The sequence below is a fragment of the Bhargavaea massiliensis genome (genome assembly GCF_018390575.1).
Taxonomy (GTDB): Bacteria; Bacillota; Bacilli; order Bacillales_A; family Planococcaceae; genus Bhargavaea; species Bhargavaea massiliensis.
In genome coordinates this window covers 173015-257845 of record NZ_JAHBCJ010000006.1, presented here as the reverse complement: position 1 = coordinate 257845, position 84831 = coordinate 173015, and the positions used below count along the sequence as shown (strand labels likewise).

The following is an 84831-nucleotide window of genomic DNA, read 5'->3' as shown; positions in this document are numbered from 1 at the left end:
AAGACACCGCCCTTTCACGGCGGTAACACGGGTTCGAATCCCGTAGGGGTCATCAACAAAAGAGCAGTCATCCTATACAGGGTGACTGCTCTTTTTTCGTTCGGAGTGTTCTCATTCCCGGTCAAGGCGTTCGCCGGTGTAGCTATCGATTGCTTTGTCAGGAATATCGCCTATAGGGGATTCAAGATCGGCATCATCGAGGCTTTCCTCGTACTCAGTCAAGGTATCAGATCGCATGAAGCCTTTAACTGTACCGGTCTCATCTGTGCTTGCGAACTCTTCATAGGTTTCTGTCGTGCCCTGTTCCATTGGATCGGCATAGAGGTCGTTGTAGTTATCGTGATCACCGCTCATATCGGACGGGGTTTCGGAAGTGCCGTAACGTGCCGCTTCCTGGAAGCTGTCCTGGTAGTCTTCAATATCGCCTTCCTTGCCGACCTCGAATGAGTCCGGCTGGACAGGTTCAGCCACATCTTGCAAAACATCTTCTTCGACGGGGCGGTCGTCCGGTATCTCGGTGTCTGCATGCTCGATACAGCGATTCGTATAAGGGATGGCTTCCAGGCGTTCAAACGGAATTTCTTCCCCGCACACCTCACAGATGCCATAATTGCCTTCACGAAGCGCTGACAGGGCCTGCTCCACCTTGCCGAGCTCATCCTCCGCATGGTTCTCAAGGGCCTGGTCCCGTTCACGGTCGAACAGCTCTGTGCCCATATCCGCGGGATGATTGTCCGCAAATGAAAGTTCCCCGGAATCATCCCGCATGCTGTCGTCGCGGTCTCGCTCTTCACCCATTTTGCGGTACTGCTGCTGCATCTCCATCAGCTCACGCTTGAGGATCGTCTTTTGCTGTTCTGTCAACATGGCTGTCACTTCCTTATTTAAATGATGGATGGTCTGTTTTTCATGAGTTCATGAATCCTGCCATTGTCCCTCATCTTTTCCTTTTTGACTTGAACGATAAACCTTGGACAACAAAAACCGCCTGCATCCGAAACAGGCGGTTTTTGATTCGATTATTCAGTTTGTCCAGTATCCTAGAAGGAGCCCGATACATAGGAGGAAACCAAAAATTGTATTGGTTTGGGCGGTCGCTTTCATGGCGGGCATAACCTTCAGCGGGACGTTTTCTTTCCTGAAGATCCGGATGGCGGCGATCGGCTTTCCTGTGCTGAGGAAAACGAGGAGTGCCCATGGTGTCAGGCTGCCTGTCAGTACCATTGCGAGTATCCACAGGTACGACACCGCAAAGAACAGAAGAAGGATCGTAACGGCATTTTTCCTTCCTGCCAGGATGGCAAGTGTTTTGCGGCCGCCTTTTTTGTCCCCTTCCAAGTCACGGATATTGTTGGACATCATGATTGCGCCGACGAGGATCATACTCGGAACAGAGAGGGCGATTGCCCATCCGCTGACATGGCCGGTCTGTACGAAATAGGAGATGAGGACAATCGCCATCCCCATCGTGACGCCGGAGAACAGTTCTCCGAGCGGCGTGTAGGCAATCGGAAGCGGACCGCCTGTGTAAAAGTAGCCGATGGCCATGGCGACCCCTCCGACCGCAAGAAGCCACCAGGAGGTGTTTGCGGCAATATAAAGGCCCATCAGTGAGGCAGCGCCGTAAAGCGTCAATGCGAGCCCCAGGACTGTCTGAGGGCGTACGCCGTTCCGGACGATGGTCCCCCCGATGCCGACAGATTGTTCATTGTCGAGCCCGCGTTTGAAATCGTAGTATTCATTAAACATGTTGGTTGCCGCCTGAAGAAAGAGGGTGGCAAGCATCATGAGGCTGAAGAGCGTGAAGTTGGGGCGGGTTTCGGTGAGCGAGATGATGGTACCGAGAAGCACCGGCACAAAGGACGCAGTTAGCGTATGGGGACGGGTCAGCTGCCACCAGATGCGCCAGCCTTCGTCCGCTTTGAGTGTTTGCTGCATATGGTTCTCTCCCTAAATTTCTTTCCGTTCATCATTATAACGGAGAATTTGGGGAAAGGACAGGGGAGGCGCATGGAATCGCGCGGATGTTGGCGAATCGTGCATTGTGGTAAAATAAATGGGCAAGGAAAGACTGTAGCGAATAAGTTGGAGGGGTCTTGGATGAAACGGAAAACGACTCCGGATCTAATAGCGGGCACAAGCCGCATGATGGACGGGCTCCGGTTCTATACGGAGACGGTTGAATCGGGCAGGCTGTCACCGCAGGCATTTTTTGAAGCAGGCGAGGCCGGATTTGCCGGCCGTCGCTTTTATTGGGAAAACCGGGAAAAAAACCGAAAAATCGCCGGTATCGGTCATGCAGCCCGACTGACCAGCACAGACGGCGATGCCCGGTTCGAAGATATCCGGGCACAGTGGCAGCGGCTCTGTTCCGTGATTGTGAAAGAGGAAGGGGACCAGTCGCCTGTTCTGTTCGGCGGCTTCTCATTTGATCCGGAAAACCGGCGCAAATCGGAGTGGGAACACTTTCCGGCGGCACTTTTCGTCGTTCCCCAAATCCAGCTGGTCGAAAAAGACGGACGGACCTTTGTGTCGATCAACCTGATATCAGAGGAGGAGGCCGTGGCGGCTGATTTTGACCGGCTGCGGGTCATCCGCGACAGGCTCATTCACGAAGCGCAGGTCAAGGAGCGGGGGCCTGTTGTTAAACCGGATGTGCTTCGCATTCGCGAACATGCGAAAGCGGATTATCTCCGTACTGTGGAAGGGGTGCGGGACGGAATCCGGAGGGGCGGGCCTGAAAAGGTTGTCATTGCACGGTCCGTCGAGCTCGACTTCGAATCTCCTGTCCGTCATTCGGAAGTACTGGAACATCTTGCGTCCGAGCAACAGGAAAGCTATTTGTTCGGACTGGAAAATGGCGAGGACTTCTTTTTCGGGGCGACCCCGGAGCGACTCGTGAAGATGGAGGACGGCAGCAGCCTGACTGCCTGTGTGGCGGGATCCATCCGCCGCGGCAAAACAGCGGAAGAGGACCGGATGCTTGGTGAAGGGCTCCTGAAAGATCCGAAAAACCGTGAGGAACATCAGTTTGTCGTTCAGATGATCGGCGATGTGTTCCGCAGCTTCTGCAGTGAAGTGAGGATTCCGGCCGGTCCGCGTCTGCTGAAAGTGCGCGACATCCAGCATCTGTTCACTCCAGTGGAAGGAAAACCGAATGCCGGGACGGATTTGCTTGACCTTGTGCGTGCACTCCACCCGACACCGGCCCTCGGAGGGACACCCCGTAATGAGGCACTCCGCATGATTCGAGAAAATGAGAAGATGGATAGGGGCTTTTACGGGGCCCCGATCGGCTGGATGGACACAGACGGTGACGGAGAGTTTGCCGTGGCGATCCGTTCCGGTCTTCTGAATGGCGACAGTGCTCATTTGTATGCCGGCGGAGGAATTGTCGCCGGATCGGTGCCTGAAGAGGAATATGAAGAGACATGGGTGAAGTTTCGTCCGATGATGCGGGCACTCGGAGGTGTCCTCCATGGATGAGCGGAAAGTACTGACCTCTTATGTCTTGAGAATCCGGGAATCGCTGATCCGCGCGGGCGTCCGGCATGTGGTTGTGAGTCCCGGCTCCCGCTCAACACCGCTTGCCTACGCATTTGCCCATTCGGAAGGTGTCGGGATTCATCTCCAGACAGACGAGCGCTCCGCTGCTTTTTATGGACTCGGCATGGCCAAGGCGACCGGTGAGCCGGTCGCCGTACTTTGCACGTCAGGCACCGCCGCGTCCAATTATATGCCGGCCATCACCGAAGCGAAGTATGCCAGGGTGCCGCTGATCGTACTGACGGCAGACCGGCCTCATGAACTGCGCGAAGTCGGTGCTCCGCAGGCAATTGACCAGCCTGGGATGTTCGGACGGATGGTCAAGTACAGCACCGATTTTCCTGTTCCAGAGGAGCGGCCGGAGTCGCTGGAGTATATTGGCCGCCATGTGCAGCGCGCCGTATCGATTGCGACTGATGCACCGGCTGGCCCGGTACATCTGAATATCCCTTTCAGAGAACCGCTTCTGATCGATTTCGGGTTGGAAGATCCCGGGCTTTCATTCCGAAGCGTGCGCAGAGGGATGATGATTCCGGAACCCGACATGGTCCGGTGGTTCACAGAAACGGCTGCCGCTGCCAAACGGGGGCTCATCATTGCGGGAGAACTGTCTCCCGCCTTTGATAAAGAAATGTTTTGGAAATTCGCGCAATCCCTTGGCTGGCCGGTGCTGGCCGATCCGCTTTCGGGACTTCGGAGCGGTGTCTCGGAAGAAAATGAAGCACTTTGTATCGATCAGTATGATGCAATCCTGAAAAATGAGAGGTTCAAGCAGGAAATGGCACCGGACACCGTGATCCGTTTTGGGCCGCAGCCTGTATCCAAGCCTCTTGCGCAGTTCTTGAACGGTAACCGGCCACACACCTACATCGTCGTGGATGAGAGCCCTTCGTTCCGGGATCCTTATCACCTGGCGACTGATCACTTCCAGTGCGCGCCGGAGATGCTGATGGGAATCCGGGCAGGGATAGGTCCTTCCGAATATGCCGCACTCTGGTCGGATGCAAGCCGTATTGCGGCCCAGGAAACCAGGCGTGCCGTCAGCTCGGGCACGGACGAAGGGGCGATGGCTGGTGTACTATTTGCCGGCATGGCTGACGGCAGTGACCTTTTTGCAAGCTCCAGTATGCCAATCCGGGACGTTGATACCTTCTTTATGAATACGGGCCGCGATATCGGTATTTTCGCCAATCGAGGCGCGAACGGCATTGATGGCGTCGTATCCACGGCCTTTGGCGTCCAGGCGGCACGAAAACGCCCGGCTTACCTGCTGATTGGGGATCTGGCGATGCTTCATGATATGAACGGTCTGATCTCCAGCAGATTTAATGAAACGGATCTGACCATCCTCATCATGAACAATGACGGCGGCGGTATTTTCTCCTATCTGCCGCAGGCAGGTGAGGGACGCTATTTCGAGGAGCTGTTCGGAACGCCGACCGGGCTTAAATTCAAAAACCTGGCCGAGATGTACGGTTGCCAGTACGATGCGGTGGAATCAGCCGACGGTCTCAGGGAGGCGCTTCGTAAGCCGAAACAGACCCATGTCAGGATAATCGAAGCGTTCAGCGACCGCCAGGTGAATCTAGGCGAGCACCGCAAGCTGTGGCAGGCTGTCGGGGATAGGCTGGATGCCGAATGGAACCGGTGACGGCCATGATCCGTGGAATCCGGGTCGGCTTCCGGGAAGCAGGCAATCCGGACGGGGAGCCGCTTGTCCTTTTGCACGGCTTCACGGGAAGTTCTGCGTCCTGGACCGTATTTGCCGATGAGCTCGGAGCATTCCGGCTGATCATGCCAGATCTGACCGGCCATGGGGAAACGGAAGCTCCCGAGGCTCCTGGGCGCTATGCGATGGCGGAACAGGTGGCGGATCTGGATGCACTCTTTACCCGGCTGGGGCTGGCCCGATTTAGCCTTCTCGGCTACTCGATGGGCGGGCGGATTGCAATCGGTTATGCGGCAGCCCATCCGGAAAAGGTCAGCCGGCTGATCCTGGAAAGCACATCACCCGGACTGCGGACGGAAGAGGAGCGGCTTGAACGGAGAGAATCCGACGGGAAACTTGCAGCTTTTATTGAAAGGGAAGGCATCCGTGCTTTTACTGACCGCTGGGAGAATGTCCCGCTTTTCGCTTCGCAAAAACAGCTGCCGGCACATGTCAAGCAACGTGTCCGTAATGGTCGCCTGGGCAACGACCCTGCCGGCCTTGCGGGAAGTCTAAGGGGCATCGGCACGGGAAGCCAGCCCTCTTATTGGGAGAGCCTGGAGCGATACGGCATGCCGGTGACGCTGATCACCGGAGCGCTGGACAACAAGTACGTGAACATTGCCAAAGATATGTCACGGCGCCTGCCTGATGTTCATCATGTCAACGTTCCGGATGCCGGCCATACGGTCCACGTGGAAAATCCGGCACGCTTTGCTACAATAGTAAGGAAAGCTTTAAAGCCATAGACAGGGGAGGAACCACATGACACGCCAATGGGAAACGATCCGTACATACGACGAGATCAAATACGAGAAATACAATGGCATTGCAAAAGTGACGATCAACCGTCCGCATGTCCGCAACGCCTTCACACCGAAAACCGTAGAGGAAATGATCGATGCATTCTCACGCGCACGCGATGATGACAGCATCGGAGTCATCGTCCTGACAGGCGAAGGTGACATGGCCTTCTGCTCCGGCGGGGACCAGAAAGTCCGCGGTCACGGCGGCTACGTCGGCGAGGACCAGATTCCGCGCCTGAACGTGCTGGATCTTCAGCGCCTGATCCGCGTCATCCCGAAACCGGTCGTCGCCATGGTGGCGGGTTACGCCATCGGCGGCGGACACGTTCTGCACGTGGTCTGCGACCTGACCATTGCCGCAGACAATGCCATCTTCGGCCAGACTGGCCCGAAAGTCGGCTCGTTTGATGCGGGATATGGCTCCGGCTACCTGGCCCGCATCGTCGGACACAAAAAAGCCCGCGAGATTTGGTACCTGTGCCGCCAGTACAATGCTAAGGAAGCACTGGACATGGGCCTGGTCAACACAGTCGTTCCGCTTGACCGGCTTGAAGACGAAACGGTTCAATGGTGTGAGGAAATGCTCGAGAAGAGCCCGACCGCACTCCGTTTCCTGAAGGCTGCGATGAACGCCGACACAGACGGTCTGGCAGGCCTTCAGCAGATGGCGGGAGACGCGACACTCCTTTACTACACAACTGAGGAAGCGAAGGAAGGCCGCGATGCGTTCAAGGAAAAGCGTAAGCCGGACTTTGGCCAGTTCCCTCGTTTCCCTTGATCGCTAAATTTAAGAGAGCCGCCTTTTTGGGCGGCTTTTTCTGATGGGAAGGTGATAGTATGATGACGCCGAACTGGATATTGCAACGGGCCCGGCTGACCCCGGACCGGATCGCCATCAGCTGGGGCGATCAACGATGGACATTCCGGGAAATGGCGGATCAGGCGATGGAAATCGCGAGGAGAATGAGGGGGACAGGCCTGAAGGAAGGAGACCGTGTTGCCCTTCTTGCGGCAGGAGGTCCCGACACCGTTTTTCTCATTCACGGCGGGCTGCTTGCGGGCTTTGAATTGGTGCTGCTGAACAGCCGCCTGACCAAGGGCGAGCTGGCCTACCAGATCCAGGACTCGGAAGCTAAAGCTGTATTCACGGATGATGACCTGTTGGATCTCGCACCGGACAGCACGGCCGTTAGCCTGCTTCTCTCAGGGAAGGAAGAGGGTTTTCAGCCGGCCGACCTCTGGGAGGAAGATCGTACATTGACCATCATGTATACCTCGGGAACGACGGGTTTCCCTAAGGGGGTCAGGCAGACTGCGGGCAACCATTTGTCTAGCGCTGTAGCTTCTGCCCTCAACATGGGGCTGCAGGACGGCGATGTCTGGCTTTGTGCCATGCCGCTGTTTCATATCAGCGGATTCTCGATTTTAAGCCGGTCACTGATCTACGGCATGACGGTCCGCCTGCAGACGAAATTTGATGCGGAAGCGTCGGCCAAAGAGATAGCGGAAGGCGGTGTCACGAGGATGTCCGCTGTCGCTGCCCAGCTTGTGCGGGTGCTGGATACTCTGGAGTCACGGAACCAGCGGGCTTCAGATAGCTTTAAGCAGATCCTGGCCGGTGGCGGGCCCGTACCTTCTCCATATATCCGCAGGGCGGAAGCGCTAGGCATCCAGATCCTCCAGACGTACGGTATGACCGAGACGTCCTCACAGACGGCCACTCTTGCAGCCGAAGACGCCCTCAGGAAAACAGGATCATCCGGCAAGCCGCTTTTCTTTAACCGAATCAGAATTGACGGAGCGGAAAAGCCGGGGGACGAGGGGGAAATCCTGATCAGCGGCCCCCACGTGACGCCCGGCTACATCGGCCGATTTAGCGACAGGCCTGCGCAAGTGGACGGCTGGCTCCATACGGGTGACATCGGCAGGCTTGATGATGAAGGTTTCCTTTATGTGCTTGATCGACGTTCTGACCTCATCATCTCCGGGGGAGAAAACATCTACCCCGCGGAGATTGAGCAAGTGCTGGCGGGCCATCCCTCTGTTGCGGAAGTGGGTGTGGCAGGAGTGGAGGATAAGCGATGGGGAGAAGTTCCTGCTGCCTTTGTCGTTGCGCGGGATGACGTTCTTGCAGAAGACCTGGAAGCATTCTGCAGGGAGCGGCTGGCCCCGTACAAAGTTCCAAAGCACTATCAGTTCGTCAGCCAACTTCCAAGGAACGCGTCGAACAAGCTGCTCCGCCGCAAATTGGGGAATATGCTTGAACAAGAATAAAAAGCCATCCGGGGTTTCCGGATGGCTTTTGTGCATGATCAAGGATTCAATGCGTTGGACAGCCGCTCAATGTTCCGTTCCATCAGAGAGAAATAATCCTCCCCTTTTTCAATATCTTCTTGAGACAGGACGCTCAGGTTGTGGAGGACATCAGATTTTGCGCCGAGTTCATTCACAATCACTTGTGTAAGCTTTGATGTGATGTTTTGCTCAAAGAAGATAGTGGTGACTTGCTTTTCACGGGCGTGATCCACAATCCGGGCCAATTCTTTCTGTGAAGGCTCGCTCTGCGGATTCAGGCCGGCGATTGATACCTGCTCCAAGCCGTATTCCTCGGCAATGTATCCGAATGCAGCATGGGAGACAAAGAATGTCTTGAACTCTGCGCTTTCCGCCATGTCGCGAAATTCCGCGTCCAAATCTTTGAGTTCGGCCGAGAGCTCTTTATAACGCTGTTCAAATTCTTCTTTTTTCCCGGGTAGCTCTTCCGAAAGAGCTTCTTTTACGGATAGCGCCATCCGATCGGCCAGGACGGGAGAGAGCCAGACGTGTGGATCCACGCCGGTATGGTCGTGTCCTTCGTGGCCTGCGCCTTCTTCTTCGTGCCCATGGCCCTCTTCATGGCCGTGGCCATGAAGCAGCTGATCATCAGAGATGTGCTCAGCTGCGGCGACAAGCCGGACATCTTCGCCAGAAAGGGTCTTTTCAGCTTTATTTACAAAGCCCTCCAGTCCGAGCCCGGTGTATATAAACAAATTACTTTCGGCCAGGCTGATCATGTCTTTCTGTGTCGGATCGAAGGTATGGCTGTCTGCTCCGGGAGGATAAATGGAAGAGACACTCACAGAATCTCCGCCGATTCGCTCCGTAAAGTAGGCAAGCGGATACACGGTCGTCTTGACCGTGAGCGTCTTCTCCGCCGCACTCTCGCTTTCATGGCCTTTGCCGGGACTGCTATCGCTGCCGCATCCGGCAAGAACAAGCAAGGATGCGGCCAGGGTGAGAATCAATCGTTTCATGGTCCACCTCTAAATCGTAATGAGTACGATTTGTATCATACCTCAACCAAGACTGGGTTGGCAACCGGGAATTTAATCTTCAGCGTTTTTTTTGCCGGGCCACTTGTCCGGAACAGGATCAAACCCGCCTTCGTGAAACGGGTGGCATTTGGAAATCCGGATGATGGTCATCAGGAACCCTTTGAAGGCTCCATGCTTTTCAAACGCTTCAAGCCCATACGCGGAACAGGTCGGATGAAAGCGGCAGCTTGGCGGAGTAAGTGGTGAAATGGCCTTCCGGTAAAATCTGATGATCCATATAAATAAGTGTTTCATTGTCAGTCAGCACTCCAATCGTAAGCATGTTTATTGTAGCGCGGGGTGGGGAACATGAACAGAAGAATGACTGCTGAAGAAATGGAGTGTTGATGTATGTCTAAAGAACTGCTTGATGAATTGAATGTCCAAGTGTCGACCTGGTCGGTGTTTTACACGAAACTGCACAACTATCACTGGTATGTAAAGGGCCCACAGTTCTTCACTCTCCACGCAAAGTTCGAGGAGCTTTATAACGAGGCTACCTTACATATGGATGAGATTGCGGAACGGATGCTGACGCTCGGCGGCCAGCCGCTCGCGACTCTGAAGGAACACCTGGAAAGCTCCGTCGTGGAAGAAGCCAGCGGAAACGAATCCGCCAATGCAATGGTCAAGCAAGTCACAGAGGATTTCGACAAGATCATGGATTCCCTGAAAAAAGGCATGGACCTTGCCGCAAAAGAAGAGGATGACATGACGGAAGACCTTCTGAACTCGATTTACCAGAGCATCGAAAAGCATCAGTGGATGCTCAACGCCTTCCTTGGCGAAGAAAACTAATTACAAGCCAATAAAGCCGATCAATCAGTTCCGAATTTTTTCGGAACTGATTGATGGTTTAATGAGACAAATGGAGATTACATAGTCATCGAACTTGCTGATTACTGTCAGGGATGGATGCACTCTATAAAAGGCTACCTGGGAATTTGTCCATTGCAACGGGAAGTTGCAGTTGCGATACTCCAATCTCTGCATCCGCCACTTTGGTTTCGTCATTCCGGGTCTTGATTTCATCATTCGTCCTCTGCATCGGGATGAATGACGAGATGACTTGGCTCAATGGTGAAATCGTCTGTGTGAATGACGAAATAAACTTATCACCGGATTGATACCAGAACGATCCCGGCGCCCGCTATGCATGAATTAATCATCTAAGACCATCCTAATGGGAAATGCTTAACCTGGAGGATGGCCATGAAGAAAAATAAATTGTATGTGTCGATTCTGCACAGACAAGTGTACCCGGCTCCGAATTTGGCGCCTTGGGAATTTGCCATCGAGGCGGACAGCCGGGTCGAGGAAACTTTCAGCAAGCTGTTCAGCCAGATCAGCGACGTGGAACTGACAAATTTCATCCGGGCTCATCTCCCCGCGATCCCTTATCATCTTGATAAGGAAAATCACCAGATCGATTTGCGAACGATGAAGCTTTACGCACTGGTCCACGAATTCGGTGACGAAGAGTCCAAGAAATTCGTTGAAAGTCTCCCTTATTTCCGTTGAAGGGCCGGTACCCCGTCCGCTACACTTAAAATAGAGGAGGGGTGCCGGTGTTTACATACAAAGACCGCGCGGGGCAGCGCATCGACCTGTTCTGGGAAAAGGACCAGGCAAGGATCGCGCCGACCCATGTCATTGTTGCCGCGTTCGATGGCAGCCGGTGGCTGATGACCGTCCATCCGGAACGGGGTCTTGAGTGGCCGGGCGGAAAGGCAGAGCCGGGCGAGACGATTGAGCAGGCGGCTGTCAGGGAAGTTTACGAAGAGACCGGTATCACCGCCGGCAATCTTGTTTTTGTTGCAGATTATGTAGTCCATGCCGATCCACCTTTCTGTAAAAGGGTGTTTGCCGCAAATATCCTGGCCGCCAATGAGAATTTCATACGCCGTGAAACAGAAGGGGCGGCTTTCCTTGCAGAATCCGATTGGGAAAAGTCCGTTGCCAAACTGAGCCGCCATATGTCGGACGAAGGAATGGACAGGATCCGAAAGAAGGTGCTGGCTGATGAAAGAAAACGGAACAATTGAATATACAAGGCCTTACCCGTCTCCCAACCCGAATGTGCGGCTGACGGAAATCACTTACTGGTCGACAGGCTACCGGGTAAAGGGATTGCTCGCCGAACCGAAAGCAGAAGGCCTCTACGATGGCATCGTTTACTTGCGGGGCGGCATCCAGCATGTCGGGATGGTCCGGCCCTCGAGGATTGCGCAGTTTGCCCAGCAGGGATTTATCGTCTTCGCCCCTTATTATCGCGGAAACCGTGGTGGTGAAGGGTTTGACGAGTTCGGGGGCGGAGACCGGTATGATGCGGTCAATGCGGTCGATGTGCTGAAACAGCATCCGAAGACGGATACGGCGAGAATCCATCTGTTTGCCTTTTCCAGAGGCGGCATCATGGCCCTTTGGACGGCAATCATGCGGGAGGACATCACATCCGTCGTGGACTGGGCGGGCGTCTCGGACGTGGTCTTTACCTACAAGGAGCGGAAGGAACTCCGCAGGATGATGAAACGCGTCATTGGGGGATCGCCGAACAACGCGCCCGAAGAATACCGGGACCGGACGGCGCTTTTCCATGTGAATGAAATTGGTGCCCCGTTTTTGCTGATTCACGGACGGCAGGATGAAAATGTATCGATCGAGCAGTCCATCATGCTTGAAGAGGCGCTGAAGGAGGCGGGCAAGCCGGTGGAAACCTGGTATTTTGCAGAGTACAACCATTACTTCCCGCCTGCGGAATCCGCACGGGTCACACGGGATTTGTGCAATTGGATGAGAGGGAAAGGGAACTGATCCCCAATTCAGTACAGGAAAAAGCACCTGCGCGCATGCGCAGGTGCTTTTTTAATGGACGATCAGAGGATCGGGCCGCCTTTTTCTTCAATTTCTTTTGAGACCGTGCCGAATTTCTTGAAGTTCTCACGGAATGCGGCAGTGAGTTCCTTCGCCTTTGCATCGTATGCTTCCTTGTCCGCCCATGCGTTGCGCGGGTTGAGCACTTCGGAAGGAACGCCTTCAATTTCAATCGGCATATTCAGGCCGAATACCGAGCCCTTTTCCATTTCCACGTTATCGAGCTTGCCCTCGATCGCAGCACTGACCATGGCACGCGTGTAGCTGAGTTTCATCCGCTGGCCGACACCGTACTCGCCGCCGGTCCAGCCGGTGTTCACGAGGAAGACGTTAACTTCGTGCTCATCGATCTTCTTGCCTAGCATTTCCGCGTACACTGTCGCATGCAGCGGCAGGAATGGGGATCCAAAGCAAGTCGAGAACGTCATCTGAGGAGAAGTAATGCCGCGCTCCGTACCTGCGAGCTTGGATGTGAAACCGCTCAGGAAGTGGTACATAGCCTGCTCCTTCGTCAGTTTTGAAATCGGAGGCAGCACGCCGAATGCATCCGCCGTCAGGAAGAGGATCGTCTTCGGATGGCCTGCAACCGAAGGAATCACACTGCCGTCGATATATTCAAGCGGGTAAGCGGCACGAGTATTCTCGGTGAGGGAGCCGTTATCGTAGTCCGGCTTGCCCTCTTCGTCGAGCACAACGTTCTCGAGAACCGAACCTTCACGGATGGCACCGTAAATCTGGGGTTCCTTTTCCTCTGAAAGGTTGATCGTTTTCGCGTAGCAGCCGCCTTCGATGTTGAAGACGCCTTCTTCCGACCAGCCATGCTCATCGTCACCGATCAGGCTGCGGTGCGGGTCTGCAGAAAGAGTCGTCTTGCCTGTTCCGGAAAGTCCGAAGAAGAGGGCGACATCGCCTTCCTCACCTACGTTGGCCGAGCAGTGCATCGACAGGATATCCTGTTTTGGTAGCAGGTAGTTCATGATCGAGAAGATCGACTTCTTCATCTCACCCGCATACTCAGTGCCGCCGATGAGGATGATGCCGCGCTCGATTGAGATCATGACGAACGCTTCGGAGTTCGTGCCGTCGATTTCAGGGTCTGCCTTGAAAGTAGGAGCTGAAACGATTGTAAATTGCGGCTCATGTTTTTTAAGCTCTTCGTCCGTGGGACGGATGAACAGCTGGTGGCAGAAAAGGTTGTGCCATGCAAATTCGTTCACCGCACGGATATGCAGGCGGGAAGCAGGGTCAGCACCCGCGAAGCCGTTAAACACATAAAGTTCGTTTTTGGTGCCAAGGTGATCCAGCACTTTGGCGTAGAGCTTTTCGAATACTTCAGGCTGAACCGGCTTATTCACGCTGCCCCAATCGATGTCTTCTTTGGAAGGGGACTCTTCCACGATGAAGCGGTCTTTGGGAGAGCGGCCCGTGTATTTTCCGGTTGTGGCGCGGACGGCACCTTTATCCGTCAGAACCGCTTCGCCGCGTTCAACAGCAATCTGTGTCAGTTCCCCGACGGAAAGCTGTGTGCGGATCGAACCTCCTGCCAGAAGATCATTCAGTTTATCGCTCAGTTTAGAAGACATCATCATCTGTACCACCCTTGTCTTGTAATCCCGCCCGGAAGCGGTTTGATATGATGTGAATTAGTATAACACATTTTGCTTATTAGTCTATACTAATCACGCGTTTCCGTGAAATTGACCAAAAACCGTCAAGAAGCACCGGTATTCCTCATTTAGTGTTTGACATAAAGTGCACGATTCATTACTATGGAAAATTGTACGGATACTCTTATCCCGAGCTGGTGGAGGGACAGGCCCTATGAAACCCGGCAACCTGCCGTTCTCCATGATGGAGGCCGAAAAGGTGCCAACCTGAAGCAAGGCGTCTGCCTTGGACGATAAGAGTGAAAGGTGTCAGCGATTCCGGGCCTTTCCTCATGAATGTGAGTGGAAGGCCCTTTTTAAATGGATTGACCACGACCTCAGTAAGCCCAAAACGGCTTGGAGTTCAACCCCGCGGGGACGGACTTGACAGGGGAACGAGTACCGTAACACTTTCCGGCGAATCGCCGGAGCGGAGGAGGAAAACCAATGACCAACCGTCGCCTGTTCACATCCGAGTCGGTCACCGAAGGCCACCCGGATAAAATCTGCGACCAGATATCAGATGCCATCCTGGATGCGATCATCAAAGACGACCCGAATGCCCGGGTCGCATGCGAAACGACCGTGACGACCGGCCTTGTGCTCGTTGCCGGAGAAATCACAACCACTACTTATGTGGATATTCCGAAAGTTGTCCGCGAAACAATCAAGGAAGTCGGCTATACCCGCGCGAAGTATGGCTTCGACAGCGAGACCACTGCTGTCCTGACTGCGATTGATGAACAGTCACCTGACATCGCTGCAGGCGTCAATGAAGCGCTCGAATCCCGGGAAGGGACGATGACTGATGACCAGCTGGAAGCGATCGGAGCGGGAGACCAAGGGTTGATGTTCGGCTTTGCATGCGATGAAACACCCGAACTGATGCCTCTCCCGATCAGCCTGGCACACCGGCTGTCCCGCCGGCTTACAGAAGTGCGCAAGGAAGAGGTCCTGCCGTATCTTCGTCCTGACGGCAAGACACAAGTCACTGTTGAATACGATGAAAACAACTTGCCTGTCCGAGTGGATACGATTGTCATCTCCACGCAGCATCACCCGGAAATCAAGCTTGAGCAGATTCAGAAGGACATCCGGGAGCAAGTCATCGATGCTGTCGTGCCTGCTGAACTGATTGATGAAGGAACAAAGTTCTTCATCAACCCGACGGGACGATTTGTGATCGGAGGCCCACAAGGGGATGCCGGTCTTACCGGCCGCAAAATCATCGTCGACACTTACGGCGGTTACGCGCGGCATGGCGGTGGCGCATTCTCGGGCAAAGATCCGACGAAAGTCGACCGTTCTGCAGCGTATGCGGCACGCTATGTGGCGAAAAACATCGTCGCCGCCGGACTTGCTTCCAAGTGCGAAGTTCAGCTTGCTTACGCAATCGGCGTCGCACAACCCGTCTCCATTTCGATTGACACATTCGGCACGGGCCAAGCAGACGAGGCCGATCTCGTCGAATGGGTACGGGAATTGTTCGACCTGCGCCCGGCCGGCATCATTGAAATGCTTGATCTGCGACGCCCGATTTACCAGCAGACCGCAGCATACGGCCACTTTGGGCGCACCGATATCGAACTACCATGGGAGCGTACCGACAAAGCAGGCCAGCTAAAAGATAAAGCTTCCCGATAAAAGGAATTCGCCACAAAATATGGAGGGAATCCGCATCATGCATGCGGATTCCCTTTTTTGTTTTCCATATCGGACATATAGCCTTTGTTTTAAACTTTGCGCAGCTATTTCGTACTTACAGCAAAAAAAGGATTCACTTCTGCAGGCTCTTGTAATACTGGCCCTTCTCGGCGTATTCCGTTACAATGCGTTCCATGTCCCGGATGTCCTCGTCATTCAACTGCCGGACCACTTTTGCGGGAGAGCCGAAAGCCAATGCATTGGGCGGAATCTTTTTGCCCTGAGGAACAAGCGAGCCGGCGCCGACAAAAGCCCCTTCACCGATTTCCGCTCCGTCAAGGATAATCGACCCCATACCGATCAGCGCGTTTTTCCGGATGGTGCAGCTGTGGAGAATCACGTTATGGCCAACCGTCACCCCGTCTTCAATGATGAGCGGATAGGCCGGGCTCTGGTGAAGCATGCATAAGTCCTGGATATTCACTTTACGGCCTATGCGCGTGGCGTTCACGTCACCCCGGATCACAGTATTGAACCAGACGGATGAGTCCTGTCCGATTTCAACATCTCCGGTCACTGTCACGTAATCTGCAAGAAAAACGGACTCGTCGATCTTCGGTTCGATTCCGTTGAACGGGTAAATCATCGGAAAAACCTCTCTTTCATCGCAACATGTAGTATCATAATCGTACTACAAAATCTGTTTCCTATGTACCGGAAGCGGGAAATAGAAATGCAATGCATAATCGGAAAGGGGGAGCCGACATGTGGAAATGGGAAGCGGACGGGCAGGCGACGGCTGTTGTCGTTCTTTTGCACAGCGCATATGAACATCACGGACGGCATGCCTGGTTGATAGAACGGTTCAGGACTGCCGGCATGCATGTCATCGCCGGGGATCTTCCCGGCCACGGAAAACCAGGCTCAGAGGTCCATGATGAGGGATTTTTTGAATATCGCAGGTATGCAAAGGAGCTCATCCGCACAGGCATGGCGGAAGACCTGCCGGTTTTCGTACTGGGCCATGGTCTTGGAGGAGTTCTGGCAGCGGACATGGCGAGAAATGACAGCCTCGCTTGCGCCGGTCTGGTCCTCACGTCGCCGTGGTTCCGCCTGAAGCATCTGCCGCCAAGGATGAAAGGGCCTCTTTCGGGTCTCGGGAAAATCGCCGGCGGCATCAAATTTAACCATCAGATCACTGAGGATATGCTGTCGTCGAATCAAGATCTTGGTATGGCCGATTCTGAAAACCTGTATCACCCGGTCGCGACTGCCGCATGGTTCCGGGAACTGTATACATACATCAAGGAAATCAGCGAATCCGCACCGAAGCCAAGCTCGCCGCCGGTTCTCCTGCATGCTGCAGGACGAGATGAACTGGCGGATCCTGATGCGATGCATGCATGGCTCACAATGAAGGGAAGGGACGAATTCCAGTACAAGTATTGGAAAAATGCCCGTCACGATATTTTCCGCGAGCAAGAGCAGGAAGACGTGTTCTTATATACCGAATCGTTCATCAGGGGCGTGCTCCGCTCACTCGGCTACATCGTCTGACTTCACGAGGGGGAAGGAAATGAAAGAAGCGATGACGCGGATGGCTGTGAAAGGAATCATGGCCATCTTGGTTTTTGCGGTGGGCGATCCTGCGACAGGAACACTGGGGCTGAGGGACGAGACACTCACCAGTCAGGTGTTTTTGATTGAAAATGAAGAAGGTGCGGGTACCGGTTTTCTGATTGAAGAATCCGGACTCGTACTGACAAACCAGCATGTCGTTGGAACGTTAGCCGTGCAGGAGCTGACGACCTTCGGTGGGGAGCTTTTCTCCGGAGAGGTGTTGGAGACAAACCGGTTCCTTGACTTGGCTCTTCTTCGAATCCGTGATTATCCCGGAGGAGAGCCGCTTGTGCTGTCCGTGCGGCGTGCAGAACGGATGGAGCCGGTCATGTCGGTAAGCTGGACGGAAGACCATCCATTTGTCATCAGGGAAGGGGTCATCCAGCAACTTCACGCGACAGCCGGTTTCGACGGGAAGGATGCAGTCTTTAGTGAATTCATGATTGCAAACACAGACTTGGATCCCGGAATGAGCGGCAGCCCCGTCATCCGGCCGGAAACAGGTGAAGTGATCGGAATCAATGTCGGAACCCATCCGTGGAGCACTCTGTCACTGAGCGTTCCGGTACTGGCGGTTGAGCGGGTGATTGATGGATGGGTCGATGAGCATGGAAATGAGGAATAACCATACCCCGGATCCATGATTATTGCAGAGTGGCCGCAGGAAGATGCGCGTTTCTTTTTCATCAGGGGGGCAGAGCGATTGCCCCGGTTGAGAGCGGGGATTGGTGGGTATAGTAAGGGCAGACCCGAACAACCAAAGGAGGGACTCCCTTGACACAGAACAACAGCAGAACGTCCGAGCAGACGGCCAAGTCATCTGCGGAAGCAATGAACAAAAGCCAAGAGCAGCAGGAATTCATCTCCAGAAAGTCCGGCGGCTCGATGACCGGCCAGCCCGGCAGCGCCTATTCTGACAAGGCACGGAAGACGGACCAGGTGGCCGCTACGGAATATACGGACGGGGACGGCGGGTTCGACGCACGGGACAAACTTGAAACAGGTGAATAAAGACAGGGCCGCGGCATTGCGCGGCCCTTCTTTTTTTGATTAGAATGGATGGACGCGAAAGATGGAAGGAATGGATACATACAATGGACTTTTTCGAGCGTAAGCATTCGGATACAGGTGTGATGCTGAATGACGTGCAGAAGCAGGTTGTTCTGAAAACGGACGGTCCTCTGCTCGTGTTGGCGTGCCCGGGCTCGGGAAAGACGACAACGATGATCATGCGGATCGGTTACATGATCGCGGAAAAGGGGATTTCCCCGGCGCGCATCAAGCCGATCACGTTCAGCAAGGCTGCCGCAACCGATATGCGCGACCGATTTACAAAGCTGTTCCCGGGACTGCAGCCGCCGGCATTCTCCACCATCCACAGCCTGGCGCTGGATGTTGTCCGCCGCCACCTCGACCACATGGGCATCGATTGGGCGCTGATAGAGGGCAAGACGGACGAGGTCCCTCCGAAGCCGGTCCTCCTGAAACGGAGTTTCCGTGAAGTTGCCGGGGAAGACCCGACAGAAGATGAACTGAAGTCGGTCGGGACATTCGCCAGTTTTGTGAAGAACCGGCTCATCCCGCAGGAAGAATGGACAGGCCTCAAGGGACCCGTCGAGAGGGCAGGGGAGATCCTGCAGAAATATGAGTCCCACAAGCGAAGCCGCCGGCTGCTGCTGCTGGATTTTGATGATATGCTGACGATTGCGGAGGAGGCGCTGCGCACGGATCCCGACCTGTGCATGAGGATGCAGGACCGTTTCGATTACGTGATCACCGATGAAAGCCAGGATACGTCACTTGCCCAGCACCGGATCGTGGAACATCTGGTCCGCCGGCACGGCAACCTCTGTGCCGTTGCCGATGACGACCAATCCATCTACACTTGGCGCGGAGCGGACCCGCAATACTTGCTGGACTTCCGGAACCACTATCCGCAGGCCGAGGTTCTCATGATGGAGACGAATTATCGGTCATCATCGGAAATCGTCCAGACGGCCGCCGGTTTCATCAAGCGCAACAAAGAGCGCTACGAGAAAGGGATGGTTCCGGTAAACGGCAGTGGCGGGCCCGTGAACCTGAAGAGGTTCCATGACCGCGATGAGCAGGTCCGCTATGTCATCTACGAACTGCTGGCGATGGAAAATCCGGGAGAGGCGGCGGTGCTTTTCCGCAACAATTCCTCATCGACCGCTTTTGTCTCCGAACTGCACCGCCGTGGCATCCCCTTTTATATGAAGGATGCCGACGACCGGTTTTTCGACCACTGGGTCGTGGAAGACCTCCTGAACTTCATGAGGCTCGCTTTTCTGCCGGAGAGGAAAGATCTGTTCGCCAGGGTCGCGCTCAAGATGGATCTGTTCATCAGCCGCTCCGCGGTGGAGACATTCGTCAGGAGCGGTCCGGAAGGGAATGTCTTCGACGCTTTTGCGCGCTCACAAGCCAACCTGAACGATGACCAGCGGCGAAAACTGGCTTCCTACCGGTCGATCTATGATGGGCTCAAGGATAGACGTCCCGCAGATGTCATCCGGACTGTCCGGGACAATCTGGGGTATGAAGCTTCCCTGAAAAGCCGCTCGGAAAAGTTCGGCTACCGCATCGATACGCTGACCGGCATGCTGGATACGCTCACGGTCATCGCGGCGCCACTGCGGACGATGACCGCCTTTGCCGAAAAACTTTCCGAACTGAAAGCGGCCGTTACGGAAGCCAAACGGAAACCTCAGGAAGGTGCGGTCACGCTGTCGACTTTTCACAGTGCCAAAGGGCTCGAATTCAGACACGTTTTCATGGTCGATCTGAATGAAGGTACCATTCCGGCTTCAGAGGACCTGAAGGACCCGGACATGATGGAAGAAGCCAGGAGGCTGTTTTATGTCGGGATGACACGGGCCAAAGAGCGGCTGGAACTGATCAACTATTCCACGGACAACGGGAAAGATCTGACTGAATCCCGTTTCATCAGCGAAGTCAGGGGACTGCAGGCGATCGGCCGCCCGGTGGGAGAAATACCGGAGAATCCCGGAAAATCCGTCCGCAAGCGGACAGCGGTGATCCCTGACCCCGATGCCATTTCCGATAGCGGGGTGCTTTCACCGGGAGTGAAGGTCCGTCATAAAGTGTTCGGCAACGGAGAGGTGGAGGAACTCAGGGGAGACCGGGTCCTCATCAGGTTCGCGAAACAGCAGAAAGAGCTGGACCTTGGCATGTGCATCAGTAAGGGGCTGCTCGAGGAAAGGGGATGAGTCGGATGAAGGAATGGGTGGCAGTCGGACTCGCCGGTATGGCGGGCGCCGTTTCGAGAACAGCCATATCGCAGACGTTCGGACATGACGGCATCTTTCCCTATGCGACACTTGCCGTAAATTTATCGGGCGCATTCGTCCTTTGCGCGCTCATTGCAGCCGCTCCCTTTAAGCAGCCGTGGAAAGCCGCCGTACATACAGGGTTTCTCGGCTCGTTCACGACGTTTTCCGCACTCAGCTCTGAACTGGGCGGCATGATGGCTGACGGTCGGTGGGGTCCTGCTTTCCTTTATGCCGTTCTATCGGTAGGCGGCGGACTGCTTTCCGGTCTCGCAGGACTGTGGGCCGGAGCGGGAAGAGGAAAGTCATGACCATGCTCGGCTGGCTGACCGTTGCGGCCGGCGGGATGATCGGCTCCGTCCTCCGGTATTTCATAAGTGCAAAGCTGAATCGTGAACGGGAATTTCCTGCCGGCACGTTTGCCGTCAATATGGCCGGTGCTTTCCTGGCGGGAATCTTCTCCGGTCTGGCAGCAGGAAGCCCGGCACACGCCTTTGTCGTATACGGTATTCTGGGTGCCCTGACCACCTTTTCCACATGGCATGCAGAAACCCTTGTTATGTGGCAGGAGGGGCGCCGTACCGCTTCAGTCCTGTATGCCCTGTCGACACTGGTCCTCGGAATTATTTTTTATATGATTCCGTTTATATATGTAGCTTCATAAATTGCCAGTACTCATCCAGTTTATCGATTTTCTTCTAGGGAAAGAGTGAAGCAGAGCGCTAGAGAAGGAGGATCATAATGGATAAACGGCAACAGGGAAAACGGACCAGCAAGGACCTTCAGTTGGACCAGTTCAGGACCGACGACCGGAACAAGAAACTCACGACCAACCAGGGCCTGAAGATGGCGGAGGACGAACACTCCCTCACAGCGGGTGAACGGGGGCCCACGCTCATGGAAGATTTCCACTTCAGGGAGAAGATGACCCATTTCGACCATGAGCGGGTTCCGGAACGTGTTGTCCATGCGAGAGGGTTTGCGGCACATGGGGAGTTCGAGGCCTACCAGTCGATGGAGAAATACACGAAAGCGGGTTTCCTTTCTGAAAAAGGCAAGAAAACTCCGGTGTTCGTCCGCTTCTCGACAGTTGTCGGGCAGAAGGGGTCCACGGATATCCCCCGTGATGTCCGCGGGTTTGCGACGAAGTTCTATACCGACGAGGGGAACTATGATTTGGTGAGCAACAATATGCCCATCTTCTTTATCCAGGATGGCATCAAGTTCCCGGATCTGGTGCACTCCATCAAACCGGAGCCGCATAATGAGATCCCGCAGGCGACCGGTGCCCATGACACCTTCTGGGATTTCGTCATCAACAACCAGGAGACGGCCAACCAGGTCATGTGGCTGATGAGCCCGAGGGCCCTGCCGAGAAGCTTCCGCATGATGGAAGGCTTCAGCATCAATACATTCCGCTTCGTCAATGCGGAGGGCAAATCCCGGTTTGTCCGGTTTAAATGGATTCCGGTTCTCGGCCTTCACTCGTTTGAATGGGATGAGGCACAAAAGGTATCAGGAAATGACCCGGACTTTAACCGCCGGGACCTTTGGATGAATATCGAGATGGGGAATTATCCGGAATTCGAACTGGGAGTCCAGATCATCGACGAAAAAGATGAATTCAAGTTCGACTTCGACATTCTCGATGCCACGAAATTCTGGCCTGAAGAGGAAATTCCGGTCAAGGTCATCGGGAAGATGACGCTCAACCGGAATGTCGACAATTACTTCTCGGAAACAGAGCAGGTCGCGTTCCATCCGGGCCATGTCGTGCCGGGCATCGATTTTTCAAATGACCCCTTCTTCAGGGACGTCTCTTTTCCTACACGGATACGCAGCTGATCCGGCTCGGCGGCCCGAACTTCCATGAGATCCCGATCAACCGCCCGGTCTGCCCGTTCCATAACAACCAGCGGGACGGCTATCACCGGCAGACCATCAATGTCGGCAAGGTGGCTTATAACAAGAACTCCTTGGCGGATGGTACGCCTGCGCCGGCATCTGAGGAAGAAGGCGGTTATGTCCACTATCAGGAGAAAGTGGAAGGCCGGAAAGTCCGCGCCAGAAGCGAGTCGTTCAAGGACCACTTCTCGCAGGCCCGCATGTTCTGGAACAGCCTGGCGGATTTCGAGAAAAACCATATCATCGAGGCTTTCAGCTTCGAGGTCGGGAAGGTGAATAACCAGGAGATCCGACAGGGTGTCGTGGATATGTTCGCCAAAGTGGACCAGGGTCTGATGACCGCAGTAGCCAAGAAAATCAATGCCAATCCGCCGAAGGAAAGCCATGTAAAATACAACAAGAAATCTCCAGCGGTGAGTATGTCGAACACCGTAAGGAAACCGGAGACCCGCCGGGCGGGCATTATCGTGGGCGAAGGCTTTGACGGCAACAGCCTCGGAGATGTGTTGGACAAGCTGAAGGAAGCCGGAATCACCGCGGACTTCATCAGCGAACGCCAGGGCACCATCAAAGGCCAGGACGGTTACAGGGCCGAGGCGAACCACACGTTCACGACGACCCATGCGGTGCTTTATGACGGCATCATCATCGCAGGCGGAACAGGTGAAAACGCGGCGAAGTTCAAGATGGATGCTTCAGAATTCATCAATGACACGTTTAAGCACTACAAGACGATCGGTGTGACGGCAGGCGGCAAAGACCTCTTTGCCCAGTCGATGGCCAAAGAAGGGCCGGGTGTCATTATGGAGAGCGGCCGCGGAGACTTTGGCCATGCACTTGTTGACTCTTTTGCCCAGTATAAACATCACGACAGAAAGTTCTGAAGCTCGCCACGACCAGCGTAGCGCGGCGCCTGACAGGGTGCCGCGTTACTCGTTGTCGGCGAAGGTGCCAGCCGATACAATAAAGGCCGGAAGGAGCGTGGTGTGATGGTCAGGAGAAAACCGTGCGGCAAGTGGAAAAGCCCTGCGGGAGCCATTGCCGTTCTCCTGCTGATTGCAATCATCTATTTTCTTACGGAAATTCCGGAAGAGGAAAGCGGCCGGGACAGCCCGACAAAAACAGGTGAACAGATCCCCGCGGATGCCCCTGCGGAAGGATTGGTTCCTGTGGAACTTGTGCGGACGATTGACGGGGACACAATCAAAATCCGCTATGAGGGAAAAGAACAGAATGTCAGGTACCTGCTGATTGATACGCCGGAGACGAACCATCCCCAGCTTGGAAAGCAGCCGTTCGGCGAACGGGCGAAGGATCGGAACCGGGAGCTTCTGGCGAATGGCGAGGTCGCCATCGAGTTCGATATCGGGCAGCGCACCGACAAGTACGGCCGACTCCTTGCATACGTGTATGTAGACGGAGAAAGCATACAGGAAAAGCTGCTTGAGGAGGGACTTGCCCGGGTCGGATATGTCTATCCGCCGAGCATCCGCCATCTCGAACGTTTTGAACAGGCAGAGAATAGGGCAAAGGATAAGGGAATCGGAATCTGGTCGATCGAGGACTATGCGACCGATCGGGGTTTTGACGCTGGAAAAGCGGAACAGGCCGGTAAGAACCGGGAAGAAGCGGATCAGGCGGGCCCGTTCGCCAATTGCAAGGAGCTCCGCGCGGTTCATCCGGATGGCGTGAAGAGGGGTCACCCGGCTTATTCGGAGCGGCTCGACGGAGACCGCGACGGGATGGCCTGTGAAGCTTCATAGGAGGGACGGATATGGGGTTGGAGGAAATATGGAAAGGGACAGTTGAGTCGTCCGCCGATCAGAACAGGTTCAAGTATCACCAGATCGTAAGAGGGCCTGATTTCTCGGACAAAGCAAATGTAGCGCTGATCGGGTTCTGTTGTGATGAAGGCGTCCGAAGGAACAACGGCCGCCCGGGGGCGGCCAAGGCGCCGGATGCGATCCGCGCGGCATTGGCCCCGATGCCCTGGCATGGTAATGAGGCGACGTTGTGTGATTACGGAAATGTGTCGTGCGGGGACAGCCGGCTGGAAGATGCGCAGGACGAACTGGCGGCAAAGGTGTCGGAAGCCTATGGGCAAGGCTCGCGCGCCGTCATTCTAGGGGGCGGGCACGAAACCCTTTACGGCCATTACCTTGGCCTGAGACTTCATCTCGGATCGGAAGCAAGCATCGGCATCCTCAACATCGATGCGCATTTTGATCTGCGCCCGCATGACGGGGAATCATCATCCGGCACGATGTTCCGGCAGATCCTTGAGGAAGACCAGAATGCGGGTTATTTCGTTCTCGGCATCCAGCGTTTCGGCAATTCGCTTTCCCTGTTTGAGACGGCCCAAGATTTTGATGTGGACTATATGCCGGAAGAAACGGTCCGCCAGTCTGATCCCGCCCAGCTGTCCAGAAGGATCCAGTCCTTTATCGGACAATATGATGCAGTAATCGTGACACTGTGCATGGATGTGCTGGACATGGCATCGGCACCCGGCGTCAGTGCGCCTTCACCGTTCGGACTTGACCCGGTGTCGGTCCGATCGATCATCCGTGCCGCATGCAGCCATCCGGCTGTCCGGTCCTTTGATATTTCTGAAGTCAACCCTGACGTGGATGAGGGGGGCAGGACTGTGCGCCTTGGGGCGGCTCTGACGAATGAGGCAATCCTCTCATTCCTCGGCAAGGCACCCGAAATCTAAACGAACCGGACCGGTAAACGATGGCGTTTTCCGGTCCGGTTTTTCTAAGGGGCGTTTGCGCTTTTGTCCATTCAGGATGTCCGGCTGTTTCCCGGGCCGAACCGTTCGGTATAGTCAGTTACTTCCCGCAGTGCGCGTTCTTCCGCGGGGATCCGGACAGACAGCATCCATGCATTCAGGGCCATGAATAGTATGGCGGTGAGATAAGCTTGGAAGATAAGCGGCAAGACGAGCAGCTCGGTGGTGACGATGACATAGTTCGGATGGCGCAGCCATTTGTAGGGGCCGCGCTTCACGACATTGGCGCCGGGGAGAATGATGATTTTGGTATTCCAGAATTCGCCCAGCGATGCAAGGCACCAGACCCGCATCACCTGCATGGCTAGAAATATGGCAAGAAGCACCGGCCATACAGGAGACAGGGAACGGTCTGTCAGGAGAACTTCCGCAATCAGGAAGATGAAGAACCCTGTATGCATCGCGACCATGTACGGATAATGGGAAGCGCCCGCTTCGAATGCCCCGCGGCTTTTGAGTTTCTGTTCATTGCGCTTCGCGACGCGGAGTTCGACAAGGCGCTGAATGATGACCAGTCCGATCAGAATCCAAAACAGCATGATCATGCCTCCTTATTGCCATTCCAACAGAAGCAGTTCCCCCGAGAAACCCGGTCCGAGAGCTGCCATAAGGCCCTTTTCCCCGGCTTCCGGCTGTTTCATCATGAACTGCTCCAGCACGAACAGCACCGTCGGGGAAGACATATTGCCGTATTTCCTGAGCACCCGTCTGGAGATTTCAGTCATGCCGGGTTCAAATCCGAGTGCCTCCTCATACGCCAGCAGTACTTTCTTGCCTCCGGGATGTGCGACAAAATGCCGGATATCTGACTGCGAGAGCCCTTCTTTCCGGAGGAATTCATGGACGAACGGGCCAAGCCATTCCGTGATGATGGACGGGATGCTTTTTGAGAAAATCACATGAAGGCCCGTGTCGTCCACATCCCAGCCCATGACGTCTTCGGAATCCGGCATCAGCTTTGACAGCGTGGACCGGATGGACGGCACTGAACCGGTTGAGCGGTGTGCCACTTTGTCTCCGGCAACGACTGCACAGGCCACTCCGTCGGCGAACAGGGAAGCTCCAACAAGATTGCTTTTCGTATAATCTTCCGCCTGGAAAGTCAGGCTGCATAATTCCACGCAGAGAACGAGCACGCGATGGTCCGGATGGGCGAGACAGTAATCGAATGCCCGGCTCATCCCGGAGGCGCCTCCGGCACATCCCAGTCCCCATACAGGAATCCGTTTGACGTCATCCCTGAAGGGAAGGATATTCATGATCCTGGCTTCGATGCTCGGGGTCGAGATGCCGCTGCTCGATATGTAGAAGATCGCATCGATCTCTTCATAACCGATTTTCTCATTGAGCAGCCCGCGGTTTTGCAGGCAGCCTGTGATCGCCTCGGAACCCAGGCGAATAGCGTGTTCGATGTACAGATTGTTGCGCTCTCCGAACGGATGCGCTTCACCGTACCAATCGAGCGGCATGGCGATATAGCGCGTGTCGATGTCTCCATTGTCGAACACCCGCAGCAGCCGCTCCGTGTCCCTGAACTTTCCGCTGAACAGCTGTTTAGTCAGACCTGCTGCATCTCTCTGGCCGATTTCATGGTCCGGAGTGAGCGTATAGATCGATTCAATGACAGGCATTCCGTTTCCTCCTCGGTTCATCTTCCATCTCTATACCCTTGTCCTGCCAAGATATGCGGCGGGGAGGCAGTCTATCAGTCCAGCAGAAGGAGTTCCCGGAATTCCTTTTTCTTTTCGAATGCGACGAGGAATGGCGGATGTCCTCTTTGGTTGATCAGCTCGTAACGGGCTACGTCGACATCAGCTTCCCTAAGCCGGCGGGCGTATGCAAGGAGCGCGTCCCGCTCCCGGTCGCCTCCTTCATGGCCGTCATACACACAGACCGTCACCAGGCCCCCTTTTTTCAGCAGGCCGAGCAGGTCATGGACAGCCCTGACCGTCGTTTCAGGACGGGTGATCACCGAGCGGTCGCCTGCATTCGGAAGAAACCCGAGGTTGAACATGGCACCGCCGACGGGACCTTCCGCGTAGTCCGCCACCCGGTCATGGCTGTCCAGGATCAGTTCCGCACGATCTGAAAGATTTCCGAGGCGGATCCGTGTCGAGTCGAGGGCTTCCTGCTGGATATCAAAAGCAAGCACCCGTCCATCCGGCCCTATCAGCTCCGCCAGGAACAACGTGTCATGTCCGTTCCCGGCAGTGGCATCCACGACCGTTTCTCCGGGAAGGACAGTCCGCTCCATCAGTTTTCTCGCCTGCGCGAGTGTTCGTCCAAGTTCCATAAAAACATCCTCTCCTTAAAGGCTGGTTCTTCTATCGTATCACCGCAGGGGGCGGGGCTCCATTGGGCAGTGGATTGACAATGTTCGGACATAGGGCGTCCGTATTGAAATACCGCACAGACGGGCATACAATCAGTGAGGTGAATTTTAAAACAGGAGGTGGGGACATGCCAAGAAGCGTATGGCTGCTCGTCATCGGAATGTTCGTCAACACGGTCGGAAACTCGTTTATCTGGCCGCTCAACACCATCTATATGCACGATCATCTCGGGAAGTCGCTGTCTGTCGCGGGGCTTGTCCTCATGGCCAATTCAGCTGCGGGCATCGTCGGAAATATGCTGGGAGGTTTTCTGTTCGACCGGATCGGGGGATATCGCTCCGTCCTGACCGGTATCCTGATATCGCTTGTAGCACTCGTCGGCCTTGTCTTTTATCACGGCTGGCCGCATTATGTCTGGCTGCTTGCGTTGCTGGGCTTCGGGGGCGGCATCGTCTTTCCGAGTATGTACGCCATGGTCGGGACGGCCTGGCCCGAGGGCGGCCGCAAGGCATTTAACTCCATCTATCTTGCGAACAATGCGGGAGTCGCCATCGGCCCTGCTCTGGCGGGCTTTGTCGCTTCCTACAATATCGACTATATTTTCCTGGCCAACACGGTCATGTATGTGCTCTTTTTGCTGATTGCGGCTTTTGCATACAGGGGCTTCAAGATCGACCCTGCGACACACACGTCGGTCATCAAGGAAAAGCGGACGATCAGGGAAAAGGCGCCTCTCTACTCCCTGACGATCATGCTGTCCGGATTTTTCCTGACATGGCTTGTCTATTCCCAGTGGACGACGACACTGTCCACTCATGCAATTGACCTTGGCATCTCGCTTGGTGAGTACAGCCTGCTCTGGACAATCAACGGTGCGCTCATCGTTCTCGGGCAGCCGCTGATCCGGCCGGTCATCAAGCGGTTCGAGGACCGGCTGAAGATCCAGATGTTTATCGGCATCGTCGTTTTCACATCATCATTTGTCGTGGTCGGCTTCGCAGAGTCGTTTGCCATGTTCGTGACATCCATGGTCATCCTGACATTCGGTGAAATGTTCGTCTGGCCGGTGATCCCGACCATCGCCAATTCACTTGCACCACCGGGACGGGAAGGCTTTTACCAGGGGATCGTGAACAGTGTCTCGACGGGCGGACGCATGATCGGTCCGGTGGTCGGCGGCGTACTTGTTGATCTTCACGGAATCCATGTCATGTTGATCATCCTGACTTCCATTCTCAGCCTCGCCATCCTGACGAGTCTGTTCTACGATGTACCACTCAAACGGGAGGCGGCCCGTCAAGCGGCTGCCCATCGTCCATAAAACCGGAATCAACCCGACTGCTTTTTGCTGCCGGGTTTTTCTGATGATCCGTTTACTGCTCTAAAGGTTCTGATTTCATTGCAACATTGACAGTGTTCTGATTAAATGAAAATAGTAACGCTTTCATTTAAGAGGACCGGAGGGGGATTATATGAAACAGATCTATGACCAGGCGGCCGAAGCTGTCTCGGATATCAAGGATGGGGCCACGCTCATGGTCGGCGGCTTCGGCCTTGTCGGAATTCCGGAACAGCTGATCCTTGCGCTTGCCGAAAGCGGAGTCAAGGACCTGACCGTCATTTCAAACAACTGCGGAATTGATGATTGGGGTCTTGGCCTGCTGCTGAATAACCGCCAGATCAAGAAGATGATCGGTTCCTATGTGGGGGAAAACAAGGAATTCGAGCGCCAGGTGCTCAGCGGTGAACTCGAAGTGGAACTGACACCCCAGGGGACGCTTGCAGAAAAAATCCGTGCCGGCGGAGCTGGCATCCCGGCATTCTTCACGCCTGCGGGGGTCGGCACGCCGATTGCGGAAGGGAAAGAAACCCGGACCTTCAACGGCAAAGAGTATGTTCTGGAAGAAGCGCTGACTGCCGACTTCGCACTTGTACGGGCGGCCAAGGCAGACAAGCTTGGGAACCTGATCTACAACAAGACCGCGCAGAATTTCAACCCGATGATGGCTTCGGCCGGCAAAGTGACGATCGCCGAAGCCGAAGAAATCGTGGATGCGGGCGACCTGGATCCTGCAACGGTCCATACGCCGAGCATTTATGTGCAGCGGCTGATTCAGGCGGAGCAGGAAAAACGCATCGAGCGGCTCACAACCCGCTGACGGAAAGGGGAGAACGTGAATGGATAAAGCAAAGATGAGGGAACGCATCGCACGGCGCGCCGAGAAAGAGATCCATGACGGTGACTATGTCAACCTGGGTATCGGAATGCCGACGCTCGTGGCGAACTACATTTCCGACGACAAAACGGTCATCCTCCAGTCGGAGAACGGGCTGCTCGGCATCGGGCCTTACCCGGAAAAAGACAAAGTCGACCCGGATCTGATCAACGCCGGCAAGGAGACCGTGACGGCGATTGACGGAGCGGCTTATTTTGACAGCGCTGAGTCGTTCGCGATGATCCGTGGGGGTCACGTCGACGTCGCCATCCTCGGCGGAATGGAAGTTTCGAAAAATGGGGACCTGGCAAACTGGATGATCCCCGGCAAGATGATCAAGGGTATGGGCGGTGCGATGGACCTGGTCCACGGCGCCAAGAAGATTATCGTCATCATGGAGCACGCCGCAAAGGATGGCTCCCCGAAAATCAAGAAAGAATGCTCGCTGCCACTGACGGGCAAAGGAGTCGTCGATATGGTCATCACCGAAAGGTGCGTGATCGAGGTGACACCGGATGGCCTGAAGCTGAAGGAAGTATTTGAAGGCTTCACGGTTGACGATGTCCTCGCCTCCACCGAAGCGGAACTCGACGTCAGCGAGGTTAATCAAAACGCATGACACAAGGCCGGAAAAGGAGACTTTTCCGGCTTTTATTGACTGGAAGTGAGGAAAATAGCCGGGGATAAACATACGCACGTGTCAGGTACGGAGAGGAGCCGGTCAGCCGTCAAGAGGACGGAGATTTCCGAAAGAGGATCCGTATGATCGGAAAGTAAGGCTCCGGAATTCAACGGCAAAACAGATCTGCGGATGAGAAGCGCCAAGACAAGGTGCGGCCTGACACCTAAGCTCCTGGCAGTCGGCCCGGATAACAGAAAACACCATAAAAAATTGGGCTGTCCGAAAAGTCGGATTCAGCACATGCTATAGCAAACGGCACGGACGCCGGGAGACACCTGCGGGAAAAGCCGGGCTGTCGAGACCCGCTTTACGCGGGGCTCGGCGCCGGCCCGCGGTAAGCGACCAGAGTCCGTGCCGTTTGCTGTTTTTATCCTATTAATGACTTATTGGACAGCCCCTTTTTAGGCATATTTTTTGAGGGAAAACAGTGCCGCTGGGATTCAACTTCGGGACTATACCGTAGCGCGGTAACCGCTCGGATCGGCCAGGTAACCACCTGGTGGCCGGCCGGGAATTCAAAGTGGAAGACCAAGAAGGCAGAAAGCAATCTCTTCAGCGTTTTCTGATTTGGGGTGTCAGCGGCTACCCGGAGGGAATCACTGGTTACCCACAACCCAACGCACGAAATTACCGCTACCTATGCAGTGAATCCATGCACAAATCCCGGAAATCTTCGCTCTTGCCTGCATAAGATCACTTCCCGTCAACTGTACACTCTTTACTGCAGGGGAACGGTTTTCTCGTCTTTTCCGGCTTTTAGCCCTGCAAGGAACAGCAGGACGATGACCAGCAAAAAGAGCCCTAGCGATGCAGTCCATTTTCCGGACAGGTCGTGGAAAGCACCAAACAAAACGGGACCGGCTGCCGCCAGCAGATAACCGATCGACTGGGCCATCCCGGAAAGGGAAGCTGCCTCGGACGGCGTATTCGTCCGGAGCGTGAAAAACATCATTGCAAGGCCGAACGAGGCGCCGCCTGCAACGCCCATCAGGATCATCCAGAGCGGCGCGGCAGCCATGTTTCCGGAGAAAAGCCCTCCGTAGCCGATCAGGTAAATAACTGTGATCAGGATGACAAGAAGCCGCTGGTCCCTGATCCGTCCGGCGATGATCGGGATCATGAACGTGAACGGAATCTGCGAGAACTGGACCAGGGAGAACATCCATCCCGCCCGTTCCGCATCCATCCCACGGTCCATCAGCACTTCCGGCACCCATGCGGCAGTGGTAAAGAACATGACGGATTGAAGTCCCATATAAAAGGTGACGCCCCATGCAAGAGGAGACTTCCACAGCGGCCGCGGGGCGGGCCCCTTGGCAGAACCCGACGCATCAAGTACCGGCTGCTTGGCCACTTGCGGCAACCAGACGATCGCCGCGATGACCGCCAGCATGGCCCATACACCCAGCGACATCCTCCAGCCAAAAGAAGTGGCAGAGGCAAGCGGTGCACTGACGCCTGCAGCCAGTCCCGCGAAAAGGTTCATCGAGACGGTGTAGATTCCGGTCATCAGCCCGACCTGCATCGGAAAATTCATTTTGACGAGGCCGGGCAGGAGGACATTGCCGAATGCAATGGCTACGCCGAGAAGCAGTGTCCCCGAAATCAGCAGCCCGATTCCGCCCGAGGAGCGGACGACAATCCCGATGGCTAAAAGGAGAAGGGCGATGAATAGGCTCCGGGCCATGCCGATCCTGTCCGCAATTTTCGGAACCACGGGTGAGACGGCTGCAAATGCCAAGAGCGGGATTGTGGTCAGGAACCCGGCAACCGTCCCCGAAATGGAGAGGTCCTCCATGATTCTTGAAATGACCGGACCGACCGAAGTCAGCGGCGACCGGAGACTGAAGGCGATGAACACGACGCCGAAGAGCAGGAGAAGTGTAGAGGGTTTCAAATCCAGTTTTTTTGTGCGATATACAGAGGAATTTCCGTCCAAGCAAAGCGCCTCCAGACAAATTAAGAGAAGAGTATGGCAAATCAGCCCGTTGCCCATTATCGTACCACCCGGCATCCGGATAGTAAACGTCTCCAGACACTTGCGGCACAGCATCTGTTTCGGGTACAATGATGGCAATACTCAAGGGCGTCGAAGGGGACTAGTAGGCGGCCCGATCCTTCCAGAGAGCCGGCGGTCGCTGCGAGCCGGCAGGATCGGACTGCCGAACTCACCCCCCGAGTCTGCATCTCCGGCACACAAGTTGCCGGAAGGTGCCGTTTTCCGCGTTAAGGATGAGCTGGACGGCTTGCCGTCAATGTGGGTGGCACCGCGGGAGAATGACTCTCGTCCCTGATTTATTTGGGGACGGGAGTTTTTTTATTTCAGGAGGGAGACAAAAAGCATGAGTTACAATCATCGGGAGATTGACCGCAAATGGCGGAACTACTGGGAGGAAAACAAGACTTTCAAAACGGTGGATGAGCCGGACAAACCAAAGTTCTACGCGCTGGATATGTTCCCGTATCCGTCGGGCGCCGGACTCCACGTCGGGCACCCGCTCGGCTACATCGCGACCGATATCCTGAGCGGGTTCAAGCGGATGCAGGGATACAATGTGCTCCACCCGATGGGCTGGGATGCATTCGGCCTTCCGGCAGAACAGTATGCGCTCGACACGGGGAACGACCCGGCGGAATTCACGGCGCGCAACATCGCGACGTTCAAGCGCCAGATGCAGGAACTCGGTTTCTCGTATGACTGGGACCGTGAAATCAACACGACAGACCCGGAATACTACAAGTGGACACAATGGATCTTTATCCAGCTTTATAAAAAAGGCCTGGCTTATGTCGATGAAGTCCCGGTCAACTGGTGCCCGGCACTCGGCACGGTCCTTGCGAACGAGGAAGTCATCGACGGAGTTTCCGAGCGTGGCGGCCACCCGGTTGAACGCCGTCCGATGCGCCAGTGGGTACTGAAGATTACCGAATACGCAGACCGCCTCCTGGACGACCTCGACGACCTCGACTGGCCGGACAGCCTGAAGGAAATGCAGCGGAACTGGATCGGCCGTTCTGAAGGCGCGCAGGTCACGTTCGAGATTGATGGAACCGATCTGTCGTTTGAGGCCTTCACGACCCGCCCTGACACTCTGTTTGGTGCGACCTATGCCGTTCTTGCCCCTGAGCATAAGCTCGTGGACCAGATCACGACGGATGAGCAGAGGGCGGCAGTCGATGGCTACCTCGACAAAGTGAAGACGAAGAGCGACCTCGAGCGTACGGATCTGGCAAAAGAAAAGACCGGCGTCTTCACAGGTGCCTATGCCATCAACCCGGTCAGCGGCGAGAAGATGCCGATCTGGGTTGCGGACTATGTCCTCGCTTCGTACGGTACAGGTGCCATTATGGCCGTTCCGGCGCATGACGAGCGCGACTATGAATTTGCAAAGGAATTTGGCCTCCCGATCATCGAAGTGGTGGCAGGCGGCAATATCGAGGAGGAAGCCTATACCGGTGACGGGGAGCACGTGAACTCCGGCTTCCTGAACGGCCTTGGCAAGGAAGAAGGCATTGCAAAGGCGATCGAGTGGCTCGAGGAAAACGGCAAGGGCGAGAAGAAGATCACATACCGTCTGCGTGACTGGCTGTTCTCCCGCCAGCGCTACTGGGGCGAGCCGATCCCGATCATCCATTGGGAAGACGGCTCCATGACGACCGTTCCGGAAGAAGAGCTCCCGCTCATGCTTCCGAAGACAGATAACATCCGCCCGAGCGGCACCGGCGAATCCCCGCTTGCCAACATCGAGGAATGGGTGAATGTCACGGATCCGAAGACCGGTATGAAAGGACGACGCGAGACGAACACGATGCCTCAGTGGGCCGGCAGCTGCTGGTACTACATCCGCTACATCGACCCGCATAACTCCGAGCAGCTCGTCGATCCGGAACTGGCCGAGCGCTGGCTGCCTGTCGACATCTATGTCGGCGGCGCGGAACATGCCGTGCTCCATCTGTTGTATGCGCGGTTCTGGCACAAGGTACTTTATGACATCGGCGTCGTTAAGACGAAGGAGCCGTTCCAGAAGCTCTTCAACCAGGGCATGATCCTCGGCGAAGGAAACGAGAAGATGTCGAAGTCGAAGGGCAATGTCGTCAATCCGGATGATATTGTCGAAAGCCACGGTGCCGATGCGCTCCGCCTGTATGAAATGTTCATGGGTCCGCTTGATGCGTCAAAAGCGTGGTCGACAAATGGGCTCGACGGCTCCCGCAAATTCCTCGACCGGGTATGGCGCCTGTTTACCGAAGCGGACGGTTCGCTTGCGTCCAAGATCACCGAAGAACACGACGGCGCACTCGATAAGGTCTACAACCAGACCGTCAAGAAAGTGACCGAGGACCTCGAGAACATGCACAACAACACGGCCATCTCCCAGATGATGGTGTTCATCAACGAAGCGTACAAAGCCGACAAGCTCCCGAAGGAATATGCGGAAGGCTTTGTTAAGCTATTGTCGCCGATTTGCCCGTTCATCACGGAAGAACTGTGGCGCGTTCTCGGCCACAACGACTCGATTAAATATCAATCATGGCCGACTTATGACGAGTCGAAGCTCGTCGATGACGAAGTGGAAATCGCCGTTCAGATCAACGGCAAGGTCCGCTCGAAAGTCGTCGTTCCCGCAGATGTCACGAAGGAGGACCTCGAAGCAGCCGCTCTCGCGGAACCGCGCGTCAAGGAGCTCACGGAAGGCAAAGACATCAAGAAAGTCATCGCCATCCCGGGCCGCCTCGTGAACATTGTTGCGAAATAAGTTGGACATCAAGAGAACCCGGAGCGGGATGGCTCCGGGTTCTTTTGTTGGCATCTAAATGGAGTGAGTGCGCATAGAAAGCGGGAAAGCGCGCATAGAAAGTGCGGGAGCGCGCATAGAACCGCCACAAGCGCGCATACAGTCACGCAACCAAGCCAAAACCGCCCGCTGAATTTCAGCGGGCGGTTTCATAGTTTGATATCATTCTTTTCTCCCCGCAGCCAGTTTCCCCGCGTTCATGCCGGCGATGCGGCCGGTGACGAGGGCGGAGGTGATGTTGTAGCCGCCGGTGTATCCGTGGATGTCGAGCACTTCGCCGCAGAAGAAGAGGCCTTCTTTTTTCTTGGACGCCATCGTCTTCGGCCCAATTTCCTTGACCGAGACGCCGCCTCCCGTGACGAACGCTTTCTCAATCGGCTGGGTGCCGTTCACGGCCATTTCAAATGAATGAAGGGATTGCGCGAGTTTTCTCAGTTTGTCATGGGCGATCTGGCCTGCAGGGGCGGCCGGGTCGATATCGGCGCGGTCCATAAGGAACAGCAGCCATCGTTCCGGTACAAGGCCTTTCCAAAGGTTCTTCGCTGCTTTCTTCGGCTCTTCCTTGCCCGTTCGGACAAGCTGCTGGAACGTTTCTTCTGCATTTTGGTCAGGCAGTGCATCGATCCGCATCGTGACCGGATTGCCGCCGTTCTTCTTCCTCTCCTTCACGACGAACTGGCTGCATCGCAGGATCGCCGGGCCGCTCAGTCCGAAGTGTGTGAACAGCATGTCCATCCGGTGGGTGACGAGGGTTTTCCCTTTTTTGTTGAGGACCGAGACGGCCGTGTCGCGCAGGGCCAGCCCCTGCAGTTCCCTTGTGCGGATGAAGGGTTCATCGGATAGCAGAGGAACCTCCGTCGGGTACAGTTCGGTGACGGTATGGCCCGCGCGTTCTGCCCATGGATAGCCGTCACCGGTCGATCCGGTCTGGGGGACGGCTTTGCCGCCGGTCGCGACGATGACGGCTTTGGAGCGGATTTCCTCGCCGCTTTCCAGCCGGACGCCGAGGATACGCTCATCGTCCATCAGAAGCTTGGCCACCCGTGCACCGAACCTGATTTTTACGCCGAGTTTATCCAATTCTCCGGTCAGGGCGTTGACAACGTCCATCGCCTGATCGGAAACCGGGAACATGCGTCCGTGGTCCTCTTCTTTAAGAGGCACGCCGAGCCCTTCGAAAAATCGGATGATGTCGCGGTTATCGAAGACGGAAAACGGGCTGTAAAGGAACCGTCCGTTGCCCGGGATATGGCGGATGATTTCGTCGTATTCGAGATTGTTTGTCACATTGCAGCGGCCTCCGCCGCTGATGGCGAGTTTCTTGCCCAGTTTGTTGCCTTTTTCGATCAGCAGCACACGGGCGCCTTCAGCCCCTGCTGCCGCGGCGGCCATCAGGCCGGACGGCCCGCCGCCGATCACAATGACATCTTGCATATGAAAATGCTCCTTTCGGATGCTCCGTTCATTATACCTTCTATACCCGATATGGCCTTTGGCCCGGCCACCATTATACACCGTTTTCTTGAAAAGAATTTGAGATATTGGACGGAGCGGAGTAAACTGGTCTTTAGCTTATAAGAATGGAAGGGTCACATGTCATCGAATCTAGTCAAAGGGACGGCGATCCTGTCGATCGGCCTGTTCCTGTCCAAGGCACTCGGTCTTCTGTATGTCATCCCGCTTTATGCAATGGTCGGAGAGGAGAATCTGGGCCTTTACCAGTATGCCTACATTCCCTATAACATCATGCTGTCATTCGCGATTTCCGGCATGCCGATCGCCGTTTCAAGATATGTCTCAAAATACAATGCGCTGGGCGATTATCAGGCAGGAAGGAAACTGCTCAAATCCAGCCAGTGGATCATGATCGGCTCCGGGATTGTTTCGTTCCTTCTGTTGTTCTTTCTGGCGGAGCCCATCGCGCAGATTGTCCGTGCCGATGATGAGCAGGTGTTCACCGTCGATGAGATCGCGGGCGTCATCCGCCTCGTCAGTTTTGCGCTGATCGTGGTGCCGTTCATGAGCCTGACCCGCGGGTTCTTCCAAGGGTATCAGCAATTCACGCCGACCGCAGTTTCCCAGCTTATCGAACAGATCGTGCGGATCCTGTTTGTTCTGGCCGGCGTGTATATCGTCCTCAACTACACGGAAGGCTCTGAGAAGACCGCGATTTCGTTCGCGGTATTTGCGGCATTTGTCGGGGCTGTTGCCGGTCTTGCTGTCCTCTACTATTACTGGAGGCGGGAAAAGCCGCAGATGGACAGTCTGCTTGCGGAAAGCACCAGAAGCGGGGACATCCGGCTCAAGGATATGTACCGTGAACTGATCGTCTATATTTTCCCGATTGTCCTGGTCGGGCTTGCGAACCCGCTGTTCCAGTTTGTCGATATGCTTACGTTCAACCGGGCGATGGCATCGATCGGGCTGGCTTCCGTTTCCGACGGACAGCTCGGGATGCTGAACTTCTCCACGCATAAGATCGTCATGATCCCGGTCATGGTGGGGACCGCGTTCTCCATGGCAATCATCCCGATCGTGACCGGTTATTATACGAAAGGCGACAAGCCGGGCATGACCCGGTCGCTCGACCAGGTGTTCCAGATCGTGGCGTTCCTGACGCTGCCGATGATCACGGGCCTGATGATCCTCTCGGACGAGCTGTATCATCTCCTGTTCGAGCAGAGCCGGACCGGAGCGGATATTCTGAGAACCTATGCGCCTGCAGCGCTGCTGTTTGCGCTTTACTCGGTGTCGGGTTCAATCCTTCAGGCGATTGATCGACACAAATGGATTATTTTGAACCTATTGATCGGGCTGTTCCTGAAGCTGGTGCTCAACATGCCATTGATCCGCATGTTCGAGGCGGAGGGGGCAATCTATGCCACGATCATCGGCTACGGTGCGGCTGTGGCGATGAACATCGGTGTAGCCATCTCTACGCTCCGCTACCGGTCCCGTATGGTCATCCGCAGGACGATACTGATCCTTCTGTTCAATGCCGTCATGGGACTGGCGGCCTGGGCGGTGCTGCAGGGCCTCTACCTGTTCGGTGAAGCAGACGGAAAAGGGGATGCTTTCCTCTATACGCTGATTACCGCAATTGTCGGAGCGGCGGTTTATGCCGTCCTGGCTTTACGCTCTGGGCTTGCTCAGAAATTGTTCGGTGACCGGCTGAAGCGGATTACGAAAAAGTTTGGAATGTGAGGTGCCGGTCATGAGACTCGATAAATTGCTTGCCAACTCGGGATATGGCTCAAGGAAAGAAGTTAAAGCCCTTCTGAAGCAGGGTGCAGTATCGGTGGATGGCGTGTCCGTAAAGGATCCCGCGCTCCACGTCGATCCGGACAGCCGGGAGGTCACGGTATACGGCGATCCGGTGGACTACAGGGAGTTCATCTACCTGATGATGAACAAGCCGCCGGGTGTAATCTCAGCGACTGAAGACACGCGAGACCGGACAGTGGTCGACCTGCTCCCTTATGAGTATCGCCGATTCAAGCCGTTCCCGGTCGGCCGGCTCGACAAGGATACGGAAGGCCTCCTTCTGATCACTAATGATGGCAAGCTCTCCCATGAGCTGCTGTCGCCGAAAAAACATGTCGGGAAGACGTACTACGCGGTGATCGAAGGGGAAGTGACCGAGGCTGACGGCGAAGCATTCCGAGAAGGGGTGACGCTGGATGATGGTTATGTAACCAAGCCGGCGGAGCTGAACATCCTGAGCAGTGGTTCCGAGTCCGAAATCGAGCTGACCATCACCGAGGGGAAATTCCACCAGGTAAAAAGGATGTTCGAGTCCAGGGGCAAGAGGGTCACCTATCTGAAGCGCCTCACGATGGGGCCGCTTGAACTGGACCCGGACCTCGGCACGGGAGAATGGCGGGAACTCTCGGATGAAGAACTCCTTGAGCTGAAAAACAGGTGAACAGAGTGCAACATCACAGAAAAGGACGGCCCCGAAACCTGTTCGGGGACCGTCCTTTTCGGTATGTGTACACACTTATGAAGACATCTTCACTCGTTTGTTCGTCGTTGTCCATTTGCCCCGGCTTGGGCTGCTCACCAGGCCATTAAAAGCAAGCACGCTCAAATCTCGTTGCACCGTGCGCGGAGTGATGCCGAATGCGTCGACCAGGTCATCGGTCGATACGGTGCCCTGATCGCGGATGTACAGGTACACATCCTTAATGCGGGTCAGCATCCGGTCGGTAGTCGGTTTCAAATCGTAACCACTCCTTCATCATATTCTCCATGTCAAGACCAGCGGACGACCTAAAGCTTCGAGCTCTGCTCGACACTTTTCGGTTGAGGGCGTACACATCCTTTTTTCGTTTTGAGCGTTTCCGGCTCGCTATCATTATACAATAGTAGTTTGACTATTCCAATGCATCTAACATTTTTTACATTTTCTTTACAGGACTGTTACAAAGGGCGGCCTGCTTTCAATTTTCCGCCGGGTGTGTAGAATGGCAATAAGCAAAAGGAGGCATGAGCCGAATGAGTTGGAAACAGAAAGCAGATCAGGCAGAAAATAAGATCGTTTCAGATCTGAAGGCGCTTATTTCGATTAAAAGTGTGCTGGATGAATCGGCTTCAACCGGGGAAGCTCCATTTGGCCCCGGTCCAAAACAGGCTTTGGATTGGCTTCTCGCGCGAGGCAGGGAAGCCGGCATGTCAGTCAAAGAGGTTGATGGCGTTGCCGGACATGTCGAGATCGGCGAAGGGGAAGGGCTCCTCGGCATTTTATGCCACGTGGATGTGGTGCCTGCCGGAGACGGTTGGGAGACGCCGCCTTTTGAAGGCCACGAGCGGAACGGAAAAGTGTACGGCAGGGGGGCGATCGATGACAAAGGCCCGACGATAGCAGCCTTCCATGCGTTGAAGATGGTTCAGGAATCCAACATCCCCCTCAACAAAAGAGTACGGCTTATCGTCGGGACCGATGAAGAAAGCGAGTTCCGCTGCATGAAACGCTACTTCGAAACGGAAGAAATGCCGGAAATCGGCTTTGCGCCGGATGCCGACTTTCCGATCATCCATGCGGAAAAAGGAATTGCGGACCTGGTCTTTTCACAGTTGCCCGGAGACAATGAGGGACCTCTCCGTTCCTTCCATTCAGGAGACAGAACGAATATGGTTCCCGATAAGGCTTGGGCTGAAATTGCGGTTTCTGAATCCATGGATGGGTTTGATGAAGAGTTCCGGGCATATCTTGAGGCGACCGGAACTTCTGGTGAACTAGCCATGCACGGAGACTCGTGCCTCATCACCCTTCATGGGAAAGCGGCCCATGCCATGGAGCCGGATGACGGGGTCAATGCCGGCATCTTGCTCGCACAGTTTCTCGATCCTTACATGGAAGGGGCTTCCGCCCGCTTCACGTCCTTTGTTGTACAAGCATTCGGTGACGGGTCCAGGGGCCATGCCCTCAAGATGGATTTTTCCGATGAAATTTCCGGAGAGACCACACTTAATGCAGGGATTCTGACGTATAATGGGGCAAAGGGTGGCGAGATCTCCGTCAGCGTGCGTTATTCCGTCACGTATCCGAAAGAGGGCAAGCTGGCCGCATGCCGTGAAGCCCTTGAAGGATCCGGCTTCTCGCTCGATATCGTATCCGATTCCCCACCCCATCATGTGGATGCCCGCGACCCGCTGATCCGTACGCTCAGCGAAGTGTACGAACGTCAGACCGGAGAACAGGCGGAACTGCTCGCAATCGGCGGGGGAACTTACGCCCGCACGCTCGAGAAAGGCGTGGCCTTCGGCATGCTCTTTCCGGGAAGGCCGGATGTCGCCCACCAGGCGGACGAGTATGTGGAAATCGGAGATCTCGTGAAGGCGGCCGCAATCTATGCGGATGCCATCGCTTCCCTTGCAGGTGAACAGCCAACGGACAAAAACAACTAATCGGATGAAAGAAGGATTAAAAAACATGTCCATGTATCTGATGAATGACCGCTTTGTGAAAGACGATGAAGTGTCCATTTCAATTGAAGACCGCGGCTATTACTTTGGAGATGGTGTCTACGAAGTGATCCGCGTGTATGGCGGTGTGATGTTTACCGCAGAAGAGCATATCGGGCGTCTGTATGAGTCGGCAGCGAAAATCAAGATGCAACTCCCGTACGGGCAGGAAGAGATGATCGGCAACCTGACCCGGCTGGTAGCGGACAACGGAGTGAAGGAGGGTCATGTGTACATCCAGGCCACACGCGGCGCTGCGCCGCGCGTCCACCAGTTTCCTGGTGAGGCCATCACTCCTGTCATCACGGCCTATACGAAATCCTATCCCGATCACGCACCTGCGGCTGAGCCTGCCAAACTCAAATCGGTGGCAGACATCCGCTGGCTGCGCTGCGATATCAAGAGCCTGAACCTTCTTGCCAACGTCATGGCGAAGCAGGAAGCTTCTGAAGCGGGATGCTACGAGGCGCTCCTCCACCGGAACGGCACGGTCACTGAAGGTTCATCTTCGAACCTGTTCGGTGTGAAAGATGGCGTGATCCATACCCACCCGGTGTCTAACTTCATCCTGAATGGCATCACGCGCCGCGTCATCATGCAGTGCTGCGAAGAACTTGGGCAGCCGGTCAAAGAGGAACCGATGGCGCTTGAAGATGTATACTCGATGGATGAATTCTTCCTGTCCTCGACGACAAACGGCATCCTTCCGGTAAGCGAAATCGATGGCCGCAAGATTGGTGACGGGCGTCCGGGGCCTGTGACCGAAAGGCTCATGGAGGCATTTGAAGCGAAGCTCCCTGAGCCGATCGCAACACGCTGATGGGATGGAGGCAGTTTTTATAGTCAACCCTGCTGCCAGGGGCGGAAAAGCCCTTGGGAGGTGGACGGCTTTCAGAAAGACGGCGGAATTTCCTTATCAGGAATTTATGACAAACGGCCCCGGGCATGCCAAGGCAATCGCCCGGGGTTTTGCCGCTAGCCTGGAAAAAGAAAAAGTCCTTCTCTTTGCATTCGGCGGCGACGGCACCGTCCATGAAATCATTGCAGGCGCCGCCGGTGCGGACCATGTTATAGTAGGTTCGGTAAGTGCTGGTTCAGGAAACGATTTTGGCCGCGGCTTCCGGTCATTCAGGACCGCGGAAGAGATCGGGGCTTACCTGGGCAGGAGCACGGCCTCGCCAGTACTTGATCTGGGCATGGTCAACTTTAGGGAAGGTTCCGTTTTCGTAAACAGTTCAGGAGTCGGCTTGGATGCGGAAATCTCAAGGGGCACCGGCAGGTCTCCGCTGAAGCCTATTCTGAACCGCATCGGGCTGGGCAAACTTGTCTACGCCCTATATACAGTGCGTGCACTGTTCGCATTCCGGACATTCAGTCTGGAAGTGATGGCTGACGGGGAACGGATGGACTACCGCGACGTCTGGTTTGCCACGGTAAGCAATCAGCCATACTTCGGAGGCGGCATGAAAATTTCGCCACAATCAGATCCGTCTGACGGTCTCATCGAACTGACGGTCGTCAGCAGGCTATCCCGGGTAAAACTGCTGCTGGTCTTCGGAAGTGTGTTTTTTGGTGCCCATACAGCCTTCAGGGAAGTGGACAGCATACAGGGCCGCCTGTTTTCCCTGAAGGCGGACCGCGAAGTGCCGCTTCATACCGATGGCGAAGATGCCGGCAACATGGCACCGGGCCACCCGGCCGTATTTTCGGTCCGGCCGCAAGCTTGGCGCCTCGCGGGACAACAACGAACAGGAAGGTCAGGGATCAAACATGAGAGCACGCCATAAACCATGGGCGGAATCGTATATTAATGAACATCCGGATGTGGTCATCCAGGAGCCCGAGAGGCTGAAAGGCCGCTGGGCGGAGGAATTCGGAAACGAACATCCGATCCATATCGAGGTCGGGACCGGCAAGGGCCGGTTTATCACCGGTATGGCGGAAGCCAATCCCGATATCAATTACATCGGCATTGAAATGTTCCGTGACATCATCGTCACGGCCGTCCAGCGGGCGGAAGAGGCGGATAAGCCCGCCAATCTGCGACTGCTGAATGTGAATGCCGAGCGGCTGGAGGACATTTTTGCTCCCGGTGAGATCGGCCGCGTCTATCTGAATTTCTCCGATCCGTGGCCGAAGGTGCGCCACGCAAAGCGCCGGCTGACCCACGATCAATTTCTCGGCCGCTATGAGAGGATTCTGCCTCCGGAAGGAGAAGTACATTTCAAGACGGACAACCGCGGACTGTTCGAGTATTCCCTCATGAACATGACGGACTATGGCATGCGGCTGGCGGATGTGTCGCTGGATCTGCACGCCGACAAGCCGGAGTGGAACATTATGACGGAGTACGAGGAGAAGTTCTCCTCAAAGGGCCAGCCGATCTACCGGCTGGAAGCCGCATTCAGGAACGAAGGGAACTAAGCAGGAAAAGGGGGAAGCAATGATGGACAACTATCAATTTCACGGTATTGAACTGACTTGGCTGGACGGGGGATTCAACCGGCTTGACGGGGGCGCAATGTTCGGGCCGGTGCCGAAGGTGCTATGGTCAAGAAAGTACGAAGTGGACGGGGACAACAAAATTCCCTTGGCGACGGAGCCGATCCTCGTGCGTACGCACGGCAAAAACATCCTGATCGAGTCGGGACTCGGGTCGGGCAAACTGACGGAAAAGCAGATTCGAAATCTTGGAGTCACTAGGGAGTCGAATATTGAAGGAAGTTTGGGTGAACTCGGCCTGACGCCTGAGGATATCGATATCATCCTCATGACGCATTTGCACAACGACCATGCGGCCGGCCTCACACGCCGCGAAGGTGACGGGTACACTTCAGTCTTTCCGAATGCGGAAATCCATGTTTCGCAGATTGAATGGGACGAGATGCGTGAGCCGAATATCCGTTCACGGAATACATACTTCCGGGAAAACTGGGAACCTGTACAGGACCAGGTAAAGACATTCGAGGAACGGGTGGAGGTCCTTCCCGGAATCGAGATGATCCATACCGGCGGCCATAGTGCCGGACACGCAATCATCAAAATTACGAAAAACGGGGAGACGCTGATCCATATGGCCGACCTGATGCCGACCCATGCGCATCAAAACCCGCTCTGGGTCCTGGCATTTGATGATTACCCGATGGATTCGATCTTTTCAAAAGAGCGTCTCATGAAAGAAGCGCTTGAAAACGGATACCGGTTCATCTTCTATCACGATGCCTTTTACCGGATGATCCGGTGGGATGAAAGCGGCAAGGAAATCACGGACAGCCTGGAGCGCACGCCTTTCGAAACACCGGTGGGCACAGCGTCCGAGCAGAAACAATCATGAACATGCAAAAAGCTGCAGACCGGATGCCGGTCTGCAGCTTTTTTTAGCTGATAATACGTTTCCTCTGGAACCAGCTGCCGCCAGCTCCAGCGCCCAGCAACTAGCAAACTTCACACTTCCCCACTACGATCAGTCAACATCGGTTCGTTCCACCCCGTGTTTCCTTTATCTCATTGCGAAATGCTTCAGCCTGTACGTTGTAAACGGGCGCTTGCGCTCTTGTTTTAGATTTTGTTGATCTCAACAACAGTTCCGGTCTTCGCATCGGCAGCGAATTCGTACTGTTCATAGGCACCGCCGATTTCACGGGAGAGACCGCCGCGGTATACGTCCATCTCAACGGCTTTTTGGCGGAACGGTTCTGTTTTCATGACGATCCAGGCCCCGTCGATCGGGCCTTCTTTTTTAAATGCACTTTTTACATGTTCAAGTACCTTATCCGGCGAGACATTGCGGTCGGCGCGGTTAACTGCTTCCACGACGGCTGCACCGGCAACGGCACCGGCAACGGCACCAATGGCAAAATCACGAACGTTCATCCATTTCCCTCCTGTAGACCGCATTTTCACCAAGTATAACAACCGGGACGGCGATTGAGCAAGTTTTCATCCATGATCCTCTTCGGAGCACGAAAGACTTTCTATGGAAACCCCGGTCCCCTTCGTCTACAATTAGAAAGAGAGCTGACTGAAGGGGAGGGCCACAAACATGCATAATGAAACACTGACGATGTTCAAGACACTAACTGAGCTGCCAGGTGCGCCGGGCAATGAGCACGCCGTCAGGAAGTATATGCGGCAAGAGCTTGGGAAATATTCGGACGAAGTGATTCAGGACCGGCTCGGGGGAGTATTCGGTGTCCGCAGCGGGGGAGAAGGGGCACCAAAGGTCATGGTTGCCGGCCATATGGACGAAGTCGGGTTCATGGTATCCTCCATCACGGACAATGGCATGATCCGCTTCCAGCCGCTCGGCGGATGGTGGAGCCAGGTGCTGCTTGCCCAGCGGGTCCAGATCATTACGGATGAAGGTCCGGTGATCGGGGTAGTCGGATCCATTCCACCGCACCTTCTGAGTGATCAAGTCCGGAACAAGCCGATGGACATCAAGAACATGCTGATCGACATCGGTGCCGACGATAAGGAAGATGCCGAGAAGATCGGCATCCGTCCGGGCCAACAGATCGTACCGGTCTGCCCGTTCACGCCTATGGCCAATGAGAAGAAAATATTGGCAAAAGCGTGGGATAACCGGTATGGCTGCGGACTGGCAATTGAACTGCTCAAGGAAGTGCGGGGAGAAGAGTTGCCGAATACGCTTTATTCCGGAGCGACCGTCATGGAAGAAGTCGGTCTCCGCGGGGCCCAGGCTGCTGCTACTATGATTAATCCGGATCTCTTTTTTGCGCTGGATGCCAGCCCTGCAAATGACGCATCCGGAGACAAAAACGAATTCGGCCAGCTGGGAAAAGGAACCCTTCTTCGAATTTTCGACCGTTCGATGGTGACCCACAGGGGGATGCGCGAGTTTATCCTCGATACGGCGGAGTCAAATAAGATCCCTTACCAGTACTTTATTTCCCAGGGAGGAACCGATGCGGGCCGCGTCCATCTTTCCAATGAAGGGGTTCCGAGCGCGGTCATCGGCATCTGTTCGCGGTACATCCATACTGCGGCATCGATTATCCATACAGACGATTACGCGGCAGCGCGTGAACTGCTGGTCAAGCTGGTCCGTTCCCTCGACCGGACAACCGTCGAGACGATCCGAAGCCATGCATAAATAATGAAAGGGGCCGAACCGGGCCTCTTTTCTGCTTTCAAAATGAAAACCGAAGGAGGGGAAAACATGGAAATAGTCGTTGGTTCAGCCAACCGGGCAAAAATCGGAGCAGTTAAGGGTGCATTCGAGTCGCTCGGCATCCAGGCGAATGTGGCAGGTGCCGAAACGGAGTCTGGTGTAGCGGCTCAGCCGTTCGGAGATGAGGAAACATTGGCAGGGGCCAGGAACCGGGCCATTGCAGCCTTGAAGACCCGCCCCCATGATCTCAGCATTGGGCTCGAGGGCGGTGTGAAGGAATTGGACGGACGGCTCTATATCTGCAATTGGGGGGCACTTGCTCTTCCGGACGGAACGGTGTTCACGGCGGGGGGCGCCCAGATTGCGTTGCCGGAGGAAGTGGCAGCGCCTGTCCGGGACGGCGGGGAACTCGGCCCTGTCATGGAGGCATTTACATCGAGGGAGGATATCCGGCAAACAGGAGGCGCGGTCGGTGTCTTCACGGACGGTACAGTCAGCCGCTCCGCCATGTTCAGTCATATCGTCATGCTGCTGGCAGGGCAATGGAGGTTTGCCTCAGGCCAAGGCGGAAGCCGGTAGGGGCAGTAAGTTGCAAGGAGCCGGGAACAACTTTAAAATGATGGGGATGAACATACGGAAGCGGGGGACGAGAATGGGCAAGTGGCTTCGCTTCACCGCCGGATTCACGCTGGCGGCAATGCTTGCCGGCTGTTCGGCTACAATCGAAGAACACACTTCCGAAGGAATAGAGGGGGCCGCCAAGGTGTTTGCGGATCAAACCAAGCATCCGAACACCGAAGTAGGGAAGGCCAGCTTCTATAAACCGTTTGGTTTTAAGGTTCAGGAAGGTTCGGATGAGCAGAATATCGTGCTTGAAAAAGGCGGCGATACATACGTGCTTTTTATTAATCCGAACGAAAGTACGGACAGCAGGCTGTTCTATGATCTTCTCTATGCGGACCCGGCGAGAGAAATACTGGAGACCGGTACGTTTGAACACCATGATACCTTCGGCTTTGCAGGAGCTGCCGCCGCATCAGGCGAGCGTGTGGAACTGGTCGCAGGAAGCGGCGGCCGGAAAATCACGACTCTCTCTGACAAGGGAAAGATCAAAACGAACTTGAAGACGATGATGGAAATTGTCCGGTCCGTGAAATATGAAGACGGAGCGGTCGCGAAAGAATAAGACGGGACAGGGGGACACCCTGTCCGGAAGGGAGGCGCGTCCATGAACGCATCGGAGTTGGTGCGCGAGCTAAAGCAACAGTTGGGAGAAGAACGATTTTCCTGGGATTTTGACCGACAAAACAACCGGCTGAAAATGAAGCACCAGACATTGGGGAAAGGCCTCGAGCTGAGCCTGCCGCCGCTTCTCGCCAAGATCGAGAACAATCCGGACACCGCTCTGGATGAAGCAGTCTACACGATTAACGAAACGTTCTCCGCAATGGAACGCGAGGCAGAAGAAGGGTTCAGCGGGGAGGGCCGGATTTATCCGGTCATCCGGTCGACGTCCTTCCCGGTCGAGTCCAAGGAAGGCAACCGGTTCATCACGACGGATCACACTGCCGAGACGCGGATTTACTATGCGCTTGATCTGGGACAGACCTACCGCCTGATCGATGAATCGATGCTTGAAAGCCTGGGAATGACGGACCAGGCCCTGAAGGAATCCGCACGATTTCGGGTCAAGCAGCTTCCGACCGATTTCAAGCGGGATGAAGTCGCAGGGAACACCTATTATTTCGTGAATAACAATGATGGTTACGATGCGAGCCGGATTCTGAATGAACCATTCCTGAAAGAGATGGAGCAGAAAATTGAAGGGATCATGACAGTATCCGTTCCCCATCAAGATGTGCTCATTATCGGGGACATCCGCAATGACACCGGCTATGACGTCCTTGCACAGCTGACGATGCATTACTTTACCGTCGGCAGGGTGCCGGTGACATCATTGTCCTTCATCTACGAGAACGGAGAACTCGAGCCGATTTTCATCCTTGCGAAAAACCGGCCGGTAGGAAAGGAAGAAAAAGAATGAATGCATTCTACAACAACAATGGCGTTGGCGATGTCCTGATGGTCCAGCTTGTGCCCGACACGCCTGATGAGATCAAGGCAGAAACAATCGGAGATATCACGCTGATCCGTGACGCTGCGTCGGATCGCGTGTCCGGTTTTAACCTTTTCCGCGCTTCGGAATATGTGAACGTGGAGGGTAACGGAAAAATCGAGGCTGACGAGGCGTTCCTCGAACGGCTGAAGGAAGCCTTTTCGAAAAACGCAGTGGAATTTTCCTTTGACGTTGACCTTTCTCCAAAGTTTGTCGTCGGGCATGTCATCTCCAAGGAAAAGCACCCGAATGCAGACAAACTCAGCATCTGCAAGGTCGATGTCGGCTCGGATACACTGCAGATTGTCTGCGGTGCTCCGAATGTTGATGAAGGCCAGTATGTTGTGGTGGCCAAGCCGGGCGCGGTGATGCCGTCGGGAATGCTCATCAAAGACGCAGAGCTTCGCGGAGTGCCGTCCTCCGGGATGATCTGTTCGGCGAAAGAACTGGCTCTTCCGGATGCGCCGCAGGAAAAGGGCATCCTGGTTCTTCAGGGCGAGCAGGCACCCGGTGAGCCATTCCGGTTCTGAAGCACTATTTTCTTTGGCCGGATAAGCGTTTAAACTGTTCAGCAGCGGTACCGCACGCCTTCTGCCATGAAGGCGCAGCGGAACCGCTGCTGCTTATTTCTTGCCGGACCTTCCGCAGGCCGGGGGACGGTTTGATTGAAATCCTCCATGCTGATAGAATAAAGTGATTGACAGTGAAAAGAGTGATATCTATTGAACTGGTTTAAACGATTTCTGAACAAAATCACCGAAGAAGAACAGCCGGAAGAACTCGAGAAAACCGATTACATAGAGCGAAATGACCTTGTGGGAAAAGCGGATGTCGGACGTCCGAAGTTCCGCTTCCCGCTTATTCCCGACGAAGGAGAGCCGGTGTCGGCAGAAGCTGACACGATCCCCGCTCCTCTTCCGCCGAGGGAGGACCGTACGGGTACGATAAGGGAGCCGTTTGCTCCCGCAGGCGGCCGCTTGCCGTTGCCGAAGCATCTCCGGACCGGCAGGCAGGAAAGCCGGGAGACAAGGGAGGAGCCCCGCTTCCCGGCAGTTCCTGTCCAGCGAGAACCGGTCCGTCCGAGGGGGATGGAAACACCAGCCCGGAACACATCGCGAACAGTGGAACCGGTTTTGGAAGAGCGTCCCCAGCCTCCTAAGCGGGCACGCGGATTTATGCCGTCCGATGTACCGTCTCCGGTATACGGCTACAAAAAACCGGCCGCACCACCTGTCAGGCCGGCAAGCGTCGAGCCTCCTAAGACGGGGCTTGCCGACCTGATCAGGGAGCGTGAAACAGATGAGGGGGGGCAGATTGCGGATCAATTAATTGAGCAACGCCGCCCCGATTCCTCATTGCCGCTCCCAAAACCCGGGAAGAAGACGGAAAGGCATATCAAACGGGAAGATGATGTTAGCGTCGCAGCAGAAGCCTCACCTGTTTTGGCGGAAAAAGCAGCAGCGGCACCCATGGCATCTGAAGAACTCGTCATCACACGAGTATCTGACCTGGCAGCTCCCCATGATCAGGAATCTGCCGCTCAGAAAACAGAAACTGAAAAGTCCGTGCCGGATGCCAAGACAACTGAACCCATGCATAAAAAAACGGAAAACGAAAAGACAGATCCCGCCCCGGCATTGGCGGAGGAAAAACAGCCGGACCAGAATGTGGCGACGGCAGTTTCTGCACAGGAAAACCGTCAGCCAAAGCAAAAGTCCGGGACGCCGTTTAACGTCGTCATGCTGGAATCCGACCGGCAGCGTCTCGAACAGCTGGAGCGGCTAAAAGGACTGAAGCCATCTGCGGTGCAAACAGACGGACAAAGCCCGGCAGGACATGCCGAAGAAAAGCGTTCTATTGAACCAATCCGAAGACAGGTACCGGAAAAGGCTGAAACCCCGGTTCCGGCCAACAATGATAACGCATCCGGCGGCATGACCAATGGGACACCGCAAGTTTCTGAAAATCACCAGGCCGGTCTCCCAATTGACCACGATGCGGATGAACAGTTGCCGCACTATGTGTTCCCCGAAAAGGAATTTCTCGTCGAACCGGAGGCCAAATCGCAGGATTTGGAATGGATGGAATCCCAGGCGGCCAAACTGGAAGAAGCGCTGTCCTATTTCTCGGTAAAAAGCAAGGTGATCGGCATGGTCCAGGGGCCTGCTGTCACGCAGTTTGAACTGAAAGTCGGCCAAGGTACGAAAGTAAGCAAAATCCGTAACCTGCAGGATGACCTGAAACTGGCGCTTGCCGCCAAGGATATCCGGATCCAAGCGCCGATTCCTGGAAAAAGCTCGATCGGCATCGAAATCCCTAACCGGGTAGCCCGCCCGGTCAGAATATCAGAAGTGATCAGTTCCCCGGCGTTCGAAGAATCGGATTCTCCGCTTGAAGCGGTACTTGGCCTCGACCTTGCCGGCAGACCTTCGACCATCGACCTCAGGAAGATGCCGCATGGTCTCATAGCAGGCGCCACGGGGTCAGGGAAGTCGGTCTGCATCAATTCAATTCTGACGAGTCTGCTTTACAAGGCGACGCCGGATGAACTGAGGCTTCTGCTTATTGACCCCAAAATGGTGGAACTGGCCCCGTACAATCGGATTCCGCACCTTGTCAGCCCTGTCATCACGGATGTCAAGGCGGCAAACGCTGCCCTGAAATGGGCCGTGGAAGAGATGGAACGGCGTTATGAGCTGTTTGCCCATGCAGGCGTACGGGACATCGCCAGATATAATCAGAAGGCGGAGGAGCACAGGGAGTTCGGCAAAAAGCTTCCGTACCTCCTGATCGTCATTGACGAGTTGGCGGACCTGATGATGGTCGCTCCGGCCGAAGTGGAGGAATCCATCTGCCGGATCGCGCAGAAAGCCCGGGCATGCGGCATCCACCTGGTGATTGCAACGCAACGGCCATCTGTGGATGTCATCACAGGGCTGATCAAGGCGAACGTGCCGACAAGGATTGCTTTCTCGGTATCCTCGCAAGTGGACTCCCGTACGATCATTGATGTGCCGGGGGCAGAGCGGCTTCTTGGAAGAGGGGACATGCTCTACCTCGGAAATGGCATGTCCGCGCCCGCCCGTCTTCAGGGAACGTTCGTTACTGATGACGAAATCGAACGGGTCACGGAATACGTCCGCCGATCGGGAGAGCCGAATTATTTGTTCAGGCAGGAAGAACTGATCAAGAAAGCTGAATCACACGAATCCGAAGACCCTCTATTTGAAGATGCCTGCCGGTTTATCGCAGAGGCGGGAAGCGCATCCACATCGATGCTGCAAAGAAAGTTCAGCATTGGCTATAACCGGGCGGCTCGCCTGATCGATATGCTGGAGGACAGGGGATTCGTTTCGCCGCAGAAGGGCAGCAAGCCAAGGGACGTCTATCTGACCCAGGAAACGGCCGCGGCCATCGAACAGCCGGGCGGTCCCGCGCATACGATATGAACGGATGGAAAAAATAAAGCAAATGGTACATCTGACGAGTATTCGTTTGATGGTATAATTGGAATATGGCCTTTTGCGCCGTACACAGGGATTTCAATCCCGGGAGGTTTAGCATGACAGTTTATCATTTCACCGGAATCAAAGGATCGGGCATGAGTGCTCTCGCCCAGATCCTGCACGACACCGGATATAAAGTTCAAGGCTCTGACGTCGACAAATATTTCTTCACCGAAGAACCCCTGAAGGAACGGAATATTCCGGTCCTTCCTTTTGACGCGGAAAATATCCGGGAAGGGTTGACCATCATTGCGGGCAATGCGTTTCCGGACGATCATCCCGAACTGGCCAGGGCGCGTGAGCTGGGATTGGAAGTCATCCGCTACCATGAGTTCCTCGGAACGTATATCGATTCGTTTGTTTCGGTCGCGGTTACCGGTTCTCACGGCAAGACATCGACAACCGGCCTTCTTGCCCACGTTCTGGAAGGCTACGGCCCGACGTCCTATCTGATTGGAGACGGGACAGGGAAGGGAGATCCCGACGCAAAATTCTTCGCGCTTGAAGCCTGTGAATACAAGCGGCATTTCCTTGCCTATGAGGCGGACTACGCCATCATGACAAACATCGATTTTGATCACCCGGATTACTTTGCCGATGTTGATGATGTGTTTGATGCATTCCAGGAAATGGCCTTTAAAGTGAAAAAGTGCATCATTGCCTGCGGTGATGACGAACAGCTCCAGCGTATTCAGGCTAATGTTCCGGTTGTGTATTATGGGTTTTCTCCGGAAAATGACTTTGTCGCCCATAATCTGCAACGGAACGAGACCGGAACCACGTTCGACGTCAGGGTCAGGAACGAAGCCTACCAGACGTTCCACGTTCCCCAGCCGGGAGACCATGCCGTGCTGAATGCCCTTTCCGTCATTTCGCTTTGTCAGTATGAGAATATCCCTGCGGAAATCATTCAGCAACGGCTTGATTCATTTGGCGGAGTCAAGCGGCGCTTTACCGAGTCGGTGATCGGCAGCAGAGTCATCATCGATGATTACGCACACCATCCGACTGAAATCCGTGCGACCATCCAGTCGGCCCGGCAGAAATATCCAGGCCGTGAGCTTGTGGCGATCTTCCAGCCCCATACCTTCTCGCGGACGGCTAAATTCATGGATGAGTTTGCGGAAAGTCTCAGTATGGCGGATGCGGTTTATGTCGCAGAAATTTTCGGATCGGCACGCGAACACAACGGTGACCTGAAAGCGGAAGATCTTGCAGAGAAGATCGAAGGAAGCCGTACAATCCACGATGGTGAAGTCGATCAGCTTTTGGTGCACGTAAATGCGGTCCTCCTATTTATGGGAGCCGGTGATGTACAGAAGTATGAAAAAGCCTTCACGGAACTCGTGAAGGACGGAAAGACCGCGTGAACAGAGACATTCCTCCAATCAGAGCCATTTCTCCGGTAACCCGGAGCGATGGCTTTTTCGTGTTGGAAGGAACTTGTGGTTCAAGTCCCTCGGCTTCAGCTTCCCGCACAAAGGTTTTGCGGACGGAAATATTTCGGACAGTTCCGTCTGTCCTGATCCGATATGCAAATTCGTTGTTCAGGGAGGAGTCGCAGTGGCCGATGTTGAATAGGTGGAAGGAGCGTTTATTCCCAATAGGACAGGGGTACAACGTTAGTATGAAACAGGCATCATGAATAGGAGGAAATGGCATGGAAAATTTGTTGTACATCGCGGCGATTGTAGCGGCCGTTGCTTTTCTGATTTTGTGCATCGCCCTGGCCGTGACCCTCAACTCCGTGAAAAAGACGCTGAATAACGTCGCATCAACGGTTGATGGTCTCGAAGGTCAGATTCAGGGGCTCACGAAGGAATCGACCGAACTGCTTCACAAGACGAACCTGCTGGCAGAGGACATCCAGGAAAAGAGTCAAAAGCTCAATACGGTTGTCCACGCCGTGCAGGGCGTAGGTGAATCCGTCGGAAACCTCAATTCGTCCGTACGACGGATCACATCATCCGTCGCGGCTGAAGTGGAGCGCAACGAAGACAAGATTGCCCAGGTCGTGCAGTGGAGCAATGTCGTTATGGAAATCCGCGACAAATGGAAAGAACGCTCGGGCACAGGCAAAGACAAGGATGGATGGAACCGGTATTCGGCAACTGCACAGAAACGCTTGCCTGAACCTGAAAATATCAATTCCTGACAAGCAAACTGTTGCTGCATTAAAAATTTTTATCACACTAAAGGAGGAACAAAAATGAGCAAAGACAAACACCTGAAACCGAACTACAATGAACCGGGAACGAACCGTGATTATTACGAGGCGCAGGAGCAGGCGGCCGCATCGGGTGTCAATGCGGACTATGCAACTGATTATCCGGGCAGCAAGCCGGCGACATATGACATGTACAGCCCAAATCAGTATGACTACAGCTACCGCAACAACTACAGCGATTCCTTCTACCATGACGGGTATGAAAAAGAAGACAACGGCGGCGGATTTATCGCCGGTGCGCTGATTGGTGCGCTGATCGGCGCAGGCGCAGCGCTTCTCCTGGCTCCAAAGACAGGAAAGGAACTGCGCAGCGATGTAAGCAACCAGGCCGGTACCATTAAGGAAAAAGGCATTGAACTGTCTAACGCTGCGAAAGACAAGACGTCCAACCTTACAGGAACAGTAAAAGAGAAAACGGGCGATATCACCAAAAAGGTCCAGGACCAGACGAGCAAGGTCGTTGACAAGGTGAAGTCGAAAAAAGGCCAGAATGCACCGATGGATGACGGGACTGCTTCCTCTGAAGGGGAAGAACCGATCGAATTGATCGACACAGTTGCAGAAAAAGTGGAATCGGCGATCGATAGCGGGCAGGACAAAGTCAACTCCACCGCGGAAGCGCTGAAGACGGCAGTCGAAGAAAAGGAAAAAGAAGCCAAAGACATGGCGAAAAAATCGAACAAGAACGGCCAGTCAGGCAGCAGTTCCAAAAAAAACGGCAGCAATAAGAAGCCCGACACCACTTCCAACAATACGCCCAACGACCCAAGCACAAAAGGCCAGCACAGCGGCAACACGCCATACAGCTATGACAACTCCGAAAACACCGGAGACAACAAAGTCATGGCCATGAACCATATTTCCAAAATCGAGAACGACAAAAAAGACAACAAAAACACTTAAACGAAAAGTCCGCCTTGGCGGACTTTTCCTATGCCCTGACATGTAATCGCTTACATCCGAAAAGTAATATTATTCAGCAAATAAGACGTGACAAAAACGTGCATCCTCTACTATAATGGGTTCATTATCTGTAAAAGGCATTGCGGTGCCGCTACAGTTAATCCAATAAGAGAGGGGATACGGGAATGGGCCTGAATGATCTGGAAAGCCTCAGAGGCAAGGTGGACGAATTAAACCTGGAAATCCTGCGCCTGATCAACGAGCGTGCGGAAGTCGTCCAGGAAATCGGTAAAGTTAAGGAAAAGCAAGGTGTCAACCGTTATGACCCTCTCCGTGAGCGCCATATGTTGAACCTTCTGAAAGACAACAACAACGGTCCTGTGCCGCAGTCGACTGTTGACCATATTTTCAAGGAAATCTTCAAGACGGCCCTGGAGCTTCAGGAAGACGACCACCGCAAAGCGCTGCTCGTTTCCCGCAAGAAGAAACAGGAGGACACAATCGTTGAGGTGAACGGTGCGCGCATCGGCAAAGACGTGCCGACATTCATTTTCGGACCGTGTGCCGTCGAATCCTATGAGCAGGTATCGACCGTGGCGGCTGCACTTGCCGCCAAAGGACAGAAGCTGATTCGCGGCGGTGCTTATAAGCCCCGCACGTCGCCATACGACTTCCAGGGACTTGGGCTGGAAGGCCTGAAGATGATGAAGCGTGCAGCCGATGAAAACGGGCTCGCGGTCGTTTCCGAAATCGTGACACCGGGCCACCTTGAGGAAGCACTTGATTACGTGGATGTCATCCAGATCGGTGCCCGCAATATGCAGAACTTCGAACTCCTGAAGGCTGCCGGCCAGGTGAACAAGCCTGTCCTGCTCAAGCGGGGACTCGCCGCAACCATCGATGAATTCATCAATGCGGCGGAGTACATCATTTCTCAGGGCAACAATCAGATCATGCTGTGTGAGCGCGGCATCCGTACCTATGAGAAAGCCACACGCAACACGCTTGATATCTCAGCTGTTCCGATTCTCAAGCAGGAAACGCATCTTCCGGTATTTGTCGACGTGACCCACTCCACTGGCCGTCGCGACTTGTTGCTTCCGACGGCAAAGGCTGCAATTGCAGTCGGTGCGGATGGCGTCATGGCGGAAGTTCACCCGGATCCGGCAGTTGCACTATCGGATTCCGCCCAACAAATGAACCTTGAGCAGTTCGATGAATTCTACAGCGAACTCCAAAAATTCATGAAAACCCATGCTGTCATGGCATAAAGGGAAGCCGGAACGAAAAGTTCCGGCTTTTTCGTTTAAGTTAAAGAGAAACTGTCGTAAAATGAAAGAAATAAGATGTGTTTTCATCGGAGGGATCTTTTCATGACAGTGACGATTTATGATGTGGCACGGGAAGCCAATGTTTCAATGGCGACCGTATCCCGGGTGGTTAACGGCAACCCCAATGTAAAGCCGGCCACGCGGAAGCGGGTAAAGGAAGCCATCGAGAAGCTCGGTTACCGCCCGAATGCTGTGGCGAGGGGTCTGGCCAGCAAAAAGACGACCACGGTCGGCGTGATCATTCCGGATATCTCGAAAGGGTTTTACGCTGAACTCGCCCGAGGGATCAGTGATATTGCCACGATGTATGAATACAATATCATCCTGTCGAACTCCGACGAGAATGAGGAGAAGGAAATCCGCCTGATCGAAACGATGCTCGGCAAGCAGGTGGACGGGATTGTCCTCATGAGTGATCAGATCTCTCCGGGACTCAGGGAAGAAATCAGCCGGTCGACGGTTCCGGTCGTACTGGCGGGAACAGTCGATGAGACCGGCGCTATTCCGTCCGTCAATATCAATTACCGATCCGCCGCACGCGAGGCTGTCGGGCATCTGCTTGAGAACGGTCATAAAGAAGTGGCGCTAGTCACCGGGCCGCTTGATACGACCATTAACCGTGACCATCTGCTGGAAGGGTACAGGGATGCCCTCCAGGATGCGGGTGTCGAGTATGACGAAGGTCTTGTCTTTGAAGTGGAAGATTCGTATGATGCCGCACTTGAAGCCTGGCATGCGACCGACCGGCGGCCGACTGCTGTATTTGCCGGAAGTGATGAGCTGGCGATCGGAGTCATACATGGGGTGATGGACGCAGGCCAGAATGTGCCGGATGATGTGGAAGTGGTGGCTTTCGAGAACACAAAGCTTTCGAGGATGGTCCGGCCGCGGCTCACTTCGGTCGTTCTGCCGCTATATGACATCGGCGCCGTTTCGATGCGCCTGCTGACAAAGTACATGAGCAACGAAGAAGTCGGTGATCCGACCTTTATCCTGCCGCACCGGATGGAAGTTCGGGAATCCGCAAAATTCAACGATTGAATAAGTAAAGGAGTTGCCGATGTGCCGGCAACTCCTTTTCATTTTATCTCGTTCCGTATGATATGGAGGGCTTTTTCCATCATCAGCCGGTTTTTTTCTTCGATTTCCGCTTTGCGCGGAATCGGCTTGTAGAGCGGATCCGGGTCTTCCCACTCTGTCATCAGCGGAACAGGTGCCTCTTGGCCGTATTGTGCCAGCCACTTTTTTGGCAGCGGGCCAGTTGGAATGGCCGATTCGTTCATTGTGAGCCAGATCAGTGACCAGGCCCTCGGCACAACACGCCAGATGTCATACCCGCCGCCCCCGACGGCAATCCACCTGCCGCCACAATACTTTTCTGCGAGTTCCATGGCCACTTCCGGAATCTCCCGGTAGGTCTTCATGGTCGAATGCAGATGGGTGAGCGGATCAAAATAATGGGCATCCGCACCGTTTTGTGTAAGGATCACATCGGGTTTGAAGAACTCCGCGATTTCCCTGACAGAAGTACGGTATACCTCAAGAAACGAATCATCTTCGGTAAAGGCGTCCACCGGGAGATTAAATGAGGTGCCGTACCCTTGGCCGCTCCCGCGTTCGGTGATCGAGCCGGTGCCGGGGAACAGATAACGTCCTGTTTCATGGATGGACACGGTGCATACATCCGGGTCATCGTAAAAGCTCCATTGCACGCCGTCTCCGTGATGGGCGTCGGTATCGATGTATATGACACGCGCACCGTATTTTTCCTGCATATAGCGGATGGCGACCGAACTGTCATTGTACACACAGAAGCCGGATGCTTTGCCGCGGAATCCGTGATGCAGTCCGCCGCCGAGATTCACCGCGCGACGGGCGCGGCCTTCCATCACTTCATCGACGGCGGTCAGCGTGCCGCCGACCAGCTGCGCGCTTGCTTCGTGCATATCAGGAAAAATGGGCGTGTCTTCCGTACCGATTCCGTAATTCTCGGCAACGGCCTGATCGATTTCTCCGCTCCCGGCCTTTTTCACGATTTCGATGTATCGTTCATCATGAATCAGCGCCAGCTCCTCATCGGTCGCCACCCGCGGTTCGACAATGGCCGAGTCGGGGAGGGCATCGATGGCACGCAGAAGGTCTGTCGTCAGAACGAGCCGTTTTTGATTGAACGGGTGTGTCTCGGAGAATTTATAGTCGAGCTGACCCTCGGAATAGACGAATGCTGCCCGTTTCATTGGTGCATTCCGGGTAGATTCGGCCATAGCACGTCATATCCTTCCTTGCGCAGTTCTTCGATGATTGCGAGCGGATTCATCGTTTTGACCCGGATGACGAGAATTTTGTGATCCAGCCGTTCTTTGTCCGGGTAGACCAGCACGCTTAGCACGTTCGCATTGTGGTCGTAGAAAACTTTGGAAACACCGAATAGGACTCCGGCAACATCCGGCACGCGCACCTCAATCTGGGAACCGGGCTTGCTGGCACCTGTCAGTTCGATATAGCGGTAGAGAAGGTCAGTCTCCGTGATGATGCCGACCACTTTTCCCGCCGAGACAACGGGCAGGCAGCCGATGCCATGTTCATAAAAGATTACGGCAGCTTCCTCGACAAAATCAAGCGGGTGCCCGGTCAGCGGATCCCGCGTCATGATTTCCGAAAGCAGGGTGTCATAGACAGACAGATCCTGTTTTCCAATCAGCGATGACGGAATGGCTTCCTTCAGGTCACGGTCCGAGACAATGCCGACGATCTCCCCCTTATCATCCACGATCGGCAGGTGACGGATCTTTTTGTCTTCCATCCGTTCAAGCGCTTCCCGTATCGTATTTCCGGGACCTAGCGTCACGACTTCCGTATTCATGATTTCTTCAAGAATCATCCCCGATAACCCCCTTCAAAGAGTCAGTACATGAACCGGTTCATGAACCGGAGCTGATCGAATTTCTGGACGGAATCCTGATCCACACGGCTTCCGATCCTCGCCATCAGGCAGTTTGCCGGGTGTGAGCTGATCTCGGGATCATCTGTCGCGTAATAAGTAAGCCCGCCGGCATTCATCATTTTCTCCATCACTTTCCGGTACTCCCAGACGTTCAGTTTCGTACCCTTCAGATCCCAGTGCCAGTAGTATTCGGTCGTGATGACGATGTAGTCTTCCATCTGGTCATCCCTCATGGAAACCTTCAGCAATTGCTTTCCGACGCCTCCACCTCTAAAGGCAGGGATGACTTCAATGGCCCCAAGTTCAATCAGATTGTCCATTTTACCTTCCGACCAACGCTCCAGCGGATCAGGATAAAGGAATGTCACATAGCCGACAATCGTATTTTCATGGCGTGCTATGATAATTCGTCCTTCTGGCAGCCGGGCAATGCCCACGATAGCCCGGTGCTGCTGATCCGGCTGCCGGAAGGCGATCAGATCTTCATGGAATTCGAGTAATTCCAAAGTCTCGGGAGAAACAGGCCCCTCAATGACCAGATCACCCGATGGATGGGCCAGTTCCTCAGAAAAGTAGGTTTTCACATGTTCCAAATTGTCACCGCCTCGTTGTAGTGGCTATTCCAGATTATACATGAATGCATGCTGCCGAGGGGAGTGAATCTTCCCATTTTTATGAACGGTCGATGGCACCGGGTTACACGTAGCGTACAGGCTCTATTTTCCCTATCACATAAAAGGAAATCTTCAGTTTGACGATTGATAGAAGTTATTACATTCTAAACATACCAATCGGTCAGTATGGAGGCGTGGCTACGGAAAAAGTGAAGAAATTGCAAAATCAGCTCGCTCTATTTATGGGGCCGACACAATCGGGCAAAGACCGGCGAAGTGGATGCAGTCGGGATGCTGATCGACTACTTGTCATCAAACATACCGGAATCCGGCGAGCCTTCCGTGATCCATTATGATTACAAGCTGAATAATGCGATGTTCTCAGATGACTTTTCAGAGATGACCGGACTGTTTGATTGGGAGATGGCGACTGTCGGCGACCCGCTTGCGGATGTGGCGGCAGCGATGAGTTACTGAATACAAGCAGATGATCCCAAACTTCTGAGGAACGGTCTCTGCAAGCCGCCGGTCACCGTGATGGAAGGTTTTTATATGAGGGAAGAGTTTATTCGGGCCTATTCGGAAAAGAGCGGCCGGGACGTCAGTCACATCGATTATTACCTGACATTCGCCTATTTTAAGCTCGCTGTCATTTGCCAGCAAATCTACTCCCGCTTCAGAAACGGACAGACCAAAGACCCGCGCTTTGCACATTTTGGAACGTTCGTTGAAAACCTGATCAACTACGCCTCCAAAGGAATCAGAAGTTAAAGGGAAGGTCTGTTGATGCGGAGAACTGCAGAATATCTGCAGTTTTGATTGGAGAACTACTAAAGTCTTATTTGGGGCTAAAAAGTTAAAATATTGCCACATATGATTCTATTTCGTGTAGAATGATAGTGTAAACGTATTGCGAAAGGGTGATCATATGGCAACGATGGAGAAAAACGTCATACCTGTCAGTGATGGGGGATTCAATCTGGCGGACTATGAAAAGACCGTCGAAAATTTCAAATGGGAAGATGCAGAAAAGGATTTCAGCTGGTATCAAACCGGAAAAGTGAATATTGCCTATGAGGCCGTGGATCGCCATGCAGATTCATTCCGGAAAAATAAAGTGGCACTTTATTATAAAGACCACAGTCGGAAAGAAGCATATACGTACGATCAGATGAAGCGGATGACCAACAAAGCCGCAAATGTGCTGAAAACGCATTCAACACTCGGTAAAGGGGACCGGGTGTTCATCTTCATGCCGCGCTCTCCTGAGCTGTACTTCGCGCTTCTAGGAGGACTCAAGCTCGGGGCAATCGTCGGTCCGCTGTTTGAGGCTTTCATGGAAGGGGCAGTATTTGACCGTCTTGATGACTCTGAGGCAAAGTCGATCATTACGACTCCTGACCTCCTGGAGCGCGTCCCGGTCGACCGGCTCCCAAAACTCGAGAAAGTCTTCCTGGTCGGTGATAATATCGAAGAAACCGACAAGATTGTCGACTTCAATAAGCATTTGAAAGAAGCATCCGCGCACTTTGAGCCGGTCTGGCTCGGCAAGGAAGACGGAACGGTTCTCCACTATACGTCCGGCTCAACAGGGCGCCCGAAAGGCGTTCTGCATGTCCAGTACGCGATGGTTCAGCAGCTCCAGACCGCAAAATGGGTGCTGGATCTGAAGGAAACGGATGTATACTGGTGCACGGCCGACCCGGGCTGGGTGACCGGAACTGCTTACGGGGTGTTCGGCCCGATGCTGGCCGGCGCGACGTCGCTCATTGTCGGAGGACGTTTCAAGACTGAGGACTGGTACCAGGCGATCGAGGACTATGGCGTAACAGTCTGGTATTCCGCGCCAACTGCGTTCCGCATGCTCATGGGCGCAGGAAACGAACTGATCAAGGAATTCGAACTGTCATCCCTTCGCCATGTTCTATCGGTCGGTGAGCCGCTGAACCCTGAAGTTGTGAAATGGGGGCTTGAAGTATTCGACAAGCGCATCCATGACACATGGTGGATGACGGAAACAGGCGCCCAGATGATCGTAAACTTTGGTTCGATGCCGATTAAGCCGGGCTCGATGGGCAAGCCGGTTCCGGGCATCGAAGCGGCCATTGTCGATGACCAGGGCAAAGTTCTGCCTCCTAACTCGATGGGGAACCTCGCGCTGAAAAAAGGCTGGCCGGCAATGATGAGGAAAATCTGGAACAACCAGGAAAAGTACGACTCGTACTTCCTGAACGACGAATGGTATGTATCCGGGGATTCCGCCTATATGGATGAGGACGGTTACTTCTGGTTCCAGGGACGTGTCGACGATGTCATCATGACATCGGGCGAACGGGTCGGACCGTTTGAAGTCGAAAGCAAGCTGATTGAGCACCCGGCGATTGTGGAAGCGGGTGTCATCGGCAAGCCGGACCCGGTACGTGGTGAAATCATCAAAGCATTCGTCGCCCTTTACGACGGATATGAGCCGACTGATGAGCTTAAGGAAGACATCCGGCAGTTCGTCAAGAAGGGTCTGGCTGCCCATGCGGCTCCGCGCGAAATCGAGTTCAAAGATAAACTGCCGAAGACCCGGAGCGGTAAGATCATGCGCCGTGTACTGAAAGCATGGGAACTCGACCTTCCGACAGGCGATCTGTCGACAATGGAAGACTGATGGAACAGATACGGAGAGGCGGGTATATTCGGTTGAGACGTTCACGTACCAGGTTAAGATGTTAACATACTCAGCTGAGACGTTGACATACTCTCCCGAAACGTCGACAAATACCCAGCGAGGGCTGCAGACAAAGTGAGCGAATGGCTCCTTTGTCTGCAGCTTTTTTGCATACAGACGATAAGCACTGAGAATGAAAAAACCGGCATCCTTGTGGGATGCCGGGTGAGGGGCGTGGGAATCAGCCGCCGTTGCCGCTGTTCCCGCCATTACCATTATTTCCGTTGTCTTTGTTGCCGCCATTGTTCTCGTCATTTCCGTTGCCGTTATCGCCGTCTTCCTTGCTGTCGCCCCCACTGTTGTTGCCGTCCTGATTGTTATCGGATTGGTCTTTTTCCGGCTTTTTATCTTCTTCTTTTTTGTCAGCAGGTTTCTTGTCGTCTCCGGATTCTGAAGGTTTATTTTCCTGAGGCTTTTTGTCTTTTTGCTCTTCTTTAGGTTTTTCCTTAGGTTCAGGAGCATCAATCTTGATGACATTGGATGGGCCGGACAGTTCTCCGGTGATATCGACGGCACGGACGCTATAGGAGCCCGGCGCGGACGCACTGACGCTGTAGGAGCCGCCGTATGCTACGGATGCAATCTTGGCGCCGTCTTTGTACACATAGTAGCCGACCACATCTGCCGAAGGGGAGTTGCTCCAGGTGATATTGCTTCCTGAGCGAGCCGCGCCCGGTGCGACCGGTGCACCGGCGATACCGCTATAACTTTGGGCAGAAACAATATTGCTTCCGAACCTGGATCCGTTCGGGAAGAGCCCGGCCGGATCACCGCCGTAAGGGGCGAGCATGCGGTCAACAAAATCCTTGCTGATGCCTGCGGCGCCGCTCCGGACAAATTCCTTAGGAGTCGAAGGCAGTGCCTGGTAGCGGGTGCCGCCAGCAATGACATAAGCTCCTCCAGATGTACCGCCGAAGCTATCGTCAGGTTTGTTAGGAACGAATGTGTGTGCGTTGAACAAGTCTGCCCTTACAAGGCCGGCAGCCTGGCAGGCCTTTGATGGGGCAAGCCCGGAGATGCCGCAGAACGAGCGGCTGACGACGCCTTCCGGCTGCTGGAACCGTTCTCCGGCCCCCACAATGTCCGGTGCCACTTCATTCATGCCGTTCATGAGCCGCGCGAACAGTTTGTTCACCCTAGTGCTTGGCTGCAGGTCACGCGATGTCATTCTGCCGAGCTTATACTTTTTCTCGTTGTCATAGCCGAGCCAGACACCGAGCGTGACGTTCGGGTTGTATCCCATCAACCACACATCTTTAAAGTTGTCGGTCGTTCCACTTTTTGCTGCAATGTCCGGACGGAAGTTCAAATCCTGTCTCATGATGGTGGCCGTGCCGGATGTAACGGTATCCCTGAGCATGTCTGTCACGATATAAGCGGTCTGCGGACTGAACACCTCGACGGGCTCGGTCTTGTGTTCGTAGACGAGATTTCCTTCACTGTCCTCAATCCGCTCAATCATATACGGTTCTACATACTTGCCGCCATTGGCGAGGGTGGAGAATCCGCCGACATTCTGTTGGACAGATGCCGAGTAAACACCCAATGCCGCCGAAGGGACGTTCCGCTGGGTATCTAGGATGCGGTCGTAGCCCATCTTGTCGAGGAACTGTGTCGGATCTTTGTCCGCAATCTTGCCGAGCGTCCGGACGGCAGCCAGGTTATACGACTTGGCAAGCGCTTCGCGCGCAGGAACAATCCCGTACTGGCGGGAAGCGATGAAGTTCTTTGGTGTCCAGCTGCCGATTTTGGCCCAGACGTCCACGACGGGGCTGCCGGCACCGATATGGCCGAATTCAATCGCGGGACCATATACGAGAAGCGGCTTGATTGAAGATCCGACCTGCCGGAAAGCGTTGGTGGCGTGGTTGGTCTGTTCGATCTGATGGTCACGTCCGCCAACGAAAGCAAGAATGCGGCCGGACCCGTTTTCCACTGCCATAGAGCCGACTTCGACAGGATGTAACTTCTCGACCGGTTCACCCGTCTCGCTGTCGACCTCTGTCTCGGTCAGTGTCGGACCGTAATACTCGAAGTTGTTTTTAATCTCTTGGAAGCGGTCATACAGGTCTTTTTTGATCGTCGAGTGGATTCGGTAACCGCCTGTTTCCAAGTCCCGGCTGGCCAGTTGCTTGTACTTGGCGCGAAGCTCGGATTCTTCGTCAAGCCTTGCCGGGTCGATTCCGTCTTTTTCCGCAAGGATTTTTGCTAGGATCTCCACGGCATTCAGCTGGATTTCGGGGGTCAGGAACGGATATCGTTCCGTCGCGCGCTTTTCAGGCTTTTTAAAGTCTTTTGTGATGTCGTAGACAACAGCCTGCTCATACTCTTCCTTTGAGATATAGCCGGTCTCCTTCATCCTGTATAAAACGGTTTTCATCCGCTCAATGCCCGGTTCCAGTTCTTCCGGTGTCTTCATTCCACGCTGACCCGAGTAAAACGGGGTATAGAGGAAGGGCGCCTGCGGAAGACCCGCGATATAAGCGGCCTGCGGAAGGTTGAGTTCCTTCTGGGTAACTCCGAACAGGCCCTCCGCTGCTGTGGCGACACCGGCGATGTTTTGGCCGGACGCATTCCGTCCATATGGAATGATGTTCAGGTACGCCTCAAGGATCTCTTCTTTTTTCATGAATTTTTCAAGACGCATCGCCAGCAGGATCTCCTTGGCTTTCCGTTCGTAGGAAACCTCGTTCGTGAGAATCTGGTTTTTGATCAGCTGCTGTGTCAGCGTCGAGCCCCCGGTCTGCGAGTCGGCGTTCGTCACGTCCTGGAACAGACCCCGGAGTATCGCTTTCGGGACAATCCCTTCATGATCATCAAAGTACTCATCCTCTGTCGCGAGCACTGCATTGATGAGATAAGGGGAGACGTCGCCGAGCTTGGTCTCCCTGCGCTCGATGTCCGCATTGACTTTGCCGAGGTAGACTCCGTCAGCAAAGTACAATTCGGACGTTTCTTCATAGGTCAGGACCGTCTGCCTCATTTCTTCCTTTGTGCGGAGCGGTTCTTTGTTCACGAGCGAAGCGAAATAACCCGCTCCGGCCGAACCGGCGAAGATCCCGAGCAGGATGCCCGTGACCGCGAAGAGGAGGAGGAGGTTCCAGGTGACGCCCGATCCAATCCTGAGCCGCCTGCCCCATTGCGATTCCTGGAACTCCGCGACTTTCTCTTCTATATATTTAAATGGATTTTTTCTCTCCACAGGATCCCCCCTTAAAATCTCGTCATATTATACCATATTGCGACAGGGGGAGAAATCAGTATTGACATCGTTCCGGATTCGGATAGAATGAGGATTATTAAATCATTACCGAGCGAGGATGGGGCCGCAGTAGCGCCGTCCGCCGAGCGATCAGAGAGGCAGCGGCTGGTGAAAGCTGTCCGGCGGACGATTCGTGAATTACAGCCCCGGAGCAAGGCGCCGGCATGGCGTTATCATGCATAAGCGGGGAAGCGGTTTGCGCTTCCCAAGCCGGGTGGTACCGCGTTGATGGAATCAGCGCCCCTGCAGGATCTTAGGATCCGCAGGGGCTTTTATTATTTTCTGGAGGGATGAACAATGACGAACGAACTGATCGAAGATCTGAAATGGAGGGGCCTGCTCTACCAAACAACGGACGAGGAATCCCTTTCCGAACTGTTGAACAAGGAAAACATTTCCCTCTACTGCGGGGTTGATCCGACAGCCGATAGCCTGCACATCGGGCATATCGTGCCATTCCTGACGCTGCGCCGATTCCAGAAGCACGGACACCGGCCGATCGTACTGGTGGGCGGGGCGACCGGCATGATCGGGGACCCGTCGTTCAAGGCGGATGAGCGGCAATTGCTTTCGGAAGAACAGCTCAGCCACAACGTGGCCGGCATCCGTGGTCAGCTGGAGCAGATTTTCGATTTCAGCGATGAGAATGCCGCTGTCATGGTCAACAACAAGGACTGGTTCGGCAAAATGACGGCGATCGACTTCCTGCGCGACTACGGAAAGCTTCTGAGCGTGAACTACATGCTTGCGAAGGAGAACGTCGCGACACGACTTGAAACCGGTATTTCATTTACCGAGTTTTCGTACATGCTCATACAGGGCGCGGACTTCAACCATCTTTATGACCATTACAACTGCCGCGTGCAGGTGGGCGGCTCGGATCAGTGGGGCAACATTACGACGGGACTGGAAGTCATTCGGAAAACCCATGACGAGAACGCCAAGGCGTTCGGCCTGACGATTCCTCTTGTTACCAAGGCCGATGGAACAAAATTCGGCAAGACGGCCGGCGGCAACGTCTGGCTGGATCCGGAAAAGACATCCCCATACGAGTTCTATCAGTTCTGGATCAACGCGGCGGATGCGGATGTCATCAAGTACCTGAAGATCTTCACGTTCCTCAGCAAAGAAGAAATCGCCGAACTTGAAAAATCGGTCGAGGAAGAGCCGCATCTCCGCAAGGCTCAAAAGACACTGGCCGAAGAAATGACGCGCCTGATCCACGGTGACGAAGCGCTTGCCCAGGCGGAACGCATTACTGCCGCACTGTTCAGCGGCGACCTGAAATCACTGTCCGTGTCCGAGATGAAAGACGCATTCAAAGACGTACCGAGCTACGAAACTGCGAAAGAAGTCCGGAACATTATCGACCTGATTGTCGAAGCGGGAATCTCTTCTTCCAAACGCCAGGCGCGAGAAGATGTGACTAATGGCGCAATATCCATCAATGGGGAACGGGTGAAAGACCTGGATTACACGATCGATGCCTCTGATCGTCTGGATGATGCGTTCACCATCATCCGCCGCGGCAAGAAAAAATACACGATGATCCGATTTAACTGACCGGGGCGCCTGAGCGAGACCGGGATGCAAGGAGGGAATTCCCATTCTGAAAAACCGTCTGTACTATAAAGATCCTTACCGGACCACCTTCAAGGCAAATGTCATCCGGGAAGGGGTGGAAGACGGCAGGCCGTTTGCCGTGCTTGAAAACACCGCTTTTTATCCGACGGGTGGCGGCCAGCCGCATGATACCGGTAAGCTGAACGGCATCCGGGTGACGGATGTGGAAGAAAGGGATGGAGAGATCCGCCACTATGTGGAAGAACCGCTGAATGCGCTTGTCGCTTCAGGCAAAATTGACTGGACACGTCGCCACGACCATATGCAGCAGCATACGGGCCAGCATATCCTGACGGCCGCCTTCATTGAGACGGCAGGCTGTTCGACGGTCAGCTTTCATCTGGGCAGTGAAATCGTAGCGATTGATCTGGATACCGAGCACCTGATCGATGAGCAGTTGGAAGCTGCCGAGAAGCGGGCAAATGAAATCATCCGTGAAAACCGGGAGATCGAAACCCGCTGGGTGACGGAAGAGGAGCTGGACCGGGACCGCCTAAGGAAGGAAATTGCGGTGGACGGGGAAATCCGGCTTGTCATCATCCCGAATTACGATTACAACGGGTGCGGCGGGACGCATCCATACTCCACGGGAGAAGTCGGCCAGCTGAAGATTCTCGGGATGGAAAGGGTGAGAAAGAAAACCCGTGTCCATTTCGTCTGCGGCAATCGGATCCTCGATCAGCTCGGGAAAAAGAATCGGATCCTCAAGGAAGCGGTCGGATTGCTGAGCGTGCCGGCAGAAGAAACTGCAGAGGCGATCAGAAGGCTTCTTGATACGAACCGTGTTTTTGAAAAGCAGCTTGCGGAAGCGGAAGACCGGCTGCTTGAAATGGAGGCGCAATCTCTTGTCACCACCGGGCCGTTGGTAAAGGCATCCTTCAAAGACCGCCCGATCGCAGTCCTGCAGAAACTGGGCAGGGCTGCCGCGGCTGCGCGGGAAGATGCCATCGTCCTGCTTGCTGTACGGAACGGTGGAAAACTGCAGTTTGTCGCCGCGTGCGGCAGTGAAGCCGCGGTTTCCATGAAACAGGTGGCCGCCGCTGCGCTTGAAGCAACCGGCGGAAAAGGCGGCGGAAGCGAGACTTTTGTACAGGGTGGGGGAGATACATCCCTTACTGCGGAAGAGCTTCTTTCTGTGATGGCCTCATCCATAGAAAACTAATGAACAGCCCCTGCGGACCTTGAAGTGTCCACAGGGGCTATTTCCGTTTAATTCACACCCCTTGGACCCAACCGGGCAGACGGAGATCTCCATATAGTTTCGGATGAAGCATGTTGCCGAGTTTCAGCGCACCTTCCAGCAGGCGCGGTGACGGGCGGCAGTAGAGCCATTCCTCCATGACATCGACCTGTCCATCGCGCACTGATCGAAGCTCCGGCCAGCCTGGCCGTTTTAACAGCAGCTCCGGACGGATCTTTTCAGTACGGACACCGACCCACGCGAGCAAAATCCTGTCCGGATCACGGGAGGCCACATCTTCCCAGTCTGTCTGGACGCTGGCAAGCTCAACGTCTTCATATAAATTGCGCCCGCCCGCGATCCGGCTGATTTCCGTAAGCCAGTTGATGCTGCCGGGTGTGAATACCGGCTTCGGCCACCATTCCCAGTACAGCGACGGCCTGTCTGTTGTTAATTTCGAGCGGTTTTCAAGCTCACTGATGAAGTCCAAGTATTCCCGAGCGGTCTGACTAGCCAGATCTTCAATCCCACATGCCCGTCCAACGGTCACCAAGTCTCCTGCAATATCCTCAAGACTCTGCGGATTGGTGACGAGATGAGGAATACCACGGTTTTCAAGCCCCTCCACATTCTTCTCCATACCCGGGACGCTGAGTGACGCGAGGACCAGATCTGGCTCAAGTACCTCGAGACGGTCCAGGTCGATCGACAGATCCGGCCCGAGCTTCGGCAACTCCGAAACGGACGCCGGCCAATCAGAAAAATCATCCACCCCTACAAGCTGCGCATCCAAACCAAGGTACGCAAGCAATTCCGTATTGCTCGGGCATATGGAAACAAGCTTCATTGCAACCCCTCCGTTCTTCTAAACAGATTGTATCAGAAGGGGAGAGGGCAGCGAAGGAGTGAGATGACGAACATTAGGGTCGATTAAAGCAATAATTGACTCCGCAACGCTTGCGTTGTTGCACGCAGATGCCAATCTGCTTGTTGGCATTGGCTGAAGCAACACCCGGGACTAGCGGGCGCCGTCACGGACAATGGCGTCTGTGGCCAAAGCAGCAGCGTTGGCCTTCAAAGCTCTTCCTGCTACCAAAACTCAGTTTTGGTAAGTAAGAATCTGCAGCGGAAATCCGAAGGATTTTTTACTGCATAGAATTTAGACATCGCTTCCTGTGGTTTCGAAAACAGAAACCTTTTTTCATCATTAAATGCAAACACAAAAAAACTGCAGACAAGGAGGAGGACCTCACTTTGTCTGCAGTCTGTAAAAGCTGATTAGCGGTTGTAGAATTCAACGATCAGCGCTTCGTTGATCTCTGCAGCGAGTTCGCTGCGCTCAGGAAGGCGGACGAATGTGCCTTTCTTCGCTTCCGCATCGAATGTCACGTAGTCAGGAACGAAGTTTGTCGCTTCGATCGCTTCGTTGACAGCCGACAGGTTCTGGGAACGCTCGCGGAGTGCGATTTCCTGGCCAGGCGCTACGCGGTACGACGGGATGTCGACGCGCTTGCCGTCAACGAGGACGTGGCCGTGGTTGACGAGCTGGCGTGCCTGGCGGCGTGTGCGGGCAAGGCCCATGCGGTACACGACGTTGTCGAGGCGCGTTTCAAGCAGGATCATGAAGTTTTCGCCGTGCTTACCAGGCATTTTGCCTGCACGGAGGAACAGTGTGTGGAATTGGCGCTCGTTGACACCGTACATGTGACGGAGTTTTTGCTTCTCTTGAAGCTGCATGCCGTATTCCGAGAGTTTTTTACGCTGGTTCGGGCCGTGCGGGCCTGGAGCGTAAGGACGTTTTTCGAGTTCTTTGCCCGTACCGCTCAGGGAAATACCGAGGCGGCGGGAGATTTTCCAAGATGGACCTGTGTAGCGAGCCATGGATGACTCCTCCTCTTAAGTTGGTTTTATTTTGAGTAAAATAAAAACCAGATGTGTTCAAACACGGTGCCATTTCATCATCTTGCACCTTCGCCCCAGCAGCCAAGGGTTACGCGATGCACCGTTTACCCGGACATTGTCCAGCTCCAGGCGGCAGAGGTTCGGGTCATAAGCCGTGCTGCGCCGCGAATCAAGATTCGCTCTGTCGCCCACTCTTATGCGTGTCACCTCTTAGCAGCCGCCTTGGGCTTTTCGGTAAAGGGATAAAATGAACAGCCCTGCTCACACAACTGCTGCGTTTATTTTACACAACGACTATCATACCCTGCGGGTAGGTGGAAGTCAAGAACAAGGATGGTTTCCTTTTTGGGACTATAAAGATATAATAGCAGTAAATGATAGCGCTTTCAAAAGAGGAGGGGCAACGATGGAAAAGAAGGTCCACCGGGATACACTCATCATTCACGAAGGCCATGATCCGCACGACCACCAGGACAGTTTGGCGGTTCCGCTTTATCAGACCTCCACCTATGTTTTCCCTGATGCAGCTTCCGGGGCGGCCCGGTTTGCCGGGGAAGAAGCGGGCAATATTTATTCCAGGCTGACGAATCCTACCGTCAGGGTATTGGAGGAACGTATTGCCGCTTTGGAAAAAGGGGCGGGCGCTCTTGCGTTCGGTTCGGGCATGGCGGCAGTCAGCGCCGTCCTCGTACATGCCACGAAGGCAGGCGACCATATACTTTGCACAAGGGGAATCTACGGCTGTACATTCGGCCTGCTGAATATCCTGAAAGAGAAATACGGCATCACGCACAACTTGATTCCGATGAGGACGGAAGCAGAGATCGAGCGCCAGGTCACGCCGGAAACGAGAGTCATTTACATCGAGACACCGGTCAATCCAACGATGGAAGTGGCCGATATCCGCGCGGCCGTCAGTGTCGCCCGGCGCCACGGCCTCAAAGTCATTGTTGATAACACCTTCTGCTCACCGTATTTCCAAAATCCGATCGAACTCGGCGCGGATTTTGTCCTTCACAGCGCAACCAAGTATATCAATGGTCACGGTGATGTGATTGCGGGCCTTCTGGTCGGTGCTGACGAGGAGGAGATCGGCCGGATCCGGATGACCGTTCAGAAAGACTTCGGGGGGATCGTCTCCCCATTTGATGCATGGCTCATGATCCGCGGACTCAAGACGCTTGCCGTCCGGATGGAGCGCCACTGCTCCAACGCGGAGGCCGTCCTCAATTACCTGAAAACAGTTCCTGCGGTGAGGGAGGTCCATTATCCGTTTGATGAAAATAATCCGGACGCCGAAATCGCCAAACGGCAAATGACTGCCGGAGGCGGCATCTTTTCCTTCACGCTTGACGGCTGCCTGGAAGAAACCCGGATTTTACTTAATGAACTGCGGCTTGTTAAGCTGGCGGTGAGCCTGGGGGATGCCGAGTCACTGATCCAGCATCCTGCCACGATGACCCACTCAGCGGTGCCGGCTGACGAACGGCAGGCAATGGGCATCACCGACTCGATGATCCGCTTTTCCGCGGGACTGGAACACCCGGATGACATCATTGCTGATTTCGATGCCGCGTTTGCCGCACTCAAGAAAAGGAGAGCTGCGGCTGCAACTGAATAATTCCCATGTAAAACAGGGCAGCACGGCGAAAGGCCGGCTGCCCTGTTTTGTGATGGAAACGGGCCGGAATCATGATTTGAGATGGTTCACCAGCACTTCAACGAACTTTTCCAGCCCTCGCGCGTCCTCTTCGGAGAAGCGCGCAAGCTCCGGGCTGTCGATGTCCAGGACGCCGAAAACTCGGCCATCCAAGACGATCGGCACGACCACTTCGGAGCGCGAAGCGGCATCACATGCGATGTGCCCCGGGAAGGCATGGACGTCTTCCACCAGCTGAGTTTTCCGTTCCAGCGCGGCTGTGCCGCAAACCCCTTTGCCGAGCGGAATCCGGACACATGCCGGCAGCCCTTGGAAAGGACCGAGCACGAGCTCGTCCTCACCGTCCATCAGGTAGAATCCGACCCAATTGACGCGATCGAGAAATTGGTTAAGGAGTGCAGAGGCATTGGCGAGGTTCGCCATGACATTCGTTTCTCCTTCGAGCAGTGCATTCAGCTGCTTGCCCAGAAGATCATACTTTTCCTGCAGTGTTCCTTCATATTGTTGTTGAGTAAACACGGTCAATCTCTCCTTTCAGGGAAAGGTTCCCTGTGATGTCTGATGAATGATGGCGAATCATGCAATTTCTTGCGAAAAACAACGGCATAAAACCGTGAAACATGATACTATATAGGATAATACAGCGTTTACAGTGATTTTGGAACAGGGGGACTATGATGAAGTACATCATCATTGGCATTATCATTCTCATTGCTTTGATCATCGTCGCCTTTATTATGAGGCGAAAGCATACAGCCGTCATCAATAAGCTGGAAGTAGAGAAGCTGCAGATCCAGCATAAGCCGATCCTTGAGGAACTGACAAAAGTGAAGCAGCTGAATATGAACGGAGAGACGGAGGAGATGTTCGAGCGCTGGCGCAGCAGCTGGACGGAAGTCATGGACGACCACATGCCGGCGATCGACAACCTCCTTTTTGATGCGGAAGAAGCTGTCGACCGGCTCCGGTTTGGCAAGGCGACGGAGATTGAAAAAGAGATCGAGTCGAAAATTGCCTATGCCGACGGAGAGATGAACCGGATTCTTGAAGAACTGGATGAACTGATCGGCAGTGAAGAGCTGAACCGCGTGGAAATGGAAGAGCTGAAAAAGCGTCATAAAGCTGCGCGCAAAAGCCTTCTTGCCCACCAGCACTCGTTCGGAAACGCCATTGGCCGGCTTGAAAAGCGTCTTGAGGCGATCAATCCCCGTTTTGAAGAGTATGATGAGCTTACAGCGGCGGGGAATTACCTGAAAGCCCGAGAGACTGTACTTGGTCTTTCCGACGAAGCCAAAGAGACGTTTGCGCTAATTGAAGATGTGCCGGTACTCCTGACGGAAATCCAGACGAAGATTCCACAGTCACTTAGGGAATTGCGCGCAGGCATCCGTGAGATGGAGGACGGTGGCTACTACATCGGGCATCTGAAAATGGAGGAACGCCTTGCTGAAATCGACCGCGAGCTGGATGACCTGAAAGCCGCGCTTGAAGCGCTGGAAGTGGCCGAAGTCAAGGAGCGCACCGCTTCCCTGGAAGAAGAGATCAACGGTTTTTACGACAATCTGGAGCGGGAAGTGTACGCCCGCCATTATGTTGAAGAAAATCATGCAGAGATCGCCGCAAACCTCGGCGAGCTGAGCGCCTTCACGAGAAGCACCGCGGACGAAGCCCGTTTTGTCCAGCAGAACTATCGGCTCAGCGAGAAGGAAGCGGCGATTCCCGAAGCGGCCCTGGAACAGGTGTCCGGACTGGAAAAACGCTTTGGCTTGCTGACGGACCGGATCAATGCCGGGCAGTCCGCATCTTCTGTACTTGAGGAAGAGCTGAAGGCGATTGACGAAGAGTCAAGACAATTGCTGGACGAGCAGGGCCGTTTCTCCGACCGCCTGAAAGAACTGCGCATCAACGAAACGGAGGCGCGCGCGCGGCTGTCTGAACTCGGCAGAATCCTCCAGGAAACGGACCGGCAGCTTTTCAAGGCGAATACGCCTGGTATCCCGGAAGACATGGACGTTCGTCTTGAAGAAGCTGAGGAGCAGCTGTTTATCGTCAGCCGCAATCTTCAGGAGATGCCGCTGAATATGTCGCTTGTGAATGAAAGCCTTGCAAAAGCGGAAGGCTACATTCATGAGGTATCCCAGAAGGCGGATGAGATGCTGGAAAACGTTGATCTGATTGAACGCCTGATCCAGTATGGCAACCGTTACCGCTCAAACCCTGCAATCGATGAGCAGCTGGCAGAAGCCGAAGAGGCATTTCACCAGTGCCGCTACGGCAAGGCGCTGGAAGATGCGGCCTCCGCCGTAGAGGCTGCGGAACCGGGTGCCCTCAAAAAAATCGAAGTACTTGTCAAACAGGAAGTCTGACGTACATAATAAGTCAGGGAATCAGCCACCTCACAGTCTTGTGACGGTGGCTTTCGTTCGGAAAGGAAGCATGCATCATGATTTATTTCGACAACAGTGCGACGACCATGCCTGATGACCGGGTACTGGATACATTCATCAAATCATCAAAGGCGTTTTTCGCCAATCCCTCGTCGCTGCACAGGCTTGGTATCGAGGCTGACCGCCTGCTCGGGCGGGCAAGCGAACAGGTGGCCGAGCTTGCGGGCATGCCGGGCGGCAAGGTTGTCTTCACTTCAGGAGGAACGGAAGCCGATAATCTGGCTCTTTTCGGACTGGCGCGCGGCAACCGCAGCCACGGAAAAAAAGTTCTCGTATCGGCTATCGAGCACCCGGCCGTTTTGCAGTCCCTTCCGCAACTGGAAGCGGAAGGGTTTGAGGTCGACACTGTCCATGTGGGACGCGACGGGGTGATCGACCTTGCCGATCTGGACAGGAAACTCACGCCGGACACGTCCGTCGTCTCCATCATGCACGTCAACAATGAAACCGGCGCCATTCAGCCGCTTGAGGAAGCGGGGAGGATCATCCGGGCAGGAACGCGAGCCATTTTTCATTCTGATACGGTACAAAGCTTCGGGAAAATTCCTATTCCGGTTAATGTAAACGGTCCCGATGCCATATCCCTGTCTGCCCATAAAATCCACGGCATCGAGGGATCCGGCGCTCTGATACTGAAAAAAAGGCATGCTTTAGAACCGATTCTTTTCGGGGGCGGCCAGCAGGAAGGTTTCAGAAGCGGCACAGTACCGGTCGCGCACGCAACGGCACTGGCCAAGGCGATGCGCCTGGCCATGGAGGAACGGGATCTCGCGCCTTATGAGGAGTGGAGAAATGACCTTGTACGCTATTTCGCGACCTTTGACAAGTTGATGGTACTCGGCGCTGAGAATAATGCACCCCATATCCTCTCCGTCGCCATCCGTGGCATCAAAGGAGAAATTGCCGTCAATGCTCTTCAGGAACAGGAGATCTATGTGTCCACATCAAGCGCATGCTCTTCGAGAAGCCGCAAGGAAAGCCACGTCCTCCAGGCGATGGGTGTTCCCGATCAATACCGCCATGGCGTGATCCGAATCAGTTTCGGGCGGATGAACTCGGCAGGGGAGATTGATCAATTCAAAAAAGCATTCACCTCATTCATGGAAACGATAGAAAGGGTTTGATCCGAATATGATGTACCACGAAATCATGATCCGTTACGGGGAACTTTCGCTGAAAGGGAAAAACCGGAACGTATTTATCCGCAAGCTGAGAGACAATATCCGCCGAATCATGAAAGATCTGCCGACGGTCAAGGTGAAGTCGGAACATGACCGGATGTATCTGTTCGCGGAAGAAGGACAGGAAATTGAAGAGGCTCTAAAGCGCCTGTCCGATGTGTTCGGCATCCAGTCCTTCAGCCCGGCTGTGCGCTGCAAGGCCGATCTCGATACAATCAAGGAAACCGCCGAACGGATTCTGTCGGTCATGGAGACGGAAGGCAAGACGTTCAAGGTTGAAGTCCGGCGCGCGGACAAAACCTTCCCGCTGAAGACGATTGAGCTTCAGCAGGAATTGGGCGGCCACCTGCTCCCGCTCTTCCCGGATCTGGTCGTCAAGATGAAAAATCCTGAGATCCGCCTTCTTGTCGATATCCGTGAGGATGGAGCTTATCTCTCCACGAAAACCATCCAGGGAGCCGGCGGTCTTCCGGCGGGATCCAATGGCCATGCGCTCCTGATGCTTTCGGGGGGAATTGACAGCCCGGTCGCCGGCTATTTAATGATGAAGCGGGGCCTGAAACTGGATGTCATCCACTTCCACAGTCCGCCGTTTACGAGCGAGCAGTCCAAGCAGAAAGTCGTGGAACTTGCGGAACGGCTGAGCGCATTCGGCTCAAAGATCCGCATGCATACGATCCATTTCACCGAAATCCAGCAGGCAATTCAGGATACGGTTCCATCAGCGCTCACAATGACGACGACGAGGCGCTTGATGATGAAAATTGCCGACCGGGTCCGGGAAGAAATAGGTGCGAAAGCGATTGTCACCGGAGAAAGCCTGGGCCAGGTCGCCAGCCAGACGCTCGACAGCCTGAGTGCCATCAATGAAGTGACATCGACTCCGGTACTCCGTCCGCTCATTGCGATGGATAAACTGGATATCATCAGTATCGCTGAAAAGATCGGCACATATGAAACCTCGATCCGCCCGTTTGAGGACTGCTGTACCATCTTCACGCCCGCAAACCCGGCCACCAAGCCGAAAACGGATAAAGTCATTTATTATGAAGGCAAGGCGGATTTCGGAGGGATGATCGAAAAAGCCATAGCCGAGCGGGAAATCACCGAACTGCCGTTGAAAAAAGAAGAAGATCCGTTTTCAGACCTTCTGTAATCCGGAATAAATTTCCAGAGATCCGGCCGTATGATAATCCGCCTCCGGCACATTCTATGTGCACAAGGAGGTGATACATCATGGCAAACAACAACAGCAACAACTCGAACCAGCTTCTCGTACCTGGTGTCCGCCAAGCGCTTGACCAGATGAAGTACGAAATCGCTCAGGAATTCGGAGTTCAGCTGGGTGCCGACGCAACATCGCGTGCCAACGGTTCCGTTGGCGGAGAAATCACCAAGCGTTTGGTTTCGATGGCACAGCAGCAGATGAAAGGCCAACAATAATGCAAGCGAAGGCCGCCCGTCCAAGTGACGGGCGGTCTTTAAATTTCTGCTTACCGTTTTACATAAAGTGTGCTTCATTTGCCACGGTCTATCCTCAGGACCTGTTATCGTCTGAAAACGAAATCTATTTTGAAACGGCGAAATGTTAGGCGTATAATCGGAGGTGAATATGAAAAGGGGTGACTGGGCATGAGAAGAGCAGACCTGCTGGCTCCGGAGAGGTATAATCTGGCTTCGGAATTTGAAAAATATGCCGATGAACCGGCACGAAAAGCACTGATTTGGACAGACGGCAAGGAAACAACCGAAGTGACCTACCGTGAATTAATGGATCGTGCAAATCGCTGTGCGAACGTGCTCGCATCCAATGGAATTGAAAAAGGCGATGTGGTGATTGTCATGATGCCGCGTCTCATTGAAGCCTATGTAGTTTATGTTGCTGCGCTAAAGGCCGGTATCGTGGTGATTCCGAGCTCTGAAATGCTCCGGGCGACCGATATCGATTACCGGCTCGTGCACAGCGGAGCCAAAGCAATCATCGCCTTTGCGCCGTTTGCGGACCAGTTCAAAGAAGCCGCTCATATGGACGGCGTCAAACTGTTCATGGTCGGTGATTCGGAGGAAGGAATTCCGCTGCTGGATGAAATGGAAAAGGCATCGGCCAAGTTCGCAGCATCCGGAACCCTGAGCGGCGATACAGCTTTCCTGTCTTACACGTCCGGCACAACAGGAAAACCGAAGGGAGTTGTCCATACCCATGGATGGGGTTATGCCCATTTGAGGACCTCCGCCGCCAACTGGCTCGGCATCGAAGACGGCGACACGGTTTGGGCGACCGCCAGCCCGGGATGGCAGAAGTGGATCTGGTCGCCGTTTCTGGCGACGCTAGGCAGTGGTTCGACAGGCTTTGTCTACAACGGGCGTTTTGATCCGAAAAAGTACCTGGAACTCATCGGTGAATATGGCGTGAATGTCCTTTGCTGCACGCCGACGGAATACCGGCTGATGGCAAAGACAGACAACCTTGCGAAGTATGACCTGTCCTCGCTCCACAGTGCCGTCTCGGCAGGTGAGCCCCTGAATATTGAAGTGATTGAGACGTTCCGCCGTGAATTCAACCTGGAGGTCAGGGACGGTTACGGGCAGACGGAAAACACGCTGCTTGTCGGCACGATGAAAGGAATGGAAGCACGCCCTGGCTCGATGGGGAAGCCGACCCCGGGCAACCGCGTCGAAATCATCGACGAGGACGGAAAGCCATGTGCCGCGGGCGAAGTGGGGGATATCGCAGTTCATGTCGACACGCCGGCGCTGTTCAAGGAATACCTGAACGATCCGGAACGGACGAGCCGGCAGTTCCGGGGTGATTATTACGTGACGGGGGACCGCGCGAAAATGGATGGGGACGGATATTTCTGGTTCGAGGGCCGTTCTGATGACATCATCATCTCCTCCGGCTATACAATCGGACCATTTGAAGTGGAGGACGCACTGACCCGGCATCCGTCAGTAAAGGAATGCGCGGTGGTCGCAAGTCCGGATCCGGACCGCGGCAGCATTGTCAAAGCCTACATCGTCCTCCGCAATCCGGAAGAGGCGTCAGATGAACTAGTCAAGGTTCTTCAGGAACACGTCAAAACCGTCACAGCCCCGTATAAATATCCACGTGCTGTTGAATTTATTGAAGAACTACCGAAAACCGCGTCAGGCAAGATCATGAGGGTCGAACTTCGCAAGCAGGAAGCCATGAGCTGATTTTGATCTGACCCATTTTCCGGCCGGCGCAACCGGTCCCGGATGGGCAGTGATCAAACCTCCCCCGGGCTGCAAAAGGGAGGTTTTTTAGTTTGATGTGTATGCGGCAGGCTGTTGCGCACGGCAGTTAAGAAAGAAGGGACCATCCTTGGAGAGTAAGGAAAAAGCAGGCATCATCTGGGCAGCCTCCGCTTACCTGATATGGGGAGTGCTGCCGATCTACTGGAAAAGCCTCGGCCATGTGCCGAGCGGGGAAGTTCTTGCCCAGCGGATTTTTTGGGCATCCATCACCACCGGAGTGGTGGTGTTGTTGCTGGGCCAGGGAAAGCTTCTTGCCGCGGACCTGAAAGCCCTCTGGAAAAACAAGCGGGCATTTTGGAGCCTGCTGGGCGCTTCTGTCATCATCTCGGGCAACTGGTTCCTGTTTATCTGGGCAGTGAACAACGGACATATTGTCCAGACCAGCCTCGGTTATTACATCAATCCGCTTTTATCAATCCTGCTTGGTATCGTTTTCCTGAAGGAGCGGCTGTCTTCACCTGAAAAAGCAGCCGTTGTGCTGGCACTGATTGGTGTCCTGATCATCACCGTCTCCCACGGTACATTCCCGTGGCTGGCGCTTGGTCTCGCGGGGACATTCGCCGTCTACGGTTTCGCAAAAAAGACGATCCATCTGGATGCCTTAAGAGGACTGACGATCGAAACGGCTTTTATCGCGCCTGCGGCCGCCGTGTACCTGATCTGGGCAGAAACGACGGATCGGCTGATTTTCTTTGCTGCCGGGCCGGGCACAGTTCTTTTCCTTGTTCTTTCAGGAGCAGTAACGGCGATTCCGCTCGTTCTGTTCGCGAGGGGAGCTCAGAGCATCCCGCTGTATTTGCTCGGTTTCCTCCAATACGTTGCGCCGACCATGATGCTGTTTCTGGGTGTGGTGGTCTATGGAGAAGCGTTCGGTACGATAGAGCTGATTGCCTTTTCCTTTATCTGGGCCGGATTGGTTCTGGTGACTCTTTCGAAGTTCCGGATGATGAAAAAGATGAGGCTTGCCCAAGAAAAGTGAAACGGAACCGTGTTCTTTCCCGTATAGGGAGATGGAAAGGGAGGTAGAAATCAAATGAATATGAAACGTTGGATTGCCTTAGGCGCGGCCGTTCTGCTGTTCGTCGTCGCGGCGGGCATCAACACGGTGTCTTCCTTCATGTCGATGAACTGGCAGTCCATGATGGAAGACCAGCTTGGGACTGCAAGCGGACAGGTGGAGCAGGTTATTGAAGATGGGGATGCGAGGAACCGGATTGCGCTCCTGCGTGCAGATGGAGTCATCCAGGACACGGGCGCGGCGTCTCCGCTGTTTGCGACCGGATACAACCATCAGGCATTCATGGAGCAACTGGAGATGATCCGGGAGGACAAATCCGTCAAAGGCGTGGTCCTTTACGTAAACTCCCCAGGCGGAGGTGTGGTCGAATCGTCCGATATCCATGACAAACTGGTCGAGATCAAGGAAGAAAAGGATATTCCGGTTTACGTCAGCATGGGTTCCATGGCGGCATCGGGCGGTTACTACATTTCGGCGCCGGCGGACAAAATCTTTGTACATAAAGAGACTCTGACCGGCTCGATCGGCGTCATCATGGAAAGCGTCAACTATGGCGGGTTCGCCGAAGAGCACGGGATCGACTTCGTCACGATCAAATCGGGCAAGTACAAGGACATCATGAGCCCGACGCGTGAAATGACGGAAGAAGAGCGGGAAATGCTCCAGACGATGCTGAATGATTCCTATGAGCGTTTTGTGGACGTCATCGAGGCTGGCCGCGGAATGAGCGAGGCGGAAGTGAAGAAGTGGGCGGACGGACGCATCATGAACGGCGGGCAGGCGGTAGAGGCCAAACTGGCGGACGAAACCGGCCGGCTTGAAGATGCAATCGCCGGTCTCCGGTCCGATCACGACCTGGACAAAGCCCAGATGTTCGAATACAGCATGGATGCGGGCTTCGGTTCGCTGCTCGGTGTAAAAATGCAGTCGCTTTTCCAGGGTGATTTGGAAAGCCGCATCATCGGTCAGGTGCTGTCGGACTATAACTCGCCGCGAATGATGTACCTTTACGGTGAAAAGTGAGGAGGGATTCGAAATGACAGAACCAATTCATGAAACCGGCAATCTGTCCGGATCCTTCCCGGAGCCCAAGGAGTTCCAACACGCCTACGCAGGATTCTGGATCCGTTTCTGGTCGTATCTGATCGACCTCATCGTCCTGGGGTCTCTCAGCATGCTGGCGGTGCGCCCTATGTTCCGGCTAGCGGGACTTGAGATCGCGCCGGGCGCCTGGTATGCACCATACAATCTTCTGACAGCGGCAATCTTCTTCCTGTATTTCATCTTAATGACGAAATACTTCGGCCAGACGGTTGGGAAGATGGTGACCGGCATAAGGGTCATCCGGCGGGACGGAGGGCGGCTGGACTGGAAGACCGTCCTGTTCCGTGAATGGGTTGGCAGGTATTTCTCGAAGACGCTTATGGTTCTATATCTTGTGGTCGGATTCACTCCGAAAAAGGAAGCGCTGCACGATTATATCGCAGATACGCTGGTCATCCATGAGGAGCGCTACCAGAAAGCGGCACTTTCCCATGGTTATGCGAACCGTTTGCAAGACGGTCACGCACTCTAGTACACTGGGTGAAAAGGAGGCGTTGCAAGATGGCACAAGTAACATTTAAACAACAGCCAGTTACACTTCTCGGAACGGAAATCAAGGTCGGTGACGAGGCGCCGGACTTCACGGTTCTCCAAAACGACCTGTCACCGTTCACGCTGAAAGATACGGAAGGGAAAATCCGCCTCATCAGCGTCATCCCGTCAATCGACACGGGTGTCTGCTCGACGCAGACAAAGCGCTTCAACGAAGCGGTCACAGACCTGGGGGATGACGTCGCGGTCCTTACCATTTCCGTCGACCTGCCGTTTGCTCAGGCACGATGGAAGGCGTCTGAAGGACTGGATAATGCCCACACCCTTTCCGACCACCGTGACCTGTCCTTCGGCACCGCATACGGTGTTGTCATGAAGGAGCTGCGCCTCCTGGCACGGAGCGTCTTCGTGATCGGCAAAGACGGCAAAGTGGCCTATGTCGAATACGTACCGGAAGGCACCGACCACCCGGACTACGACCAAGCAATCGACGCCGTCAAAAAACTGGCGGAATAAAAACGAAACCCACTCCGGCGAGTGGGTTTCTCATTTGCGGAGGATGAACATGGAAACCAATACAGAACGGATCTTCAATTTCCTCGACGGACATGCCGAAAGGATATCGAAAAATGAAGGGACGCTTTATCTGGAAGCCGTCCTTGAAACGGTCAGGGCATGGGCGGACGGAAAGACTTCACCGGAAGTGGAAAAGGCGTCAAAAGAAGAAGTGCGCAAAGGACTTCAGCTTGCCATGCTGAAGGGCATGAAGGAAAGCGCGCAGCCAAACCACCAGATGACACCCGACTCCATCGGGCTCATCGCCGGTTACCTGGCAGACCGCCTATCGGGGGGGAAACCGTATGTCACCCTGTTTGACCCGGCAATCGGAACAGGAAACCTGCTCTTTACAGTGATGAACTTCATGGACGGCCGCACCGCCGCCAGCGGATCGGAAATCGATGATCTGCTGATCCAGCTTGCGGCTGCATCGGCGGACCTGCTCTCACAGCCGGTCACGCTTTACCACCAGGATTCCCTGCGCCCGCTTATGGTGGACCCGGCAGACTTTGTCATCACCGACCTGCCGGTGGGCTATTACCCGGATGATGAAAATGCGATGAATTACAATCTGAGAGCGGAAGAAGGCCATTCCTATGCCCATCATCTGTTTATCGAACAGTCGATGCGTCATCTGAAAAAAGGCGGCCATGGCATTTTCGTCGCCCCGGCAAACCTGTTCGAATCGGAGTTTGCGACTCAGCTCCACACGTTCCTGAAAGACGAAGCAGAAATTCTCGGCGTCATCGCACTTCCGGAGGGTTTATTCAAAAATCGTGCCAATGCAAAGAGCCTGCTTCTCCTGAGAAAGCCGGACGCCCGGACAGGACCAAAACCGGAGGTTCTGCTGGCGCAGGCGCCGGACCTTAAAAATGCCAATGCTGTTTCTGCATTTTTCGGTAAGGTTGACGCTTGGGCTGAGCAGAACGGCTATCGGAAAGCATGAAAAAAGGATGTGCAGCATTTGCTGCACATCCTTTTGTTTATTCGATGATTGGTTCTTCGCCCGGCAGTTCTTCTGTCCGGACCACGAGCACATCACATTTTGCACTCCTGACGATTGTTTCCGATATGGAACCAATGAGGAAGCGCTCGACTGCATTAAGGCCAGTCGCTCCGCAGACGATCAGGTCCGCTTCGACTTTCTTTGAGATATCGCGTGGGATCATCGTTTTTGGCGAACCGTATTCCACAATGATATTCACGTCTTTTACGCCTGCAGACTCTGCTTCCTTTTTGTAATCGGTAAGTAGTCCGTCCGCAAATTTCTGGGCGCGTTCGGCGATGGAGCGATCATATGCTTCGACTGCAGCGAACGAGCGGGTGTCGATGATGTTCACCAGGTTCAGTGTAGCATGGTTGCGCTTCGCGATACCGACCGATTTCTTGAAGGCCCACTCGGCTTCCTTGGAACCGTCCACCGCGACAAGGATATGTTTGTAGTTCAATGTCATGTTGTTACCTCCTTTTTCTACTGTTCTTTTTCGGCGGGAGGAATGCCGAATCCTGCAAAAGAGTGGAAGGAACAATGGCAAAATTGTGTCGCTTCAGAAGAAAAGCACTTCCGTGCCGAAAAAAGAGTGGTATGATGGAATTGCAGAAACAGGCGGCAAGTCAACCTTCTGCCCAACAACCATGGCGAGACATACGGGAGGGTTTAGGAAATGCGTATCGGTGTACCAAAGGAAATCAAAAACAATGAAAACCGCGTGGCGATGACGCCTGCCGGCGTGGTGACGCTGAATTTGGCGGGCCACGAAGTCCTGATTGAAACGGGGGCGGGAGAAGGTTCCGGATTCAAGGATGAAGATTACCGCGAAGCAGGAGCGACCATTGTCAGTACAGCCCGCGAAGCATGGGATGCAGAAATGGTCATGAAGGTCAAAGAACCGGTCGCGTCCGAATATCCATATTTCCGTGAAGGGCAGATTCTTTTCACTTATCTTCACCTTGCTCCGGAGGAGGCACTTACAGCGGCCATGCTCGAAAACAAGGTTGTCGGCATCGCTTATGAAACCGTCCAGCTTCAGAACCGCTCGTTGCCTCTGCTTTCGCCAATGAGCGAGGTGGCGGGACGGATGGCGACACAGATCGGCGCCCAGTTCCTGGAGCGGATCCACGGCGGCAAGGGGATTCTTCTGTCCGGCGTTCCTGGCGTCCAGCGCGGGAAAGTCACAGTCATTGGAGGCGGCATGGCCGGTGCGAACGCAGCGCGTGTCGCGGTTGGCATGGGTGCGCAAGTGACCGTGCTAGACCTGAATCCGGAGCGGCTCCGCCAGCTCGACGACCAGTTCGGCAACGACATCCAGACACTCATGTCGAACCCGCTGAACATTGCGGAGTCAGTTAAAGATGCGGACCTCGTTATCGGTGCCGTGCTGATACCCGGTGCCAAGGCGCCAAAACTCGTCACCGAGGAAATGGTCAAGTCCATGC

At 54.5% G+C, this 84831-nt stretch carries 76 protein-coding genes, 2 pseudogenes, 1 riboswitch and 1 other annotated feature (1 of these 80 running past the window's edge); of the genes and pseudogenes, 57 read left to right on the top strand and 21 right to left on the bottom strand.

What is annotated here, in order from left to right:
- Window positions 1-111: 111 nt before the first annotated feature.
- Window positions 112-867, bottom strand: a complete 756-nt coding sequence (locus KHA84_RS11210) for a TraR/DksA C4-type zinc finger protein (protein ID WP_213423597.1) — start codon at window positions 865-867, stop codon at window positions 112-114.
- A 156-nt stretch (window positions 868-1023) separates the two neighbouring features.
- On the bottom strand, window positions 1024-1938 hold the full coding sequence (locus KHA84_RS11205; protein ID WP_213423596.1) for a 1,4-dihydroxy-2-naphthoate polyprenyltransferase: 915 nt from the start codon (window positions 1936-1938) through the stop codon (window positions 1024-1026).
- 162 nt (window positions 1939-2100) lie between these two features.
- Here KHA84_RS11205 and KHA84_RS11200 point away from each other — a divergent pair, with 162 nt between their 5' ends.
- Genes KHA84_RS11200 through KHA84_RS11180 form a run of 5 tightly spaced genes read left to right on the top strand, consistent with a single transcriptional unit; the run spans window position 2101 to window position 8334 of the window.
- The gene (locus tag KHA84_RS11200) at window positions 2101-3486 is read left to right on the top strand and encodes an isochorismate synthase (RefSeq protein WP_213423595.1); all 1386 of its coding nucleotides are present in this window, start codon (window positions 2101-2103) and stop codon (window positions 3484-3486) included.
- Window positions 3479-5197, top strand: a complete 1719-nt coding sequence (gene menD / locus KHA84_RS11195) for a 2-succinyl-5-enolpyruvyl-6-hydroxy-3-cyclohexene-1-carboxylic-acid synthase (RefSeq protein ID WP_213423594.1) — start codon at window positions 3479-3481, stop codon at window positions 5195-5197. Before KHA84_RS11200 ends, menD begins: the two co-directional genes overlap by 8 nt.
- Window positions 5185-6003: a 2-succinyl-6-hydroxy-2,4-cyclohexadiene-1-carboxylate synthase gene (gene menH, locus KHA84_RS11190; RefSeq protein ID WP_213423593.1), complete on the top strand. Its 819-nt coding sequence runs from the start codon at window positions 5185-5187 to the stop codon at window positions 6001-6003. The genes menD and menH overlap by 13 nt, the downstream gene beginning before the upstream one ends.
- A gap of 16 nt (window positions 6004-6019) precedes the next feature.
- Window positions 6020-6838: a 1,4-dihydroxy-2-naphthoyl-CoA synthase gene (gene menB, locus KHA84_RS11185; protein WP_213423592.1), complete on the top strand. Its 819-nt coding sequence runs from the start codon at window positions 6020-6022 to the stop codon at window positions 6836-6838.
- A gap of 59 nt (window positions 6839-6897) precedes the next feature.
- A complete protein-coding gene (locus KHA84_RS11180) occupies window positions 6898-8334 on the top strand; it encodes an o-succinylbenzoate--CoA ligase (protein WP_213423591.1) in 1437 nt (478 codons plus the stop codon).
- A gap of 38 nt (window positions 8335-8372) precedes the next feature.
- Here KHA84_RS11180 and KHA84_RS11175 read toward each other — a convergent pair whose 3' ends face one another.
- Both KHA84_RS11175 and yidD read right to left on the bottom strand, forming a co-directional pair.
- Complete coding sequence (locus KHA84_RS11175) at window positions 8373-9353, bottom strand: metal ABC transporter solute-binding protein, Zn/Mn family (protein ID WP_213423590.1); 981 nt, start codon at window positions 9351-9353, stop codon at window positions 8373-8375.
- A 72-nt stretch (window positions 9354-9425) separates the two neighbouring features.
- Complete coding sequence (gene yidD, locus KHA84_RS11170) at window positions 9426-9668, bottom strand: membrane protein insertion efficiency factor YidD (protein ID WP_213423589.1); 243 nt, start codon at window positions 9666-9668, stop codon at window positions 9426-9428.
- Between the two features lie 96 nt (window positions 9669-9764).
- On the opposite strand from yidD, the gene KHA84_RS11165 reads away from it, so the two are divergent.
- The 4 genes from KHA84_RS11165 (at window position 9765) to KHA84_RS11150 (ending at window position 12227) form a co-directional block, all read left to right on the top strand.
- Window positions 9765-10211 (top strand): Dps family protein, encoded by a 447-nt coding sequence (locus tag KHA84_RS11165; RefSeq protein ID WP_213423588.1) that lies wholly within the window; start codon window positions 9765-9767, stop codon window positions 10209-10211.
- A gap of 414 nt (window positions 10212-10625) precedes the next feature.
- A complete protein-coding gene (locus KHA84_RS11160; protein WP_213423587.1) occupies window positions 10626-10934 on the top strand; it encodes a transposase in 309 nt (102 codons plus the stop codon).
- A 47-nt stretch (window positions 10935-10981) separates the two neighbouring features.
- On the top strand, window positions 10982-11458 hold the full coding sequence (locus KHA84_RS11155) for an NUDIX domain-containing protein (RefSeq protein WP_336511142.1): 477 nt from the start codon (window positions 10982-10984) through the stop codon (window positions 11456-11458).
- A complete protein-coding gene (locus KHA84_RS11150) occupies window positions 11436-12227 on the top strand; it encodes an alpha/beta hydrolase family protein (RefSeq protein ID WP_213423586.1) in 792 nt (263 codons plus the stop codon). Before KHA84_RS11155 ends, KHA84_RS11150 begins: the two co-directional genes overlap by 23 nt.
- A gap of 62 nt (window positions 12228-12289) precedes the next feature.
- On the opposite strand, the gene pckA is transcribed toward KHA84_RS11150, so the two are convergent.
- A complete protein-coding gene (pckA, locus tag KHA84_RS11145) occupies window positions 12290-13873 on the bottom strand; it encodes a phosphoenolpyruvate carboxykinase (ATP) (protein ID WP_213423585.1) in 1584 nt (527 codons plus the stop codon).
- Between the two features lie 202 nt (window positions 13874-14075).
- Window positions 14076-14194, top strand: a riboswitch (SAM riboswitch).
- Between the two features lie 186 nt (window positions 14195-14380).
- Here pckA and metK point away from each other — a divergent pair.
- Window positions 14381-15577, top strand: a complete 1197-nt coding sequence (metK, locus tag KHA84_RS11140; protein ID WP_213423584.1) for a methionine adenosyltransferase — start codon at window positions 14381-14383, stop codon at window positions 15575-15577.
- 133 nt (window positions 15578-15710) lie between these two features.
- On the opposite strand, the gene KHA84_RS11135 is transcribed toward metK, so the two are convergent.
- Window positions 15711-16223: a gamma carbonic anhydrase gene (locus KHA84_RS11135; RefSeq protein WP_213423583.1), complete on the bottom strand. Its 513-nt coding sequence runs from the start codon at window positions 16221-16223 to the stop codon at window positions 15711-15713.
- 119 nt (window positions 16224-16342) lie between these two features.
- Here KHA84_RS11135 and KHA84_RS11130 point away from each other — a divergent pair, with 119 nt between their 5' ends.
- From KHA84_RS11130 to hutG, 9 genes and pseudogenes are all read left to right on the top strand, one after another.
- Window positions 16343-17134 (top strand): alpha/beta hydrolase, encoded by a 792-nt coding sequence (locus KHA84_RS11130; protein WP_213423582.1) that lies wholly within the window; start codon window positions 16343-16345, stop codon window positions 17132-17134.
- 19 nt (window positions 17135-17153) lie between these two features.
- Window positions 17154-17822, top strand: coding sequence for a S1 family peptidase (locus KHA84_RS11125; protein ID WP_213423581.1), 669 nt, complete (start codon window positions 17154-17156; stop codon window positions 17820-17822).
- A 149-nt stretch (window positions 17823-17971) separates the two neighbouring features.
- Entirely contained in the window at window positions 17972-18208 is a 237-nt protein-coding gene (locus KHA84_RS11120; protein ID WP_213423580.1) for a hypothetical protein, read from the top strand.
- Window positions 18209-18291: 83 nt separating this feature from the next.
- A complete protein-coding gene (locus KHA84_RS11115; RefSeq protein WP_213423579.1) occupies window positions 18292-20445 on the top strand; it encodes an ATP-dependent helicase in 2154 nt (717 codons plus the stop codon).
- Window positions 20446-20450: 5 nt separating this feature from the next.
- A complete protein-coding gene (locus KHA84_RS11110) occupies window positions 20451-20816 on the top strand; it encodes a fluoride efflux transporter FluC (protein ID WP_213423578.1) in 366 nt (121 codons plus the stop codon).
- Window positions 20813-21169, top strand: coding sequence for a fluoride efflux transporter CrcB (gene crcB / locus KHA84_RS11105; RefSeq protein ID WP_213423577.1), 357 nt, complete (start codon window positions 20813-20815; stop codon window positions 21167-21169). The genes KHA84_RS11110 and crcB overlap by 4 nt, the downstream gene beginning before the upstream one ends.
- 77 nt (window positions 21170-21246) lie before the next feature.
- A pseudogene (locus KHA84_RS11100) lies at window positions 21247-23294 on the top strand (catalase).
- Between the two features lie 105 nt (window positions 23295-23399).
- Window positions 23400-24173, top strand: a complete 774-nt coding sequence (locus KHA84_RS11095) for a thermonuclease family protein (protein WP_213423576.1) — start codon at window positions 23400-23402, stop codon at window positions 24171-24173.
- Between the two features lie 11 nt (window positions 24174-24184).
- Window positions 24185-25126, top strand: a complete 942-nt coding sequence (hutG, locus tag KHA84_RS11090; RefSeq protein WP_213423575.1) for a formimidoylglutamase — start codon at window positions 24185-24187, stop codon at window positions 25124-25126.
- 71 nt (window positions 25127-25197) lie between these two features.
- Here the strand turns inward: hutG and KHA84_RS11085 are convergent, their stop codons facing one another.
- From KHA84_RS11085 to mnmM, 3 genes are all read right to left on the bottom strand, one after another.
- Window positions 25198-25743 carry an isoprenylcysteine carboxyl methyltransferase family protein gene (locus KHA84_RS11085; RefSeq protein ID WP_272875293.1) on the bottom strand — a complete coding sequence of 182 codons (546 nt, stop codon included), beginning with the start codon at window positions 25741-25743 and terminating at the stop codon, window positions 25198-25200.
- A 12-nt stretch (window positions 25744-25755) separates the two neighbouring features.
- Window positions 25756-26835, bottom strand: a complete 1080-nt coding sequence (locus KHA84_RS11080) for a type III polyketide synthase (RefSeq protein WP_213423574.1) — start codon at window positions 26833-26835, stop codon at window positions 25756-25758.
- 74 nt (window positions 26836-26909) lie between these two features.
- Window positions 26910-27497, bottom strand: coding sequence for a tRNA 5-(aminomethyl)-2-thiouridylate-methyltransferase MnmM (gene mnmM, locus KHA84_RS11075; RefSeq protein ID WP_213423573.1), 588 nt, complete (start codon window positions 27495-27497; stop codon window positions 26910-26912).
- A 167-nt stretch (window positions 27498-27664) separates the two neighbouring features.
- Here mnmM and KHA84_RS11070 point away from each other — a divergent pair, with 167 nt between their 5' ends.
- The 3 genes from KHA84_RS11070 to KHA84_RS11060 all read left to right on the top strand — a co-directional run bounded on the left by KHA84_RS11070 (window position 27665) and on the right by KHA84_RS11060 (window position 30372).
- Window positions 27665-28858, top strand: a complete 1194-nt coding sequence (locus tag KHA84_RS11070) for an MDR family MFS transporter (protein ID WP_213423572.1) — start codon at window positions 27665-27667, stop codon at window positions 28856-28858.
- A 151-nt stretch (window positions 28859-29009) separates the two neighbouring features.
- On the top strand, window positions 29010-29696 hold the full coding sequence (locus tag KHA84_RS11065; protein WP_213423571.1) for a CoA transferase subunit A: 687 nt from the start codon (window positions 29010-29012) through the stop codon (window positions 29694-29696).
- Between the two features lie 19 nt (window positions 29697-29715).
- Window positions 29716-30372, top strand: coding sequence for a CoA transferase subunit B (locus KHA84_RS11060; RefSeq protein ID WP_213423570.1), 657 nt, complete (start codon window positions 29716-29718; stop codon window positions 30370-30372).
- Between the two features lie 781 nt (window positions 30373-31153).
- Here the strand turns inward: KHA84_RS11060 and KHA84_RS11055 are convergent.
- Window positions 31154-32374, bottom strand: coding sequence for a CynX/NimT family MFS transporter (locus KHA84_RS11055; RefSeq protein ID WP_213423569.1), 1221 nt, complete (start codon window positions 32372-32374; stop codon window positions 31154-31156).
- A 141-nt stretch (window positions 32375-32515) separates the two neighbouring features.
- Window positions 32516-32730: a binding site (T-box leader), on the top strand.
- Between the two features lie 47 nt (window positions 32731-32777).
- On the opposite strand from KHA84_RS11055, the gene leuS reads away from it, so the two are divergent.
- Window positions 32778-35192 carry a leucine--tRNA ligase gene (gene leuS / locus KHA84_RS11050; RefSeq protein WP_213423568.1) on the top strand — a complete coding sequence of 805 codons (2415 nt, stop codon included), beginning with the start codon at window positions 32778-32780 and terminating at the stop codon, window positions 35190-35192.
- Between the two features lie 201 nt (window positions 35193-35393).
- Here leuS and KHA84_RS11045 read toward each other — a convergent pair whose 3' ends face one another.
- Window positions 35394-36665, bottom strand: coding sequence for a BaiN/RdsA family NAD(P)/FAD-dependent oxidoreductase (locus KHA84_RS11045; RefSeq protein WP_213423567.1), 1272 nt, complete (start codon window positions 36663-36665; stop codon window positions 35394-35396).
- Between the two features lie 159 nt (window positions 36666-36824).
- Here KHA84_RS11045 and KHA84_RS11040 point away from each other — a divergent pair, with 159 nt between their 5' ends.
- Window positions 36825-38435 carry a putative polysaccharide biosynthesis protein gene (locus KHA84_RS11040; RefSeq protein WP_213423566.1) on the top strand — a complete coding sequence of 537 codons (1611 nt, stop codon included), beginning with the start codon at window positions 36825-36827 and terminating at the stop codon, window positions 38433-38435.
- 10 nt (window positions 38436-38445) lie between these two features.
- Window positions 38446-39156 (top strand): pseudouridine synthase, encoded by a 711-nt coding sequence (locus KHA84_RS11035; protein ID WP_213423565.1) that lies wholly within the window; start codon window positions 38446-38448, stop codon window positions 39154-39156.
- Window positions 39157-39231: 75 nt separating this feature from the next.
- On the opposite strand, the gene KHA84_RS11030 is transcribed toward KHA84_RS11035, so the two are convergent.
- The gene (locus KHA84_RS11030; RefSeq protein WP_213423564.1) at window positions 39232-39453 is read right to left on the bottom strand and encodes a DeoR family transcriptional regulator; all 222 of its coding nucleotides are present in this window, start codon (window positions 39451-39453) and stop codon (window positions 39232-39234) included.
- 275 nt (window positions 39454-39728) lie between these two features.
- On the opposite strand from KHA84_RS11030, the gene pepV reads away from it, so the two are divergent.
- Genes pepV through KHA84_RS11005 form a run of 5 tightly spaced genes read left to right on the top strand, consistent with a single transcriptional unit; the run spans window position 39729 to window position 44532 of the window.
- Complete coding sequence (pepV, locus tag KHA84_RS11025) at window positions 39729-41141, top strand: dipeptidase PepV (RefSeq protein WP_213423563.1); 1413 nt, start codon at window positions 39729-39731, stop codon at window positions 41139-41141.
- Between the two features lie 25 nt (window positions 41142-41166).
- The gene (gene dat, locus KHA84_RS11020) at window positions 41167-42018 is read left to right on the top strand and encodes a D-amino-acid transaminase (RefSeq protein ID WP_213423562.1); all 852 of its coding nucleotides are present in this window, start codon (window positions 41167-41169) and stop codon (window positions 42016-42018) included.
- Window positions 42019-42022: 4 nt separating this feature from the next.
- A complete protein-coding gene (locus KHA84_RS11015) occupies window positions 42023-42985 on the top strand; it encodes a diacylglycerol/lipid kinase family protein (RefSeq protein ID WP_236823247.1) in 963 nt (320 codons plus the stop codon).
- Window positions 42969-43622 carry a tRNA (guanosine(46)-N7)-methyltransferase TrmB gene (trmB, locus tag KHA84_RS11010; protein ID WP_213423560.1) on the top strand — a complete coding sequence of 218 codons (654 nt, stop codon included), beginning with the start codon at window positions 42969-42971 and terminating at the stop codon, window positions 43620-43622. Before KHA84_RS11015 ends, trmB begins: the two co-directional genes overlap by 17 nt.
- A 22-nt stretch (window positions 43623-43644) precedes the next feature.
- On the top strand, window positions 43645-44532 hold the full coding sequence (locus KHA84_RS11005) for a YtnP family quorum-quenching lactonase (RefSeq protein WP_213423559.1): 888 nt from the start codon (window positions 43645-43647) through the stop codon (window positions 44530-44532).
- Between the two features lie 224 nt (window positions 44533-44756).
- On the opposite strand, the gene KHA84_RS11000 is transcribed toward KHA84_RS11005, so the two are convergent.
- Complete coding sequence (locus tag KHA84_RS11000; protein ID WP_092097678.1) at window positions 44757-45071, bottom strand: PepSY domain-containing protein; 315 nt, start codon at window positions 45069-45071, stop codon at window positions 44757-44759.
- Window positions 45072-45240: 169 nt separating this feature from the next.
- Between KHA84_RS11000 and KHA84_RS10995 the strand changes: the two genes are divergently transcribed.
- The 11 genes from KHA84_RS10995 to ccpA all read left to right on the top strand — a co-directional run bounded on the left by KHA84_RS10995 (window position 45241) and on the right by ccpA (window position 57456).
- Window positions 45241-46314, top strand: a complete 1074-nt coding sequence (locus KHA84_RS10995; RefSeq protein WP_213423558.1) for a M42 family metallopeptidase — start codon at window positions 45241-45243, stop codon at window positions 46312-46314.
- Between the two features lie 66 nt (window positions 46315-46380).
- Window positions 46381-46911, top strand: a complete 531-nt coding sequence (locus tag KHA84_RS10990) for a DUF84 family protein (RefSeq protein WP_213423557.1) — start codon at window positions 46381-46383, stop codon at window positions 46909-46911.
- Window positions 46912-46984: 73 nt separating this feature from the next.
- Window positions 46985-47518: a hypothetical protein gene (locus KHA84_RS10985; protein WP_213423556.1), complete on the top strand. Its 534-nt coding sequence runs from the start codon at window positions 46985-46987 to the stop codon at window positions 47516-47518.
- 42 nt (window positions 47519-47560) lie between these two features.
- The gene (locus tag KHA84_RS10980; protein WP_213423555.1) at window positions 47561-48376 is read left to right on the top strand and encodes a DUF1444 domain-containing protein; all 816 of its coding nucleotides are present in this window, start codon (window positions 47561-47563) and stop codon (window positions 48374-48376) included.
- Window positions 48373-48978: a YtpR family tRNA-binding protein gene (gene ytpR / locus KHA84_RS10975; protein ID WP_213423554.1), complete on the top strand. Its 606-nt coding sequence runs from the start codon at window positions 48373-48375 to the stop codon at window positions 48976-48978. The genes KHA84_RS10980 and ytpR overlap by 4 nt, the downstream gene beginning before the upstream one ends.
- A 192-nt stretch (window positions 48979-49170) precedes the next feature.
- Window positions 49171-51897, top strand: a complete 2727-nt coding sequence (locus tag KHA84_RS10970) for a DNA translocase FtsK (protein WP_213423553.1) — start codon at window positions 49171-49173, stop codon at window positions 51895-51897.
- 113 nt (window positions 51898-52010) lie between these two features.
- Window positions 52011-53324, top strand: a complete 1314-nt coding sequence (gene murC, locus KHA84_RS10965) for a UDP-N-acetylmuramate--L-alanine ligase (RefSeq protein WP_213423552.1) — start codon at window positions 52011-52013, stop codon at window positions 53322-53324.
- 290 nt (window positions 53325-53614) lie between these two features.
- Window positions 53615-54109, top strand: a complete 495-nt coding sequence (locus KHA84_RS10960) for a DUF948 domain-containing protein (RefSeq protein ID WP_213423551.1) — start codon at window positions 53615-53617, stop codon at window positions 54107-54109.
- Window positions 54110-54163: 54 nt separating this feature from the next.
- Window positions 54164-55084, top strand: coding sequence for a YtxH domain-containing protein (locus KHA84_RS10955; protein WP_213423550.1), 921 nt, complete (start codon window positions 54164-54166; stop codon window positions 55082-55084).
- Between the two features lie 185 nt (window positions 55085-55269).
- Complete coding sequence (locus KHA84_RS10950) at window positions 55270-56355, top strand: bifunctional 3-deoxy-7-phosphoheptulonate synthase/chorismate mutase (protein WP_213423549.1); 1086 nt, start codon at window positions 55270-55272, stop codon at window positions 56353-56355.
- A gap of 102 nt (window positions 56356-56457) precedes the next feature.
- A complete protein-coding gene (ccpA, locus tag KHA84_RS10945; RefSeq protein WP_213423548.1) occupies window positions 56458-57456 on the top strand; it encodes a catabolite control protein A in 999 nt (332 codons plus the stop codon).
- A 38-nt stretch (window positions 57457-57494) separates the two neighbouring features.
- Here ccpA and KHA84_RS10940 read toward each other — a convergent pair whose 3' ends face one another.
- From KHA84_RS10940 to KHA84_RS10930, 3 genes are read right to left on the bottom strand one after another with little or no spacing between them, the layout of a single operon-like run.
- Window positions 57495-58652, bottom strand: a complete 1158-nt coding sequence (locus tag KHA84_RS10940) for an acetoin utilization protein AcuC (RefSeq protein ID WP_213423547.1) — start codon at window positions 58650-58652, stop codon at window positions 57495-57497.
- Entirely contained in the window at window positions 58649-59296 is a 648-nt protein-coding gene (locus tag KHA84_RS10935) for an acetoin utilization AcuB family protein (protein WP_213423546.1), read from the bottom strand. The genes KHA84_RS10940 and KHA84_RS10935 overlap by 4 nt, the downstream gene beginning before the upstream one ends.
- A 23-nt stretch (window positions 59297-59319) precedes the next feature.
- Complete coding sequence (locus KHA84_RS10930; RefSeq protein ID WP_213423545.1) at window positions 59320-59952, bottom strand: GNAT family N-acetyltransferase; 633 nt, start codon at window positions 59950-59952, stop codon at window positions 59320-59322.
- A 270-nt stretch (window positions 59953-60222) separates the two neighbouring features.
- On the opposite strand from KHA84_RS10930, the pseudogene KHA84_RS10925 reads away from it, so the two are divergent.
- Both KHA84_RS10925 and acsA read left to right on the top strand, forming a co-directional pair.
- Window positions 60223-60744: pseudogene (locus KHA84_RS10925) on the top strand (phosphotransferase); the annotation flags it as partial.
- Window positions 60745-60910: 166 nt separating this feature from the next.
- On the top strand, window positions 60911-62629 hold the full coding sequence (gene acsA, locus KHA84_RS10920; RefSeq protein ID WP_213423611.1) for an acetate--CoA ligase: 1719 nt from the start codon (window positions 60911-60913) through the stop codon (window positions 62627-62629).
- A gap of 241 nt (window positions 62630-62870) precedes the next feature.
- Here the strand turns inward: acsA and KHA84_RS10915 are convergent, their stop codons facing one another.
- Window positions 62871-65891, bottom strand: coding sequence for a transglycosylase domain-containing protein (locus KHA84_RS10915; RefSeq protein ID WP_213423544.1), 3021 nt, complete (start codon window positions 65889-65891; stop codon window positions 62871-62873).
- Window positions 65892-66248: 357 nt separating this feature from the next.
- Here KHA84_RS10915 and tyrS point away from each other — a divergent pair, with 357 nt between their 5' ends.
- Both tyrS and KHA84_RS10905 read left to right on the top strand, forming a co-directional pair.
- Window positions 66249-67514 (top strand): tyrosine--tRNA ligase, encoded by a 1266-nt coding sequence (gene tyrS, locus KHA84_RS10910; RefSeq protein WP_213423543.1) that lies wholly within the window; start codon window positions 66249-66251, stop codon window positions 67512-67514.
- A 115-nt stretch (window positions 67515-67629) separates the two neighbouring features.
- Entirely contained in the window at window positions 67630-68736 is a 1107-nt protein-coding gene (locus KHA84_RS10905; RefSeq protein ID WP_336511141.1) for an alanyl-tRNA editing protein, read from the top strand.
- A gap of 52 nt (window positions 68737-68788) precedes the next feature.
- Here KHA84_RS10905 and KHA84_RS10900 read toward each other — a convergent pair whose 3' ends face one another.
- Entirely contained in the window at window positions 68789-69601 is an 813-nt protein-coding gene (locus tag KHA84_RS10900) for a cobalamin-binding protein (protein ID WP_213423542.1), read from the bottom strand.
- A gap of 431 nt (window positions 69602-70032) precedes the next feature.
- On the bottom strand, window positions 70033-70635 hold the full coding sequence (gene rpsD / locus KHA84_RS10895; protein WP_213423541.1) for a 30S ribosomal protein S4: 603 nt from the start codon (window positions 70633-70635) through the stop codon (window positions 70033-70035).
- A 427-nt stretch (window positions 70636-71062) separates the two neighbouring features.
- Here rpsD and KHA84_RS10890 point away from each other — a divergent pair, with 427 nt between their 5' ends.
- Window positions 71063-72277, top strand: coding sequence for a trans-sulfuration enzyme family protein (locus tag KHA84_RS10890; protein ID WP_213423540.1), 1215 nt, complete (start codon window positions 71063-71065; stop codon window positions 72275-72277).
- A gap of 69 nt (window positions 72278-72346) precedes the next feature.
- Here the strand turns inward: KHA84_RS10890 and KHA84_RS10885 are convergent, their stop codons facing one another.
- Window positions 72347-72835, bottom strand: a complete 489-nt coding sequence (locus KHA84_RS10885) for a GAF domain-containing protein (protein ID WP_213423539.1) — start codon at window positions 72833-72835, stop codon at window positions 72347-72349.
- A gap of 158 nt (window positions 72836-72993) precedes the next feature.
- Here KHA84_RS10885 and ezrA point away from each other — a divergent pair, with 158 nt between their 5' ends.
- The 10 genes from ezrA (at window position 72994) to KHA84_RS10835 (ending at window position 83341) form a co-directional block, all read left to right on the top strand.
- Window positions 72994-74682: a septation ring formation regulator EzrA gene (ezrA, locus tag KHA84_RS10880; protein WP_213423538.1), complete on the top strand. Its 1689-nt coding sequence runs from the start codon at window positions 72994-72996 to the stop codon at window positions 74680-74682.
- Between the two features lie 77 nt (window positions 74683-74759).
- Window positions 74760-75887: a cysteine desulfurase family protein gene (locus tag KHA84_RS10875; protein WP_213423537.1), complete on the top strand. Its 1128-nt coding sequence runs from the start codon at window positions 74760-74762 to the stop codon at window positions 75885-75887.
- A 7-nt stretch (window positions 75888-75894) separates the two neighbouring features.
- Complete coding sequence (gene thiI, locus KHA84_RS10870; RefSeq protein WP_213423536.1) at window positions 75895-77100, top strand: tRNA uracil 4-sulfurtransferase ThiI; 1206 nt, start codon at window positions 75895-75897, stop codon at window positions 77098-77100.
- An 80-nt stretch (window positions 77101-77180) separates the two neighbouring features.
- The gene (locus KHA84_RS10865; protein WP_008300213.1) at window positions 77181-77387 is read left to right on the top strand and encodes an alpha/beta-type small acid-soluble spore protein; all 207 of its coding nucleotides are present in this window, start codon (window positions 77181-77183) and stop codon (window positions 77385-77387) included.
- A gap of 189 nt (window positions 77388-77576) precedes the next feature.
- The gene (gene mbcS, locus KHA84_RS10860) at window positions 77577-79142 is read left to right on the top strand and encodes an acyl-CoA synthetase MbcS (RefSeq protein ID WP_213423535.1); all 1566 of its coding nucleotides are present in this window, start codon (window positions 77577-77579) and stop codon (window positions 79140-79142) included.
- Between the two features lie 148 nt (window positions 79143-79290).
- A complete protein-coding gene (rarD, locus tag KHA84_RS10855; protein WP_213423534.1) occupies window positions 79291-80202 on the top strand; it encodes an EamA family transporter RarD in 912 nt (303 codons plus the stop codon).
- A gap of 54 nt (window positions 80203-80256) precedes the next feature.
- Window positions 80257-81264 (top strand): signal peptide peptidase SppA, encoded by a 1008-nt coding sequence (gene sppA / locus KHA84_RS10850; RefSeq protein ID WP_213423533.1) that lies wholly within the window; start codon window positions 80257-80259, stop codon window positions 81262-81264.
- Between the two features lie 13 nt (window positions 81265-81277).
- Entirely contained in the window at window positions 81278-81817 is a 540-nt protein-coding gene (locus KHA84_RS10845; RefSeq protein WP_213423532.1) for an RDD family protein, read from the top strand.
- A 29-nt stretch (window positions 81818-81846) separates the two neighbouring features.
- Window positions 81847-82353: a thiol peroxidase gene (gene tpx / locus KHA84_RS10840; RefSeq protein WP_213423531.1), complete on the top strand. Its 507-nt coding sequence runs from the start codon at window positions 81847-81849 to the stop codon at window positions 82351-82353.
- A 49-nt stretch (window positions 82354-82402) separates the two neighbouring features.
- Window positions 82403-83341, top strand: coding sequence for a class I SAM-dependent methyltransferase (locus KHA84_RS10835; RefSeq protein WP_213423530.1), 939 nt, complete (start codon window positions 82403-82405; stop codon window positions 83339-83341).
- A 37-nt stretch (window positions 83342-83378) separates the two neighbouring features.
- Here the strand turns inward: KHA84_RS10835 and KHA84_RS10830 are convergent, their stop codons facing one another.
- The gene (locus tag KHA84_RS10830) at window positions 83379-83849 is read right to left on the bottom strand and encodes a universal stress protein (protein ID WP_213423529.1); all 471 of its coding nucleotides are present in this window, start codon (window positions 83847-83849) and stop codon (window positions 83379-83381) included.
- 210 nt (window positions 83850-84059) lie between these two features.
- On the opposite strand from KHA84_RS10830, the gene ald reads away from it, so the two are divergent.
- On the top strand, window positions 84060-84831 hold the 5' portion of the coding sequence (gene ald / locus KHA84_RS10825) for an alanine dehydrogenase (RefSeq protein ID WP_213423528.1). It continues 344 nt past the right edge of the window; the window shows 772 of its 1116 coding nt (coding positions 1-772); the start codon lies at window positions 84060-84062; the stop codon falls past the right edge of the window.

Coding starts and splice junctions, on each gene's coding strand:
- KHA84_RS11210 (WP_213423597.1), bottom strand. CDS start 867: ATGTTGACAGAACAGCAAAAGACGATCCTCAAGCGTGAGCTGATGGAG.
- KHA84_RS11205 (WP_213423596.1), bottom strand. CDS start 1,938: ATGCAGCAAACACTCAAAGCGGACGAAGGCTGGCGCATCTGGTGGCAG.
- KHA84_RS11200 (WP_213423595.1), top strand. CDS start 2,101: ATGAAACGGAAAACGACTCCGGATCTAATAGCGGGCACAAGCCGCATG.
- menD (WP_213423594.1), top strand. CDS start 3,479: ATGGATGAGCGGAAAGTACTGACCTCTTATGTCTTGAGAATCCGGGAA.
- menH (WP_213423593.1), top strand. CDS start 5,185: ATGGAACCGGTGACGGCCATGATCCGTGGAATCCGGGTCGGCTTCCGG.
- menB (WP_213423592.1), top strand. CDS start 6,020: ATGACACGCCAATGGGAAACGATCCGTACATACGACGAGATCAAATAC.
- KHA84_RS11180 (WP_213423591.1), top strand. CDS start 6,898: ATGATGACGCCGAACTGGATATTGCAACGGGCCCGGCTGACCCCGGAC.
- KHA84_RS11175 (WP_213423590.1), bottom strand. CDS start 9,353: ATGAAACGATTGATTCTCACCCTGGCCGCATCCTTGCTTGTTCTTGCC.
- yidD (WP_213423589.1), bottom strand. CDS start 9,668: ATGAAACACTTATTTATATGGATCATCAGATTTTACCGGAAGGCCATT.
- KHA84_RS11165 (WP_213423588.1), top strand. CDS start 9,765: ATGTCTAAAGAACTGCTTGATGAATTGAATGTCCAAGTGTCGACCTGG.
- KHA84_RS11160 (WP_213423587.1), top strand. CDS start 10,626: ATGAAGAAAAATAAATTGTATGTGTCGATTCTGCACAGACAAGTGTAC.
- KHA84_RS11150 (WP_213423586.1), top strand. CDS start 11,436: ATGAAAGAAAACGGAACAATTGAATATACAAGGCCTTACCCGTCTCCC.
- pckA (WP_213423585.1), bottom strand. CDS start 13,873: ATGATGTCTTCTAAACTGAGCGATAAACTGAATGATCTTCTGGCAGGA.
- metK (WP_213423584.1), top strand. CDS start 14,381: ATGACCAACCGTCGCCTGTTCACATCCGAGTCGGTCACCGAAGGCCAC.
- KHA84_RS11135 (WP_213423583.1), bottom strand. CDS start 16,223: ATGATTTACCCGTTCAACGGAATCGAACCGAAGATCGACGAGTCCGTT.
- KHA84_RS11130 (WP_213423582.1), top strand. CDS start 16,343: ATGTGGAAATGGGAAGCGGACGGGCAGGCGACGGCTGTTGTCGTTCTT.
- KHA84_RS11125 (WP_213423581.1), top strand. CDS start 17,154: ATGAAAGAAGCGATGACGCGGATGGCTGTGAAAGGAATCATGGCCATC.
- KHA84_RS11115 (WP_213423579.1), top strand. CDS start 18,292: ATGGACTTTTTCGAGCGTAAGCATTCGGATACAGGTGTGATGCTGAAT.
- KHA84_RS11110 (WP_213423578.1), top strand. CDS start 20,451: ATGAAGGAATGGGTGGCAGTCGGACTCGCCGGTATGGCGGGCGCCGTT.
- crcB (WP_213423577.1), top strand. CDS start 20,813: ATGACCATGCTCGGCTGGCTGACCGTTGCGGCCGGCGGGATGATCGGC.
- KHA84_RS11095 (WP_213423576.1), top strand. CDS start 23,400: ATGGTCAGGAGAAAACCGTGCGGCAAGTGGAAAAGCCCTGCGGGAGCC.
- hutG (WP_213423575.1), top strand. CDS start 24,185: ATGGGGTTGGAGGAAATATGGAAAGGGACAGTTGAGTCGTCCGCCGAT.
- KHA84_RS11085 (WP_272875293.1), bottom strand. CDS start 25,743: ATGCTGTTTTGGATTCTGATCGGACTGGTCATCATTCAGCGCCTTGTC.
- KHA84_RS11080 (WP_213423574.1), bottom strand. CDS start 26,835: ATGCCTGTCATTGAATCGATCTATACGCTCACTCCGGACCATGAAATC.
- mnmM (WP_213423573.1), bottom strand. CDS start 27,497: ATGGAACTTGGACGAACACTCGCGCAGGCGAGAAAACTGATGGAGCGG.
- KHA84_RS11070 (WP_213423572.1), top strand. CDS start 27,665: ATGCCAAGAAGCGTATGGCTGCTCGTCATCGGAATGTTCGTCAACACG.
- KHA84_RS11065 (WP_213423571.1), top strand. CDS start 29,010: ATGAAACAGATCTATGACCAGGCGGCCGAAGCTGTCTCGGATATCAAG.
- KHA84_RS11060 (WP_213423570.1), top strand. CDS start 29,716: ATGGATAAAGCAAAGATGAGGGAACGCATCGCACGGCGCGCCGAGAAA.
- leuS (WP_213423568.1), top strand. CDS start 32,778: ATGAGTTACAATCATCGGGAGATTGACCGCAAATGGCGGAACTACTGG.
- KHA84_RS11045 (WP_213423567.1), bottom strand. CDS start 36,665: ATGCAAGATGTCATTGTGATCGGCGGCGGGCCGTCCGGCCTGATGGCC.
- KHA84_RS11040 (WP_213423566.1), top strand. CDS start 36,825: ATGTCATCGAATCTAGTCAAAGGGACGGCGATCCTGTCGATCGGCCTG.
- KHA84_RS11035 (WP_213423565.1), top strand. CDS start 38,446: ATGAGACTCGATAAATTGCTTGCCAACTCGGGATATGGCTCAAGGAAA.
- pepV (WP_213423563.1), top strand. CDS start 39,729: ATGAGTTGGAAACAGAAAGCAGATCAGGCAGAAAATAAGATCGTTTCA.
- dat (WP_213423562.1), top strand. CDS start 41,167: ATGTCCATGTATCTGATGAATGACCGCTTTGTGAAAGACGATGAAGTG.
- KHA84_RS11015 (WP_236823247.1), top strand. CDS start 42,023: ATGGAGGCAGTTTTTATAGTCAACCCTGCTGCCAGGGGCGGAAAAGCC.
- trmB (WP_213423560.1), top strand. CDS start 42,969: ATGAGAGCACGCCATAAACCATGGGCGGAATCGTATATTAATGAACAT.
- KHA84_RS11005 (WP_213423559.1), top strand. CDS start 43,645: ATGGACAACTATCAATTTCACGGTATTGAACTGACTTGGCTGGACGGG.
- KHA84_RS11000 (WP_092097678.1), bottom strand. CDS start 45,071: ATGAACGTTCGTGATTTTGCCATTGGTGCCGTTGCCGGTGCCGTTGCC.
- KHA84_RS10995 (WP_213423558.1), top strand. CDS start 45,241: ATGCATAATGAAACACTGACGATGTTCAAGACACTAACTGAGCTGCCA.
- KHA84_RS10990 (WP_213423557.1), top strand. CDS start 46,381: ATGGAAATAGTCGTTGGTTCAGCCAACCGGGCAAAAATCGGAGCAGTT.
- KHA84_RS10985 (WP_213423556.1), top strand. CDS start 46,985: ATGGGCAAGTGGCTTCGCTTCACCGCCGGATTCACGCTGGCGGCAATG.
- KHA84_RS10980 (WP_213423555.1), top strand. CDS start 47,561: ATGAACGCATCGGAGTTGGTGCGCGAGCTAAAGCAACAGTTGGGAGAA.
- ytpR (WP_213423554.1), top strand. CDS start 48,373: ATGAATGCATTCTACAACAACAATGGCGTTGGCGATGTCCTGATGGTC.
- murC (WP_213423552.1), top strand. CDS start 52,011: ATGACAGTTTATCATTTCACCGGAATCAAAGGATCGGGCATGAGTGCT.
- KHA84_RS10960 (WP_213423551.1), top strand. CDS start 53,615: ATGGAAAATTTGTTGTACATCGCGGCGATTGTAGCGGCCGTTGCTTTT.
- KHA84_RS10955 (WP_213423550.1), top strand. CDS start 54,164: ATGAGCAAAGACAAACACCTGAAACCGAACTACAATGAACCGGGAACG.
- KHA84_RS10950 (WP_213423549.1), top strand. CDS start 55,270: ATGGGCCTGAATGATCTGGAAAGCCTCAGAGGCAAGGTGGACGAATTA.
- ccpA (WP_213423548.1), top strand. CDS start 56,458: ATGACAGTGACGATTTATGATGTGGCACGGGAAGCCAATGTTTCAATG.
- KHA84_RS10940 (WP_213423547.1), bottom strand. CDS start 58,652: ATGAAACGGGCAGCATTCGTCTATTCCGAGGGTCAGCTCGACTATAAA.
- KHA84_RS10935 (WP_213423546.1), bottom strand. CDS start 59,296: ATGATTCTTGAAGAAATCATGAATACGGAAGTCGTGACGCTAGGTCCC.
- acsA (WP_213423611.1), top strand. CDS start 60,911: ATGGAGAAAAACGTCATACCTGTCAGTGATGGGGGATTCAATCTGGCG.
- tyrS (WP_213423543.1), top strand. CDS start 66,249: ATGACGAACGAACTGATCGAAGATCTGAAATGGAGGGGCCTGCTCTAC.
- KHA84_RS10900 (WP_213423542.1), bottom strand. CDS start 69,601: ATGAAGCTTGTTTCCATATGCCCGAGCAATACGGAATTGCTTGCGTAC.
- rpsD (WP_213423541.1), bottom strand. CDS start 70,635: ATGGCTCGCTACACAGGTCCATCTTGGAAAATCTCCCGCCGCCTCGGT.
- KHA84_RS10890 (WP_213423540.1), top strand. CDS start 71,063: ATGGAAAAGAAGGTCCACCGGGATACACTCATCATTCACGAAGGCCAT.
- ezrA (WP_213423538.1), top strand. CDS start 72,994: ATGAAGTACATCATCATTGGCATTATCATTCTCATTGCTTTGATCATC.
- KHA84_RS10875 (WP_213423537.1), top strand. CDS start 74,760: ATGATTTATTTCGACAACAGTGCGACGACCATGCCTGATGACCGGGTA.
- thiI (WP_213423536.1), top strand. CDS start 75,895: ATGATGTACCACGAAATCATGATCCGTTACGGGGAACTTTCGCTGAAA.
- KHA84_RS10865 (WP_008300213.1), top strand. CDS start 77,181: ATGGCAAACAACAACAGCAACAACTCGAACCAGCTTCTCGTACCTGGT.
- mbcS (WP_213423535.1), top strand. CDS start 77,577: ATGAGAAGAGCAGACCTGCTGGCTCCGGAGAGGTATAATCTGGCTTCG.
- sppA (WP_213423533.1), top strand. CDS start 80,257: ATGAATATGAAACGTTGGATTGCCTTAGGCGCGGCCGTTCTGCTGTTC.
- KHA84_RS10845 (WP_213423532.1), top strand. CDS start 81,278: ATGACAGAACCAATTCATGAAACCGGCAATCTGTCCGGATCCTTCCCG.
- tpx (WP_213423531.1), top strand. CDS start 81,847: ATGGCACAAGTAACATTTAAACAACAGCCAGTTACACTTCTCGGAACG.
- KHA84_RS10835 (WP_213423530.1), top strand. CDS start 82,403: ATGGAAACCAATACAGAACGGATCTTCAATTTCCTCGACGGACATGCC.
- KHA84_RS10830 (WP_213423529.1), bottom strand. CDS start 83,849: ATGACATTGAACTACAAACATATCCTTGTCGCGGTGGACGGTTCCAAG.